This is a genomic window from Streptomyces sp. NPDC048338 (assembly GCF_043201055.1).
Classification (GTDB): Bacteria; Actinomycetota; Actinomycetes; order Streptomycetales; family Streptomycetaceae; genus Streptomyces.
The window spans coordinates 389,132-503,415 of sequence record NZ_JBICYQ010000003.1 but is presented as its reverse complement, the minus strand read 5'-3'; the positions used below and the strand labels follow the sequence as shown (position 1 = coordinate 503,415).

The window sequence follows — 114,284 nt, the reverse complement described above, 5'->3', positions numbered from 1 at the left end:
CGTCTCCGTCATGGCCGCCCTGCTGCCGCGCATCTCACGCGCCGCGCACGACGACGATCCGGGTGCCGTCCGGGACGACATCTCGCAGGGCCTGCGGAACTCGGCCGTCGCGATCGTGCCGGTCTCCTTCGCCTTCCTGGCCCTCGGCGTCCCGATGTGCACCCTGCTCTACGCGTCCAGCGGTGTCGAGGCGGCCCAGGGCATGGGCTTCATCCTGATGGCCTTCGGCCTCGGTCTGATCCCGTACTCGGTCCAGTACGTCGTCCTGCGCGGCTTCTACGCCTACGAGGACACCCGGACGCCCTTCTACAACACGGTCATCGTCGCCGCGGTCAACGCGGCGGCGTCGGCGGCCTGTTACTTCGTCCTTCCCGCCCAGTGGGCCGTGGTCGGCATGGCCGCCTCCTACGGTCTCGCGTACATGGTCGGCGTGGGCGTCGCCTGGCGCCGGCTGCGCAATCGCCTGGGGGGCGATCTGGACGGTGCCCACGTCATGCGAACCTATGCACGTCTCTGCCTTGCCTCGGTGCCTGCGGCGGTCGTGGCCGGTGCGGTGGGCTTCGGACTTCTGAAGCTTCTCGGGGAGGGTGCTCTGGGTTCGCTCGTCGCCCTTCTGGTGGGCGGAGCGGTCCTGCTGGGTGTCTTCTTCGTGGCGGCGAAGCGCATGCGGATCGAGGAGCTGAACTCCATGGTCGGTATGGTCCGCGGACGGCTGGGACGCTAGGAAGGCAGTCCCGCACAACCATCGTCGGCCGCCGCGTGTCGTGCATAGCGGCCGACTGTGGGCACAATTGGCATGGCTGTTGGATGTGGCGCAACGGATGGGGAGGCAGGAACGACGGTGGCGGAACGTAGCACGGCTGCCGTCGACGTGGCCGACAACAGCGGTGACGACCCGCTGACCGCGAAGGCGGAGAAGGCCGCGACCGACGGGGTGGCGGAAGAGCAGGACACGGCGGACACGACCGCCGACGACGCAGAGAACAAGGCCGGCGACCGGCAGAACGGCGAACAGTCCTCCATCGAGACTCCCGAGCTGCACAGCGGCCACAAGCTGGCCAGACGCTACCGGCTCGAGGAATGCGTCACTCGTCTGGACGGATTCAGCAGTTGGCGTGCCGTGGATGAGAAGTTGCGGCGTGCGGTCGGGGTCCATCTCCTGCCTGCCGACCATCCACGAGCGCGTTCGGTGCTCGCCGCGGCCCGCTCCTCGGCGCTGCTCGGTGACCCCCGCTTCGTCCAGGTCCTCGACGCCGTCGAGGAGAACGACCTCGTGTACGTCGTGCACGAATGGCTGCCCGACTCCACCGAACTGACGACCTTGCTCGCCGCCGGCCCACTGGAGCCGCACGACGCGTACCAGCTCGTCAGCCAGGTGTCCCAGGCCATGGCGGCGGCCCACCGTGAAGGGCTCGCCCACCTCCGGCTCACCCCCAGCGCGGTGCTGCGCAGCTCCTCCGGTCAGTACCGCATCCGTGGTCTCGCCGTGAACGCCGCCCTGCGCGGCATCAGTGCCGAACGCCCCCAGCGCACGGACACCGAGGCGATCGGCGCACTGCTGTACGCGGCGCTGACCCAGCGCTGGCCGTACGACAGCGACGCCCACGGCCTCTCCGGCCTTCCCAAGGGCGTGGGGCTGCTTCCCCCCGACCAGGTGCGGGCAGGGGTCCATCGCGGCCTGGCCGAGATCGCCATGCGCGCCCTGGCCAACGACGGTGCCACCGCCTCGCGCCAGGAACCGCCGTGCACCACGCCGGACGAGCTCGCCAAGGCCGTGGCGGCGATGCCCCGCATCCGCCCGCCGGAGCCCGAGTTCCCGGCTCCGCCGGAGTACCAGCGCACCACGTACCAGCAGGGCAGCTACGGGCGTCCGCAGCAGCAGGCCGGTCCCGTGGTGACCCAGGTGATGGCGCCTCCGCCACCGCCGCTGCAGGGCCGCACGGGCAAGGCACTGAAGTGGGCCGTCTCGGCGCTGCTCATCGCCGCCCTGGGCCTCGCCAGCTGGCAGGTGGCGGACCGGCTCCTCGACCAGAACAACACGTCGGAGACGCCGCAGAACAACCAGCCGCAGGACACCGAGGACGAGAAGGAGGTCGAGATCGGGAAGCCCGTCGCCATCGTCGGGGCCCACGACTTCGACCCGCTCGGCGATGGTTCGGAGAAGCCTCAGGGGATAAAGAACGCCTACGACGGCGACCCGAGCAGCTTCTGGACCACCGACGGCTACTACAGCGCCGACTTCGGCCGGCTCAAGGAGGGCGTGGGTCTCGTCCTCGACCTGGGCAAGGCACAGCAGATCGGATCGGTGGACGTCTCCTTCGTGGGAGACACCTCCGTGGAGCTGCGCACTGCCCCGGCCGACGCCACGGCCGAACCGAACGCACCAGGTGCCTTCGCCACCCAGGCCAAGGGATCCGGCGGCAAGGTGACGCTGAAGCCCGCCAAGCCCGTGACGACGCGCTACGTTCTGGTCTGGCTGACCAAGCTGCCCGCCAACGGCGGCACCTTCCGCGGCAAGATCACGGATATCAAGATCACCAGCTGACGGCAGGGAGGGGAGGGGCTCACCGTTGGACGACGCGATATACGCGGACATCAGCGACCAGGAACTTCTGGAGCGCCATGTCGCGGGCGATCCCGACGCCTTCGGTGAGCTGGTGCGAAGGCACCGCGACCGACTGTGGGCGGTCGCCCTGCGCACCCTGGGGGACCGCGAGGAGGCCGCTGACGCGGTCCAGGACGCCCTCGTCTCGGCTTTCCGGGCCGCCCACACCTTCCGCGGCCAGTCGGCGGTCACCACCTGGCTGCACCGCATCACGGTGAACGCCTGTCTCGACCGGGCCCGCAAGGCCGTCTCCCGCAAGACGTCTCCCATGGACGACACCGCCCGCTTCGAGCAGCTCCTGGAGCCTGTGGAGTCCGCCGAGGCCCCCGCCGAGCGCCAGGACCTCCATCGGGAGCTGCTGGCCGCTCTGGCCAAGCTCCCCGCGGATCAGCGGGCGGCTCTCGTGCTGGTCGACATGCAGGGGTACCCCGTGGCAGAGGCCGCGCGCATCCTGGACGTGCCCACCGGAACCGTGAAGAGCCGCTGCGCACGGGGCCGAGCGAAACTGCTCCCCATGGTCACTCATCTGCGCGCGGACACGGTGGGTAACGAGGGCTCCGACCGGGGAAGGAACCGGACGCCGGGGACATCCGTCCCACCGGTGTCGGAGACAAGGGATAGCGGATCGAACGGTCCGACTGCTGTGAAGGGCGGAGGTGGGCGCGCGTGACATCCACGACCGGCAAGGCCGACACGACACAGCACCCGGACGTCTCGGAGATCTCCGACCTCACCGAGGGACTCCTCGCTCCGGCACGCGCCGCGGCGGTCCGCCGCCATCTGGACGACTGCTCGCTCTGCGCCGACGTACGCACCTCCCTGGAAGAGATCCGAGGTCTGCTGGGAACTCTCCCCGGTCCTCCCCGGATGCCTGCCGAGATCGCCGGCCGCATCGATGCCGCGCTGGCAGCAGAAGCGCTTCTCGACGCCACCGCACCCGTCCCCGACACCGATGTTTCACGTGAAACAAGCACGCGGCCCACGCCGCGCCCTGCCACGGCACCTTCCGGAGGCGCGGAGCGTCCTGCCGGCCGCTCCGGTGCCGGCACCGGCCCCGGACGCCCCCGCAAGCCCCGCCGGAGGCGCGTCGCCGCCCTGGGCGCCGCCTTCGGGGCCGCCGCCCTGGGAATCAGCCTGTTCCTCACGCAGGGAGGACTCCAGAGCCTCAGCGGGGAGTCCGGCGACACCAAGAGCGACACCGCTGCCAGCAGCGCCGTCGACTCGCGTTTCGACGGTCAGGACATCGAAGCCCGCGTGCAGGCGCTGCTCCAGCAGGACCACACCTTCAAGGTTCCCCAGGACAGCAGTCCCGAGTCGATGTCCGCGACGGGCGGTGACACTCCCCAGCGCGGCCTGGCCGAGCCGCTGCCGAACTGCGTCAAGGCCGGCACCGGCCGCACCGACACGGCGCTCGCCTTCCAGAAGGGTGAGTACGAGGGAAAGCCCGCCTACCTCGTCGTTCTCCCTCATCCGACGAACGGCTCTCAGGTGCAGGCGTACGTGCTTGACGCGACCTGCACCGCGGGTGGGGGAAAGAACCCGGCCGAGGTCCTCACGACGCACACGTACCCCCGCTCCTGACGTCCACGCCCTGCCGATACCCCCGCTCCTGACGTTCAGGCCGTGCCGCGTGTCGGTCTAGGGAATGCCCGCCCCGTAGGATCCGTTGGGTGGGGTGAGAGTCACCGAAACGACCGCCCCGTAGGCAGTAGGCAGTCTGCAGAGACGAGGAAGAAACCCGTGAGCGACGTCCGTAACGTGATCATCATCGGCTCCGGGCCCGCGGGTTACACCGCCGCGCTCTACACGGCGCGTGCGTCGCTGAAGCCCCTGGTCTTCGAGGGTGCCGTCACCGCTGGTGGCGCCCTGATGAACACGACCGACGTGGAGAACTTCCCGGGCTTCCGCGACGGCATCATGGGCCCGGACCTGATGGACAACATGCGCGCCCAGGCCGAGCGCTTCGGCGCCGAGCTGGTTCCGGACGACGTCGTCGCCGTGGACCTGACGGGTGAGATCAAGACCGTCACGGACACCGCCGGCACCGTGCACCGTGCGAAGGCCGTCATCGTCACGACGGGCTCCCAGCACCGCAAGCTCGGCCTGCCGAACGAGGACGCCCTCTCCGGCCGTGGCGTCTCCTGGTGCGCCACCTGTGACGGGTTCTTCTTCAAGGACCAGGACATCGCCGTCATCGGCGGCGGCGACACCGCGATGGAGGAGGCCACCTTCCTCTCGCGCTTCGCCAAGTCCGTCACGATCGTCCACCGCCGTGACAGCCTGCGCGCCTCCAAGGCGATGCAGGAGCGCGCCTTCGCCGACCCGAAGATCAAGTTCGCCTGGGACAGCGAGGTCGCCGAGATCCATGGCGAGCAGAAGCTCTCCGGTCTGACCCTGCGCAACACCAAGACGGGCGAGACCAGCGAGCTGCCCGTCACCGGTCTCTTCATCGCCGTCGGCCACGACCCGCGCACCGAGCTCTTCAAGGGCCAGCTGGAGCTGGACGAGGAGGGCTACCTCAAGGTCGACGCTCCGTCGACGCGGACGAACCTGCCCGGCGTCTTCGGTGCCGGTGACGTCGTCGACCACACCTACCGCCAGGCGATCACCGCCGCCGGCACCGGCTGCTCCTCCGCGCTCGACGCCGAGCGCTTCCTGGCCGCCCTCGCCGACAACGAGAAGCTCGCCGAGACCCCCGCGGTCTGATCCCCCTCAGGCTTTCCCACCCCACACCCCGCGAAGTTAAGGAGGTCGCCGTGGCCGGCGCCCTGAAGAACGTGACCGACGCTTCCTTCGAGGACGACGTCCTCAAGAGCGACAAGCCCGTCCTGGTGGACTTCTGGGCCGCCTGGTGCGGACCGTGCCGTCAGATCGCCCCGTCGCTGGAGGCCATCGCCGCGGAGCACGGTGAGATCGAGATCGTGAAGCTCAACATCGACGAGAACCCGGCCACGGCCGCCAAGTACGGCGTCATGTCGATCCCGACTCTGAACGTCTACCAGAACGGCGAGGTCGTGAAGACGATCGTCGGCGCCAAGCCGAAGGCCGCGATCCTCCGCGACCTGGAGGGCTTCGTCTCCGACGAGGCCACGAAGGCCTGACGCAGCGCCTGTTTCACGTGAAACACGAACGGCCCGCCCCGGATCGGGGCGGGCCGTTCGTCTGCCCTGGGACAGCCGGCAGGCGGCGCCTCCCCACAGGCCCTACAACGGCCGCAGCGCGGGCTCCTTCTGCACTGCGCCGAGGAGACGGTCCAGCGCCATCTCGACGTCCTCCTTCCAGGAGAGCGTCGTACGGAGCTCCAGCCTCAGGCGTGGGTACGCCGGATGAGGCCGCACCGTCTTGAAGCCCACGGCCAGCAGATGATCGGCCGGCAGAACACAGGCCGGCTCCTTCCAGCGACCATCGCCGAAGGCCTCGATCGCCTTGAAGCCACGCCGGAGCAGGTCCTTGGCAACGGTCTGCACCATCGTGCGGCCGATCCCCTGCCCCTGGTACCCCGGCATGATCCACGCCGTCATCAACTGGACCGCGTCCGCGGAGACCGGACTCGTGGGGAAGGCCATGGACCGCGGCACGTAGGCCGGAGGCGCATAGAGAACGAAGCCGACCGGCACGTCGTCGACGTAGACCACCCGCCCGCAGGATCCCCACTCCAGCAGGACGGCGGAGATCCAGGCTTCCTTCTCCAACTCGGGCCGCCCCGCCTTCACGGCGGCCTCCCCGCTCACCGGGTCGAGCTCCCAGAAGACACAGGAGCGACACCTCTTCGGGAGATCCGGAAGGTTGTCCAGCGTGAGTGGTACGAGCCGACGCCCCACGGCTGTTCCTCTCTTCCCGCTGCCGGCGCAGCACGGGTTTCGCCTCCCAGAATCGTATCGATGGGGCGTTCGGGGCGATACCGCGCGCAGGCAAAGGGACGGGCCGTGTCCCGGTCTTCACCGGTACACGGCCCGCTGTGAGTCGCCGAAGGCTCAGCCCTCGGCGTCCTCCTCGTCCGTCTCGGCGTTCCCGTGGTCCATGACGCGTCCTTCGCCCGGGGCCAGCGTCGACAGGATCCGCTCCAGATCATCCAGCGAGGCGAACTCGACGACGATCTTGCCCTTCTTCTGGCCCAGGTCCACCTTCACCCGCGTCTCGAAGCGATCCGAGAGACGAGAAGCCAGTTCGGTGAGCGCCGGCGAGACACGTGCGCCCGCCCGGGGGCCCTTGGGCTTGACCGTCGACGTGGGCTCCGAGCCCATGAGCGTGACGATCTCCTCGACCGCACGCACCGAGAGGCCCTCAGCGACGATCCGGTACGCGAGCTTGTCCTGCGTCTCCGGGTCGTCCACGGACAGCAGGGCACGGGCGTGACCGGCCGACAGGACACCGGCGGCCACCCGGCGCTGAACCGGCGGGGAGAGGCGCAGCAGACGCAGCGTGTTGGAGACCTGGGGACGCGAGCGCCCGATCCGGTCGGCCAGCTGATCGTGCGTGCAGTTGAAGTCCTTCAGCAGCTGGTCGTAGGCGGCGGCCTCTTCCAGCGGGTTCAGCTGGGCCCGGTGCAGGTTCTCCAGAAGGGCGTCCAGAAGAAGCTTCTCGTCTTCCGTGGCCCGGACGATCGCGGGGATGCGCTCCAGACCGGCCTCACGGCAGGCCCTCCAGCGCCGCTCACCCATGATGAGCTCGTAGCGCTCGGTGCCCAGTTGCCGGACGACGACAGGCTGGAGCAGACCGACCTCCTTGATGGAGGTGATCAGTTCCGCGAGCGCGTCCTCGTCGAAGACCTCACGCGGCTGCTTCGGGTTGGGCGTGATGAAGTCCAGCGGCAGTTCGGCGAAGTGAGCACCCGCGGGCGCTTCCGGCTCCTCCACCACGGCAGGCTCGACCACGGGCACCACGGAGTCCGGGGACTGCGGGCTCTGCGGGAGGGCCACCTTCGCGGCTGCCACCCCCCGCTCGGAAGGCAGCACCGGGGTGGAGACGGACGAGGAAGGTCCCGCCACGCCGACCGCCGGCACCTGCCGCTCCTGGGGAGCGGCAGGAATCAGCGCACCGAGCCCACGCCCCAATCCCCTACGTCGCTCGCTCACTGGATCCCCTCCGACATGTTGCTCTGGTTGTTCTGCTGCCCGACGTGGGCATTCTGGGCGTCGTAGCGGATACCGACCCCGCGCAGCGCGATCTCACGGGCCGCCTCGAGGTACGAGAGCGAGCCGCTGGAGCCCGGATCGTACGTGAGGACGGTCTGGCCGTAACTCGGGGCCTCCGAGATACGCACGGACCGAGGGATGCTGGTCCTCAGCACCTCCTCGCCGAAGTGGCTGCGCACCTCGTCGGCGACCTGGGAGGCAAGCCTCGTCCGGCCGTCGTACATGGTGAGGAGGATCGTCGACACGTGCAGCGTGGGGTTCAGGTGCCCCCGCACCAGGTCGACGTTCCGCAGCAGCTGGCCCAGGCCCTCCAGCGCGTAGTACTCGCACTGGATGGGGATCAGTACCTCGGCACCCGCCACGAGGGCGTTGACCGTCAGCAGTCCCAGAGATGGCGGGCAGTCGATGAGGATGTAGTCCAGGGGCTGCTCGTAAGCCTGGATGGCTCGCTGCAGGCGGCTCTCACGCGCCACCAGCGACACCAGCTCGATCTCCGCACCGGCGAGATCGATGGTGGCGGGAGCACAGAAGAGACCTTCGACGTCCTGGACGGGCTGGACCACGTCGGAGAGCGGCTTGCTCTCCACCAGGACGTCGTAGATCGAGGGCACGTCGGCATGGTGATCGATACCCAGGGCCGTCGAGGCGTTGCCCTGCGGGTCGAGGTCGACGACCAGGACCCGGGCTCCGTGCAGGGCCAGCGAGGCGGCAAGGTTGACCGTCGTGGTCGTCTTGCCGACGCCGCCCTTCTGGTTGGCGACCACCATCACGCGTGTCTGGGCAGGCCGGGGGAGCCCCTCACCGGCGCGCCCCAACGCCTCTACGGCAAGTTGGGCTGCACGACCAATGGGGGTGTCGTCCATCGGGGGCGGTGTTTCACGTGAAACATCCTCCCCCACCGATTCGGTTCGGGGACCGGGGACCGGGTCGGTCATCGGTCCCGCGATGTTGGCGTCGGACCGCAAGGATTCACTCTCCTCGGCTTCAGGCTCGCGATGGACAGAGCCTGCCATGCTTTCGGGGTCGTGAACCAGCGAGGCCCGTGGTTCTGTGGGTGAATCCACCTCTGTGGACAATCCCGTAACCCTCACGGGGGGTTTCGAGAGGGGTTTCCGGTCCCGGGGCGTGGCAGCCGCGCGACCGCGGCCGATGATCCCCTGCAGCAGTGAGCGACGTTTCACGTGAAACACGATGCACTCGCCGCTGATCCCGAGCCGTTCGACACTCCGAAATGCTCACGTATGGCAGCTTGTAAGGATCAAACAGGCCGCGTCGACGGCTCAGCGACGGCGACGCGTCCTGCTGGGTCGGGCGGCCTTCGCCCGCTTTGCGGCGAACCTCACACCGCCGGGGCTCTCACCGACCTCCACCCGGACGACCGTCGTCATGGGGTCGACGATGCCCTCGCCGACCTGCAGGACCGAGGTCCCCACCACGCCCAGCTTGGCGAGAGCGGCGCGTGCACCGATGATCTCCTCCTCGGCGGTGTCCCCCTTGAGGGCCAGCATCTCGCCGTACGGACGCAGCAGGGGAACGCCCCAGCCGGCGAGCCGGTCGAGCGGCGCCACGGCACGGGCGGTCACCACGTGCACCGGCGAGACCTTGCCCAGCATCTCCTCGGCACGGCCGCGGACGACGGTCACATGGCTCAGCCCCAGCAGCTCCACGACTTCCTGGAGGAAGTTCGTCCGGCGCAGCAGCGGCTCCAGGAGCGTGATCTTCAAGTCGGGCCGGACGAGCGCCAGCGGGATGCCGGGAAGTCCGGCGCCCGAGCCGACGTCGCACACGGAGACGCCCTCGGGGACCACTTCGGAGAGCACCGCACAGTTCAGCAGGTGCCGCTCCCACAGGCGGGGGACCTCGCGGGGGCCGATCAGTCCCCGCTTGACTCCCGCGTCCGCGAGGAGTTCCGCGTAGCGAACGGCCTCCGGGAAGTGCTCACCGAATACCGTCCGCGCCTGCTCAGGCGCAGGGGGAAGCTCCGCTGCCTCCGTCACGGGAACCGTCCTTCCGTAGCGCACATCCTGCGCGCGCACTGTGGTGGCTGAACTATCAGGCTTACAAAGATCGGCCCCGCCTGCGAGCAGACGGGGCCGACACTGCGAAGGAGGTCAGGCAGGGAGAACGACGACGAAGCGCTGCGGCTCCTCGCCCTCGGACTCGCTGCGCAGACCGGCGGCGGCGACCGCGTCGTGCACGACCTTGCGCTCGAACGGCGTCATCGGGTCCAGCTTCACCGGGGCACCGGTGGACTTCACCTCGGACGCGGCCTTGGCACCGATCTCTGCGAGCTCGGCCCGCTTCTTGGCGCGGAACCCGCTGATGTCGAGCATGAGGCGGCTGCGGTCACCGGTCTCCCGGAGCACGGCCAGCCGGGTCAGCTCCTGCAGCGCCTCCAGCACCTCGCCGTCGCGCCCCACAAGCTTCTGCAGGTCGCGGCTGCTCGAGTCGCTGACGATGGAGACCGCGGCCCGGTCCGCCTCGACGTCCATGTCGATGTCGCCGTCGAGATCGGCGATGTCGAGCAGACCCTCGAGGTAGTCGGCCGCGATCTCGCCCTCCTGCTCCAGGCGGGTCAGGGTGTCGCCACCCTCTGCGGCGGCGGCGGTGGTGGTGCCTTCCGTCACGGATGGACTCCTTCTACTTCTTGGAAGAGGGGTGCTTGGGCCGCTGCTGGCCCTTGCGCTGACCGGACTTGGCCTGGCGGGAGGCCCCGGAGTTGGCACGGCTGGGACGCACGGACTGATCGCCCGAGGCGTTCTTCGCCGTGTCCTTGGCGTCCTCGGCCTCGTCGCGGGGCTTCTTCTCCAGCGAGGTGGTGGGCTCCGCGGAGGTGGACTCGTCCTTCTCCTCGCCGCCCTTCGCCGGGGCCGGGTGGGCACCGCCGGCCTGGCGCTTCGCCTTGGTCTGGCGCTTCGGCTGCTGACGCTTGGCCGCGCCGGCACCCTCGGCCTCGGCCGCGATCGTGTCGCTCTTGATCACGGTGCCGTCGGCCTGGGCGGCGTAGCCGGCCTTGGCCAGGCCCGCGAAGAAGCGGCGCTCGTTGTCGTTGCGCTCGGCGCCCTTGGCGACGACGACCTTGACGATGTTCTTGCGGCGACGGCCGCGGACCTCGTCGTGCGCGGTGACGCTCTTCAGCAGGCGCTGGAGGTAGGCGTCCTGCGCCTTGCTGCCCGGGGTCGGGTTCTGGTTGATCACGTACATCTGCTGGCCCATGGTCCACACGTTCGTGGTCAGCCAGTAGACGAGAACACCGACGGGGAAGTTGATGCCCATGACGGCGAAGATCAGCGGGAAGATGTACATGAGCATCTTCTGCTGCTGCATGTACGGCGTCTTCACCGAGAGGTCGACGTTCTTCATCATCAGCTGGCGCTGCGTGAAGAACTGCGAGGCCGACATCATGATGATCATGACCGCGGTGACGATGCGGACCGAGGTCAGCGAGGCGTCGAGTGCGGCGACCTCGGCGGCGCTGTCGGTGAAGGTGGCGGCCAGCGGGGCACCGAAGATGTGCGCCTGGCGGGCGCTCTCCAGCAGCGGCTGGTCGATGACACCGATCGTCTTGCCCTCGGCGATGTGGGAGAGCACCGCGTACAGCGCGAAGAAGAAGGGGGACTGCGCCAGGATGGGCAGGCACGAGGAGAGCGGGTTGGTGCCCGTCTCCTTGTACAGCTTCATCATCTCTTCGGACTGACGCTGCTTGTCGCTCTTGTAGCGCTCCTGGATCGCCTTCATCTTCGGCTGGAGCGCCTGCATGTTCCGGGTCGACTTGATCTGCTTGACGAACAGCGGGATCAGACAGATACGGATCAGCACCACGAGGGACACGATCGACAGGCCCCAGGCCCAGCCCGTGTCAGGGCCGAAGATCGCCCCGTACAGCTTGTGGAACTGGACGATCACCCATGAGACAGGTGTGGTGATGAAGCTGAAAAAATTGGCAATCGTGTCCACTAATCAGGCTCCTTGAGCATTGGGCGAGGTCTCTGCGGCCGGGCTCGTCTCGGCGGTGGACCCGCCCGTGTCGCCGCGCAGTGCGTTCCGCAGCATTTCGTGCCAGCGCGGACGCTTGCGTGCGGGGACATGGTCCACGCCGCCGGGCGACCACGGGTTGCACCGCAGGATGCGCCAGGCGGTCAGGGCTGTGCCCTTGATCGCGCCATGCCGGTCGATGGCCGTGAATCCGTAGTGGGAACACGACGGGTAGTACCGGCAGACGGGCCCGAGGAGCGGGCTGATCGTCCACTGGTACAGCTTGATGAGAGCCAGCAGCGGGTACTTCATCGCGCGCCCCCTCCCAGGAGCCGCTCGAGAGCGGCGTCCAGGTCTCGGGCCAGCTGTGCGTGATCGGCGTCGCCGGCTCCGGGCAACGCCCGTACGACCACCAGGCTACCGGGGGGCAGCTCGGAGAGCCGATCGCGGACGAGATGGCGCAGACGTCGCTTCACCTGGTTGCGTACGACGGCGCCGCCCACGGCCTTGCTCACGACGAAACCCGCACGCGTCGGGGAAGCGCTCTCCCCAGGCGCGTGCGGGTCCGTTGCACCGCTGCGTAGGTGGACGACGAGGAGTGGGCGACCGGCCCGGCGTCCTCGACGTACCGCGGTTGCGAAGTCCTCGCGCCGCCTCAGCCGATTCTCGGTAGGCAGCACGTCATGACCTGTTTAAGAAGATCAGGCGGACAGGCTCGCGCGACCCTTGGCGCGACGGTTCGCCAGGATGGCGCGACCGGCACGCGTACGCATCCGCAGGCGGAAGCCGTGGGTCTTGGCGCGACGACGGTTGTTCGGCTGGAAGGTGCGCTTGCTCACTCGGGGGCTCCAGAAATGATTCGGTGGTGGCGGGACATCGCCTGGCTGTCACCGTGCGCCCACGAGAAGCTCGCAATACGCCCGAGTGCACCGCTTCACGATCACAGACCGTGATCTTTGCCCATCGGAGGCAGGCGGCAGCAGCCATCGACAACTCGACCTGGTTACGGTACGCGCGGCTACGCCATCCGGTCAAACCGACCGGTCACCGGGGTCCATTGTGCACAGGCTGTGGACAACAACTTGAACCACGTCAGCCGCCCCGACTACCGTGGCTGGACTCCTGAATCTTTTTCCGTTCTGTCCTTTCCTGTCCTAACGGACTTCGACCTGCCGTCCCGAGAACCACACATTCGTGGGACCTGCGAGGAAGCGTGCCCCGTGGCTGACGTACCTGCCGATCTTGCCGCAGTGTGGCCACGCGTGCTCGAGCACCTCCTCGGAGAAGGCCAACAAGGCATCGAGTCCAAGGACAAGCAGTGGATCGAGCGCTGCCAGCCTCTCGCACTGGTGGCCGACACCGCGCTCCTCGCCGTCCCGAACGAGTGGGGCAAGCGCGTCCTCGAAGGCCGGCTGGCCCCGCTGATCAGCGAGACCCTGAGCCGCGAGTGCGGCCGCCCCATCCGGATCGCGATCACCGTCGACGACTCGGTCGGCGAGCCGACCCCGCCCGCGCCGCCGGTCCAGCAGCAGCCCCGCTACGACGAGCGGCCGCCCGCCGACACGTACGAGAAGTACGACGGCTACGGTCACCGCCCGATGCAGGACGACGGGCTGCCGACCGCACGCCCGGCCTACCCGGACTACCAGCAGCCGCGTCCCGACCCGGGCTCCTGGCCGCGCACCCAGGAGGACCTCTCCTGGCAGCAGCCGCGGCTCGGCGGTTTCCAGGAGCGCGACCCGTACACCGGTCCGCGCCCGCAGCAGCCCCAGCCGCCGCGCTACGACGAGCGTCCGTCGGCCTACCAGCAGCCGCAGCGGCCGGAGCGCCCCGAGCCGCAGGGCCCGGGTGCCGGCCACGGGACCGGACCGGGCTCGCGCCCGGGCGGTCCGGCGTCGGGTCCCGTCGGCGGTCCCGGCCACTCCTCGGGGCAGGGCTCCGCGCCGGGTGCCCCGGGTGAGCAGCACGCCCGCCTGAACCCCAAGTACCTCTTCGACACCTTCGTCATCGGCTCGTCGAACCGCTTCGCGCACGCCGCCGCCGTCGCGGTGGCCGAGGCGCCGGCGAAGGCCTACAACCCCCTCTTCATCTACGGGGAGTCGGGCCTCGGCAAGACGCACCTGCTGCACGCGATCGGCCACTACGCGCGCAGCCTCTACCCGGGCACCCGCGTGCGGTACGTGAGCTCGGAGGAGTTCACCAACGAGTTCATCAACTCGATCCGCGACGGCAAGGGCGACACCTTCCGCAAGCGCTACCGCGACGTGGACATCCTGCTCGTCGACGACATCCAGTTCCTCGCGAGCAAGGAGTCGACGCAGGAGGAGTTCTTCCACACCTTCAACACGCTCCACAACGCGAACAAGCAGATCGTGCTCTCCTCGGACCGGCCGCCCAAGCAGCTGGTGACGCTGGAGGACCGGCTCCGCAACCGCTTCGAGTGGGGCCTGACCACCGACGTGCAGCCGCCGGAGCTGGAGACGCGGATCGCGATCCTCCGCAAGAAGGCGGTGCAGGAGCAGCTCAACGCCCCGCCGGAGGTACTGGAGTTCATCGCCTCCCGGATCTCGCGGAACATCCGTGAGCTGGAGGGCGCGCTGATCCGGGTGACGGCCTTCGCGAGCCTCAACCGGCAGCCGGTGGACCTGGGGCTGACCGAGATCGTCCTCAAGGACCTGATCCCGGGCGGCGAGGACTCGGCCCCGGAGATCACGGCCGGCGCGATCATGGCGGCGACCGCCGACTACTTCGGCCTGACGGTGGAGGACCTCTGCGGGTCCTCGCGCAGCCGGGTGCTGGTGACGGCACGCCAGATCGCGATGTACCTGTGCCGGGAGCTCACCGACCTGTCGCTGCCGAAGATCGGCGCGCAGTTCGGCGGCCGCGACCACACCACGGTGATGCACGCCGACCGCAAGATCCGCGCGCTGATGGCCGAGCGGCGCTCCATCTACAACCAGGTCACCGAGCTCACCAACCGCATCAAGAACGGCTGAGCCGGCCGGCGGACAGATCGGTGAAGGGCGCCCGGGAACATGTCCCGGGCGCCCTTCACGCGTTCCCGGAGCCGCTCCGCGTGTCCTGCCGGAGCCTTCCCCCTGAGTGCGTCGGATGCCCTGGGGAACGTCCGCCGCGTGCCCACGCGGAGTTCTCCCGACGCCCCCGCGGACCCTCGCGACGCCTCCGGGGCGCCCCCGAGCGCCCTCTCCGGACGCCCGCGGCGACGGTGCACAGCCCTGTGAACGGACCAGGCTGTTCGAATCCACGGGGCGGGTGGCGTGTTCTCCACAGATTGGGGGATGATCTTCCGTCCACAGGGTGGGGACTGCCGAGTTATCCGGATCATGTCCACAGGCTGGGCAGAGGGCATCCCATCAGCCCAGGTCAGGAGGGTGTGGATTTGTTGGCAACCTTGATCCACACCCTGTGGATGAATCTTTCGTCCACAGGGGCGTCTTTCGGTTGTCCACTGGCAACCCACAGGCGGCTCTCGGTTGCCCACAGCTTCTCCACACCGCTGTCCACTGTTCGGCAACGAAACCGCCGCTCTCACTGCGTCGAGTGAAAGCGGTCACACCAAGGGGGACGGTTGGCCTGTGGGGAACGCGGGTAAAGCTGGGGACAGCGTTGGGGAGAAGTCAGGCCGCCCTGTGTACCGGGTGTGCAGAACTTTCGGGTGTCCACAGAACCGCCTGGTTGTCCACGGGCTCCACCCACAGGCGCGGTGGACAAAAAATGGGTGCTGACCTGCGAAAACGGGGTTATCCACGGTTTCCACAGCCCCTACTACTACTCCCACTTAGAGTTAGCTAGGAATCCGCTTCGAAGTGGGACCTGTGCACAACTCGACGCCGGGGCTTCGGCGACCTCTTGTCGCGACTTGACCCCGAGCCGCACCGAGTGTCGGCGGCGTACGTCAGACTGGTTCCCGCAGTCGACGAAGAGCCAGCAACAGCAGGAGGCGGTTCCGGTGAAGATCCGGGTGGAGCGCGATGTACTCGCGGAGGCGGTGGCCTGGGTGGCCCGCAGCCTTCCGGCCCGTCCGCCGGCGCCGGTGCTCGCTGGCCTTCTGCTGAAGGCCGAGGACGGCGCCCTGAGCTTCTCGAGCTTCGACTACGAGGTCTCGGCCCGCGTCTCCGTCGAGGCGGAGGTCGAGGAGGACGGCACCGTCCTCGTCTCCGGCCGCCTGCTCGCCGACATCTGCCGCGCCCTCCCCAACCGCCCGGTGGAGATCTCCACAGACGGTGTACGGGCGACCGTGGTCTGCGGCTCCTCCCGCTTCACCCTCCACACCCTGCCGGTGGAGGAGTACCCGGCGCTGCCCGAGATGCCCACCGCGACCGGCACCGTCCCCGGTGAGGTCTTCGCCTCCGCCGCCGCGCAGGTCGCCATCGCGGCCGGCCGCGACGACACCCTGCCCGTCCTGACCGGTGTGCGCATCGAGATCGAGGGCGACACGGTCACCCTGGCCTCCACCGACCGCTACCGCTTCGCGGTCCGTGAGTTCCTGTGGAAGCCGGAGTCCCCCGACGCCTCCGCGGTCGCCCTGGTGCCCGCGAAGACCCTGCTGGACACCGCCAAGGCGCTCACCAGCGGCGACACCGTCACCCTGGCGCTCTCCGGCTCCGGCAAGGGCGAGGGCCTGATCGGCTTCGAGGGCGCCGGCCGCCGCACCACCACCCGCCTGCTCGAGGGCGACCTGCCGAAGTACCGCACGCTCTTCCCCACCGAGTTCAACTCGGTCGCGGTGATCGAGACCGCCCCGTTCGTCGAGGCCGTCAAGCGTGTGGCCCTGGTGGCCGAGCGCAACACCCCGGTCCGCCTGAGCTTCGAGCAGGGCGTGCTGATCCTGGAGGCCGGCTCCAGCGACGACGCACAGGCTGTGGAGCGTGTGGACGCGGTGCTGGAGGGCGACGACATCTCGATCGCCTTCAACCCGACGTTCCTGCTGGACGGTCTCAGCGCGATCGACTCCCCGGTCGCCCAGCTCTCCTTCACGACGTCCACGAAGCCCGCGCTGCTGAGCGGCAAGCCGGCCCTGGATGCCGAGGCGGACGAGGCGTACAAGTACCTGATCATGCCGGTGCGTCTGTCGGGCTGACACCCGTCGACTGAGCGGCCGACCCCACAGGTGTGCACCCGTGTCCGGGCGTAGGCTCGGGCACGGGTACGAACCGCACACGACGCTTAAGGAATCTCTGATGGAGCTCGGTCTCGTCGGTCTCGGCAAGATGGGCGGCAACATGCGTGAGCGCATCCGCCGCGCAGGCCACACCGTCATCGGATACGACCGCAACCCGGACCTCGCGGATGTCCACAGCCTGGAAGAGCTTGTGGGCAAGCTCAAGGGACCGCGCGTCGTGTGGGTGATGGTCCCGGCCGGTGCCGCGACCCAGTCCACGGTCGACGAGCTGTCCGAGCTGCTCTCCCCCGGCGACATCGTGGTGGACGGCGGGAACTCCCGCTGGACCGACGACGAGAAGCACGCCGAGGAGCTCGCCGCCAAGGGCATCGGCTTCGTCGACTGCGGAGTCTCCGGCGGCGTGTGGGGCCTGGAGAACGGCTACGCGCTGATGTACGGCGGCGACGCCGAGAACGTGGCGAAGGTCCAGCCGATCTTCGACGCGCTCAAGCCGGAGGGCGAGTTCGGTTCCGTCCACGCCGGCAAGGTCGGCGCCGGCCACTTCGCCAAGATGGTCCACAACGGCATCGAGTACGCGATGATGCAGGCGTACGCCGAGGGCTGGGAGCTGCTGGAGAAGGTCGACTCCGTCACCGACGTGCGCGAGGTCTTCCGCTCCTGGCAGGAGGGCACCGTCATCCGTTCGTGGCTGCTCGACCTGGCGGTCAACGCCCTGGACGAGGACGAGCACCTGGACCAGCTCCGCGGTTTCGCGCAGGACTCCGGCGAGGGCCGGTGGACCGTCGAGGCCGCCATCGACAACGCCGTGCCGCTGCCCGCGATCACCGCTTCGCTGTTCGCGCGCTTCGCGTCCCGGCAGGACGACTCCCCGCAGATGAAGATGATCGCCGCGCTGCGCAACCAGTTCGGCGGCCACGCGGTCGAGTCCAAGAAGTAGTCCACAGGCTGTGCACCCTCCGGTGCACGGCAGTCGGGGGAAGGCCGGCGCACACCATGCACGTCACGCATCTGTCGCTGGCCGACTTCCGCTCCTACGCCCGGGTCGAGGTCCCGCTCGATCCGGGCGTCACCGCTTTCGTGGGTGCCAACGGGCAGGGCAAGACCAATCTGGTCGAGGCCGTGGGCTATCTCGCCACCCTCGGCAGCCACCGGGTCGCCTCGGACGCCCCGCTGGTCCGCATGGGGGCGGACCGGGCGATCATCCGTGCCGCGGTCACCCAGGGCGAGCGCTCCCAGCTGGTCGAGCTCGAGCTCAACCCGGGGCGGGCCAACCGCGCCCGGATCAACCGGTCCTCCCAGGTCAGGCCCCGTGACGTACTGGGCATCGTGCGGACCGTGCTGTTCGCGCCGGAGGACCTCGCGCTGGTCAAGGGCGATCCGGGCGAGCGCCGGCGCTTCCTGGACGAGCTGATCACGGCACGCGCGCCGCGCATGGCCGGTGTGCGCGCCGACTACGAGCGGGTGCTCAAGCAGCGCAACACGCTGCTGAAGTCCGCCGCGATGGCCCGCCGGCACGGCGGCCGCGGCATGGACCTGTCCACCCTCGACGTCTGGGACCAGCACCTGGCCCGGGCGGGGGCCGAGCTGCTCGCCCAGCGGCTGGACCTGATAGCCGTGCTGCAGCCGCTCGCCGACAAGGCGTACGACCAGCTCGCCCCGGGCGGCGGACCGATTCTGCTGGAGTACCGGCCGTCCGCGCCGGGTGCCGGGCACACCCGGGAGGAGCTCTACGAGCAGGTGCTCGCCGCGCTCGCGGAGGTGCGCAAGCAGGAGATCGAGCGGGGCGTGACGCTGGTCGGTCCGCACCGGGACGAACTGCTGCTCAAGCTCGGCGACCTGCCGGCCAAGGGGTACGCGAGCCACGGGGAGTCCTGGTCGTACGCGCTCGCGCTGCGGCTGGCCTCGTACGACCTGCTGCGCGCGGAGGGCAACGAGCCGGTGCTCGTCCTCGACGACGTCTTCGCGGAGCTGGACGCCCGGCGACGCGAGCGGCTCGCGGAACTGGTGGCTCCGGGCGAGCAGGTGCTGGTGACGGCGGCGGTGGACGACGACGTTCCGGGAGTCCTCGCGGGGATCCGGTACGAGGTCGCGGGAGGTTCGGTGGAGAGGCTGTGAGGTCGTGAGCGAGACCGAGGGCCCGAGCGGAGCCCCGAAGACCCCCGAGCCCACCGGGGTCGACCTCGCCCGGGTCGCGCTGCGGGCCGCCAAGGAACAGGCGAAGGCGCGGGGCGCGGCCGCCCAGCAGAAGAAGCAGGCCCGGCGGGGCGGCGGGCTGCGCTCCGGCTCGGGTGCCGACGGGCGCGACCCGATGGCGCTGGGCTCGGCGATCAACCGGCTCATCACCGAGCGCGGCTGGGAGACCCCGGCGGCGGTGGGCGGCGTCATGGGCCGCTGGCCCCAGATCGTGGGCGACGACCTGGCGAAGCACTGCGTGCCGCTGAAGTACGACGAGGACCCGGACGCCCGGGTGCTCACGGTGCAGTGCGACTCGACGGCATGGGCGACGCAGCTGCGGTTGCTCGCTCCGAGGCTGGTGGCACGGCTGAACGAGGACCTCGGGCACGGCACGGTCCGGGTGATCAAGGTGCTGGGTCCGGGAGCTCCGCGGCGGGACTACGGGCCGCTGCGCGCGCCCGGTTCGGTCGGGCCCGGCGACACCTACGGCTAGGGCCTGTCTTCACAGTCCCGCCTGGCTCGCAGCGCTACGTCGACGACACCCTCCAGGGGTGTCCGGGCGGGCACCTTCGCCGGGGGCGGGTTCCCACCGTCGCCCGGTGCCCACGCGCCCCTTCTCCACAGGCGGCGCCCGCCTGTGGACGGTGTCGGTGCGCGGTGCCGCACACCCGCGTCCGGTCGTTCACACGGCTGTGCGAAGCGTCCGGGAACCGTGGTCCGGAGGGTGCTTCCGGTCCGGGGAAGGGGTCGCCCACTGCGCGCTACGACCCGAAGCGCTGGGTGGCCGTCAGAGGCGTTTGGAGGCCCGTCCCGAATATGGGGAGTCGGGGCGCTCCCGCTCAGGGCGGCACATGCGGACTCAGGTACCGGCAAACCCCCATCAGTGTCAGCGCTACCGGTAGACTGGTAGATAATCCCGCCACCCTGCGGAACATGTCGAACGACGCAGCCGCTCCCGTATGCCCGGAGAACGGCCTGTGCTGTGCCAGAAAGGGCGCTTCGTGGCCGATTCCGGCAACCCCAACGAGAACAACCAGTACACCGCCAGCAACATCCAGGTACTCGAGGGTCTGGATGCGGTGCGCAAGCGCCCCGGCATGTACATCGGCTCGACCGGTGAGCGCGGTCTTCACCACATGGTGCAGGAGGTCGTCGACAACTCCGTCGACGAGGCCCTGGCCGGGCACGCGGACACCATCGACGTGACGATCCTGGCCGACGGGGGTGTGCGTGTCGTCGACAACGGCCGTGGCATCCCGGTGGGCATCGTCCCGTCCGAGGGCAAGCCGGCCGTCGAGGTCGTGCTGACCGTGCTGCACGCCGGCGGCAAGTTCGGCGGCGGCGGCTACGCGGTCTCCGGCGGCCTGCACGGCGTCGGCGTCTCCGTCGTGAACGCCCTGTCCACGAAGGTCGCCGTCGAGGTGAGGACCGACGGACACCGCTGGACGCAGGACTACAAGATGGGCGCCCCGACCGCGGCCCTCGCGAAGCACGAGGCGACCGAGGAGACCGGCACCTCGGTCACGTTCTGGTCCGACCCGGACATCTTCGAGACGACCGAGTACTCCTTCGAGACGCTCTCGCGCCGCTTCCAGGAGATGGCCTTCCTCAACAAGGGCCTGACGATCACGCTCACCGACGAGCGGGAGTCCGCCAAGGCCACGGTCGGCGCCGACGACCCGGACGCCGAGGCGGCCGACGAGCCCGCCGCGCGCACGGTGAAGTACCACTACGAGGGCGGCATCGTCGACTTCGTGAAGTACCTCAACTCGCGCAAGGGCGAGCTGATCAACCCCACCGTCATCGACATCGAGGCCGAGGACAAGGAGCGCCAGCTCTCGGTCGAGATCGCGATGCAGTGGAACTCCTCGTACTCCGAGGGTGTGTACTCGTTCGCGAACACGATCCACACCCACGAGGGCGGTACCCACGAGGAGGGCTTCCGCGCCGCTCTGACGACGCTCGTCAACAAGTACGCGCGCGACAAGAAGCTGCTCCGCGAGAAGGACGACAACCTCACCGGCGACGACATCCGCGAGGGTCTCACCGCGATCATCTCGATCAAGCTCGGTGAGCCGCAGTTCGAGGGCCAGACGAAGACCAAGCTCGGCAACACCGAGGCGAAGACCTTCGTCCAGAAGGTGGTCCACGAGCACCTCACGGACTGGTTCGACCGCAACCCCAACGAGGCCGCGGACATCATCCGCAAGGGCATCACCGCCGCCACCGCGCGCGTGGCCGCCCGCAAGGCCCGTGACCTGACCCGGCGCAAGGGTCTCCTGGAGTCGGCGTCCCTGCCGGGCAAGCTGTCCGACTGCCAGTCGAACGACCCCACCAAGTGCGAGATCTTCATCGTCGAGGGTGACTCCGCCGGTGGCTCGGCCAAGTCCGGCCGCAACCCGATGTACCAGGCCATCCTGCCGATCCGCGGCAAGATCCTGAACGTCGAGAAGGCCCGGATCGACAAGATCCTGCAGAACACCGAGGTCCAGGCGCTGATCTCCGCCTTCGGCACCGGTGTGCACGAGGACTTCGACATCGAGAAGCTCCGCTATCACAAGATCATCCTGATGGCGGACGCCGACGTCGACGGTCAGCACATCAACACGCTGCTCCTGACCTTCCTGTTCCGCTTCATGCGGCCGCTGGTCGAGGCCGGGCACGTCTACCTCTCCCGTCCGCCGCTCTACAAGATCAAGTGGGGCCGGGACGACTTCGAGTACGCGTACTCGGACCGCGAGCGCGACGCCCTGGTCGAGCTGGGCAAGCAGAACGGCAAGCGGATCAGGGAAGACTCGATCCAGCGCTTCAAGGGTCTGGGCGAGATGAACGCCGAGGAGCTGCGCGTCACCACGATGGACGTGGACCACCGTGTCCTCGGCCAGGTGACCCTGGACGACGCCGCGCAGGCGGACGACCTGTTCTCGGTGCTGATGGGCGAGGACGTCGAGGCCCGGCGCTCCTTCATCCAGCGCAACGCCAAGGACGTTCGCTTCCTCGACATCTGAGTCGGTCTCAGCTGACCGTACGAAAGGACTGACGACCAGCAATGGCCGACGAGAACACTCCGACCACCGAAGACACCGAGGCAGAAGGCCAGCAGATGCGGATCGAGCCCGTCGGGCTCGAGACGGAGATGCAGCGCTCCTACCTCGACTACGCGATGTCCGTCATCGTGTCCCGCGCCCTGCCCGACGTACGGGACGGCCTGAAGCCGGTCCACCGCCGCGTGCTGTACGCGATGTACGACGGCGGCTACCGGCCCGAGAAGGGCTTCTACAAGTGCGCCCGCGTCGTCGGTGACGTCATGGGCACGTACCACCCGCACGGCGACTCCTCGATCTACGACGCGCTGGTCCGCCTGGCGCAGCCGTGGTCGATGCGGATGCCGCTGGTCGACTCCAACGGAAACTTCGGCTCCCCGGGCAACGACCCGGCCGCCGCCATGCGCTACACCGAGTGCAAGATGGCGCCGCTGTCCATGGAGATGCTCCGGGACATCGACGAGGAGACCGTCGACTTCACGGACAACTACGACGGCCGGAACCAGGAGCCGACGGTCCTGCCGGCGCGCTTCCCGAACCTGCTGGTCAACGGTTCGGCCGGGATCGCGGTCGGCATGGCGACCAACATCCCGCCGCACAACCTCCGCGAGGTCGCGTCCGGTGCCCAGTGGGCGCTGGAGCACCCCGAGGCCACCCACGAGGAGCTCCTCGACGCGCTCATCGAGCGCATCAAGGGCCCCGACTTCCCGACCGGCGCGCTGGTCGTGGGCCGCAAGGGCATCGAGGAGGCCTACCGCACGGGCCGCGGCTCGATCACGATGCGCGCGGTGGTCGAGGTCGAGGAGATCCAGAACCGCCAGTGCCTGGTGGTCACGGAGCTTCCGTACCAGGTCAACCCGGACAACCTCGCGCAGAAGATCGCGGACCTGGTGAAGGACGGCAAGGTCGGGGGCATCGCGGACGTCCGCGACGAGACCTCGTCCCGCACCGGCCAGCGCCTGGTGATCGTGCTCAAGCGCGACGCCGTGGCCAAGGTCGTCCTGAACAACCTGTACAAGCACACCGACCTGCAGACGAACTTCGGCGCGAACATGCTGGCGCTCGTCGACGGCGTGCCGCGCACGCTCTCGCTGGACGCGTTCATCCGTCACTGGGTGACGCACCAGATCGAGGTCATCGTCCGGCGGACCCGCTTCCGGCTGCGCAAGGCCGAGGAGCGCGCCCACATCCTGCGGGGCCTGCTCAAGGCGCTGGACGCGATCGACGAGGTCATCGCCCTCATCCGGCGCAGCGACACCGTCGAGGTCGCGCGCGAGGGCCTGATGGGCCTCCTGGAGATCGACGAGATCCAGGCCAACGCCATCCTCGAGATGCAGCTGCGCCGCCTGGCCGCCCTGGAGCGCCAGAAGATCGTCGCCGAGCACGACGAGCTCCAGGCGAAGATCAACGAGTACAACGCGATCCTCGCCTCGGAGGAGCGTCAGCGCACCATCGTCAGCGAGGAGCTGGCGCTGATCGTCGACAAGTTCGGCGACGACCGCCGCTCCAAGCTGGTGCCCTTCGACGGTGACATGTCCATCGAGGACCTGATCGCCGAGGAGGACATCGTCGTCACCATCACGCGTGGCGGCTACGTGAAGCGGACGAAGACCGAGGACTACCGCTCGCAGAAGCGCGGCGGCAAGGGCGTGCGGGGCACGAAGCTGAAGCAGGACGACATCGTCGACCACTTCTTCGTCTCCACGACCCACCACTGGCTGCTGTTCTTCACGAACAAGGGCCGGGTCTACCGGGCCAAGGCCTACGAGCTGCCGGACGCCGGCCGGGACGCCCGCGGCCAGCACGTGGCCAACCTGCTGGCCTTCCAGCCGGACGAGCAGATCGCCGAGATCCTGGCGATCCGCGACTACGAGGCCGCGCCTTACCTGGTGCTCGCCACCAAGGCCGGTCTGGTGAAGAAGACTGCGCTGAAGGACTACGACTCGCCGCGCTCGGGCGGTGTCATCGCGATCAACCTCCGTGAGACGGACGAGGGCGCCGACGACGAGCTGATCGGCGCCGAGCTGGTCTCCGCCGAGGACGATCTGCTGCTCATCAGCAAGAAGGCGCAGTCCATCCGCTTCACCGCCACGGACGACGCGCTGCGCCCGATGGGACGCGCGACATCCGGGGTGAAGGGGATGAGTTTCCGCGAGGGCGACGAGCTGCTCTCGATGAATGTCGTCCGGCCGGGTACGTTCGTCTTCACCGCCACCGACGGCGGGTACGCCAAGCGCACCCCCGTCGACGAGTACCGCGTCCAGGGTCGCGGTGGCCTCGGTATCAAGGCCGCCAAGATCGTGGAGGACCGCGGTTCGCTCGTGGGCGCGCTGGTGGTCGAGGAGACGGACGAGATCCTCGCCATCACGCTGTCCGGTGGTGTGATCCGCACGCGAGTCAACGAAGTCAGGGAGACCGGCCGTGACACCATGGGCGTCCAGCTGATCAACCTGGGCAAGCGGGATGCCGTCGTCGGCATCGCGCGGAACGCCGAGGCGGGCAGCGAGGCCGACGAGGTCGACGGTGCCGACGACGCCGAGGGTGTCGAGGCAGCCGAGGGCACCCAGCCCTCGGCCGGGGAGCACGAGGAGTAGAGCGTGAGTGGAGCCACGGGCGCCGGATCGGCCGCTGCCGGAGCTTCTCCTGGAGCGAACGGTGCCCGTGGGTCTGCCACGGACTCCCAGGGGGTTGCGGTGACGGACACTCGAGGGTCCAATCCCTCGTACGAGACCTACAACGGGCCGCTGCCCGGCGACCGCGCGGGAGCGCAGCAGCCGGCGGCAGGGCCGTACCACCCGCCGCAGGCGTACGGTGCTCAGGCGCCGGGCGCGACCGGCGGGGGGCAGAACACCGGGGCGGTGCGCCGGCCGCGGACCGGGGCGCGCACCACGCCCCGGACGCGCAAGGCGCGGCTGCGGGTGGCCAAGGCCGACCCGTGGTCGGTGATGAAGGTGAGCTTCCTGCTCTCCATCGCGCTGGGCGTCTGCACGGTCGTGGCGGCGTCGGTGCTGTGGATGGTCATGGACGCCATGGGCGTCTTCTCGACCGTCGGCGGCACCATCAGCGAGGCGACCGGTTCGAACGAGTCGAACGGCTTCGACCTGCAGTCGTTCCTGTCGCTGCCGCGGGTGCTCATGTTCACCTCGGTGATCGCCGTGATCGACGTGGTGCTGATGACCGCGCTGGCGACGCTGGGCGCGTTCATCTACAACCTGTCGGCCGGCTTCGTGGGCGGCGTGGAGCTCACGCTGGCGGAGGACGAGTAGCGACGCGGCGGGGGGCCGGAGGAACCGATTTTGGGACTGGCCCCCACGTGCGCTAATCTTCAGAAGTCAGCGCGCGGGACACACACCGCAGAGCGCGGCGGGGCTATAGCTCAGTTGGTTAGAGCGCATCCCTGATAAGGATGAGGCCACAGGTTCAAATCCTGTTAGCCCCACAGTGAAGATCGGCCCGGACGGATTATCCGTCCGGGCCGATCTCTTGTGCGTGGCCGGTACGGGGAACGACGTCCGGGCAGGTCACCGATCGGTATCGGTCGGTGTGTAGAGTGGGCGTCAGAAGTCCCCTACGTCAATGAAGGACGAGGTCGCGCGGTGAAGAAGCTTCTCCTGGTCGCACTGGCCGCCATCGGCGGGCTCCTCGTGTACCGCCAGATCCAGGCGGATCGCGCCGAGCAGGATCTGTGGACGGAGGCGACCGACTCCGTGCCCGCAGGTTCGGGTGTGTGAGTCGCAGACTGTTCGTGGGTGAGGCCCCGGCCGCGTGAAGCGGCCGGGGCCTCACGCTTTTTTCCGGGCCGTGACCGACGCCTTCCGGATTCACGTGCGGGAATGCCGTGCTTGCAGCGGCAAAGATGCCGGGGACGGCCGCCGCCCGGGCGGGGCGAAACGTCACCGCGCGCAGACAGCGCCGGGACGGCCGGGGCAGGATAGACCGGCGCCCGGCCGTACGGGGCGAGCGACCCGGCGGTCGCGGGGGCCGTACGGGGCTCGGAGGCGGGCGGAACGGCTACGGACACGAGGAGAAGGCGCGTGGAGACGCAACGGGGGCGGAAGCGGACGGTCGGGGCCCTGATCGCGGCCGTGATCACGACGGGCGCGGCGCTGCCCGGAACGGCGTGGGCGGCCGGCGACGACCCGTACGCCTTCGACGGCGGCGCGCAGCGCGTCCGGGGCGCCCTCACGAGCCTGGACGCCCAGCCGCTGAAGGCGGGGTCGACCTACCGCGACACCATCAAGAGGGACGGCAAGCTCTACTACCGCGTCGACCTCGACGCGAAGGAGAACGCCTACGTCTCCGTCGTGGCCGTGCCCAAGCCGGGCCGGAAGGCGGAGTACGGCGACGGCATCAAGGTCAGCCTCCAGGACGGGTCGAACTCCCAGTGCGGCTACCAGGACGTGTCGTTCGGCTCCGCCGGGTTCACGCGCCCCCTCACCGCGTACGCCCATCGCACGATCGAGGCCGGCAGTTCCACCTGCCAGCAGGCCGGCGCCTACTACGTGCTGGTCGAGCGGACCTCCAAGTCCGTGTCCACGACCGAGGACTGGGACCTGGAGATCCGCCACCTGTCCGAGCCGGGCGTGAAGCAGACCGGGCCCACGGCGCTGCCGGAGAACTGGCCCTCCTCGACTCCCCCGCCGCCCGCGGGCGGCCCGCAGAAGCGGCAGGGCGGCGCCGGGTTCCAGGACGCCACCTCGCTGCGGCAGGGGGAGTGGCGCGCCGACATCAAGCCCGGCCAGACGCTGTTCTACCGGGTCCCGGTCGACTGGGGGCAGCAGATCTTCGCCACCGCCGAGCTGGGCAGCAGCGTGAGCGGCGACGACTACATCGGCAACGCGCTCGTGCTCTCGCTCGACAACCCGGCCCGCGGCCACGTCGACCAGGGCACCGTCAGCTACGACGGCGATCCGGCGACGCTGGCGCTGGACCCGCAGCGGCCGGTGTCCTTCGAGAACCGCCACTCCTCCGACGACGGGACGAGCGCCCTGCGGTTCGCCGGCTGGTACTACCTGTCGGCGACGCTCAGCCCCGAGGTCGCCAAGGCGTACGGCGACAAGCCCGTGCAGCTGTCCCTCCGGGTGAGCGTGACCGGGACGGCGAAGGCCGGACCCGCCTACGACGGGGACGCCGGACCCTTCCGGATCACCGACGACGACCGGGACGCGGCCGCCAGCGGCCAGAGCGGGCCGCAGGCGGCCAGGAGCGGCTCGATGCGGCTGATCGCGGTGGCCGGGATCGGCGCCGGCACCGTGCTCGTGCTCGCGCTCGGGGCGTGGACCATCGTGGCCCGGCGGCGGGCGGCCTGACGACGGCCGCTTCCCGGTCCCGCGCGATCCCGTGCGACACCGGACGGCGGTGAACCGTCAGGACTGGGTGAGCGCCCAGATGCCGACGGCGAAGCAGACCAGCGCGAGGAACAGCACCGGGACCGCCACCTTCGGGGGCGGTCCCGGCCGCCGTGCCGGCGCCGCGGCCGGCACCGGGACCTGGGGCGCGAAGGGGCCGGGGACCTGGGCGGCCTGAGCCGTGTACTGGTGGGTGGCGGCCTGCGGGTACGCGACCGCGGCCGTGGGGGCCTGGGCGAAGTCCGGCGCGGCGGCGGGACGGGGGGAGGCCGTGTGCGCCGGGACCGGGTGCGGCGCCGGGGCCGCCGGCTGCGGGGGGACGGCCTGGCGGGGCGGAGGCGGCAGATGGAAGCTGCCCGTCTCCGAGGGGCCGGGCAGCGGCTGCCGCGACGGCTCCTCGGGCCGCGGCGGCGCGGACGGCGTCCGCGGCTCGGCGGGGGCGTCCTGCGCCGTCTGCCGTGCCGCGGGGGCGGGCGCCGCCTCGGGGCCGTTCGGGCCGAAGCCGGGCGGCAGCGGGCCGATCTGGTCGAAGACCTCGACGGGCTCGTCGTCGGCGCCCGGATCGGCCAGCAGCTCGACGGCGGAGGAGAGCGCCTTGCGCGCCCCCGTGGCCGTCCGGAAGCGGGCCTGCGGGTCGGGCTGCAGCAGCCCGGCGAGCACCTGCCACAGCGGCTCCGGAATGCCCTCGGGGGCGCCCGGGGTGCCGTGGGCCATGAAGTACTCGATCAGGGCCCGCGAGTCGGGCTTCTGGCCCTGGAGCAGGTAGAGCGCGACCAGGCCGACCGCGAACAGGTCGGCCGGGAAGTCCGGCTCGGCGCCCATCATCTGCTCGGGCGCGAAGTAACCGGGCGTCCCCACCACGTAGTTGGTCTCGGTCAGCCGGGGCTCGCCCTTGCGCATCGAGATCCCGAAGTCGGACAGCCGCAGGTGCGGCCGCCCGGTCCCGGTGACGTCGAGCAGGATGTTCGCCGGCTTGATGTCACGGTGCACGACCCCCTCGGCGTGCACCGCCGCCAGACCGGACAGCAGCTGGTCCAGCAGGGTGCAGACGAAGCGGGGCGGCAGCGGGCCGTAGTCCCCGATGACGTGCGCCAGGGAGCCGCCGGCCACCAGATCCATGGTGAACAGCACCTTGTCGTCGTCCGCGGCCCAGCTGGCCGGGGCGAGGACGTGCGGGTGGTCGATCCTGAGCGCCTGCTCGCGCACGAAGCGCAGCAGGGTGTGGGCGTCGCTCTGCTGGAGGACCTTCGCCGCCACGTACCGCCGGCGTCTCTGGTCCCAGGCACGCCAGACCGCTCCGACACCACCCCGCCCGATCGGGTCGATCAGTTCGTACCGACCAGCGAAAACCTCACCCATCGCGCTGCGCCCGCTCCCCGTCGTGCCGTGCCGGCCGGGCCGAGGGGCCCTGCCGGCGGCTCTGCGTCAGTTCTGGTGCGACTCGTAGTGGGCGACCGCGTCGGCGGTGCGCCCGGCGCCGTACACCCGGAGGAACTCTGCCAGCTCCGGGTGGGCCGGGGCGAGGGAGTCGGCCGCATCGATGATGTCGCCCGCGGCCGACACCGACCGCAGCAGCGACTGGATCTCGCGCACCACCCGGCGCACGGTCGGCGCGCCCGAGCTGGTCGTCGTCTGGCTCGTGCCGGTCAGGACGGAACCCCCCTGGGACTTCTTGATCTCGTCCATCCGGTCGGTGGCCTCGGCAGCGCTCACGCTGCCGTCGGCGACCTGGCTCGCGAGTTCCTGCAGGGCCTGGACGCGCTGCACGACGGCCGGGTTGCCGATCTTGGCCCGCTGGCCGCTCATCAGCTGGGAGAGCATGGGTGCGGACAGTCCGAGCACGGCCGCCAGCCTGGCCTGGTTCAGCCCGAGATCGTCGATCAGCCGACGGAAGAGCGCCCCCAGCGGCTCTCCGTACCAACTGCGCTGAAGCTCGCGGGCTCTTGCCGTGGCTTCCTGCTGCGCTGCATCCATTACTTCTCCCCATCCCTGCGGTTCGCCACTGCGAACCTCGATCAGCATCTTACGGAGCGTGGTCGCCCACCGGGAGTCCCAATGTTTTTGCGGGATACCGGGGGTGACCCGGTACTCTGTTCTCGTTCCGGGGCCTTAGCTCAGTTGGTAGAGCGCTGTCTTTGCATGGCAGATGTCAGGGGTTCGACTCCCCTAGGCTCCACCGGAAGAGAGGCCCTCCGACCTGCGTTCTCGCAGTTCGGAGGGCCTCTTTCGGTAGAGATGGGCCACTCGTCCGGTACCGTCCCGAAGACCTACGGGGTCCGGGGCCGCCTCGGACGCGGCAAGTGGCCCGCTTTCCGGGCCCCCCAATGGACCACCCCGGCCGGGCCACCCGCTCCTAGCGTCGTGTCCATGGCGAAACCGTCCCTCCCCGCCCCCCGGGCTCCCCGCGCCCTCCTCGTCGCCCAGCTGAGCAACGCGATCGGCGACGGCGCCTTCTACGTCTCCTCGGCGCTCTACTTCACCCGGATCGTCGGCCTCTCCACCGCCCAGATCGGCATCGGCCTCACCCTGGCCTGGGCCGTCGGCTCGCTCGTCGGCGTACCGCTCGGACACCTCGCCGACCGGCGCGGACCCCGTACGACCGCGGTGCTGCTCGCCCTGACCACGGCCACCGCCGTCGGCTCGTTCCTCGCCATCCGCGCCTTCGTGCCCTTCCTGATCGCGGCCACGGTCTACGCCGCCGCCCAGAGCGGGCTCGCCGCCGCCCGGCAGGCCCTGCTCGCCGGACTGGTCGAGCCGGCGGCCCGCACCGAGGTGCTGGCGCGCCTGCAGTCCACCCTCAACGCGGGACTCGCCGTCGGCGCCGGGCTCGGCGGACTCGCCCTGCACGCCGGCACGCGCGGCGCCTACCTCGCCGTCTTCGCCCTGGACACGGTCGGCTTCCTGGTCTGCGCCCTGGTGCTCCTGCGCCTGCCGGCCGTGCCCGGCACCCCCGCCACGGCCGCCGGCGAACCGCGACTGGCGGTGCTCCGCGACCGCCCGTACGCGCTGCTCACGCTCCTCAACGCCCTGCTGCTCCTGCGCCTGCCGCTGCTCAGCCTCGCCCTGCCTCTGTGGATCGTGCAGCGCACCTCGGCGCCGGGCTGGACCGTGTCGGCGCTGTTCGTCCTCAACACCGGGGCCGTGACGCTCTTCCAGGTCCGCACGGCCCGCGCGGTGACCGGCCTGCCGGAGGCCACCCGGGCGGTGCGCGTCTCGGGGATCGTCATGCTCGCCTCGTGCGCGGTCTTCGCCGTGACCGCGGCCGGCCTCGGCACGTGGACGACGGTCGCCGTCCTCGTCCTCGGCGCCGCGCTCCAGGTCGCCGCCGAGATGCGGCACTCCGCCGGGGCCTGGCAGATCGGACTGGCGCTCGCCCCGGCCGACCGGATCGGCCAGTACCAGGGCTTCTACGGCACCGGGGTCCCGCTCGCCCGCACGCTCGGCCCGCTGCTGGTGACCACGTTCCTCGTGACCTGGGGCGTCCCCGGATGGTTCGTGTTCGGCGGAGTCTTCCTCGTGGCCGCGGCGGCGACGGCGCCCGCCGTGCGCTGGGCGGAGCGTTCCCGGCCGCCGGCCGGGCGGCCCGCCGGGCCCGTGACCGCGCCGCCCGCGTCGGCCTCCGGCGGCGAGCTCGCCGGCAGCCGCTGAGCCGGACGGGTGGTGTTCATCGGAAGAACTGCGCGGCAGCGGCGTCGCTCCGGGCATTCCGGGACCGCGTACACATCATGAGAAAGGTATGTAAAGCGCGCAACTCGAAATGAACCATCCGAGAACGTCCCGCAAGAGAAAGCGAGGGGCCATGGCCACCGCCAAGGTCAAGCAGTTCTGGACCGCCTTCATCTCCGTACTCTTCGCCCTGCTCGCCTCCGTCGGCCTGGCGAGCACCGCCACCGCCGCGCAGGCACCCGCCGTCCAGCAGCCGGAGGAGCCGGCCACCGGCGCCACCGTCCACACCACCGAGACGCGCGCCCTCGCCGCCGCCGTGCCGGAACAGCGGGCGAACCAGTGGAACCCGGTCCGCGACCGCTCGCTGCCGCCGACGATCAAGCAGCGCATCGGCGCCGAGGCACACGGGTCCTCGCCCTCCGTACGCCACCTGCGCACCGACTCCTCGATCGACACCGACGCCGCCGAGCAGTCCGAGCTGTCGGGCGTGGCCCTCGCCTCCGCGGCGTGACGCCGCCGCTTCCGCCGGTCCCGTGCACGTCGTCACCGGCGTCCGCCCGTCCGGCCCGACCGACCGGCCGTCCACCGGGACGCAGGGAGCCGTCGTTCCGATCCCCGCAGTCACCGGAGTCCACACGGTCCCCGCAGTTCACACCGTCCACGCGGTCCGTGCGGTGTTCGAAGCACAAGCAGCCCGGGCAGCCGTTGCGGCCCAGGCAGACGGTGCGGCTCGGACAGGCCGTGCAGCCCGAGTCCGTCCGGCAGTCCGTGCGGGTCACCCGGGTCCCCGCGCGTCCCGCTGAATCCGCCGTACCCGCGGCAGACGCGGTCCACCCGGAACCCGCACCGCACCCGGAACCCACAGCCCACTCAGCCCGCCGGAACCACTCAGCCCGCCGGAACGGCCGGGCCCGTCCCCCACACCCAGCGACTTCACCCCACGCGAACCACCCGGAACGCGCACGCCGTACGGCTCACGCATTCCAGGCGGCCCACGCAGGGAGATCCCGCGGTCAGCGGCGCTCGTCGCCCTTCGACTCGTCCTCGGAGGCATCGGCCTCGGCCTGCTTGGCCTCCACCTCGGCTTCGAGAGACCCACTGCCGTCGACGGACGACAGGGTCGTCCTCTCGTCCACCTCGGTGGGCTCGGGCGGCTCGACCAGCCAGTCGGGGTTGGCCTGCTTGTCCCACCACTTCCATGCGGCGAACGCGCAGCCGGCCAGCAGGCCGACGACGACGAGCCGCTTGGCGACGCGTCCGGCCGTGGCCCGACGCTCGTGCTTCCTCACGATCTTCTGAATCTCCTTCGGCGTCACCTGACCGCGGAGCGCGGCCCAGGCGGCGAGGGAGCGTGACCCGGCCTCATCGAGAACGGGACCGGTCGCTGCGACCGCCTGTTCCACACGAGGAACGGTGTAGTCGGCTGCCTGACGGGCGGCCTTGCGGGTCTCGAGCGCTGCGCGTTGCGCCGCGTCCTCGACCTGCGGCGGTACATGCGGTGCGACGTAGGCGTCGTACTGCACACGTGCCTGGGCGCGGGCCTGTTGAGCGGCCTTCGAGACCTTCGGCGCGAGTCGGACGCGTGCCTCGTGCGCATAGAGCGCGGCGTGGTCCTTTGCCGTGCCTGCGTACTGCACGGCGTGCTCCCTGGCCGTGACGGCGTAGGGCGCCACCACATCCGCCGCGTGCAGCACGCTTTCCCTGGCCGAATCGGTCGCGGCGCGCACGCTGTCCATCCGGGTCACGAGAACCTCCTCCTCGATGGCGGTGTCTGTTTTTCGCCTGTCCACCCTTTTCGAAATCATGCCTGCCCTTTCGCGGTCCGGCATGCGGGGCGGGCATCCGGGGCATGCGAGGATCGGTCCGCCAGTACACCTGAGGGAAGGCGGATCGTGGCCGAGCAGCTCTACGCCACTCTGAAGACCAGCCACGGCGACATCGAGATCCGGCTGATGCCGTTCCACGCGCCGAAGACGGTCAAGAACTTCGTCGAACTCGCCAAGGGCGAGCGCGAGTGGACCGACCCCACCACCGGCAAGGTCTCCACGGACCCCCTCTACGACGGCACGGTCTTCCACCGGGTCATCAAGGACTTCATGATCCAGGGCGGCGATCCGCTGGGGAACGGCACCGGCGGCCCCGGCTACGAGTTCGCCGACGAGTTCCACCCCGAGCTGTACTTCGACCGTCCCTACCTGCTGGCCATGGCCAACGCGGGTCCGGGCACCAACGGGTCGCAGTTCTTCATCACGGTGAGCGCCACGATGTGGCTGAACCGCAAGCACACCATCTTCGGCGAGGTCGTCGGGGCGCAGAGCAGGAAGGTCGTCGACGCGATCGCCACCACCGAGACCACGCCGCGCACCGAGCGGCCGGTCCGGGACGTGGTCATCGAGACGGTCGTCATCGAGAGCCGCTGACCGCCCGCACCCGCGGGCCCGCGCGCCCGTCCCCACCCGCCCCGCAGCGCGCCGGACCGGCGGGGAACCTTTTCGCCCCGCCCGTCCGTATGGAGGGCGGGGCGGTGTCGTGCGCGCCCCCAGCTGCCCATCTCCCCGGGAGGACGTCCATGGAGCCGGAGTCCGGCCTGCCGCGCTGTTACCGCCACCCGGACGTCGACACCGGCATCCGGTGCACGCGGTGCGAGAAGCCGATCTGCCCGCAGTGCATGGTCTCCGCCTCGGTCGGCTTCCAGTGCCCCGACTGCGTACGCAACGGTTCCGGCACCGGCCACGCGGCCACGGCCAACCAGCCGCGCACCCTCGCCGGTGGACGCGTGGCCGGCGACGGCCGCCTCGTCACCAAGATCCTCATCGCGATCAACCTCGCCCTCTTCATCGCCGTCCAGGTGGCCGGCGACCGGCTCGTGGACCAGCTGGCGCTGATCGGCTACGCGTACGACCCGGGGCTCGGCGAGGTCGTCGGCGTCGCGGACGGCGAGTGGTACCGGCTGCTGACGGCGACGTTCCTGCACCAGGAGATCCCGCACTTCGTCTTCAACATGCTGGGCCTGTGGATCATCGGCGGGATCGTGGAACCCGAGCTCGGGCGGCTGCGCTACGTCGTGCTCTGCCTGCTCTCCGGTCTCTCCGGCACCGCGCTCGCCTATCTGCTCGCCGCGCCGAACCAGCCCTCGCTGGGTGCCTCGGGCATCGTCTTCGGCCTGATCGGCGCCTGGGCGGTGCTCGCCCGCCGCCGCCGCTACGACATGCGGCCGGTGGCCCTCTTCGTGGGCCTGTCGCTGCTGCTGACGTTCACCCGCCCCGGCATCTCCTGGGAGGCGCACATCGGCGGCCTCGTCGGAGGAGCCCTGGTGGCCTACGGGCTGCTGCACGCGCCGCGGGCCAAGCGGGACCTGGTGCAGTACGCGGCCTGTGGACTGGTGCTGGTGATCGATCTGGGGATGATCCTCACCCGCTCGGTCGCGCTCACCTGAGCGAGGGACGCTGTGGACGAGCCCGTACCAAGCTTTCCCCAGAGTTATCCACAGCGCGTGGCGGATCTTGTGCGTCCCGTGGGGAACGACTGCGCCCCTCGTCCCTGAGCTGGTGTTTTCCAGTAGGGATGAGGGGCGCGGCACTCCCTGGACGGGGTTGCGGCAGTCACACCGGCGTCAACCTCGTGTGAGTTATCCACAGATCTTCGTAAGTTATCCAGTGCTGTGCACAACGCTGTGGATAACCTCAGGGCAAGGCTTGACCGGCGGGGCGGGAAGGGCTACTTCCACTGCGTCGATACGCCGAACCCCGCCGCGATGAAGCCGAAGCCCACCACGATGTTCCAGTTGTTGATCGACTTCACCGGCAGCGTGCCGTCGGTGACGTAGAAGACCACGATCCACACCAGTCCGATGAGGAACAGGGCCAGCATCACCGGAGCCACCCAGCTGCGGTTGGTCAGCTTGATGTTGGTGGCCTGCTTGGCGGGCGGAGGCGTGAAGTCGGCCTTCTTGCGGATCCGTGACTTCGGCACGAGGGACTCTCCTGTCGATGCGCTGCGTGACCGCGCAGATAACTGTGGCTGGCGCCGGGATGTGACGCAGGAGGACCACTGCGTCCCCCGGGCGTCCGTTAGCGTAGTGCTTCCGCGGCACCGAAGGGGATCAGGGTACGTTGAGCAATTCCGCCGACTCTCCCTCCGGACCGGGCCGACCTGGACGATGGCGGCCGGTCCGGCTGCTGACCGCTGCCGTTTTCGCCCTCGCCGGGCTGATCTTCGTCACCAGCTTCATCACCGCCAAAGGCACCAATCTCCGCACCGACGCCTCGCTCCTGCGGCTCTCCGACCTGATCGAGGAGCGCAGCCACAAGAACGCCGGCCTCGACGAGTCCACCGCGGCGGTGCGCGACCAGGTCGACTCCCTGGCGGCCCGCGACGACGGCTCCACCAGGGCCGAGGACGCCCGGCTGCACGCCCTGGAGGAGGCCGCGGGGACGACCGAGACCTCCGGCCCGGGGCTGACCGTCACCCTCGACGACGCCCCGGCCGACGCCCAGGCGGCCCCCGGCTACCCGGAGCCCCAGGCCAACGACCTGGTCATCCACCAGCAGGACCTCCAGGCCGTGGTGAACGCCCTGTGGAAGGGCGGCGCCAAGGGGATCAAGGTCATGGACCAGCGGCTCATCTCGACCAGCGCCGTGCGCTGCGTGGGCAACACCCTGATCCTCCAGGGCCGGGTCTACTCCCCGCCGTACAAGATCACCGCGGTGGGTGACCGGGACAGGCTGAACAAGGCGCTCACGGACTCCCCGGCGATCCAGAACTACCAGCTGTACGTGAAGGCCTACGGGCTCGGCTGGAAAGTCGACGAGCACAGGGCGGTGACTCTTCCCGGCTACTCGGGCACAGTGGATCTCCACTACGCGAAGCCTGTGGGCTAGGGACGCTCCGGGACGTGGCGCCGCCGTTCCGGCGGGGCTCCCCGGAGCGGTCCCGGGGTCCGGACGGGCCTCAGCCGCGGGGAGGTCCGGCCGGTGTCGGTGCGACTGATCGTCAGGACGTTCAGCGAGCTGTGCATCACCGCCGGATCCCTGATCGTCCTCTTCGTCGTCTACGTGGTCCTGTGGACCGGCGTGCAGGCCGACGGCGCCGCGGCCGGACAGATCGACACGCTCCACAGGGAATGGCGGGACCGGCCCGCCGCGGCCCCCACGGCCGCCCCCGACCCGGCACCCGCCCGGCGCTACGAGGCCGGCCGCGGCATCGCCGTCATGTACGTCCCGCGCCTGGGCCGCGACTGGGAGTGGCCCGTCCTGGAGGGCACCGGGACCGGCGTCCTGAAGAAGGGCCTCGGCCACTACGCCACCGGCGCCCGGCTCGGCGGCACCGGCAACTTCGCGGTGGCCGGCCACCGCCGCACCTACGGAGATCCGTTCAAGGACTTCCCCCGGCTGCGCGCCGGTGACGCGGTCGTCCTGACCGACGGGACGACCTGGTACACCTACCGCGTCGCCCGGTCCCCGTACCGGACGGTGCCCACCGACACCGGCGTGATCGCGCCGGTGCCCGCGCCGCTGCGGAAGGGCGCGGCCGCCTTCGACGGGCCGGGCCGGTACCTGACGCTCACCACCTGCGACCCGGAGTGGGGCAGCAGCCACCGGCTGGTCGTCTGGGCCCACCTGGACGCCACCCAGCCTGTGACGCAGGGCAAGCCGCCGTCTTTGGGCAGCTGACGCCTCGCGGGGACATCGACCCGTACTCTGGGTGCCGTAACGAACGGAAGGGGCAGCGGACGTCATGTACGGCTGGATCTGGCGGCATCTGCCGGGCAACGCGTGGGTGCGGGGACTCCTGTCGCTCGTACTGGTCCTCGCGGTCGTCTACGCGCTCTTCCAGTACGTGTTCCCCTGGGCGGAGCCGCTGCTTCCGTTCAACGATGTGACGGTGGACGGCCAGTGAGCGCGCGGATTCTCGTCGTCGACAACTACGACAGCTTCGTCTTCAACCTCGTTCAGTACCTCTACCAGCTCGGCGCCGAGTGCGAGGTGCTGCGCAACGACGAGGTCGAACTGGGCCACGCCCAGGACGGTTTCGACGGCGTCCTGCTGTCGCCCGGCCCCGGAGCGCCCGAACAGGCCGGTGTCTGCATCGACATGGTGCGCCACTGCGCCGCAACCGGCGTGCCCGTCTTCGGCGTCTGCCTCGGCATGCAATCCATGGCCGTCGCCTACGGCGGAGTCGTCGACCGCGCCCCCGAGCTGCTCCACGGGAAGACCTCGCTCGTCACCCACGGCGGCCAGGGCGTCTTCGCCGGGCTGCCCTCGCCGTTCACCGCGACCCGCTACCACTCGCTGGCCGCCGAGCCCGCCGCGCTGCCGGACGAGTTGGAGGTCACCGCCCGGACCGACGACGGCATCATCATGGGACTGCGCCACCGTGACCTGGCCGTCGAGGGCGTGCAGTTCCACCCCGAGTCGGTGCTGACCGAGCACGGCCACCTGATGCTCGCCAACTGGCTGGAGCAGTGCGGCGACCAGGGGGCGGTCGGACGGTCGGCGGGCCTCGCGCCGGTGGTGGGCAAGGCCGTCGCGTGACCGCGGGGTCGCCTTGGTTCCGGGCGACGGACCCGCCGGAGGGGGAGCCGGAACCCGGCGTCGCGCCCCCGGCCGCGTCCGTGCCCGAGCCGGCGCCCGTGCCGGCGTACGAGGCGTCCCCCGAGACGGCCTACGGGGCCGGATACGCGGGCGGTCACGCGGCCGGCGGGTACGAGACGCCGTCGCCGTCCTACGACGCCACGGCGTACACCGACACGTCCTACCCGGGCGCGTACCCGTCCGCCGCCGCGGAGCCGCTGCCGCGACAGCCCGAGTACGGGACGGGGGACGCCGCGCCCGGATACACCTCCGGGTACGAGCCGACGGCGCCCGAGCAGGCGTACGAGCCGACGGCCGCCGCCGGGTACGCTCCGCAGGCCCCTGAGCAGGCGTACGAGCCGCCCGCCCCCGAGGCCGCCGCGTACGGCACGACGGCCCCCGAGGCCGTGTACGAGCCGATACCGGCCGCCGAGGAGTCCTACGAGCCCCACGACGAGACGATGGCTCTGCGGTCCGTGGAGCGGCCTCCAGTGCCCGAGCCGGGCCCGGGACGGGCCGAGCGCCGGCGGGCCGCCAAGGGCCGCGGGAGGCGTGCCGCACCCGCGGCGGCCGCGACCGCCACGACGGCGCCCGCGGCCCCGCTCTCGCGCGTCGAGGCCCGGCGGGCCGCCCGGGCCCGCAAGGAGAGCGTCGGCGTCGTCGCCAGCCGCGTCGTGGGCGAGCTGTTCATCACCTTCGGCGTCGTCATGCTGCTGTTCGTCACGTACCAGTTGTGGTGGACGAACGTCCGCGCCGGGCAGCAGACCGACCGGGCCAAGCAGCAGATCGAGAACGACTGGTCGCAGGAGAAGAAGGGCGACGTCCCGGCCGCCTTCGAGCCGGGCCAGGGCTTCGCGATCATGTACATCCCCAAGCTGGACGTGGTCGTCCCCATCGCCGAGGGCATCAGCAAGCCCAAGGTCCTGGACCGGGGCATGGTCGGCCACTACGCGGAGGGCACCCTCAAGACGGCGATGCCCGCCGACAAGGAGGGCAACTTCGCGGTGGCCGGCCACCGCAACACGCATGGCGAACCGTTCCGCTACATCAACCAGTTGCAGCCGGGCGACCCGATCGTCGTCGAGACGCGGGACGCCTACTACACGTACGAGATGGCGAGCATCCTTCCGCAGACCTCCCCGTCGAACGTCTCGGTGATCCGTCCGGTGCCCGAGGGCTCCGGCTTCAAGGGGCCCGGCCGCTACATCACGCTGACGACCTGCACCCCCGAGTTCACGAGCACGTTCCGCATGATCGTCTGGGGCAAGATGGTCGAGGAGCGCCCGCGCAGCAAGGGAAAACCCGATGCCCTCGTAGGCTGAGGCGCTGAGATCACCACCCCTCCAGACGGGACGACGTAGTGGCACGTGCGCGCAACCGGATCGCAGGCTTCATCAGCGTCCTCGGCGAGCTCCTCATCACGGCCGGGCTCGTGCTCGGCCTGTTCGTCGTCTACTCGCTGTGGTGGACCAACGTCCTGGCCGACCGTGCCGCCGACAAGGAGGGCGACCAGGTCCGCGACCACTGGGCGGCCGGCCCGGGAGCCCTGGACACCAAGGACGGCATCGGCTTCCTCCACGTCCCGGCCATGGACGACGACGAGATACTCGTCAAGAAGGGCACCGACACCGCCATCCTCAACAACGGTGTCGCCGGCTACTACACCGAGCCGATCAAGTCGGCCCTGCCGCAGGACAAGCAGGGCAACTTCACGCTCGCGGCGCACCGCGACGGACACGGCGCGAAGTTCCACAACATCCACAAGCTGAAGAACGGCGACGCGATCGTCTTCGAGACCAACGACACCTGGTACGTGTACAAGGTCTACCGGACGATGCCGTCGACGACGAAGTACAACGTGGACGTCCTGCAGCCGGTCCCCAAGGGATCGGGCCGCACCAAGCCGGGCCGCTACGTCACGCTGACGACGTGCACGCCGATGTACACCTCGGACTTCCGCTACATCGTGTGGGGCGAGCTGGAACGCACGGAGAAGGTCGACCACGACCGCACGCCTCCGGCGGAGCTGCGCTGACGCTCCACGGCCCTCGCGGGTGTACATGAGAAGAGCCCCGGCATCCTGGACGCCGGGGCTCTTCTCGTGGTGCGGTCGGGCGGCTAGTCGAAGATGCCGCCGTTGTTGTTCCCGCCGAACGTCTTCACGTTGATCGCCTGGTTCGGCTGGCCCGGGGTGCCGGCCGGGACGTCCTGTTCCCGGATGCGGGCGTTGCCGTCGTTCGATCCGTCGATGTTGCCGAGCTGGTAGCCGGCGGCGGCGAGCGTCTGGCGTGCCTGGTCCAGGGTCTGGCCGAACAGGTTGGGCACCGGCTGTCCCGTCGGCTGCTGCGGGCCCCGGGAGACCTTCAGCGTGATCTGGACGTCCTTGGCCTGATTGGTGTTCCCGTTCGGGTTCTGTCCCACGACCGTGTTGGCGGGCTGGTCGCTGTCGACCTCCTGGCGGCCGACGTTCGTGAAGCCGAGCAGCTTCAGGTCCTGGACCGCCTGGTCGAAGGGGCGTCCGGTGACGTCCGGCAGCTGGGACTTCTCCTGCTTGGCCACCGTGATGACGACCGTGGAGTTCTTCTCCGCCTGGGAGCCGCCCTCGGGCTTCTGCTTCAGGACGGTGCCCGGGTCCTCGTCGGACTCCTCCTGCTTGACCTCGACCGTGAAGCCCTTGTCCTTGAGCTGCTGCTCGGCGGAGTCGCGGGACTTCTCGGTGACGTCCGGCACCTCGATGAGCGGGGCGCCCTCGGAGAGGGTGACCGTGATCGTCTCGTTGACGTTCATCTTGGCCGTGCCGTCCGCGACGGGGCTCTGCTTGCAGATGGTGCCCTTGGGCTGGTCGCAGCGCTCGGTGCCGCTGGAGGTCACCTTGACCTGGCTGTTGACCGCCAGGCCCTCGGCTTCCTTGAGCGTCTTGCCGACGAACTGCGGCACGATCACCTGGTCCGCGCCGTCCTTGCCGCTGACGAGCGAGCGGCCGATCAGGATCGCGCCGACCAGCACCAGGATGCCCGCCAGCACCAGCAGGATCGTCGAGGTGTTCGACTTCTTCTGCCGGCGGCGGTCCGGGCGGTCGTCGTAGCCGTAGCCGCCGTCGTCCGGGTTCATGGGCGGCAGCATGGAGGTCTGGCCGGCCGGGTCGGCCTGGCGCAGCGCCGTCGTCGGCTGGTCGTCCGGCGCGTAGCCGCCGTAGCCGCCGCCGTACGCCACGGCTCCCATGCCCGCGGCGGCCGCGACCGGCTGACCGTCGAGGCAGGCCTCGATGTCGGCGCGCATCTCGTCCGCGGACTGGTAGCGGTAGTCGGGGTCCTTGACCAGTGCCTTCAGGACGATGGCGTCCATCGGGGGCGTGATCTCGGGGTCGAAGTTGCTCGGGGGCTGCGGTTCCTCGCGGACGTGCTGGTACGCGACGGCGACCGGGGAGTCGCCGACGAACGGCGGCCGGACGGTGAGCAGCTCGTAGAGCAGGCAGCCGGTGGAGTACAGGTCGGAGCGGGCGTCGACCTGCTCGCCCTTGGCCTGCTCCGGGGAGAGGTACTGCGCCGTGCCGATGACCGCCGAGGTCTGCGTCATGGTCATGCCGGAGTCGCCCATGGCGCGCGCGATGCCGAAGTCCATGACCTTGACCTGGCCGGTGCGCGTCAGCATGACGTTCGCCGGCTTGATGTCGCGGTGCACGATGCCGGCGCGGTGCGAGTACTCCAGCGCCTGGAGAATGCCGACCGTCATCTCGAGCGTGCGCTCGGGCAGCAGCTTGCGCCCGGAGTGCAGCAGCTCGCGCAGGGTCGAGCCGTCGACGTACTCCATCACGATGTACGGGATGGACACGCCGTCGACGTAGTCCTCGCCCGTGTCGTAGACGGCGACGATCGCCGGGTGGTTGAGCGAGGCGGCCGACTGGGCCTCACGGCGGAACCGGGCCTGGAAGGACGGGTCGCGGGCGAGGTCGGCCCGCAGCGTCTTCACGGCGACGGTGCGGCCGAGCCGGGTGTCGTGGGCGAGGTAGACCTCCGCCATGCCACCACGGCCGAGCACCGAGCCCAGCTCGTACCGGCCGCCGAGGCGACGCGGCTCTTCCATAACTGATCCAGCCCTCTCCGTCTGTCCCGACCGCACCCGTGTGTGGTCCGGCGGTGTGCTGTTCGCGCATACGCTACCGGCCACGGGAAGGGGTTCCGCCCGTGACCGGCACCTGATACCTGACCGGTACCTGGCCGGTGCCCGGCCGTGGGGTCAGCTCCTGCTCTTCAGGACCGCCTTCATCACGGCCTTGGCGATCGGGGCGGCCAGGCCGCCACCGCTGATGTCCTCGCGGTCGGTGCCCTCGGAGTCCTCGACGATGACGGCGACGGCGACCGGGGAGCCCTGCGAGGTCTTGGCGTAGGAGATGAACCAGGCGTAGGGACGCTTGGCGTTCTTCGCGCCGTGCTGGGCGGTTCCGGTCTTGCCGCCGACCTTCACGCCGTCCATCTCGACGTCGGCGTTGCCGCCGGTGCCGTTGGTGACGACGTTCTCCATCATGGTCTGGATGAGCTGGGCGTTCTGCTGCGAGACCGGGCGGCTCATCTCCTCGGGCTCGGTCTTCTTGAGCACGTCGAGGTTGGGGGCGCGGAGCTCCTGGATCATGTACGGCTTCATGAGCTTGCCGTCGTTCGCGATCGCGGAGGCGACCATCGCCATCTGCAGCGGGGTCGTCGCGGTGTTGAACTGGCCGATGGAGGAGAGCGCGTTGCCGCCGCGGTCGGCCTCCTTGTCGTACACGGAGGCGGCGGAGCGGACCGGGGTGAACTGCTCGGCGTTGAAGCCGAACTTCTCGGCCATCTCGACCATCTTGTCGCGGCCCACGTCGTCGCCGAGCTTGGCGAAGACGGAGTTGCAGGAGATCTCCAGGGCCCGGTTGAGGCTGGCGTTGGCGCAGCCCTGGGCGTGGTTGACCATCGGCTTGCTGGAGAGCGGGATCTTCCAGCCCTCGGGGGTGTCGGTCGCCGCGTTGATGTCGGTGACCTTGCCGTTCTCCAGCGCGGCCGCGGCCGTGACGACCTTGAAGACGGAGCCGGGCGGGTAGATCTCGCGGATCGCCCGGTTCAGCTTCGGCTTGTTCTTGTCCTTCTCCAGGGCGACCCAGGCCTTCTCGTCGTCGCCGGAGTAGCCGGCGAAGGAGGAGGGGTCGTAGGAGGGGGTGGACGCCATCGCGAGGATCTTGCCGGTGGACGGTTCGAGGGCGACGACCGCGCCCGTCTTGTCGCCGAGGCCCTTGAACGCGGCCTTCTGGGCGGCGCCGCTCAGGGTGGTGACGACGTCGCCGCCCTTCTTCTTCTCGCCCGTGAACATCGCCATGGTGCGGTCGAAGAAGAGCCGGTCGTCGTTGCCGGTGAGGATGCCGTCCTCGATCTTCTCGATCTGGTTGGCGTCGTAGGCCTGGGAGGCGTAGCCGGTGACGGGCGACCACATCGGGCCGTCGGTGTAGGTCCGCTTGAACCGGTAGAACGTGTCGCCGGAGTCGACGGATCCGGTGATCGGCTTGCCGTCCACGATGATGTTGCCGCGCTTGTTGGCGTACCGCTCGATCATCACGCGCTTGTTCGTCGGATGGGCGTTCAGCTCGTCGGCGCGGACGTACTGGATCCAGTTGTCCCGCAGCAGCAGCGCGAGGACCAGCAGGCCGCAGAAGATCGCGACCCGGCGCAGGGGCTTGTTCACGGACGGACCACCTGGGTCATCTCGGCGTCGGGGGACGGGGCGGGGGCGGGCGCCGGGCGGCGCGCGGTGTCGCTGATCCGGATCAGGATGCCGATCAGGGCCCAGTTGGCGATCACGGAGGATCCGCCGTACGCGAGGAACGGCATCGTCATACCGGTCAGCGGGATGAGGCCCATCACGCCGCCGGCGACGACGAAGACCTGGAGCGCGAAGGCGCCGGACAGGCCCATGGCGAGCAGCTTGCCGAACGGGTCGCGGGCGGCGAGGGCGGTGCGGACGCCGCGCTCGATGATCAGGCCGTAGAGGAGCAGGAAGGCCATCACGCCGGCCAGTCCGAGCTCCTCGCCGACGGTGGCGAAGATGAAGTCGGAGTTGGCGGCGAAGCCGATGAGGTCGGAGTTGCCCTGGCCGAGGCCGGTGCCGAGGATGCCGCCGGAACCGAACGACATCAGGACCTGGCTCATCTGCTGGCAGGCGGCGGAGCCTTCGGTCGCGCAGGCGAAGGGGTCCTTCCAGGCGTCGACACGGGCCTGGACGTGGCCGGCGAAGGAGGCGACGCCGACCGCGCCGACGACCGACATCAGCAGACCCATGACGATCCAGCTGGTCCGCTCGGTGGCGACGTACAGCATGATCACGAACATGCCGAAGAACAGCAGCGAGGTGCCGAGGTCGTTCTCGAAGACCAGGATGAGGAGGCTGACGGCCCAGATCGTGAGGATCGGGCCGAGGTCGCGGCCGCGCGGCAGGTAGAGCCCCATGAAGCGGCGGCTGGCCAGGGCGAGCGCGTCCCGCTTCACCATCAGGTAGCCGGAGAAGAACACCGCGAGGACGATCTTGGCGAACTCGCCGGGCTGGATGGAGAAGCCGCCGACGTTGATCCAGATCTTGGCGCCGAAGACGTCCGAGCCGAGGCCGGGGACGAGCGGCAGCAGCAGCAGGACGAGGGCGGCCACCATCGAGATGTACGTGTAGCGCTGCAGGACCCGGTGGTCCTTCAGGAGCAGCAGCACGCCGACGAACATGGCGATGCCGATCGCCGAGTACAGCATCTGCTTGGGGGCGTCCGGGCTGAAGCTCTTGTACAGCCGCATCGACTGCGCGATCAGCCGCGGCGACTGGTCCAGTCGCCAGATCAGCACCAGGCCGAGGCCGTTGAGCAGGGTCCCGAGGGGGAGCAGCAGCGGGTCCGCGTAGGGCGCGAACTTGCGCACCACGAGATGGGCGACGCCCGCGAGCAGGCCGAGGCCGAGCCCGTAACCGGCCATGCCCGGGGGCACCGTGCCGTCCAGCGCCAGGCCGACGTTGAGGTACGCGAACACCGGGATGACGACGGCGAACGCGAGCAGCGCAAGCTCGGTGTTGCGGCGGCTCGGCGCCTCGATGGCGCCGATGGTGGTCGTGTTGGTGACAACGCTCATGGTGGTGAAAGGCCCCCTACGGGTGCTTACTGCTTGCCGCAGTTCGAGGCCAGCTTCTGCTCGTCCTCCGAGAGGGTGGGGCCCGGGGAGGGAGCGGCTGCGGTGGGCTTGGTGGACGGTGCGGTCGAGGGCGCCGCGGTGCCGGTGGTGGGCGGCGGCGTGCTCGCCTTGTCCGCGGCGTCGGCGGCGGCCTTGCGGCGCTGCTCGGACTTCTTGCAGGCCGAGGCCTGCAGCGACAGTTCCTGGATCTTGGTCTGCGCCTTGGGGAGGTTGCCGCCCGCGATCGTCTCCTCGACCTGCTTCCGCTGGTAGGCCGGGAGGTACTTGAGTTCGATCTCGGGGTGGTCCTTCTCCACCTCCGAGAGCGAGACCCAGGCCAGGTCCTGGCTGATGCCGCGGTACAGCGCCACGTGCTGGTCCTTGGAGCCGACGTAGTACTGCGTCTGCGTCCAGCGGTAACCGCCGTACAGGCCGCCGCCGATCACGGCGATGGCGAGCAGCAGGAAGAAGCTCCGCTTCAGCCACCTGCGGCCGGTGCGCGGCTTGTCGAAGTCCTCGTCGGTGTAGGCGCCGAAGGACCCCTGCGGCGGCATCCCGCCGTAGCCGTGGTCACCGCCGCCGCTGCCGGGCGGGCCGAACCCGCCCGCCGGGGGCTGCTGGTGGGGCGCCGTGCGGCCGAGGCCGGAGGCGCGGCCGGCGGGGGTCTGCATGGCCCCGCCGTCGTTCAGCTGGGCCGCCTGGTTCTCGGCGACCGCGCCGACGATGACCGGGGTGTCGCTGAGGTGTCCGGCGAGGGTGTCGCCGCCGTCGACGTCGAGGACGTCGGCCACGATCACCGTGATGTTGTCGGGGCCGCCGCCGCGCAGCGCGAGCTGGATCAGCTCCTGCACGGTCTCCTGCGGGCCCTGGTAGCTGGCGAGGGTGTCCTCCATCGTCTGGTGCGAGACGACTCCGGACAGCCCGTCGGAGCAGATCAGGTAGCGGTCTCCGGCCCGGACCTCACGGATCGACAGGTCGGGTTCGACGTGGTCGCCGCTGCCCAGCGCGCGCATCAGCAGCGAGCGCTGCGGGTGCGTGGTGGCCTCTTCCTCGGTGATCCGGCCCTCGTCGACGAGCCGCTGGACCCAGGTGTGGTCCTGGGTGATCTGCGTCAGCACCCCGTCCCGCAGCAGGTACGCGCGGGAGTCGCCGACGTGGACGAGGCCCAGGCGCTGGCCGGTCCACAGCAGGGCGGTGAGCGTGGTGCCCATGCCCTCCAGCTGCGGGTCCTCCTCGACCATCATCCGCAGCTGCTCGTTGGCGCGCTGAACGGCGGCACCGAGCGAGGTGAGGATGTCGGAGCTGGGGACGTCGTCGTCGAGCGTGACGATGGTGGAGATCACCTCGGAGGAGGCGACCTCACCGGCGGCCTGGCCGCCCATGCCGTCGGCGATCGCGAGGAGCCGGGGCCCGGCGTAGCCGGAGTCCTCGTTGCCCTCGCGGATCATGCCCTTGTGCGACCCGGCGGCGAAGCGCAGTGACAGACTCATGCGCACCTGCCCTGTCGACGCTGCGTCGGGGTACAGCCGGTCTCGAGCCACACTGCCCACCCTCCGGTCAGGAGCCCGTGCCGGTCCGCGGTCCGGACCTGCCGGTCCGCCGCGCGGCCCTTCGTGGGGACCACCTCGGCCCGCTCGCTCCGCTCGCTCATTGTCGTACTACTTCCGCAGCTCGATGACGGTCTTGCCGATGCGGATCGGCGCGCCCAGCGGAATCGGCGTCGGGGTGGTGAGACGGGTCCGGTCGAGATACGTGCCGTTGGTGGACCCGAGATCCTCGACGATCCACTGGCCGTCCCGGTCCGGGTAGATCCTGGCATGCCGGCTGGAGGCGTAGTCGTCGTCCAGCACGATCGTCGAATCGTGGGCCCGGCCCAGCGTGACGGTCTGCCCCTGCAGGGCGACCGTCGTGCCGGTGAGGGTGCCCTCGGAGACGACCAGCTTGGTCGGGGCGCCACGGCGCTGCCGCCCTCCGCCGGCGTTCTGCTGGCCACGCTGCTGCGGCGGTGCCGCGGCGGCCTGGCGTGCGTTCTGCTGCGGCCGGGTGTCCTGGCGGCGCGAACCGCGCTGCGTGACACGTGTGCCGAACAGGTCGCTGCGAATGACCTGGACGGCCACGATCACGAACAGCCACAGAACGGCCAGGAAACCCAGCCGCATGACCGTCAGGGTCAGCTCTGACATTGCCCCCGCTTCACCCTTCGGCTTGCCGGTAAACGATGGTGGTGCTGCCCACGACGATCCGCGAGCCGTCGCGGAGCGTAGCGCGGGTGGTGTGCTGCCCGTCCACCACGATGCCGTTGGTGGACCCGAGATCCTGGATCGTCGAGGGCGTTCCGGTCCGGATCTCGCAGTGCCGGCGGGAGACGCCGGGATCGTCGATCCTCACGTCCGCGTCGGTGCTGCGGCCAAGGACCAGAGTCGGGCGGGAGATCTGATGGCGGGTGCCGTTGATCTCGATCCAGCGCCGCACCTGGGCGCCGGATGCGGTCTGGGGGCCGGGTCCGCCGGCCGCGGGACGGCCGGAGTGGGGCCCCTGGCCGGGGCGCTGCGCGCCGCCCGGGACACCCGGCGGCGGGGCCGCGGGCATCGGCGGGGCGCCGGCCGGAGGGTAGCCGTAACCACCGGCGGGGCGGCCCTGCTGGGCGCCTCCGGCCGGAGCGTGCGGCTGTGACGTACTCGACGCGAGCGTGCGGCTGCGGACCCGGTACAGACCGGTGTCGAGGTCGTCGGCCTTCTCCAGGTGGACCTTGATCGGGCCCATGAAGGTGTAGCGCTGCTGCTTGGCGTAGTCCCGGACGAGGCCCGAGAGCTCGTCGCCGAGCTGGCCGGAGTACGGGCTGAGGCGCTCGAAGTCGGGCGTGCTCAGCTCCACGATGAAGTCGTTGGGGACGACGGTCCGCTCGCGGTTCCAGATCGTCGCGTTGTTGTCGCACTCGCGCTGGAGCGCGCCGGCGATCTCGACGGGCTGGACCTCGGACTTGAAGACCTTGGCGAAGGTGCCGTTGACCAGACCTTCGAGACGCTGCTCGAAACGCTTCAGGACTCCCATGGGGCACCTCCTCCGTCGTTGCCGTCCTGGTACTGCTTACTGATCGTATCCACGCGTCGGGAAATCGGCTGGTTCCCCTTCTCTGCCCTGTGGACGAGTGTCACCTCTCACAGACCTTCCCCATGGATCGTAGGGGCGGCCCCTGGACAGTGTCCCGCACCTGGGGAGCCGACAGGGGGAGCGGGGGGAAGCGGCGGGGGGTCCGTGGGCGGTCCGTCCACTTCCTCCCGGTACTCGTCCGCTTCTGTCCGTCTCTCTTCTTTCTTGTGGTTCCTGTGGTTCCTGCCGTGCCGTTCCGGCCCGCGGCGGACTCCGGCGGCGCCGTCCGGTCGCCGGGTCCGTGACGGTCGGCCGGTGGCGCGGATGTGACGCGGGACACCCTGAAGAGGGTGCTGCGCAGGCCGCGGTGGCCGCCGCGAGGCGGTGGGGATCCGCGCCCCGGCGCCCACGCGCCGCCGCTGTCCCACCGGCGTCCGTCCGCCGTGGTGTTCCGTCCCGTCGCCGTGTGCCGCTTCACGTCTCTCCATCTGTTCGCCGGAAGGGGGCCCGAAACAAACGGATGTGATTCCACGGTCTGCGACGTGCTAATCTTCAGATGTCGCCAGGCGGTCGCACCGAAGAGGTGAGGAGCCGGGAGACACACCCAATGCGCGGGTGGCGGAATAGGCAGACGCGCTGGATTCAGGTTCCAGTGCCCGAAAGGGCGTGGGGGTTCAACTCCCCCCTCGCGCACCAGACGGAAGCCCCGTAGGTCATCGACCTACGGGGCTTTCGCGTTGTCGGCGTCACATGCGACCTTCGTCGCACCGGGGCGAGACGAAAGAGAGCGGCGTCCTTCGTGGGCGCCTGCCTAGGGTGCGGGCGTGGACGCGTCTTCGAGGATCAGGGCCCAGGTGGCCGCCGGCCGGCGATGGTTCGTGGTGCCCGGGATGTGGTCGCGCCGCAGGACCGCCGGCGAGGTGGTGCTCGCGGTGGTCATGGCGCTGCTGGCGGCCGGCACCGAGGAGCTGCTGGGCGGCGAGGGCGGACAGCTCGTCATGGTGGCCGTGGCCGCCGCCCTGCTGTCGTTGCTGCGGCGCCGGTTTCCGACGACGGTCCTGATCGCGACGGCGGCGCTCGCCCCCCTCGTACCGGGCTTCGGCGTGCTGCTGATCCTCGTCGGCTGGTCCGCGGGGCGCTATGTCCCGGGCGCCGGGCGGGCGCTGGCGGTGTTCACGGTCGCCTACGCGGTGAACCTCGGGGCGACCCTGGTCGAGTCCTGGGACCTGCACCGCGTGCTGAGCGTCGCGCTCCTGTCGACGCTGTACTTCCTGGCGACGACGCTGGCGCCCGGACTGGCCCACCGGTACTGGACCCAGCGCCGCACCCTGCTGCACGCCCTGCAGGAGCGCAACGCCCAGCTGATGCGGGAGCGGGTGATGGTGGAGGGTCAGGCGCGGCTGCGGGAGCGTCAGCGGATCGCCCAGGACATGCACGACAGCCTCGGCCACCAGCTGGCGCTGATCTCGGTGCACACCGGGGCCCTGGAGGTGGACCGGGAGCTGACCGACCGGCAGCGGCAGGCGGTCGGCGTGCTGCGGAACGCCTCGGTGACGGCCATGCACGAGCTGCGCGAGGTCGTGGGCATCCTGCGGGACGGCGTCGAGGCGCCCGCCGGGCCGGACCTGGTGCCGGTGCGGGCGGGCGACGAGTCGGGGCGGGCGGCGCGGGGGACCGCCGGCATCGAGGGGCTCGTGGAGGCGGCGCGGGCCGCGGGGAACCGGGTGGAGCTGCGGCGCCTCGGCGAGCACCAGTCGCTGCCGCCGGCCGTCGACCACGCCGCGTACCGCGTCGTCCAGGAGTCGCTGACCAACGCCTACAAGCACGCGCCGGGGGCGCTGATCGGTGTCGAACTGCGCTACGAGCCGGACGCCTTCGTCGTCGAGATCGTCAACGAGGCCGCCGCGGAGGCGCCCAGGGACGTCGTGAGCGGTGGTCAGGGGCTCACCGGGCTGCACGAGCGGGCGCGGCTGGTGGGCGGCATGGTCCACGTCGGCCCGGTGGACGGCGGCGGCTTCCGGGTCGCCGGGGTGCTGCCGTACGGGGTGGTGGAAGCCGCGCCTTTGGTCGACGTGGCCGACGACTTCCGGCAGCAGTCGACGGCCCCCGTGGCACGCGACGGTGGACGGGTTCCGGTCGGACCGACCGACTGGACCCTGACGGAGCGGGAGTTGGCCATGGCGATGCGCGGGGGCAGGAGCAGGAGCGGCGGGGTCGCGCTGGGGTGCGGGATCGCGTTCGCGGGGGTGGTGCTGCTGCTGATCGCGGCCGGGTTCGGCCTCTACTTCATGGTCGGCTCGATGAAGGAGGGCATGATCGAGCCCGCCCAGTACGAGGCGGTGCGGGTCGGCACGGCCGAACGGGAGGTCCGCGACCGGCTGCCCTCCGGGGACACGATCGTCACGACGGGCCTGCACGGCAAGGGGCCGCAGGAGCCGGCCGGGTCCTCGTGCCTGGTGCTGATGTCCTCCGAGGTGGGCGAGGACCTCGACACGGAGCCGGTTTTCCGGTTCTGCTTCAAGGACGGCAAGCTGATCGAGAAGAAGTCGTACGACGTCAAGCGCTAGCGCCTGCCGCACCCGTGGTCGGCAGCCGGTGGGGAGTAGCTGTGGCAGGGCAGCGCATCAGGGTCGTGATCGCCGATGACGAACCGCTGATCAGGGCCGGGATCCGGATGATCCTGACCTCGGACCCGGAGATCGAGGTGGTCGCGGAGGCCGCGAACGGCCGCGAGGCGATCGAGCGGGTGAGGGCGCACGCCGCCGAGGTGGTCCTGCTCGACATCCAGATGCCGGTCCTCGACGGGCTCTCGGCGCTGCCGGAACTGCGCAGGGCGGCGCCCTCGACCCGGGTGATCGTGCTGACCACGTTCGGGGAACGGGAGAACGTCCTGCGGGCGCTGGAGCACGGCGGTGCCGGGTTCCTGCTGAAGGACACGGCGCCGGCCGAACTGATCCGGGCGGTGCGGGCCGCGGCGGCGGGGGACGCCTACCTCTCGCCGGCGGCCACCCGGCATGTGGTCGATCAGCTGGCCTCGGGGCGGGAGGGGGCGCGGACGGAGCGGGCGCGGGCCCGGGTCGCGACACTGAGCGAGCGGGAGCGCGAGGTACTGGTCCTGCTCGGGGAGGGCCTGTCCAACGCGGACGCGGGGCGCCGCCTGCACATGAGCGAGGCCACCGTGAAGACGTACGTGAGCCGGATCCTGGCGAAGCTCGGCTGCGAGAACCGGGTGCAGGCGGCGCTGCTGGCCCGGGACGCCGGTCTGTAGGCGGTCGGGGAACGGGGTCGGGGGGCCGGTCGGGCCCGGGGGCCGGGGCCTCGGCGGGCTTCGCGGGATCGTGGGTCGGGGGTCGTGGGGGGATCCGCCGTCGTCGCGCGGGGGACGGTCAGCGGGGGGTCCCGGGGACGCCCGGCGTCTCGGTGGAGGTGCGCGGGGCCTGGGGGAGGCCCGAGGTGCCGGCGGAGTTGTAGCGCAGCAGGTAGACGGCGAACCGGGCGAGGTCGTCGGCCGACCAGTCCTTGAGGCGTTCCTCGTAGGCGGCGAGGCGGCTGGCCTGGGTGGAGGCCAGGACGTCGGTGCCCGCCGCGGTCGGATGCAGGACCTGGACGCGGTGGTCGTCCGGGTCCGGACGGCGTTCCACCAGGCCGAGCTTCTCCAGACCGGCCACCTGCCGGCTGACCGTCGACTTGTCGAGCAGGTAGTGGGTGGCGAGATCGGTCGCCCGGCAGCCCTGCTGGTCGACGATGTGCGCGAGCAGCGTGTACGAGACCAGGGGCAGCTCGGGGTGGAGCCGGGCCGCCGCGGCGCGTGCCCGGCGGGCGAAGGCCGTGAGCTCCCGCTGGATGGTGTCGATGGAGGCCTCGCGGGCGCCGCCGGTCATGGTGCGCTCCTCGTCGTCGATTGGCGGGGGTCCGCACGGTGGGGGTGCGGGGGTTCGTGGAGCGTCCCGCCTCAGTTGTATAGTACAACGGTCGTTTAGTTGTAAAAGCCAACCATGGAGGTTCGTCCGATGTCCGCAGGACCCCACCCGGCAGGACCGAGCACCACGGGCGCGGTGCGGCACGTGCTCGGGCACCTGCTCACCCCCTTGCTCATGTGCATCGGCATGGGACTCGCCTACCTCGGCGCCTTCCACGCACCCGAACCCCACGACCTGCGCGTCGACGTCGTCGGCTCGGGCCCCAGCGCCCAGGTCCTCGCCCAGACCCTCCACGACAAGGGCGCCGGCGCCCTCGACGTCCGCACCGTCGCCGACCGCGACACCGCCGTCGCCGCCCTGCGCGGGCTGTCCTCCTCCGGCGCCTACGTCCCCGGCGCCCACCCCGAGCTCCTGATCGCCTCCGCCGCCTCCGACACCAGTGCCCTCGCCGTCGAGAAGGTCTTCACCAAGGTCGCGGCCGGACAGGACGCACCCCTGAAGGTGACCGACGTCGCCCCCGTGTCGGACGGCGACCCCACCGGACAGGGCGTCTTCTTCCTGCTCGTCGCCCTCAGCATCGGCTCGTACGCCTCCGTCGCCGTCATCGGCGGCGCCGGGGCCGTCCTGCCCCTGCGGATCCGCGCGCTGCTCGCCGCCGGGACGTCCCTCGCCGTCAGCCTGATCGGCGCCGTCTTCGCGGGACCGCTGTTCCACCTCGTCGACCACGGACTCGGCGGCGTCTGGGCCCTGTCCTGGCTCTACACCGCCGGCATCCTGCTGATCGGCGTCGGACTCCACACCTTCCTGCGCCGCTGGACCACCCTCGGCGTGATGGTGCTGTTCGTGATGCTCAACTTCACCAGCTCCGGCGGCATCTACCGCCCCGAACTCCAGCCCGGCTTCTTCGCCGCCCTCCACGCCTTCTGGAACGGCGCCGGCTTCGTCGAGGGCGTCCGCGCCCACGTGTACTTCGACGGCCGGGCTCTCGGCGGACACGTCCTGGTCCTGGCCCTGTGGTTCCTCGCCGGCGTCGCCCTGACCGCCCTCGCCGGGATCGCCGAGGCGCGCCGCCGTCCCGCGCCGACGCCGGCCACGGCGCCTTCACGCGGCGCTGCGACCGTGAACGGGAACAACGCCATGGGGGACCGGACGGAGAAGGACGCGGAGGTCGAGGAGGAGCTGGCGGAAGCCGTCGGCGTCTGAAGGGCGTTCCGCCGATCTTGCCGATCTTGCCGATCCAGCCGGGCTTGCCGGGCTCTCGGGCCTTCCCCGGCTCGGCCCCGGGCGGGCAGCGCCTCCTGCCGCTCCCGACCCGTTCGAAACGGCTCCCCCGCGGCGCGTCCGGGTGGCCCGGTTCTCCCCAAGCCGTCGCTCGTCCACAGGGGGAGACGGCTCCCGCACCCCGGCTGTACCTTCATGGCCAGTTGATGTTGGACAGAACGCGCGAGTCGTTCGAGGTCGGGGGAGGGCGTCGCATGGACGACTACCAAGCAGCGGTGCCGGGACAGCGGGGCCCGGAAAGCGCACGGGTGCCGCACGTACCCGGGTTCGCGCCGCGGGCCGCCACGGGGACGACCGACTCCCCCAAGGAACACGGCAAGGCCCTCCGCGCGCGGCTGCCGCGCTCCGCGCACAGTGCGCTGACCCTCTCCGCGGACCGCCCGGACGCCGTGCGCGCCGTGGAGGAGTCCAGCCGCGACCGCGTCCCGGAACTGACACCGATACGCGTCGGCCGCATGGCCGCCAGCCCCTTCGCGTTCCTCCGGGGCTCCGCCGGCCTGATGGCCCACGACCTCGCCGGATCGCCCGTCACCGGCGTCGCCGCCCAGATATGCGGCGACGCCCACGCGGCGAACTTCGGCCTCTACGGCGACGCCCGGGGCCGCCTCGTCATCGACCTCAACGACTTCGACGAGACCGTCGTCGGCCCCTGGGAGTGGGACCTCAAGCGGCTCGCCACCTCGCTGGTCCTCGCCGGACGCGAGGTCGGTGCCGACGAGGACATCTGCCGGGCCGCCGCCTTCGACACCGTCGGCGCCTACCGGCGCACCATGCGGCTGCTCGCCAAGCTCCCCGTCCTCGACTCCTGGAACGCCATCGCGGACGAGGAGCTCGTCTCCCACACCGACGCCCGCGACCTGCTCGGCACCCTCGAACGGGTCTCCGAGAAGGCCCGCAACAACACCAGTGCCCGCTTCGCCGCCAAGTCGACCGAGGCCGTCGCCGACGCGGACGGCGGAGGCCGCCGGTTCGTGGACGCGCCGCCGGTGCTGCGCCGGGTCCCGGACGCGGAGGCCGCCGCGGTCACCGCCTCGCTCGGCGGCTACCTGCGGACCGTGTCCGAGGACCGGCTGCCGCTGCTGGCCCGGTACGCGGTGCACGACGTCGCGTTCCGGGTGGTCGGCACCGGCAGCGTCGGCACCCGCTCGTACGTGGTGCTGCTGCTCGACCACCGGGGGGAGCCGCTGGTGCTCCAGGTCAAGGAGGCACGGCCGTCCGCGCTGCTGCCGCACCTCGCGTCCGCCGGGTTCACCGCACCGGAACCGGGCCACGAGGGACAGCGCGTCGTCCTCGGACAGAAGCGCATGCAGGTCGTCAGCGACATCCTGCTCGGCTGGACCACGGTGCAGGGGCGGCCGTTCCAGGTGCGGCAGTTCCGCAACAGGAAGGGCAGCGTCGACCCCGCGGCGCTCACCCCGGACGAGGTCGACGACTACGGACGCATGACCGGCGCCCTGCTGGCACGGGCCCACGCGCACAGCGCCGACCCGCGCCTCATAGCCGGCTACTGCGGAAAGAACGAGGAACTGGACGAGGCGATCGCCGGCTTCGCCGTGGCCTACGCGGACCGCACCACGGCGGACCACGCGGACCTGGTGACGGCCGTGAACAACGGCCGGATGGCGGCCGAGCTCGGCGTCTGACGACCGGCGGCGGGCGGCAGGTGATCGGTGGCCGCGACCGGCGACCGGCGACCGGCGGCAGGCGACCGCGGGGCCCTGTCGCGAGGCGACCCTGAGGCGGCGGCTGCGATGCCGTGGCGGGGCGGCCGTGAGGCAGTGGCGGGTGGGGGCGCCACGAGGCCGACGGGCAGGGCCGGGCGGCACGAGGCCGACGGGCGACGCCGTCGTCCGGAAAAAAACGGGGGCAGGGGTGGGGAGGGAGGGGGAGGGAGGGGGAGGCCCCCCCGGAGTGACCGTAGGCTGGAGGCGTGACGGACCGGAGCGAGGACGTGGACGTGGAGCAGGGCGCGGGCGCGGGTGGTGAGCCCGGTACGGAGCGGCCCGAGGCGCGGCTGGAGAAGGCCGTGGGCGTGGCGGAGCAGGCGCTGATCGAGTTCGAGATCGCGGTCGAGACGTTCCGGGTCGAGGTGGACAACTTCTCCCGGCTGCATCACCAGAAACTCGGGCCGATGTACACGCGGCTCGACGAGCTGGACGCGCAGATCGCCGAGGCCAAGGCGGCCAGGACCGGGGATCCGGAGGATCTGCGGCGGGCGCAGGAGGCGCGCGCCAACGTCATGCCGATGCCCGGGGTCGAGGAGCTCTTCCACGACTGGATCGACTCCGACGGGCTGTCCCCCGAAGCCGCCGCGATGCTGACCGAGCAGCCGGTGCAGCCGCCGAAGCGGGTCCGGCCGAGCGAGGAGGCGCGCAAGCTGTACCGCGAGCTGGCCCGCCGGGCCCACCCCGACCTGGCGCGGGACGAGGACGAGCGCAAGCGTCGCGAGGAGTTCATCACCCGGGTGAACGCCGCGTACGCGCGCGGTGACGTCGGCCTTCTCGGCGAGCTGTCCGCCGAGTGGGCAGCCGGACCGGCTCCGGAGCCGGAGCGGCTGAGCGAGAGCGAGGAGCTGTACGCGCGCCTGGAGTGGCTGTCGCAGCGCAAGGAGCTGCTGACGGTCGTCGCGCGGGAGCTGGAGGAGAGCGCGATCGGCGCGATGCTGCGGATGGCGCCGGACGACCCGGACCGGCTGTTGGAGGAGATCGCCGAGCAGCTGCTCGCGCAGGTCTCCGAGCGGGAGGCGGAGCTCGCCTCCCTGGTGCAGTAGTTTCGAAGGAGCTCGCGTTCGGTCGGGCGGTTCAGACGAGAGAAGGCCAGTCCCATGAATTTCGCCCCGCTGCCCTCGGTGGACGTGGCCTCCGTGCCCGCAGACGCCCTGGTGCTGGACGTCCGGGAGGACGACGAGTGGGCGGCCGGTCATGTCGAGGACGCGCTGCACGTGCCGATGAGTGACTTCGTGGCGCGTTTCGGTGAGGTGACCGAGGCGGTCGCCGACGGCCGGCGTGCCTATGTGATGTGCCGCGTCGGCGGTCGGTCGGCGCAGGTGACGCAGTACCTGGTGCAGCAGGGGATCGACGCCGTGAACGTCGACGGCGGGATGCTGGCCTGGGACGGCGCGGGGCGTCCGATGGTGACGGACGGCGGCAGCCAGGCCTTCGTTCTCTGATCGTGGTGGCGGTGCCCGGCGGTCCGGTACGCGCGGAGCGCCGGGGGCGCGCGGTCTGAGCGGGCGTCGCGTCAGCCGAGGGGGTGGGCGGCCAGGAGGTCGCCCAGGGCCTCTTCGTGGGCGGCGGCCGGGCCGAGGGCGAGTTCGATCTGCTTGGCCCAGGCGTGGTAGCGGTGCAGCGGGTAGTCGGTGTCGGCGCCGAAGCCGCCGTGCAGGTGCTGGGCGGTCTGCACCACGCGGCGTACGCCCTCGGAGGCCCAGATCTTGGCGACGGCGATGTCCGCGGCGGGCGGCAGTGGGCCGCCGGCGCCGGTGCTGATGCGCCAGGCGGCCTGCCAGAGGGTGACCTCCATGGCGCGCAGGTCGATGTAGCGGTCGGCGGTCTGGACCGCGACGGCCTGGAAGGTGGCCACGGGGTGGCCGAACTGCTCGCGTTTCCCGGTGTACTGGCTCGTCATGGCGAGGACGCTTTCGCCGAGCCCGAGGGCGAGGGCGCAGGTTCCGGTGGCGAGGACGCCGCGCAGCCAGTCCCAGGCGCCGTCGGTGTCGATGACGTCGGTGCCGGTGAGGCGCGCGGAGTCGAGGGTGAGTTCGGCGAGGAGTTCGCCGCTGGTGGAGTACTGCTCGGCCAGGGTGAGGCCGGGGTGGGTGCGGGGGATCAGGGCGAGGACGGTCCGGCCGTCGGTGGTGTGGGCGGGGACGGCGATGCGGTCGGCGGCGTGGGCCCAGGGGACGGCGCTCTGCGTGCCGTCGAGGATCCAGTCGCTGTCGTCGAGGCGGGCGGTGACGGCCAGTTCGGCGGGTTCGTGGCCGCTGCGGCCGTTGGGGGCGGCGGTGAGGACGAGTTCGCCGCGGGCGACGCGGGGCAGGAGGTCAGCCGTTGTGGCGTCGGGGGCGTAGCGCTCGACGGTCATCGCGACGGCGCAGGTCTCCAGCAGGGGGACGCGGGCGAGGACACGGGCCGATTCGCGCAGGACGAGGCAGAGGGCGGTGGTGTCGAGGCCGGCGCCGTCGTGTTCGGGGGTGAGGACGAGGCCGAGGAGTCCGGCGTCGGCGAGGCGCTTCCAGAGGGGCCGGTCGAGGTCGTCGGCGACTGCGCCGGGGGTGAGGGCGGGGCTGGGTACGGCGTCGGGTGCGGTGCCCGAGAAGACGGCCTTGGCCGCTTCGACGGCTGCCTGCTGTTCCTCGGTGAAGGTGAAGTCCATGGCCTTGCCCTCCCGTTCCTGCCCTGACGGTCCGCCTTCTGACGGACCGTCAAGATAGAACAGGTTCTACCGGAAGGGAATGGGCCGGGGACGACGGCCGGTGGACGTCAGCGGTCGAAGTCCAACTCCACGTCCGCCGTGGCCGGGTGGGACTGGCACGCCAGCACGTAACCGGCTTCGGTCTCCTCCGGCTCGAGGGCGAAGTTGCGGTCCATCCGCACCTCTCCGCCGACGAGGAAGGCGCGGCAGGTGCCGCAGACGCCGCCCTTGCAGGCGTACGGGGCGTCCGCGCGGGCCCGCAGCACGGTGTCGAGGAGCGTCTCGCCCTCCTGGACCGGCCAGTTGCCGGAGCGGCCGTGCAGGGTGGCGGTCAGTGTGGCGTGGACCGGCGCGCCGGTGGCCGCCGGGGCGGGCGCGGAGCCGTCGTCGACGTGGAAGATCTCCTGGTGGATCCGGCCGCGGGCGACTCCGAGTCCGCGCAGGGCCTGCTCGGCGCCCTGGACGAGGCCGAAGGGGCCGCACAGGAACCAGCCGTCGATGTCCTCGACCGGCAGCAGCGCGGGCAGGAGTGCGGTGAGCCGGTCCTGGTCGAGGCGCCCGGACGGCAGCCCGGACTGCTGCTCCTCGCGGGAGAGGACGGTGACGAGCTGGAAGCGGTCGGGGTAGCGGTCCTTGAGGTCGGCGACCTCGTCGAGGAACATCGTCGAGGAGGCGGTGCGGTCGCTGCGGACCAGGCAGAACCGGGCCTCGGGCTCGCGGGCGAGCAGGGTGGCCGCCATCGAGAGGACCGGGGTGATGCCGCTGCCGCCGACGACGGCCGCGAAGTGCCCGGGCCGCGGGTCGAGGACGAAGCGGCCCATCGGCTCCATGACCTCGACGACGTCGCCGGCGGTCAGCTCCTTGAGGGCGTACGTGGAGAACTCGCCGCCGTCGACCAGCCGGATGCCCACCCGCAGGACGGGGTCCTCGCCGGCCGGGGTGGCCGGGGCGCAGATGGAGTAGGTGCGGCGGATCTCCTCGCCGTCCCGCGTGGTGCGGCGCAGGGCGAGGTGCTGGCCGGGGGTGTGGCGGTAGGTCTCGCGCAGCTCGGGCGGGACCGTGAAGGTGACGGCCACCGAGTCGTCCGTGAGCTGCTCGACCTCGCTCACCCGGAGCGGATGGAACATCTACAACTCCTTGAAGTGGTCGAACGGTTCGCGGCAGGCCGTGCAGCGGCGCAGTGCCTTGCACGCGGTGGAGGAGAACCGGCTGAGCAGTTCGGTGTCGGTGGACCCGCAGTGGGGGCAGCGGATCGCGAGGGTCAGCGGTACCGGTCCGCCGGCCGGGCCCTGCGGGCGCGGCGGGGCGATGCCGAACTCGGCGAGCTTGCGCCGGCCTTCCTCGGTGATGTCGTCCGTCGACCAGGCGGGGGAGAGGACCGTCACGACGGAGACCTCGGGCACGCCGTGTGCGTGGAGGGCCTGCTCGATGTCGGCCGACATGGCCTCGATCGCCGGGCAGCCGGTGTAGGTCGGGGTCAGTTCGACCTCGACCCGGCCGGGGCCGAGGACCTTGGCACCGCGCAGGACGCCGAGGTCCTCCAGGGTCAGGACGGGCAGCTCGGGGTCGGGAACGGCGCCGGCGACCCGGCTCAGTTCCTGTTCCAGGGCCGTCATGGTCACCATGTCGCCCCCGGGTGGCTGCGGTGCAGGTGCTGCATCTCGGCGATCATCCGGCCGAAGGACTCGGTGTGCAGGCCCTGGCGTCCGGCGCCGGCGGCCCAGGCGCCGGTGCGCGGGCCGTCCGGCACGGTGAGGGTGGCCCGGGTGAGGACGTCCGTGACCGAGGCCAGCCAGGTGCTCTCCATGGCGGTCCGGTCGACGTCGAGGCCCTCGACGGGCTGGAACAGTTCGCCGGTGAAGCGCCACAGGGCGTCGCACGCCCGCTGCATGCGGTCGTGGCTCTCTTCCGTGCCGTCGCCGAGGCGCAGGGTCCAGTGCTCGGCGTGGTCCTGGTGGTAGGCGACTTCCTTGACGGCCTTGGCGGCGAGTCCGGCCAGCGGCCCGTCGCCGGTGGCCAGCTCCCCGTACAGCAGTCGCTGGTAGGTGGAGAAGTAGAGCTGGCGGGCGATGGTGTGGGCGAAGTCGCCGTTCGGCTGCTCGACGAGCTGGCAGTTGCGGAAGGCCCGCTCCTCGCGGAGGTAGGCCAGCTCGTCCTCGTCGCCGACGAGGGAGAGCAGGATGCGTGCCTGGCCGAGCAGGTCGAGCGCGATGTTGGCGAGGGCGACCTCCTCCTCCAGGACGGGGGCGCTGCCGGCCCACTCCCCCAGCCGGTGGGAGAGCACGAGGGCGTCGTCGCCGAGGGCGAGGGCGGCCGTGGTGATCACGGCGGTGTCGCTCACAGGTGCTTCACCCCGTCCGGGATCTCGTAGAAGGTCGGGTGGCGGTAGGGCTTGTCGGCCGACGGCTCGAAGAAGGGGTCCTTCTCGTCGGGCGAGGAGGCGGTGATCTCGGCGGAGGGGACCACCCAGATCGAGATGCCTTCGTTGCGGCGGGTGTAGAGGTCGCGGGCGTTGCGCAGGGCCATCTCGGCGTCCGGCGCGTGCAGGCTGCCGGCGTGGGTGTGGGACAGTCCGCGGCGCGAGCGCACGAACACCTCCCACAGCGGCCATCCGTTGGTGGTCATGCCCGTGCCTCCCCGTGGTGCTGGTCCGCGTGCTGGTCGTCCTGTCGGCCGGCCGCGGGCCGGTCGGTGTGCTTGGTGGCGTACGCCGCGGCGGCGTCCCGGACCCAGGCGCCGTCCTCGTGGGTCTTGCGGCGCTTGTCGAGTCGCTGTTCGTTGCAGGGGCCGTTGCCCTTGAGGACGTCCCAGAACTCGGTCCAGTCGATGGCGCCGAAGTCGTGGTGTCCGCGCTCCTCGTTCCACCGGAGGTCGGGGTCGGGGAGGGTGAGGCCGAGGGCCTCGGCCTGCGGGACGGCGATGTCGACGAAGCGCTGGCGCAGCTCGTCGTTGGAGTGGCGCTTGATCTTCCAGGCCATCGACTGCGCGGAGTGCGCCGACTCGTCGTCGGGCGGGCCGAACATCATCAGTGAGGGCCACCACCAGCGGTCGACCGCGTCCTGTGCCATGGCGTGCTGGGCCTCGGTGCCGTTCGACAGGGCGAGCAGGGCTTCGTATCCCTGGCGCTGGTGGAACGACTCCTCCTTGCAGACCCGGACCATCGCGCGGGCGTACGGGCCGTAGGAGCAGCGGCAGAGCGGGACCTGGTTCGTGATGGCGGCGCCGTCCACGAGCCAGCCGATGGCGCCGACGTCGGCCCAGGTCAGCGTGGGGTAGTTGAAGATCGAGGAGTACTTCTGGCGGCCGGAGTGGAGCTTGTCGAGCAGCTCGTCGCGGCTGGTGCCGAGCGTCTCGGCGGCGCTGTAGAGGTAGAGCCCGTGGCCGGCCTCGTCCTGGACCTTGGCCATGAGGATCGCCTTGCGGCGCAGCGAGGGCGCGCGGGTGATCCAGTTGGCCTCCGGCTGCATGCCGATGATCTCGGAGTGGGCGTGCTGTGCGATCTGGCGCACGAGGGAGGCCCGGTAAGCGTCGGGCATCCAGTCGCGCGGCTCGATGCGCTCGTCGGCCGCGACGGCGGCGTCGAACACGGCCTCGTAGGCCGCGTGGGTCGCCGCGGTGGCCGCGTCGTCACCGGCCTGTGCGCCCTGCCCGGCCTGCGCGCCCGCGGTCACTGCTGTCGCTGCTGTCCCTGCGGTCATCGGACTCCCTACCGACCGATCGTTCGGTTGAATGACTTCAATGGTGGGTCGGGGGCCCGTATGGTGTCAACCCTGTGGATAACCGGGGTGGACCGATCGGGATCGGGGCGGGGATGAACTCGTACGGCGACGAGAGCGCGCCTGGGGGTCGGGCTGCCCCCGGCACCGCGGCTCCGGACACGGCGGTGGGCGCCTCCGCCCCGGCCGCCGACCCGCCGCCCGACCGCCCCTCGATACCCGTTCCCGGCCGTATGTCCGGCGCGATATCCGGGTCCGGACCGGCCGAGGAGCCGGACGCCGGCCCGGCGCCGGGACGCGACCCGGGACCCGGCGCCCGGGAACCCTCCCCGGACCCCTCGCGGGCCTCCGACTCAGCGGCCGCAGGGCGGCCCGGTGCGGGAATGGCCGCGCTGTCCCTCCCCTACCAGGTCGTCGCGGCCGTCGCGCTGGCCGTCATCGGGGTCCTGGCCTGCGTCCACCTCTCGATGGTGTTCCTGCACGTCGCGCCCTCGAACACGCTGACCAAGCAGCATGGTGAGGCCGTCGACGGCTGGGTCTATCCCGAGTTCGAGCAGAACTGGAAGCTCTTCGCTCCCAACCCGCTCCAGCAGAACATCGCCGTCCAGGCCCGTGCCGAGATCGCGGCCGACGACGGCACGCGGCGCACCACCGGATGGATCGACCTGTCGGCCCAGGACACCGAGGCGATCCGCGGCAGCCTGCTGCCCAGCCACGTCGACCAGAACGAGCTGCGCAGGGCCTTCGACTTCTACCTCAACTCCCACACCGACGACTTCCGCCCCAACGGCCTGCGCGGCAGGCTCTCGGAGAACTACCTGCGCCGGATCGTCATGCTCCGCCTCGACCGGGAGCGTCTCGGCGGTGAGGTCGAGAAGATCCAGCTCCGCTCGGAGACCCGCGCCGTGCAGTCCCCGTCCTGGAGCGGGGAGAGGACCAGCACCGACCCCCGCCACCGGGACCTGCCCTGGTGGTCGGTGACCGCCGCCGATCTGCCGGCCGGTGCGAAGAACGACGACCGTACGGAGGCCGGCCGGTGAACCGATCCACGCCCGACGCGGTCGCACCCGACCCGTCCACCCCGCGACCCGCACCGTCCTCGCCGCCCCCGGGGCGGGCGGTGGCGGCCCCCGAACCCTTCGACCGCCGGCTCGCCCGCGCCGTCCAGCGCGTCACGGGCTCGGCGCTCGGCCCGTACCAGACCGCGATCGTCCGGATCGGCTTCGCCCTCACCTGGCTGCTCTTCCTGCTGCGCGAGCTGCCGCACCGCCGCGAGCTGTACGGCCCCGACGGGCCGTGGTCCTGGGAGATGGGCCGGCAGCTGATCGGCGACAACCACTCGTTCACGGCGCTGATGTGGTCGGACAGCGGCCTGTGGTTCGAGATCGTCTACGGCCTCGCCGTCCTCTCCGCCGTCCTGCTGCTCCTGGGCTGGCGCACCCGCGCCGTGTCCGTGGTCTTCATGGCCGGGGTGCTGTCGCTGCAGAATCGCTCCATCTTCATGGGCGACGGCGGCGACAACGTCGTGCACCTCGCCGCGCTCTACCTCGTTCTGACCCGCTGCTCCCAGGTCTGGTCGCTCGACGCTCGCCGTCTCGCCCGCCAGGAGCGTGAGGCCGGTCCCGGTACGGCGCCCCGCCGGGACGTCGTCGGCCCCGTGCTGTGGACCGTGCTCGGCGTCCTGCTGCTCGTCGCCACGTACCACTCCGGAGTCACCGGCGAGTGGTGGCTCATCGTGCTGCTCTGGGCGCTCTGGGCGGGTCAGGCGCTGTGGTGGCTGGCCTGCCGCCACGCACCGGGCGAGCCGCGCACCCTGCTCGACGTGCTCGCCAACCTCACCCACAACGCGGCCCTGCTCGTGATCATGGCCGAGGTCTGCCTGATCTACGCGACGGCCGGCTGGTACAAGATCCAGGGGTCGCGGTGGCAGGACGGCACGGCCCTGTACTACCCGCTGAAGCTGGACTACTTCTCCCCCTGGCCCGCCCTGTCGGACGTGCTCGGCTCCAGCGCGCTGGTCGTGCTGCTGCTGACCTACGGGACCGTGGCCGTGCAGGTCGCCTTCCCGTTCACCCTGTTCAACCGCAGGGTCAAGAACGTCCTGCTGGTCGCGATGATGCTGGAGCACGCGGGGATCGCGCTGCTCCTCGGGCTGCCCTTCTTCTCGCTGGCGATGATCTCCGCCGACGCGGTGTTCCTGCCGACGGCGTTCCTGGTCTGGCTGGGCACGCGGGTCGGGCGCGGCAGGGACCGGCTGTTCTCGCGCCGGCGTGACGAGGCGGTCCCCGAGCAGCGCCGTGCGGACGAGGAGCCGTCCCCCCGTACCCTCGTCGGGTGAGCACCACCGAACAGCCGAGCGTGTCGTACGAGCCGTCGGGCCCGACCCTGCCCACCCCGAACGAGCCGGTCCGCCGTGGGACGGCCGGGCAGGAAGCGGCCGGGGACGAGGCGGCCGGGGACGAGCCGACCCAGTACGACGAGGGATTCGCCCCCGAGGTCGGCGTCGGACCGCATCCGCTGCCCTGGCCGCAGGACGAGCGGTACGACCGCGAGCTGCTGGCCGCCGGAGACCGGCGGAACGTCGTCGATCCCTACCGGTACTGGACGCGGGAGGCGATCGTCGCGGACCTGGACACCCGGCGCCACGACTTCCACGTGGCGGTGGAGAACTGGGGCCACGACTTCAACATCGGGTCGGTGGTGCGGACCGCGAACGCCTTCCTGGCGAAGGAGATCCACATCGTGGGCCGCCGGCGCTGGAACCGGCGCGGGGCGATGGTCACCGACCGCTACCAGCACGTGCGGCATCACCCCGACACGGAGTCGCTGACCGCGTGGGCGGCGGCCGAGGACCTGCCGATCATCGGGATCGACAACCTGCCGGGCGCCGTGCCGCTGGAGCGGACCGTGCTGCCGCGGCGCTGCGTGCTGCTGTTCGGGCAGGAGGGGCCGGGCCTCACCGAGGAGGCCCGCCGGCACGCGGCCATGGTCTGCTCGATCGCCCAGTTCGGTTCGACCCGCTCCATCAACGCCGGCGCCGCCGCGGCGATCGCCATGCACGCCTGGGTCCAGCGCTACGCGGAGATCGCGGAGACCCCCTGAGGGGCCCCCGCGCCCGCGTGGGTCAGGCCTGGCGGCGAACCTCCACCACCCGGAACCGGTTGGAGACGAAAGCGCCGTCACACAGCGCCGCGTTGGCCGCCGGGTTCCCGCCGGAGCCGTGGAAGTCGGAGAACGCGGCGGTCTGGTTGACGTAGACCCCGCCGGTCAGGTTCAGCGAGAGCTGCGCCGACTCCTCCAGGCAGACCTCCTCGATCGCGCGCTCGGTGTCGGCCGAGGTCGTGTAGGCGCCGACCGTCATCGCGCCCTTCTCGCGCACCGTGCGTCGCAGCAGCTCCAGGGCGTCGGCGGTCGAGTCGACCGAGACGGCGAAGGAGACGGGGCCGAAGCACTCGGAGAAGTACGCGGCCTCGGCGTCCGGCTTGGAGCCGTCCAGCTTCACGATGACGGGCGTCCGCACGACGGCGTCCGGGAAGTCCGGGTTCGCCACCTCGCGGGATGCCAGCGCCACCTCGCCCAGGCCGGCGGCGGCCTCCAGGCGCGCCTTCACGTCGGGGTTCACCAGCGCGCCGAGCAGGGCGTTGGCCCGGGCGTCGTCGCCCAGCAGACCACCGACCGCCGCGGCGAGATCGGCGACGACCTCGTCATACGACTTGGGGCCCGCGTCCGTGGTGATGCCCTCGCGGGGGATCAGCAGGTTCTGCGGGGTGGTGCACATCTGGCCGCTGTACAGCGAGAGGGAGAAGGCCAGGTTGGAGAGCATGCCCTTGTAGTCGTCGGTGGAGTCGACGACGACCGTGTTGACGCCCGCCTTCTCGGTGTAGACCTGCGCCTGGCGCGCGTTCGACTCCAGCCAGTCGCCGAAGGCGGTGGAGCCGGTGTAGTCGATGATCCGGATCTCGGGGCGGACGGCGAGGGTCTTGGCGATGCCCTCACCGGGCCGCTCGACCGCCAGCGCGACGAGGTTCGGGTCGAAGCCGGCCTCGGCGAGGACCTCGCGGGCCACGCGGACCGTGAGCGCCAGCGGCAGCACGGCGCGCGGGTGCGGCTTGACGAGGACCGGGTTGCCGGTGGCGAGCGACGCGAACAGGCCCGGGTAGCCGTTCCACGTGGGGAAGGTGTTGCAGCCGATCATCAGCGCGATGCCGCGGGCGACCGGGGTGAACTGCTTGGACAGCTGCAGCGGGTCGCGCTTGCCCTGCGGCTTGGACCAGTCGGCGCTGCCGGGGGTGCGGGTCTGCTCCGCGTAGGCGTAGGCCACGGCCTCCAGGCCGCGGTCCTGGGCGTGCGGGCCGCCGGCCTGCAGCGCCATCATGAACGCCTGGCCGCTGGTGTGCATGACCGCGTGCGCGAACTCGTGGGTGCGGGCCGAGATCCGGGCCAGGATCTCCATGCAGACCAGGGCGCGGGTCTCCGCTCCGGCGTCGCGCCAGGCGCCCATGCCGGCGCGCATCGCGGGCAGCAGGACGTCGATGTCGGCGTGCGGGTACTCCACGCCCAGGGCGGGGCCGTAGGGCGAGACCTCGCCGCCGGTCCAGCCGTCGGTGCCGGGCTGGTCGAGCTCGAACCGCCCGTTCAGCAGTGCTTCGTACGCGGCGAGTCCGGCGGCGGCGTCCAGCGAGCCGTTCTCGCCGTAGGCCTTGGGGTGCTCCGGGTGCGGCGACCAGTAGGCACGGGTGCGGATGGTGTCGAGAGCCTGGTCGAGTGTGGACCGGTGCTTCTCGGCCAGGGCGTCGGTGGTCAGCTGAGCGGCGGCCATTGCGGGACCAACTCCTCGTCGAGCTGGGCAGGGACAGGCGGACAGAGTTAGAGTAACCGAACGATCGGTCGGGACAAGGGGGTCTGTCGAAGCTGTGGACAACCCATCGGGGAGGATCAGTCGTATGACCGCCAATGTGAGCGACGCCGCGCCGGACGCAGGGGCCGACGCCATCGACCGGAGCCGCACCGTCGCCGTCGTGGGCACGGGCACCATGGGCCAGGGAATCGCCCAGGTGGCCCTCGTCGCCGGCCACCCCGTCCGCCTCTACGACAGCGTCCCCGGCCGTGCCGAGGAGGCCGTGACCGCCCTCGCCGCCCGCCTGGACCGGCTGGTCGAGAAGGGCCGGATGGACCGCCCGGCACGCGAGGACGCCGTGGCGCGGCTGCGCGCCGCCGCCGACCTCACGGAGCTCGCGGACGCGGCCCTCGTCGTCGAGGCGATCGTCGAGCGACTCGACGTCAAGCAGCAGCTGTTCGCCGAACTGGAGAAGATCGTCGGCGACGACACCGTCCTCGCCACCAACACCTCCTCGCTGTCCGTCACCGCCATCGCCGGCGGGCTGCGCCTGCCCGGCCGGTTCGTCGGACTGCACTTCTTCAACCCGGCCCCGCTGCTCCCGCTCGTGGAGGTCGTCAGCGGCTTCGCGACCGACGCCTCCGCCGCCACGCGCGCGTACGAGACGGCGAAGGGCTGGGGGAAGACCCCGGTGCGCTGCGCCGACACCCCCGGCTTCGTCGTCAACCGGATCGCGCGCCCCTTCTACGCCGAGGCGCTGCGGGTGTACGAGGAGGGCGTCGCCGACCCCGCGACCATCGACGCGGCGCTGCGCGAGAGCGGCGGCTTCCGGATGGGTCCGTTCGAGCTGACCGACCTGATCGGCCAGGACGTGAACGAGGCCGTCACCCGCTCCGTCTGGGACTCCTTCCACCAGGACCCCAGGTTCACGCCGTCCCTCGCCCAGCGCCGGCTGGTGGAGTCGGCGCGGCTGGGCCGCAAGTCCGGTCACGGCTGGTTCCCGTACGGGCAGGACGCGGCGGCCCCCGCGCCGCACACCGCGCCGCCCGCGGCCCCGCCGGCCTCCGTGGTCGTCCAGGGCGAGCTGTACCAGGCCGCGCCCCTGGCCGGGCTGTTCCAGGAGGCGGGCGTCGTCGTCGACTTCGAGGAGGACGCCGTCCCGGGGTACCCGGGGTGGATCGAGCTGCCGAGCGGGACCCGGCTCTTCCTGGCCGACGGCACCGCCGCGGACGACGCCGAGATGCCCGTCGTCCACTTCGACCTCGCGCTGGACTACCGCACCTGCGAGCGGATCGTGCTCGCGCCCGCCGTGACCGTGGACGACCGGTCGCTGCAGGAGGCGATCGGGCTCTTCCAGGCGGCCGGCAAGAAGGTCAGCGTGATCCGGGACGTGCCCGGCATGATCGTCGCGCGGACCGTCGCCATGCTCGCCGACTTCGCCTTCGACGCCGCCGCGCGCGGCGTGGCGGACGCCGACGACATCGACACCGCGATGCGGCTCGGCGTCAACTATCCGCTCGGGCCGCTGGCCTGGGCCGGGGAACTGGGCGTCGACTGGGTCCTGGAGACCCTGTCCAACCTCCACGAGGAGTACCCGACGGGCCGCTACGCACCCTCCCAGGCGCTGCGGCGCCGGGTCGCCGCCGAGCAGGCGGCACGGGACGGGGCCGAGCGGCAGGCGGCCGAGGGGGCCGCGTCATGACGACGGCGAAGCGCGACACCTACACCCCCGAGACGCTGCTCTCGGTCGCCGTGCGGGTCTTCAACGAACGCGGATACGACGGAACCTCCATGGAGCACCTGTCCAAGGCGGCGGGGATCTCCAAGTCCTCGATCTACCACCACGTCGCGGGCAAGGAGGAGCTGCTGCGGCGGGCCGTCAGCCGGGCGCTGGACGGTCTCTTCGCGATCCTGGACGAGCCGGGCGCCGGGCGTGGCCGGGCCATCGACCAGGTCGAGTACGTCACCCGCCGCACCGTCGAGGTGCTGATGGCGGAGCTGCCCTACGTCACGCTGCTGCTGCGGGTCCGGGGCAACACGTCGACCGAGCGGTGGGCGCTGGAGCGCCGGCGGGAGTTCGACCAGAGGGTGGCCGATCTGCTCAAGGCGGCCGCCGCCGACGGCGACCTGCGCGCGGACGTGGACATACGCCTCGCCACCCGGCTCCTGTTCGGCATGATCAACTCGCTGGTGGAGTGGTACCGGCCGCACCCGGGTGCCGAGGCGGAACGCGAGCAGCTCGCCGACACCGTCGTGCACCTGGCCTTCGACGGGCTGCGCACCGCCCGCTGAGGGCTGTCCCGCGATCCGTCGTGCGCCCGCCGGGGGTTGCGGGAGCCCTGAGGGAGCATCGCCCGGCAGCCGGGCGGTGCATGCGGCGCCCGGGATCCCGCCGGAGAACACCGCCGGTCGGCGGCGTAGGACCGGCGGAAGGCCCCAGCGATCGCCCTCCGGGGCTCGCGTCCGGGCTCCGGGGGCACCGGTCGCGGCCGGGGACCCCGCACGGGCGTGTGCCGGCGGAGGGGCCCGGAGGAGCCCGTACGGCGGCGGGCCGGCGGGATCAGCCCAGGTGGTCGGGGTCCAGGTCGGTCTCCTCGAAGACCAGCAGGGTGCGGGTCGAGAGCACCTCGGGGATCGACTGGAGCTTGGTGAGCACCAGCTCCCGCAACGTGCGATTGTCGGGTGTGTGTACCAGCAGCAGGACGTCGAAGTCCCCGCTGACCAGAGCGATGTGCGCGGCTCCGGGCAGGGCCTGGAGCTGCTCGCGCACGGTCCGCCAGGAGTTCTGGACGATCTTGAGCGTGATGTAGGCCGACGCCCCCTGGCCCGCGCGCTCGTGGTTCACCCGTGCGCTGAAGCCGCGGATCACCCCGTCGTCGATGAGCCGGTTGATCCGCGCGTAGGCGTTGGCCCGGGACACGTGGACCCGTTCGGCGACGGAGCGTATCGAGGCGCGGCCGTCCGTCTGCAGGATCCGCAGGATGTCGCGGTCCACGGCGTCGAGCGGGCGCGCGGCAGGGCCCTGGGGCGGTCCGCCCCCGGCCGCGGCCTGTGCCGGGCCCGGGCTCTGGTTCAGGGCTCGCTCCCAGCCGTCGGCCATTTGTTCATCCGCCATGTCCCCCCGCCTCTCTCCCATGGACGACATGTCTCTATCCCAGGCTGTGGAGAACCGTTTGTCCACAGGCTGAGGGTGCCTGTAGCCAAAATGCCTCCACGACCGAACAATCGGTAGGTGAGGCGCGCCACACCCGCGCCACCCGCCTTCGGGTCTTATGCCCGCTCCCACGAGGAGGTGGACTCGTTGCAACAGCGCAGTTCGACAGTCCAAGAGCCGCCCGCCGCCACCGCTGCCTACCGGCCCACCCCGCCCCCGGCGTGGAAGCCGCGCACCGACCCCGGCCCGCTGCTGCCCGATGCCGAGCCGTTCCGCGTCCTCGGCACCGACGCGGTGGCCTCGGCCGACCCCGAGCTGTTGCGACGTCTCTACGCCGAGCTGGTGCGGGGCCGCCGGTACAACACGCAGGCCACCGCCCTCACCAAGCAGGGCCGCCTCGCCGTGTACCCGTCGACCACCGGCCAGGAGGCCTGCGAGGTGGCCGCCGCGATGGCCCTGGAGGAGCGCGACTGGCTCTTCCCCTCGTACCGCGACACCCTCGCCGCCGTGGCCCGCGGCCTCGACCCGGTCCAGGCGCTGACGCTCCTGCGGGGCGACTGGCACACCGGCTACGACCCGCGCGAGTACCGGATCGCCCCGCTGTCCACGCCGCTCGCCACCCAGCTCCCGCACGCGGTCGGGCTGGCCCACGCCGCCCGGCTCAAGGGTGACGACGTGGTCGCGCTCGCCATGGTCGGCGACGGCGGCACCAGCGAGGGCGACTTCCACGAGGCGCTGAACTTCGCGGCCGTCTGGCAGGCCCCCGTGGTCTTCCTCGTGCAGAACAACGGCTTCGCCATCTCCGTCCCGCTCGCCAAGCAGACGGCTGCCCCGTCGCTGGCGCACAAGGCCGTCGGCTACGGCATGCCGGGCCGGCTGGTCGACGGCAACGACGCGGTCGCCGTCCACCAGGTGCTGACCGAGGCCGTCGCCCGCGCTCGGCGCGGCGGCGGACCGACACTGGTCGAGGCCGTGACGTACCGCATCGACGCCCACACCAACGCCGACGACGCCACCCGCTACCGCGGCGACGGCGAGGTCGAGACCTGGCGGGCGCACGACCCAATCCTGATCCTGGAGCGGGAGCTGACGGAGCGCGGCATGCTCGACGACGACGGCAAGCGGCAGGCGGCCGAGGCCGCCGAGACGATGGCGGCGACGCTGCGCGAGCGGATGAACGCCGACCCCGTGCTCGACCCGATGGACCTGTTCGCGCACGTGTACGCCGAGCAGACGGCACAGCTGCGCGAGCAGGCGGCGCAGCTGCGTGCCGAGCTCGACGCCGAGAGCGAGGCGTGATGACGACCAGGACGGCGGCCAAGCCGGCCAAGCCGGCGACGATGGCGCAGGCCCTGCAGCGGGCCATGCGCGACGCGATGGCCGAGGACCCGACCGTCCACGTGATGGGAGAGGACGTCGGCACGCTCGGCGGCGTCTTCCGGGTCACGGACGGCCTGGCCAAGGAGTTCGGCGAGGACCGCTGTACCGACACGCCGCTGGCCGAGGCGGGCATCCTCGGCACGGCCGTCGGCATGGCGATGTACGGGCTGCGGCCGGTCGTCGAGATGCAGTTCGACGCCTTCGCCTACCCCGCGTTCGAGCAGCTGATCAGCCACGTCTCGCGGATGCGGAACCGCACACGCGGCGCGCTGCCGATGCCGCTGGTGGTCCGGGTGCCCTACGGCGGCGGGATCGGCGGCGTCGAGCACCACAGCGACTCCTCCGAGGCGTACTACATGGCGACGCCGGGCCTCCACGTCGTCACCCCGGCCACCGTCGAGGACGCCTACGGGCTCCTGCGGGCGGCGATCGCCTCCGACGACCCGGTCGTCTTCCTGGAGCCCAAGCGGCTGTACTGGTCGAAGTCCGACTGGTCGCCCGAGGCGCCGACGGCCGTGGAGCCGATCGGCAAGGCCGTGGTGCGCCGCAGCGGCCGCAGCGCCACGCTGATCACGTACGGGCCCTCCGTGCCGGTCTGCCTGGAGGCGGCCGAGGCCGCGCAGGCGGAGGGCTGGGACCTGGAGGTCGTCGACCTGCGCTCGCTCGTGCCGTTCGACGACGAGACGGTCTGCGCCTCCGTGCGGAGGACCGGGCGGGCGGTCGTCGTGCACGAGTCGACCGGGTTCGGCGGACCGGGCGGGGAGATCGCCGCACGGGTCACCGAGCGCTGCTTCCACCACCTGGAGGCACCGGTGCTCCGGGTCGCCGGCTTCGACATCCCCTACCCGCCGCCGATGCTGGAGCGGCACCACCTGCCCGGCGTGGACCGGGTGCTCGACGCGGTCGCGCGCCTGCAGTGGGAGGCGCAGAGCTGATGGCACAGGTGCTCGAATTCAAGCTGCCGGACCTCGGCGAAGGGCTGACCGAGGCCGAGATCGTGCGCTGGCTGGTGAACGTCGGCGACGTCGTCGCCATCGACCAGCCGGTCGTCGAGGTCGAGACGGCCAAGGCGATGGTCGAGGTCCCCTGCCCCTACGGAGGCGTGGTGACGGCCCGCTTCGGCGAGGAGGGGACCGAGCTGCCCGTCGGGGCGCCGCTGCTGACCGTCGCGGTGGGCGCACCTGCTCCCGGCGCGGCGGACGCGACCGCGCCCGCGACGCAGAGCGACACCCCGGCGGAGTCCGCCGTCTCCTCGGAGCACTCCGGCAACGTGCTGGTGGGCTACGGGACGGCCGCCCCGGCGGCGCGCCGCCGCCGGGTGCGCAGGGACGGCGTTCCCGCGGCCTCCCCCGCCCCGGTGGCCACGGCCGTCCCGGTGGCCGCCGCCCCCGCGACCCGCGAGCCGGTCGTCGACGGTCCGGTGCCGGTGATCTCGCCGCTGGTGCGGAAGCTGGCGCGGGAGAAGGGGCTGGACCTGCGCGAGGTCCGCGGGTCGGGTCCGGACGGGCTGATCCTGCGGGCGGACGTCGAACGGGCCGCCGTCGCCGCGACCGAGGCCGCGCGCCCCGCCCCGGCCGTCGCGCCCGCGCCCTCGTCCGCTGCCGTCGGTGAGCGGATTCCGCTGCGCGGCGTGCGCGGCGCGGTCGCCGACAAGCTCTCGCGCAGCCGTACGGAGATCCCGGACGCGACCTGCTGGGTCGACGCCGACGCGACGGAGCTCATGGTGGCGCGCACGGCGATGAACGCCGCCGGCGGGCCGAAGATCTCGCTCCTCGCCCTGCTGGCCCGGATCTGCACCCACGCGCTCGCCCGCTTCCCGGAGCTCAACTCCACCGTGGACATGGCGGCCCGGGAGATCGTCCGGCTGCCGTCCGTGCACCTCGGGTTCGCGGCCCAGACGGAGCGCGGCCTGGTGGTGCCCGTGGTCCGGGACGCGGGAACGCGTACCGCGGAGTCGCTGACGGCGGAGTTCGCACGGCTGACGGAGTCCGCCCGGCAGGGGACGCTGACGCCGGCGGACCTGACCGGGGGGACGTTCACCCTGAACAACTACGGGGTGTTCGGGGTCGACGGGTCCACGCCGATCGTCAACCACCCGGAGGCGGCGATGCTCGGGGTCGGCCGGATCATCCCGAAGCCGTGGGTGCACCAGGGCGAGCTGGCCGTCCGCCAGGTCGTCCAGCTGTCGCTCACCTTCGACCACCGGGTCTGCGACGGCGGCACGGCGGGCGGGTTCCTCCGCTACGTCGCGGACTGCGTCGAGCATCCCTCGGTCCTGCTGCGCACGCTCTGACGGGCGGGGGTCCGGCCGGCTCCCGCTCCTGCCGGCTCCTGGCCGGGCCGGCTTCTGGCCGGGCCGGTTTGCGGCCCGGCCGTGTCCCCGGCGCCGGCGGTCGTATCGGCGCGGGGCGGCGGGCGCCCCGCACGGTCCGGGCGCCCGGGCGTCCCGCGGTGCGCTTCCCGTACGGCCACGGCCTCCCCGACCGCCGGGTGCGGGCGCGACGGCCGTCTCCATGGGTGAGACGGTCGCGGATCTTGGGGGCCATCCCGGCGGGGCGCGGACCATACTGCTGGGATGACGACCGAGTACGACGCCGTCGTCCTGGCGGGAGGCGCCGCCAGGCGGCTCGGCGGTGTGGACAAACCCGGCGTACGGGTCGGCGGCCGGGCGCTGCTCGACCGAGTCCTGACCGGGTGCCGGAGCGCCGCCTCGACCGTGGTCGTCGGCGGGCCGCGGGCGACTGTCCGACCCGTGGAGTGGGCCAGGGAGGATCCGCCCGGCGGGGGACCGCTGGCCGCCCTCGACGCCGGTGTCCGCCGGACCGAGGCCGCCACCGTGCTCGTCCTCTCCGCCGACCTGCCGTTCCTCGACGAAGGCACCGGCCGCCGCCTGCTCGACGCCCTCGACGAGGCCCCCACGGCCGACAGCGCGCTCCTGGTCGACTCCGACGGCCGGGACCAGCCCCTCGTCGCGGCCTACCGCGCCGAGCCGCTCCGCCGGGCACTGGACCGCCTCGCCACCGCGCGCGGCACCCTCGCCGGTCTCCCGCTGCGCCTGCTCCTCGGTGAACTGCGTCCGATCCGGGTCGACGGCGGCGCCCTCGCCTCCTTCGACTGCGACACCTGGGAGGACATTGCCGCAGCCCGGGCCCGCATCAGGGAGCATGGGAGCGTGCTGGACGAATGGATCACCGCAGTCAAGGACGAACTGGGCATCGAGTTGGACGTCGACACCGGCGTGCTGCTCGATCTGGCCCGTGACGCCGCCCACGGAGTCGCTCGCCCCGCGGCGCCGCTGACCACCTTCCTGGTCGGCTACGCGGCGGCGAAGGCGGGTGCCGGCGGCCCCGAGGCCGTGGCCGAGGCTGCCCGCAAGGCCGCAGCCCTCGCCGTCCGCTGGGCCGACGAGGCCGACCAGGCCGCCGCCCCGGCCGGAGCCGGCCATGAGCAGACCCGCTCCGACGCCGCCGGCCCCGACACGACGGGCCGGGCCGAGGCCGGATGATGACCCCGCAGGAGCGCACGGCGGCCGAACCCGAGAGGGCCGAACCCGAGAGCGACGGAGTGGACGAGGCGCTGGCCCTCGTCGCCCCGCCCCGCCCTGCGGAGCCGCACCGCGCCACCCCCTGGCCGGACGCCCGGAGGATCGCCGCACGCGCCGGGGCCGCGGCGCGCTCCGCCGGTGCGACCGCCGGAGAGCTGTGCCGCGTCCCGCTCGGGCAGGCGCTCGGCCGCGTGCTCGCCGAGCCGCTGCGCGCACTGACCGATCTGCCGTCGTTCGACACCTCCGCCATGGACGGCTGGGCGGTCGCCGGCCCCGGCCCCTGGAAGATCCACGTGGAGGGTGCCGTCCTCGCCGGGCACACCCCCGCCGCCGTGCTCGACGACGGCACGGCGGTGCGGATCGCCACCGGCGCCCGGATTCCCCCCGAGACCACGGCGGTCATCCGCAGCGAGCACTCCCGTACCGACTCCGCCGGCCGGCTGCACGCCCTGCGCGAGGTCCAGCACGGCCAGGACATCCGGCCGCGCGGGCAGGAGTGCCGGTCCGGTGACCTCCTGCTGTCCGCCGGGACACCCGTCACCCCGGCGGTCCTCGGCCTCGCTGCCGCGGCCGGGTACGACGAACTTCCCGTGCTCTCCCGACCCCGTGTGGAGATCCTGGTCCTCGGCGACGAACTCCTCACCGACGGACTCCCCCACGAGGGCCTGATCCGCGACGCCCTCGGCCCGATGCTCGGCCCCTGGCTCAACGCGCTCGGCGCCGAGGTCCTCGCCACCCAGCGGGTCCGCGACGACGCCGACGCCCTGCGCGCGGCCGTCACCGGCTCCGAGGCGGACCTGGTCGTCACGACCGGCGGGACCGCCGCCGGTCCCCTGGACCACGTGCATCCCGTCCTCGCCGCGACGGGCGCCACCCTCCTTGTGGACGGCGTACAGGTCCGCCCCGGACACCCGATGCTGCTCGCCCGCCTCGAAGGCGGCCGCCCCGGCCGCCACCTCGTCGGACTGCCGGGCAACCCGCTGGCCGCCGTCTCCGCACTCCTCACACTGGCCGAGCCCCTGCTCCGGGCTCTCGCCGGCGCCCCGGCTCCGCCGCCGTACCGCGCGCCGGTCCGCGACGAGGTGCACGGTCACCCGCACGACACCCGGCTCGTCCCGGTCGTCCACCACGACGACCGGGTCGTCCCCCTGCACTACAACGGACCGGCGATGCTGCGAGGGATCGCGGTGGCGGACGGGATGGCCGTCGTACCGTCCGGCGGCGCGCGACCCGGCGACGCTCTGGACATCCTCGACCTCCCCTGGCCGATGGCCCCGCTTCAAGGCCCGGCGTCGGCCCGGCCCCAGGCTTACGGCGCGCCCGAAGGAGCATGTTTCACGTGAAACTTCCCAGCCGTGACGTCATGGCCCGCCAGGCCGACGAGAAGACGGCGCCCACCCGGATCAGGATGCCCCGGAGGGTGGTCGAGCGCCCCCTCCAGCAGGTGGGCAAAAGGCTGTTGATGGCCCTGGGCGTCCTCGTCCTCACCACGCTCATCGTCTACGCGGACCGCTCCGGCTATCACGACAACTCCGACGAGACGCTCGACTTCCTCGACTGCGCCTACTACGCGACCGTGACCCTCTCCACCACGGGATACGGCGACATCGTCCCGTACAGCGACTCGGCGAGGCTCGTCAACATCCTGCTGGTCACGCCGTTGCGCGTGCTGTTCCTGATCATCCTGGTCGGCACCACTCTCGAGGTCCTCACCGAACGGACCCGGGAGGAGTGGCGACTGAACCGCTGGAGGTCCACCTTGCGCGACCACACCGTCATCGTCGGATTCGGCACCAAGGGCCGGTCCGCGATCCAGACGCTCTGCGCGACGGGACTGCGCAAAGAACAGATCGTCATCGTGGACCCGTCCAACAAGGTCATCGAGACGGCGAACGCCGACGGCTTCGTGGGCGTGATCGGCGACGCGACCCGCAGCGACGTGCTGATCCGGGCCGAGGTGCAGAAGGCCCGTCAGATCGTCATCGCCACCCAGCGCGACGACACCGCCGTGCTGGTCACCCTGACGGCCCGCCAGCTCAACCGGGGCGCGAAGATCGTCGCCGCCGTCCGCGAGGAGGAGAACGCGCCGCTCCTGCGTCAGTCGGGTGCGGACGCCGTGATCACCAGCGCCAGTGCGGCCGGCCGACTCCTGGGCCTGTCGGTGCTCAGCCCCAGTGCGGGCACCGTGATGGAGGACCTGATCCAGCAGGGTTCGGGCCTCGATCTGGTCGAGCGGCCGGTCATAAAGTCCGAGGTCGGCAAGAACGTACGGGAGACCGAGGACCTGGTGGTGAGCGTGTTGCGCGGGCACCGGCTGCTCGGCTACGACGATCCCGCCGCCAGCCCGCTGCAGTTGACGGACCGTGTGATCACGATCGTGCGGGCCGCGCCCGTCACTCCCTTGAGCACGCCGCGCGAGGACTGACGACCCGACGCCGGGCGGAACGGCCATGCCCCACGGTGGACCGCGGTCGCCCACCCCGGACCGGGCCGCCCACCTCGGACCGGTCCGCCCACCCTGGACCGGGTAGTCCGCCGTGGCCCGGTCGGTCATGGCGGATCCCGGTCGGTCACGGCGCCGGAGTAGCCTCGCCGCCATGCATGCGATCACGATTCCGGAACCCGGCGGCCCCGAGGCCCTCGTCTGGGCCGAGGTGCCCGATCCCGTGCCCGGCGAGGGCGAGGTCCTCGTCGAGGTGGTGGCGAGCGCGGTCAACCGCGCCGACCTGCTCCAGAGGCAGGGCTTCTACGACCCGCCGCCGGGCACCTCGCCGTACCCCGGCCTCGAATGCTCGGGCCGGATCGCCGCACTCGGCCCCGGAGTGTCCGGCTGGTCGGTCGGCGACGAGGTGTGCGCGCTGCTGGTCGGCGGCGGGTACGCGCAGAAGGTCCTCGTCCCCGTCGGCCAGCTGCTTCCGGTGCCGGACGGGGTGGATCTCGTCACGGCGGCGGCGCTGCCGGAGGTGACCAGCACGGTCTGGTCGAACGTCTTCATGATCGCCCATCTGCGGCCCGGCGAGACGCTGCTGGTCCACGGCGGCGCGAGCGGCATCGGCACGATGGCGATCCAGCTGGCCAAGGCGGTCGGCGCGCGGGTCGCCGTCACCGCCGGCGGGCCGGAGAAGCTGGCGCGCTGCGCCGAACTGGGCGCCGACATCCTGATCGACTACCGCGAGCAGGACTTCGTCGAGGAGCTGCTGAAGGCGACGGACGGGAACGGCGCGGACGTCATCCTCGACATCGTCGGCGCGAAGTACCTGGACCGCAACGTGAAGGCCCTCGCGGTCAACGGGCGGCTCGCCGTGATCGGCCTCCAGGGAGGTGTGAAGGGCGAGTTGAACCTGGGGGCGCTGCTCCGCAAGCGGGCCGCGATCACGGCGACGACGCTGCGGGCCCGGCCGCTGCACGAGAAGACGGCCATCGTCGCCGCCGTCCGCGAGCACGTCTGGCCGCTGATCGAGGCCGGGACGGTTCGTCCGGTCGTCGACCGCACGGTGCCGATGGCGGAGGCCGCGGAGGCCCACCGGGCCCTGGATTCCGGGAGCCACGTCGGCAAGGTCCTGCTGCTGGCCCCGCAGGACTGAGCACGGCCGGGGCCGAGCACGACCAGGACTGAGCACGGCCGGGACCGGGCACGGCCGGGACCGAGCACGGCCCGGACCGCAGGTCGGCCCCAGGGCCCAGGGCCCAGGCCTCAGGGGTCGCCCGGCCCCCCGGCCCAGGCCCCCGGCCCCGGAGACGGCAGCAGGACAAGCACGAGGGCCCGGCACACCAGGTGTGCCGGGCCCTCGCCCGTTCGACGGCCTCTCGGCCCGGTCCATCCGGACGGGCGGCCGAGAGCGGCCAGGCCGGATCGCGCCCTACCGGGTCGAGCCCGGTCCGGTCGCGCCCGGTCCTACAGGTACGGACCCGAGCGGATCGCGTGACCGTGGCCCTGGTCGTCGTCATCGTCGTGGGGTCCGCCCGGAGGCAGCGCCCTGCGCATCTGCTCCAGTTGGGCGCGGGCCGCCATCTGCTGGGCGAACAGGGCCGTCTGGATGCCGTGGAAGAGTCCTTCGAGCCAGCCCACCAACTGGGCCTGCGCGATCCGCAGTTCCGCTTCGGAGGGGATCGCCTCGTCGGTGAACGGCAGGGAGAGCCGCTCCAGTTCCTCCACCAGCTCGGGCGCGAGCCCGTCCTCCAGCTCCTTCACGGAACTGGCATGGATATCCTTCAGCCGGACCCGGCTCGCCTCGTCGAGAGGTGCCGCCCTGACTTCCTCCAGAAGCTGCTTGATCATGCTGCCGATGCGCATGACCTTCGCAGGCTGCTCGACCATTTCTGTCACCGGGACCTCGCGGGACTCGTCGTCACCATGACTGCCGCCGAGCGCCATCCCATCCTGTCCCACGATGAGGACCTGGGGGCTCTCCTGCGACCGTTCATTCCTCGGCATATCCATGCCGCCATTCTCTCGCACACGTGCCTCACCACACGGTGTGCCCCTGTACGAGGGTGATCCACCCTCGTACAGGGGCACAGGAACGCAACGAAGCGGAAGAACCGGTCAGGTCGCGGCGCGGCGGGCCAGGGCGCCCCGGGACCGGGTCACCAGCGCGGCCAGCAGCGCGGCTCCCAGCGGGACGGCCACCAGCAGGGCTGCCAGCGTCTCCCACGGGACGACGATCGGCACGTGGGGCGGTTGCTGCATGACGCCCCAGCCCTGGTCGAGCGCCTCCTGGTAGTAGCGCAGCTGTTCCCGTTCCTCGGTGAGCCGCAGCCCCACGGCCGGCAGCACACCGGCCGCCGATCCGAGGATCACGCCCATCGCGGCGACCACCCCGCACTGGAAGCCGCTGAGGGTCCGGCGGACCCGCGGCGGGGCGCCGACCGCGGCGAGCGTCTTGAGGTCGGCCTCGGCGTCGGCCTGGGCGAGACCGGTGGCGATGCCGGCCGCACCGATGGTGACGAGACCCGCGAAGACGGTCAGGGAGAGGAGCACGATGCTGCTCTTGCTGACGAAGCCCTCCTCCAGATGGAGATCGACGTCACTGCCGAGCTTGGCGATCTCGGCGTCGAGCTTCTGCCGCTGCTCGGAGCTCGGCATGCGGTCGGTGGTGAAGTACGAACCGACGGGCACCGTGGTCAGTCCGGCGGCCTTGGCGGTGGCCGGGGTGATCATGCCCTGCATGCCGTACGACTGCTCGCTCTCGGGCATCAGGTACGCGGGGAGCGACTTGATCTCGCCCGGAGCCGGCTTGCCGTCGCGGTCGGCCGCGTCGGCCTTCTCGAGGTCCGTGATCAGCTTGACGTCGACCTGGCCGGCCTTGTTGACCTGCTGCTTGGCGAAGGTGACCACCTTGCCCTCGGCGAGGGCCCGCTCGGCGCCGGCGTCCTTGATGCCGAGGATCGTCAGCAGCCGGGCGTCGCCGACCAGCAGGCCGCCCTCGACGTAGACGCTGCCGCTGTCGCCCTCCTTGCAGCGCCAGTCCTCGGCCAGCTTGCGCCGCTGCTCCTTGGTGAACCGCTCCGAGGGGTCGCTGCCGTCGGTGGTCGTCGCCCACAGCGGGCACTCGTTGGCCGCGGGGATCACGACCTCGTACCGGCCGCAGCCGGTTCCCTGGCCGTAGGGCGAGCAACCCGGCTTGCCGACCACGATGCGGTCGACGTCGGCGCGGGCGTCGATCGGCAGCAGGCGCTGCACGGCCTCACGGACCGCCGGGACGTCCCGGCCGCCGTCCTCGACGACCAGCGCGGAGACCGCTCCGTAGGGCAGGCGCGCCTGGTACTCGGCGCGTTCCTGGGCTTCGCTGCTCGCCGTGTACGTGGCGACGGCGACGGTTCCGGCGACCGCGGCGAGCACGGCGGCGACGGCCGGCGCCGTGCGGCCGCGGTTGCGCACGGCGTCGCGGAGCGCGAGACGCGGGGACAGGGGCATCCAGCGTCCGGTCCGGCCGAAGAGGCCGACCAGGGCGGGGGTCATGGCGACGACGCCGAGTTCGGCGATGGCGCTGCCGCCCGCGACGATCACGACCTGGTCGGAGACGACCGAGCCGTACAGCGCGATCGCGGCGCCGAGCAGCAGGGCGCCCAGGCCGACCAGCGGGAGCACGCGGCTGCTGCGGCGGACGCCGCGCCGGCCGGTGAGCGAGGCCAGGACGGTCTGCCGGGAGGAGGTGATCGCCGGGACGATCGCCGCCAGCAGGCCGGTCAGCACGGCGAGGAGCGCGATGCCGAGCAGTTCCAGCGGACGGACGTCGAAGGAGCCGAACCGCTGGCCCAGGTAGTCCTCGAGCAGGGGCTGCAGGGCGAAGGTGAGGATCAGCGCGAGGACCGTGCCGGTCACGGCCGCGGCGATGCCGATGACGAGGCCGCCGCTGAGCACGATGGCCCGGATGTGGCTGCGGTCGCCGCCGTTCGCTCCGACGAGGCCGAGCTGGCGGCGCGAGCGGCGGGCGCCGACGGCGAACGCGGGACCGGCGAGAAGGCAGATCTCCAGCATCGCGAGGCCGACGACGGTGCCGAGGGCGGCGAGCTCCGCCGCCTGGGCGGCAGCGCTGGTCTCGTAGTTGCCCCAGCCGTCCTTCTGGTAGAGCGGGACCTCGGAGTCGGCGGGCGGGTCCAGGAGCACGGCGCGCGAGACGACGGCGACACCCTTGGTGTTGATCTGCTGGACCATGTTCCACGTGAAACCGCCGGACAGCTTCACCAGATGGGTGGTGGAGGTGTCGGGCTTCATCAGGCCGGCCTTCTCGGCGGCCTTTCCGTACGGGGCCAGGAAGGCGCCGGGCAGGGCGTTGACCTGGTCGGCCTTGAGGTCGTTCGGCAGCTCGTAGGCGCCGACGATCCGGTAGGTGCGGTCGAAACCGCGCGCGGTCAGGGTGGAGCCGACCGTGAGACCGCTGGTCTCCAGGAAGTGCGTGGTCGCGGCGACCTCGTCCGCCCGCTGCGGGAAGCGGCCCTCCTGGAGGGGCATGATGCCCGTCGCGATGGGGTCGGCCGCCTTGAGCTCGCGGACCTCGGTCTGGAGCAGTCCGTGCACGGTCGTGAGCTTCGCGTTGCCGGCGGTGTCCGTCAGTGCCTCGGCACCCGCCGGGAAGGCCGCGGTGACATCGGTCGAGCCGCTCGGCCAGCCGCGGTCGCCGTACTCCTTGGCCGGTGCGTTCATCTCACCGTCCGGCGACTGCAGGATGGGGACGCCGCCGACCTGCGCGTCGGAGAAGCGTGCGTCGGCCGCGCCGATGGTGCGGTCCAGTTTCTCCTCGGCGGAGAGTTCGGAGCTGCGCAGGGTGAGGTCGGCGGCGCTGACCCCGAGGATGGGCAGGGCGATCATGGCGAGGACCAGGAAGCTGCGGCCCTTGTAGCGCCAGGCGTCGCGGCGGGCTATGCGGATCGCGGCGCGCCAGGAGTGGAGCCACTTGTTCACCGTTCGGCCGCCTGACCGGACAGGAGCGAGTCGGCGTCGGTGCGCACGGTCTGGTCGACGACGGCGCCGTCCCGGAGGAAGACGACGCGGTCGGCCCAGGCGGCGAACCGCGGCTCGTGGGTGACCAGGACGCCGGCGGCACCGGCGTCGCAGCGGGTGCGCAGCAGGGCGAGGACGGACTCGCCGGTCTCGGAGTCGAGAGCACCGGTGGGCTCGTCGGCGAGCACGAGGCGGCGGTCTCCGACGAGGGCGCGGGCGATGGCGACGCGCTGCTGCTGGCCGCCGGACATCTCGTCGGGGAAGCGGTCGGCGAGGTGGCCGAGCTCCATCTCCTCCAGTGCGGCGAGGGCCTCGACACGGGCCTTGCGTGCGGAGACACCGTCCAGTTCACGGGGCAGGGCGACGTTCTCGGCGGCCGTGAGGGCCGGGATGAGGTTGTAGTCCTGGAAGACGTAGCCGATGCTGCGGCGGCGCAGTGCGGCGAGCGCCTTGCGGTCGGCGGTGGTGATGTCGGTGCCCTCGACGATCACCCGGCCGGAGGTCGGGAAGTCGAGGCCGCCGGCGATGGTCAGCAGGGTGGACTTGCCGGAGCCGGAGGGGCCCATGACGGCGACGAGTTCGCCGGCGTGGACGTCGAGGTCGATGCCCCGGAGGGCGTGCACTTCGGTGGCGCCCGAGCCGTGGACACGGGTCAGGTTCTGGAGCTGCAGCACGGGCTGCTGTGCGGACATGGAGGGGTCCCCCTTGGTCGTACGCCGCGGGACGGGCGCGCTGGGCCGGATCGGGCAGCGGCCGCTCGGGTACGGAGCGGATGGAGAGGTGGAACGGAACGGGCGCACACGGGGAGCCGTGAACGCGGATGCGCAGGTGCGGGCCTGCGTCGACGTGGTGCGATGCGTGGGGCCGGGATGCCGCGGTACGGCTGCCCCGGCACGGGAGGTGCGGGGCGGCGGTACGGGCGTGGCGGTGGCCCGACGTGCGGTGCGGGTACGCGGGTGTCGTCGTTCGGTGACGGTGGCCCGGGTGCGGTGTGCGGGGGCCCGGCGGTGCGGGTCCTCGTGCCGCGGTGTCAGGGCCGTGGTGAGGGGCGGATCGTGGGGGAGGCCGGGGCCGTGGTGCGCTCGGGAGGCTGGGACTCGGCCGCGGTGCCGGCGGCGGCCGAGAGCCGGATGAGCCGGGCCTCGCAGTGGTCAAGCCAGCGGGCCTCGGCCTCGGTCTGGAAGATGAGCTGTTCCAGTACGAGCAGCCAGGCCACGTCGTCCCGCTCCTGGGATCCGCCGCTCTCGAGTGCGGTGATCGCCTGGGCCTTGAGGCGGGTGTAGTCCTGCATCGCCTTCACGGTGTGGTGGCGCTGGGCCTGGATGACGGCCCGGATGTCGACCCCCGGAGCGCCGACGGCCATGGCGAGCTTGATGGCCAGCTCGTCCCGGGCGGGACTGGTGCGGTCGACGGGCTTCTCGAACCAGGTCCTGAGCTCGGTGCGGCCGTGGTCGGTGATGGCGTAGAGCGCGTGCCCGGCCTCGTCCTCACCGCTCTGCGAGACCAGCCCGTCGCGTTCGAGACGGTTGAGGGTCGTGTAGACCTGGCCGACGTTGAGGGGCCAGGTGGACCCCGTGCGGGACTCGAACTCCGTGCGGAGCTGCGAACCGTAGCGAGGGCCGCGTTCGAGGAGGGCGAGAAGCCCGTGGCGGATCGACATACTCAGTATGTATACCGAGTATGTCGGCGCGGACAAGCGACCTCAGACGGACCCTCGGCGTCCGTCTCAAGGGGGACACGCGGTGGGAGCGGGGCTCAGCGGCGGCGCATCCGGAGGCCGAGGAAACCGATCCCGAGCCCCATCAGGGCGAACCCGGCGCCCAGCGTCAGCACGGGAATCTGCCGGTCAGCGACGGTGGTCCCGGTCCCGGTGGTGATCTGGCGGGCGGCGTCGGGCACGGACGCCGGGGCGTCGTCCGCGTGCGGCGGATCCGCCTGGGGTACCGCATCGAGGTCCTCGTCCGTGCCGTTCGTGTCGGCGGAGGGCGCGTCGGCTGTTGCCGTTTTGGTACGTGAGGGGTCGGCCGGCGCGGTCGACGGCCGCGTCGCCGGAACCCGCGCGGGCGCCGTGGCGGGCCGGCCGGGCCGGTCCCGGCCCTCACCGGCCGGACGTCCGGCGAGGGAGGGGGCGGGCTGCCGCGGCGGGCCGGACTCCCTCGGCTTGCCGGCGTCCTCGGATCCGTCCGGCCTGTCGGGCTCTTCGGGCTCCTCCGCGTCGACCGGACCCGGCGCCCCCGGGCCGCTGGACGCCGAGACGGAGGGGGATCCGGAGGCGGCGCCGGTCGGCGAGGGTGTCGCGGACGGGGAGGTGCCCGTCGCGGAGGGGGGTGCGGTGGGGGCGGGCCGCGTCTCGGGCACCGGTCCGCGCCAGGGGGTCGTCGCGGTGGCCGAGGGATCCGCCGCGACCGAGCCGTGCGCGACCGGGGTACCCACCACGAGCCAGCACACGAGCACCGGACCGAGGGCCTTCGTCCGCGCCCTGTGGAGTCCTGGAGTCACGGCGTGACCCCCTCCCGTCCGAGCAGCCGAGCTGGTCAACCGAGCCAGTCGACTCAGCGTCACATGTCGGGACACTTCCGGCATCCGGGCGGGTGCGCACGGAGGATCGGGCCCGCTCGCGTCGGCGCCGGCAGAAGAGGGAGCGCGCTGCGCGCGGGGCGGAAGCCGAGGCGGAGACGCCGGCGGCGGAGAGAGAAGGACGACGGGCCCCCGACCGCACCGCGGCCGGGAGCCCGTCGAAGGAGGCGGTGCCCGCCGGGCGGCCTACTGCGGCGGGTTGCCCGTCGAGACCTCCAGCGTGAACTCGGCGCTGTCCTCCGACGCGTCCTCGCCGGCCGGCGGGTACTGGCTGAGGACCGTGCCCTCGCCGTAGGTGTTCTCGTCGACCGGGGTCTGCTTGGTGATCTTCCAGCCCGCGGCCTGGATGCAGGCCTTCACCGACTGGATGTTCTTGTAGGTGAGGTCCGGGATCTCGAACTTCGCGGGGTCCTCGGAGGACTCCCGCGGCTCCGTGCACTTCTTCGGGTCGATGGTCTTGCCGAGGTCGGGTCCCTTGTGGTCCGCGTCGGCCGACTGCGACTGGCTGGGGTCGCCGCCCGCGGTCGTGTTCGGGTCCTCGTCCTTGTTCATCGACAGCGCCGTGACGACACCGCCGATGACGAGCAGGGCCACCACGATCGCGCCGACAAGGACCGGCGTGTTCCGCTTGGAGCCGGCCGCGGCGGCCGGAGCCGGCGACGCGTGCGGGGTCATCGTGTACGGCCCGGGCGTGGGGGTCTGGTACATCGGCGGCGGTGTCTGCGCCTGCTGCGGGTAGCCGTAGGCCGGCCCGGGGGCGGGCGTCGGCACACCGTACGGACCCGGCTGCGCGGTCGGCGGCTGGTAGTGCTGCTGGACGCCGTGCGTCGACGGCGGCGGCGTCTGGCCGACCGGCGGGAAGACCGCCGAGCCCACACCCGCACCGCTGCTGACGGGACCGCCGGCGACGATCACCGGTGCGCTCGTCTGACCCGCCGACAGCACGCGCAGGCACTCGTCCTGCATCGCCGCGGCGCTCGGGAACCGCTCGTTCGGGTTCTTCTTCAGCGCGCGGGCGACGAGCGCGTCCATCGCCGGCGTCACGGACCGGTTCACCGAGGACGGGGCGACCGGCTCCTCCTGTACATGCGCGTACGCGATGGCCAGCGGCGAGTCCGCGTCGAAGGGGAGCCGTCCCGTCAGCAGCTGGAAGAGCATGATGCCGACCGAATAGAGATCGGAACGGGCGTCCACCGCGCGGCCGAGGGCCTGCTCCGGGGAGAGGTACTGGGGCGTGCCGACGACCATGCCGGTCTGCGTCATCGAGGTCACACCGGACTGCATGGCGCGCGCGATGCCGAAGTCCATGACCTTGACCACGCCGCGCTTGGTCACCATGACGTTGCCCGGCTTGATGTCGCGGTGGACCAGGCCCATCTCGTGGCTGGTCTCCAGCGCGGCGAGCACGTCCGCCGTCACCTTCAGCGCCTTGTCGGCGGGCATCGCGCCGTACTGCTGCACGTCGTTCGCCAGGACCGACCCGAGCGGGCTGCCCTCGACGTACTCCATGACGATGTACGGCATGACGGCGCCGTCGAGGGTGTCCTCGCCGGTGTCGAAGACGGAGACGATGTTGGTGTGGGACAGCTTCGCCACGGCCTGCGCCTCGCGGCGGAAGCGTTCGCGGAACGACTGTTCCCGGCCCAGCTCGGTGTGCAGCGTCTTGATGGCCACCTGGCGGTCGAGGGCGCTGTCGTACGCGAGGTACACGGACGCCATGCCACCTTCGCCGAGCAGGTCGCGAAGCTGGTACCGGCCGTTCGCGACCGAACCGCCCGCATAGCGGCCCTGTGCGCCGTCCTGGCTCATTCGTGCTTCCCCCATACGCGCGCGAGGCGGCGCTGATCCGGATTTTCTCGGCCAAGTCTGCCCGAGGGCAGTGACACGTCAAGCCGGGTGCCCGTTCCGTGACCCTCCGCACAACAAGCGTCTCGGAAGCGTTACACGAACTGCGCTCAATTTGCACAGGCGTATACGGAAGGGAGGGGGTGGCCGGTTCATCCCGGACCGTGATGTCGGGCGGAGCCTGTAGCGTGACCGCAAGGAAAGACGTATCGGTGTGCCGGTACGGCGAGACACCGAAGACAGATGACGGCGAGGACTGATGGCACCCGAATCCGAAGCAGGCGGCGGTATGTCGGACGCTGCTGCGGAGTCCTGGGGCATCGGCGGAGTGGTCGGCGACGGGCGCTACCGGCTGACCCACCGTCTGGGACGTGGCGGCATGGCCGAGGTGTTCGCCGCCGAGGACGTCCGGCTGGGCCGCACGGTCGCGGTCAAGCTGCTGCGCTCCGACCTCGCCGAGGACCCCGTCTCCAAGGCGCGCTTCACGCGCGAGGCGCAGTCGGTCGCCGGGCTCAACCACCATGCCATCGTGGCGGTGTACGACTCCGGCGAGGACGTCGTGGCCGGCCAGTCGGTGCCGTACATCGTGATGGAGCTGGTCGAGGGCCGCACCATCCGCGACCTGCTGATCAGCGCCGAGGCGCCGGGTCCGGAGCAGGCCCTGATCATCGTGTCGGGCGTGCTCGAGGCGCTCGCCTACTCGCACCAGCACGGCATCGTGCACCGTGACATCAAGCCGGCCAACGTCATCATCACGCACACCGGCGCCGTCAAGGTCATGGACTTCGGCATCGCGCGCGCCCTGCACGGCGCGCAGTCGACGATGACCCAGACCGGCATGGTCATGGGCACGCCGCAGTACCTCTCGCCCGAGCAGGCGCTCGGCAAGGCCGTCGACCACCGCTCCGACCTGTACGCCACGGGCTGTCTGCTCTACGAACTGCTCGCGCTGCGGCCCCCGTTCACCGGCGAGACGCCGCTGTCGGTGGTCTACCAGCACGTCCAGGACGCTCCCGTCCCGCCGTCGGACGTCGCCCAGGCCGCGCCGCCGGAGCTGGACGGGCTGGTCATGCGCTCGCTCGCCAAGGAGCCGGACGACCGGTTCCAGAGCGCAGAGGAGATGCGCGGCCTGATCCAGTACGGCCTGCAGATGCTGCAGCAGCAGGGCGGTCACACCGGCACGTGGAACACGGGCCCGGTGGAGATGCACGAGGGCGGGCACACGCCGCCCGGCGGGCTCGCCGCGACGGCCGCGCTCGGCCACCCGATGCACCACGAGACGGCGCAGCGTCCCCTCCTGCCGCCGAGGAACCCGGAGGACGGCGGGGTCGGCGGGTACGACGGCGGTCACGGCGGCTACGGGCAGGACGGCGGCTACGGTTCGCAGGGGGGCCGGAGCGGCGGACGCGGCAAGGTGCTGCTCTTCGTAGCGCTCGCGATGGTCGCGATCGTGGCCGGTGTCGTCTACGCCTGGGACAAGGCGGCGGACCGGAGCGGCGGCACGACGGACAAGCCGACCGTCACCAACCAGCCGTCCAGCCCGACGGATTCGCCGACGCCCTCGGAGGAGCCGTCGGAGGAGTCGCAGGAACCCGACACCTCCACCGGCGGCAACGACTACCCCTGGACGCCCACGAACAGGCCCACGAACCGGCCGACGACCCCGAGCACGCCGACGGGCGAGCCGTCGACCGACCCGGCGGACGGCGGCACCACCGACGGCGGCACCACCGACGGCGGCACCGACACGGGCACGTCGACCGGGACCTCGACCGGCACGTCCACCGGTACCAGCACGGGCACGTCGACCGGCACGTCGAGCGGTACGTCCACCGGTACCAGCACGGGCACGTCGAGCGGTTCGTCCACCGGCACCACCACCGGTACGACGACGGGCGCCAACGGCGAGCCCACGGGGGGCACCACTCCCTGACGGGCCGTCCCCATCGACCGGGGCCGGCCGCGTCAGCCCGTGAACGCGTCGCGCACCGCCTCGTATTCGCGGGTCCACCACACCACCAGGGCCGACGCCGCAGGGAACTGCGGGTCGGCCCTTCGGTCGTCGAGCTGGTAGCGCCAGCGCAGTATCCAGAAGTCGTTGAGGCGCTCCCACCACACCCGGTGCACCGCGGCCGCCAGTTCGTTCGCGTCCACGCCCGCGGCGCGCCGGTAGTCCCGCGCGTACGCCCGCACCTTCGTCAACGCCAGTTCGCCCGCGGGCCGTACGAAGAAGATGGCGGCGGCCCGCACGGCCTCCTCGGCCCGCGGCTGGACGCCGAGCCTGTCCCAGTCGACGATCGCGGCCGGTTCCGCGCCCCGGTAGAGCAGGTTCAGCGGGTGGAAGTCGCCGTGCACCCAGCCCGCGGCCGAGGCGGGCGGCGGGCGCCGGTGGACGTGCTCGGCCAGCAGGCGGCGGCGCTGGAGCAGCCGGTGCACGGCCAGTTCGTCGAAGCCGTCCCGGGGGCGGCGGGCGCGGGCGAGGCGCAGCAGGTCGCCGATGACCCGGAACGTCTCCTCGGGGCGGGCGCTCTCGTGTTCCTCGCCCGGTGGCGGTGGTTCCATCACCTGGTCGAGGCAGGTGTGGACCCGGCCGAGGAGCAGGCCGAGCCGCCGTGAGCCGCCGGCGGACAGCTGGGCGCCGTCGCGGTGGCGGCCGTCGACCCAGGGGTGCAGGGCGTAGCACCGGCCGCCGATCACCGCGACGGTCCGGCCGGCGGAGTCGGCGAGCGGTGGGGCGACGGGCAGGCCTAGGGCGTGCAGGCGCTGGGTGGCGCGGTGCTGGCGGCTGATGGTGTCCCGGTCCGCGGTCGGGGCGTCGAGGTGCTGCTTGAGGAAGTAGGCGCCGCGGGTGGTGGCGAGGCGGTAGCCGCGGTTGAGCAGGCCCTGGGTGACGGGTTCGCAGGACAGGGGCTCGCCGGCCTCCCGGTAGCGGCGCAGGAGGGCGCCGAGCGGCGGGACGAGCGTTTCAGATGAGCGCGGCACTCGCCAGATGTTAGATCACGCTACGTGGTGGAGGTGTCGCTCAGCGGCGCGAGCGTCCGCGCGTGCGCCGGCGCTCCCGGTGGCCCGTGCGCCGTCGGGTGCGTCGATGCGCGTGCCCGCGTGCTCCCCGAGGGTCCCGGCGGCGTAGTCGAGCGCGTGGACGGTCACGAACCGGGGCTCGATGCGCATGTAGACCGGGTCGAAGGGCTCGCCGTCCACGGTCCGGGGGGTGGGCCCGAAGGCGGCCAGCTGCTCCTCGGTCGGCTCGACGAGCTCGGCGGTGCCCGTGAACTGCACGGACCACAGGTTCTCGGAGCCGGAGTTGAGGTTGTCGGCGCAGTAGGCGACGACGCTGCCGGCGCACGCCCGGTGGTAGCCGAGTCCCCGGTGCAGCCGCAGCAGCACGCGGCCCTCGTCCACGATGTGCCGGGCCGGCGCGACGAACGGCATCGCCCGCATGCTCGTCGCCACGCGACCGTACGACACCCCGGTCAGCAGCTCGATGGCTCGGATCTCCTCGGTGGACATGTTCTCCACTCTCCGTCACGGCCACGCCGCCCGACAGGGGCGCCTGCCCCGGCAGGAGGGGACGTAAGTCCCGAATCCGGGCCGTCCGAGCCTGTTCCGCCCGTCGGTCCGCCGGTCCTCAGCGCCGCTCGGCCTGGAGGCGCGCCACGTAGGCCGCGGCCTGCGAGCGCCGTTCCATGCCCAGCTTCGACAGCAGGCTGGAGACGTAGTTCTTGATGGTCTTCTCCGCGAGGTGGAGCCGCTCGCCGATGACGCGGTTGGTCAGGCCCTCGCCGATCAGGTCGAGGATCCTGCGCTCCTGATCCGTCAGGCTCGCGAGCTTGTCGTCCCCCTTCGGGTTGTTGCCGTCGCGCAGCCGCTCCAGGACCCGGGCGGTCGCCACGGGGTCGAGCAGCGACTTGCCGGCGGCGACGTCCCGGACCGCCGACAGGAGCTCGTTCCCCCGAATGGCCTTGAGGACGTATCCCGAGGCCCCGGCCATGATCGCGTCGAAGAGCGCCTCGTCGTCGGCGTACGAGGTGAGCATCAGGCACCTGATGTCCTCGTTCTGCGAACGCACCTCGCGACAGACCTCGACACCGCTGCCGTCGGGCAGCCGGACGTCGAGCACGGCGACGTCGGGACGCGTCGCAGGGATCCTGACCAGCGCATCTGTCGCTGTGCCGGCCTCTCCGACCACTTCGATGTCGTCCTCCACGGTGAGCAGCTCGTGGACGCCACGCCGGACGACTTCGTGGTCGTCGAGCAGAAATACCCGGATTTTTCCATCTTCGCGCACGGGGCCAGTCTCACATATTGGCTCTTCCCGTGCCCGGGGGTGCCGGGATACCGTGCCCGTGTTCCGGCGGCCTCCTGGCCGTTGCACTGCGCTGACCAGCTACGTTTCCCGTTTTCTCGATTTACTTGGAAATCCAAGCAAAATCGCAGGTCAAATGGGGTTTCGCAGGAATGCGGCGCACTGGGTAACGTGCCTATGACAGGGCGCTCGCCGGGGCACCTGTCACGCCCGACCCCGGCCGAGCCGCACCCACCCCGTGCGCGGGCCGGAAGGGCGAGCCTCCCCTTGCCTGCGGTAGGGGGAACCCCAGGCCTTGCCCGGCGAACCCGGGGGCCGGACCGACGGAGGAGCACGCACGTGACCGTGGAGAGCACTGCCGCGCGCAAGACGACGCGACGCAGCAGCGGCACCAAGCGCACCGCCAGCGCGAGCGCGACCGCGAAGAAGGCACAGGGTCCCGAGAACCCGGAGCCCGAGCTCGTTCAGCTGCTGACGCCCGAAGGGGAGCGCGTTCAGCACCCCGAGTACGACATCGACCTGAGCGCCGACGAGCTGCGCGGTCTCTACCGCGACATGGTCCTGACCCGTCGCTTCGACTCCGAGGCGACCTCCCTGCAGCGCCAGGGCGAGCTGGGCCTGTGGGCCTCGCTGCTCGGCCAGGAGGCCGCCCAGATCGGCTCGGGCCGCGCCCTGCGGGACGACGACTACGTCTTCCCGACCTACCGCGAGCACGGCGTCGCCTGGTGCCGCGGGGTGGACCCGACCAACCTGCTCGGCATGTTCCGGGGTGTGAACCACGGCGGCTGGGACCCCAGCAGCAACAACTTCCACCTGTACACGATCGTCCTCGGCTCGCAGACCCTGCACGCCACCGGCTACGCCATGGGTGTCGCCAAGGACGGCGCGGACTCCGCCGTGCTCGCATACTTCGGCGACGGCGCCTCCAGCCAGGGCGACGTCAACGAGTCGTTCGTGTTCTCCGCGGTCTACAACGCCCCGGTCGTGTTCTTCTGCCAGAACAACCAGTGGGCCATCTCCGAGCCCATCGAGAAGCAGACCCGCGTCCCGCTCTACCAGCGCGCCCGCGGCTTCGGCTTCCCCGGCGTCCGCGTCGACGGCAACGACGTCCTCGCGTGCCTGGCCGTGACCCGGTCGGCGCTCGAGCGCGCCCGCCGCGGCGAGGGCCCGACGCTCATCGAGGCGTTCACCTACCGCATGGCCGCCCACACCACCTCCGACGACCCGACCCGCTACCGCCGCGACGCGGAGCGCGAGGCGTGGGAGGCCAAGGACCCGATCATGCGCCTCAAGGCGTACATGGGGAACGAGGGCCACGCCGACGCGGCCTTCTTCGAGGAGCTCGAGGCGGAGAGCGAGGCTCTCGGCAAGCACGTCCGCGAGGTCGTCCGCGCCATGCCCGTGCCGGAGCACATGGCGATCTTCGACAACGTGTACGCGGACGGGCACGCGCTCGTCGACGAGGAGCGCGCAGAGTTCGCCGCCTACCAGGCGTCCTTCGCGGGCGGAGAGGCCGAGTAATCATGGCTGTTCAGAAGCTTCCCCTCGCCAAGGCGCTCAACGAGTCGCTGCGCAAGGCCCTGGAGACCGACCCCAAGGTCGTCATCATGGGCCTCGACGTCGGCAAGCTCGGCGGTGTCTTCCGGATCACCGACGGCCTGCAGAAGGACTTCGGCGAGGACCGGGTCATCGACACGCCGCTCGCCGAGTCCGGCATCGTCGGCACCGCGATCGGCCTCGCCCTGCGCGGCTACCGGCCGGTCGTGGAGATCCAGTTCGACGGTTTCGTCTTCCCGGCCTACGACCAGATCGTCACCCAGCTGGCGAAGATGCGGGCCCGTTCGCTCGGCACCGTGAAGATGCCGGTCGTCATCCGCATCCCGTACGGCGGCGGCATCGGTGCCGTCGAGCACCACTCCGAGTCCCCCGAGTCGCTCTTCGCGCACGTCGCGGGCCTCAAGGTCGTCACCCCGGCGAACTCCTCCGACGCCTACTGGATGCTCCAGCAGGCGATCCAGAGCGACGACCCGGTCATCTTCTTCGAGCCCAAGCGCCGCTACTGGGACAAGGGCGAGGTCGACACCGAGGCCATCCCCGGTGAGCTGCACAAGGCCCGCGTCGCCCGTGAGGGCACGGACCTCACGCTCGTCGCCTACGGCCCGATGGTGAAGACCTGTCTGGAGGCCGCCGCGGCCGCCGCCGAGGAGGGCAAGTCCGTCGAGGTCGTCGACCTGCGGTCGGTCTCCCCGCTGGACTTCGACACCATCCAGGCCTCGGTCGAGAAGACCCGCCGTCTGGTCGTGGTCCACGAGGCCCCGGTCTTCTTCGGCTCCGGCGCGGAGATCGCCGCACGGATCACCGAGCGCTGCTTCTACCACCTGGAAGCCCCCGTCCTGCGGGTCGGCGGCTACCACGCGCCGTATCCGCCGGCGCGCCTGGAGGAGGAGTACCTGCCGGGCCTGGACCGCGTGCTCGACGCCGTCGACCGCTCGCTGGCGTACTGAGGAGAACCACGTGACCATCCGCGAATTCAAGATGCCCGACGTGGGCGAGGGCCTCACCGAGGCCGAGATCCTCAAGTGGTACGTCCAGCCCGGTGACAAGGTCGCCGACGGGCAGGTCGTCTGCGAGGTCGAGACGGCCAAGGCCGCCGTCGAACTTCCCAGCCCCTTCGACGGCGTGGTGCACGAGCTGCGCTTCCCCGAGGGCGCGACGGTGGACGTCGGCGAGGTGATCATCTCGGTCAACGTCGGCGGAGACGCGCCCGCGGAGGCTCCCGCCGCCCCGGTCGCCGCAGCCCCCGAGCCCGTCGTGGCGCCCGTGGCCCCCGCGGCCGAGGAAGCCGAGCCGCAGGGCCGTCAGCCGGTCCTGGTGGGCTACGGCGTCGCCGCGACCTCGACCAAGCGCCGGCCGCGCAAGGGCGCCACGGTGCCCGGGCAGGCCGCCGCCGCGATCCAGGGCGAGCTCAACGGGCACGGCGCGGTGGCGACCGCCGCCCGCCCGCTGGCCAAGCCGCCGGTGCGCAAGCTCGCCAAGGACCTCGGGGTCGACCTGGCGACGGTCGTCCCGACCGGCCCGGACGGGATCATCACCCGCGAGGACGTCCACGCGGCCGCCGCCCCGGCGCCGTCCGCCGTGACCGAGGCCCCGGCACCGGTCGCGGCTCCGGCTCCCGCGGCCGTCCCCGCACCCGCGGCCGCTCCGGCCGCCGCGGTGTCGGCGGACGCGCGGGAGACCCGCGTCCCGATCAAGGGCGTGCGCAAGGCGACCGCGGCGGCGATGGTCGGCTCGGCCTTCACCGCCCCGCACGTCACCGAGTTCGTGACCTTCGACATCACGCGCACGATGAAGCTGGTCGAGGAGCTCAAGTCCGACAAGGACATGGCGGGCCTGCGGGTCAACCCGCTCCTCCTCATCGCCAAGGCCGTCCTGGTCGCCGCCAAGCGCAACCCGGACATCAACGCGTCCTGGGACGAGGCGAACCAGGAGATCGTGCTCAAGCACTACGTCAACCTGGGCATCGCCGCGGCCACCCCGCGGGGCCTGATCGTGCCGAACATCAAGGACGCGCACGCCCAGACCCTGCCGGAGCTGTCGCGGTCCCTGAGCGAGCTGGTCGCGACCGCCCGTGAGGGCAAGACGACCCCGGCGGCGATGCAGGGCGGCACCTTCACCATCACCAACGTCGGCGTCTTCGGCGTCGACACCGGTACGCCCATCCTGAACCCGGGCGAGTCCGCGATCCTCGCGGTCGGGGCCATCAAGCTCCAGCCGTGGGTCCACAAGGGCAAGGTGAAGCCGCGCCAGGTCACGACGCTGGCCCTGTCGTTCGACCACCGCCTGGTGGACGGCGAGCTCGGCTCCAAGTTCCTGGCGGACATCGCCGCCATCCTGGAGCAGCCGAAGCGCCTCATCACCTGGGCCTGACAAGCCCTTCGGGCGGAACGCCCGACTTCACGTGTTTCACGTGAAACGCCCGGCCGGGGCCTCCTCGGCCGGGCGTCGTCACACTCAGGCGCGTCCGTATCGCGGACGCGCCTGTTTGATGCACCCCTCTTGTATCTATGCTGTGTTCATGGCATCCGCACCCCCAGCCGCCGACCGCGTCTACATGCACGTCAAGCAGGCTGTGCTCGACCGCCGTTACGAGGGCGGCACCCTCCTCACCGAGGGGGAGCTCGCCGAGGCCGTCGGGGTCTCCCGCACGCCGGTGCGCGAGGCCCTGCTCAAGCTGGAGATGGAAGGGCTGCTCAAGCTCTACCCGAAGAAGGGCGCCCTGGTGCTCGCCGTCTCCGCCCAGGAGATCGCCGACGTCGTCGAGACCCGGCTGCTGGTCGAGGAGTTCGCCGTACGCCGGGCCGTGCCCGCCTCCCCCGCGCTGATCGCGCGGCTCGAGGAACTCCTGGAGGAGCAGAAGCGCCGGGCCGAGGCCGGTGACCTCGCCGAGGTCGCCGTCACCGACCGCTGCTTCCACGCCGAGATCGTCCAGCACGCCGGCAACCAGATCCTCGCCAGGCTCTACGACCAACTGCGCGACCGGCAGCTGCGGATGGGCGTCGCGGTGATGCAGTCGCAGCCCGACCGGATCGCCAAGAACATCACCGAGCACGCCGAGATCCTGGAGCGGATCAAGGAGGGCGACGTCGAGGGCGCCGCCGCCTGCGTCCGGCAGCACCTCAGCTGGGTCAAGGTCCTGGTGCGGGGTGAGGCACGGTGAGCGGACGCGGATTCGGGTCCGCCGTCACCCTGCCCGGCGACCCGCCCGGGGGCCGCCGCGCCGCCCTGGTCTGGGGCGTCGGCGTCGCCGTCTACTTCGTCGCCGTCATCTTCCGCACCTCGCTGGGCGTCGCCGGCCTCGACGCCGCCGACCGCTTCGACGTCAACGCCTCCGCCCTCTCCACCTTCTCCATCCTGCAACTGCTGGTCTACGCGGGCATGCAGATACCCGTCGGCCTGATGGTCGACCGGCTCGGCACGAAGAAGGTGCTGACCCTCGGCGTCGTGCTCTTCACCGTCGGCCAGCTCGGCTTCGCCCTCTCCCCCTCGTACGGCATGGCCCTCGCCTCCCGGGCCCTCCTCGGCTGCGGCGACGCGATGACCTTCATCAGCGTGCTGCGCCTGGGCGCCCGCTGGTTCCCGGCCCGCCGCGGCCCCCTCATCGGCCAGGTCGCCGCCCTCTTCGGCATGGCCGGCAACCTCGTCTCGACCCTCTTCATCGCCCGGGCGCTCAACGGCTGGGGCTGGACCGCCACCTTCGTCGGCAGCTCCGTCGCCGGCATCGCCGTCCTCGTGCTGCTGCTCCTCTTCCTCAAGGACCACCCCGAGGGATACGAACCGGCGCCCGTCACGCACGCCGGCGCCGCCTTCGTCCGGCGCCAGATCGTCCAGTCCTGGCGCGAACCCGGCACCAGGCTCGGCATGTGGGTGCACTTCACCACCCAGTTCCCGGCGATGGTCTTCCTGCTGCTGTGGGGCATGCCGTTCCTGGTCGAGGACCAGGGGCTGACCCGGGGCGTCGCCGGCGAACTGCTGACGCTCGTGGTCCTGTCCAACATGGCCGTGGGGCTCGCCTACGGCCAGATCATCGCCCGGCACCACGCGGCGAGGGCCCCGCTCGCCCTCGGCACCGTCGCGGGAACCGCGCTGCTGTGGGCCGCCACCCTGCTGCACCCGGGGGACCGGGCCCCGATGTGGCTCCTGGTCACCCTCTGCGTCGTTCTCGGCGCCTGCGGCCCCGCCTCGATGATCGGCTTCGACTTCGCCCGCCCGGCCAACCCGCCGGAGCGTCAGGGCACCGCCTCGGGAATCGTCAACATGGGCGGTTTCGTCGCCTCGATGACGACGCTGCTCGCGGTCGGCGTCCTCCTCGACGCGACCGGCGACAACTACCGGATCGCCTTCTCCTCCGTCTTCGTCCTGGAGGCCCTGGGCGTCGTGCAGATCCTGCGCCTCAAGGCCCGCACCGCGCGGCGCGAGCGGGAACGGCTCGTGGCGAGCCGGGTGGAGGCCGTGCACGTACCGGTGTGAGCACCCCGGCCGGGGGCGGCACCGGGAGAGCGGCCCTCGCCCGGCCCCCGGGCCGGAAGCGGCCCCCGAGCGAGGCGAGCCGGGCGGGACTTTCGCCACACGCCCCCATCCCTCAGCGGGGCGTCACCGTGAAGTTGTCCAGGATCGCCTGCGCCAGGTCCAGGTCGCCCTCCGCCTTGACCCGGTCGGCGACCTCGGCCGCCCGCACCCGCCCGCAGGCCAGCCGGACGTACGTCTCCCAGTCCGTGGCCAGCGTCGCCACCGGACCCAGCGACGGCGAGCCGTCGACCGAACCGCGGCCCTCCGCGTCCACCCGCACCGTCCGCAGGAACTCGACCGGGCCGTGCACGTCGACCACGATCGCCGAGTTGACCGGCGCGCCCGCGTCCTTGGCCACCACCTTCGGCAAGGCCTCCAGCAGCACGTCCCGCGAGATCAGAGCGGCGGGGGAGTCCAGGTTGCCCGGCCGGCCCAGCGTCGTCCGCAGGTCCTGCTCGTGGACCCACACGTCGAAGGCGCGCATCCGGTAGGCGACCTCGAGGGTCTGCTCGGCACCGAGCGGCGCCCGGATCAGATGCTCCGGCCCGCGGTTCTCGTTGCGCAGCTGACGCGCCCTGCGGATCAGGATGTACTCCAGCTCCGCGGTCATCTCCGGACCGGTGTGGTGCCGGCGCACATCGACCTGCATCTCCATGTAGCGGGCGAACTCGCTGCGCACGTGGTAGAGATCGCGGGGCAGGGAGTGGATGGGGCGGGGGTCGCCGAGCATCTCGCACTCCATGCCGATCACATGGGAGACGATGTCCCGCACCGACCACCCCGGACACGGCGTCGGACGGTTCCACTCCCCCTCCACGAGCGGCTGAACCAGTTCGGATATCGCTTCGATGGAGTGGGTCCAGGCGTCGGCATAGGTCTGGAGGCTGGGATGGACGGTCACGGGACCCCTCGGCGGTTCTGCGGTGCGCGGGCTGAAAACAAGACTGCTTGGGAGGCTCGGACGCTAAGTTACGCTGCCCGAAGGCACCCCGGCAGTGCTTTCGTGTGACGATCGTAGGCCCGTGTTGACGGCTCGAATGCCAGGACGGTGGTAGTGTGCGCGCCTCGCTGATCCAGATTGCAGTAGACCCGGACGAATCGATCGAATCCCGCCGGGCGCGGGTGGCCGGTCTCGTACGGGCGGAGCGCGGCGGCGCCGACCTCGTCGTGCTCCCCGAGCTGTGGCCCATGGGGGCGTTCGCCTACGAGGACTTCGCCGCCGAGTCCGAACCGCTGCACGGCCCCACCCACGAGGGCATGGCTGCGGCGGCCCGTGACGCGGAGGTCTGGCTGCACGCCGGCTCGTTCGTGGAGGCGGCCGGGGGAGCGCTGTACAACACCTCGCTCGTCTTCTCCCCCGCCGGCGAACTCGTCGCGAGCTACCGGAAGATCCACCGCTTCGGCTTCGACAAGGGCGAGGCGGTGATGATGGCGGCCGGCGAGGACCTGGTGACCGCCGCGCTGCCGGGGCTGACGCTGGGCCTCGCCACCTGCTACGACCTGCGTTTCCCCGAACTCTTCCGGGGCCTGGTGGACGCCGGCGCGCAGGCGTTCGTCGTGCCCGCGGGATGGCCCGCCCGGCGCCGCGCGCACTGGACGCTGCTCGCGCAGGCGCGGGCCGTCGAGAACCAGGCGTACGTGCTGGCCTGCGACACGGCCGGGACGCACGCGGGCGTGGAACAGGCGGGGCACTCGATCGTGGTGGACCCCTGGGGCGAGGTCCTCGCCGAGGCGGGCCCGGACGAGGAGATCCTGCGGGTGGTCCTCGACCCGGCGAAGGTCGGGACGACGCGGGAGCAGTTCCCGGCCCTGAAGGACCGGGTCCTGGGCGTGGCCCCGCCGGTCCAGGGGGCGTGACCGACCCGCAGGCCCTGAGGGATCAGTCCTCCCGTTCCCGCTCGGACATCCGGATCACGCACACCGCCACGGCGATCAGCAGCGACGCGTCGGCGTCCTCGCGGACGACGTTCACGGCGTACGTGTCCCGCAGGCGGAACCACTGCCGGGAGATGTGCGCGAGCAGTTCGCCGTCGTACTCGACGGTGAACTCCCGGTCCAGGATCCGCCCGCTCACATCCAGCTCGGTGCCGTCCACGAGGCCGACGCGGTAGTGGTTGCGCAGCAGCGACAGCCGCTTCCGGCGGATCGTCGCGAGCGGCCGCTCGTCGCGCTCGATCGTCATGGTGTCGCGCAGGCTGAACAGCTTCTGCCGCAACGTGACGAGGACCTGCCCGAGCGGGTCCTTCAGCTCCAGGGTGTCCCGCAGGCGCAGGGCCTTGCCGTCGACGAGGAAGGCGTGGCGGCCGTCCTCGTCCTCGATCCAGTAGTCGTCGCCCAGGGCGAGGATCTTGTCCCGTACGAGGTATTTCATACGGCCACAGCTTCCCCGGCGGCCCCGGCGCCACGCGGGTGCGAAGGGGTGGCCACGGGCGGGGTCCGGCGCTTCCGGGCGGCTCCGGCACGGTCCGCCCCGTGGATCCGGACGCCCTGCCCCGGTTTCCCCGGGCTCTGCCGTACGCGCGTGATCCGGTGTTCATCCTCGGATGGCAAGCTTGAACCATGAACGATGCCGCCCCGGCGCCCACCCCCGCGCCCGCGCCCCGCCGTGCCCGTGTCCGTGCCCCCGAGCTGATCGGCAAGGGCGGATGGATCAACACCGGCGGGAAGGACCTGAAGCTCGCCGACTTCCGAGGTCGCGTATTGATCTTGGATTTTTGGACGTTCTGCTGCATCAACTGCCTCCACGTCCTCGACGAGCTCCGTGAGCTGGAGGAGAAGCACCGCGACACCCTGGTGATCGTCGGGGTCCATTCGCCGAAGTTCGTCCACGAGGCCGAGCACCAGGCCGTCGTCGACGCCGTGGAGCGCTACGAGGTGCACCACCCCGTGCTCGACGACCCGGAGCTCGCGACCTGGAAGCAGTACGCCGTGCGGGCCTGGCCGACGCTCGTCGTCATCGACCCCGAGGGGTACATCGTCGCCCAGCACGCCGGTGAGGGTCACGCCAACGCCCTCGCGACCCTCGTCGAGGAGCTGGAGGCCGAGCACGAGGCGAAGGGCACCCTGCGGCGCGGGGACGGGCCGTACGTGCCGCCGGAGCCCGTCGCGACCGACCTGCGTTTCCCCGGGAAGGCCGTCCTGCTGCCCTCCGGGAACCACCTGGTCTCCGACACGACCCGTCACCAGCTCGTCGAGCTGGCGCCGGACGGCGAGAGCGTGGTGCGCCGGATCGGCGACGGCGAGTTCCGCGAGCCGCAGGGCCTCGCGCTGCTTCCCGACGGGAAGGTCGTCGTGGCCGACACCGTGAACCACGCGCTGCGCACCTTCGACCCGGAGACCGGCGCGATCGAGCGGATCGCGGGCACCGGCAAGCAGTGGTGGCAGGGCTCCCCCACGTCGGGCCCGGCGCTCGACGTCGCGCTCTCGTCGCCGTGGGACGTCGCCTGGTGGCAGGGCAAGGTGTGGATCGCGATGGCCGGCGTCCACCAGCTGTGGACGTACGACCCCGAGGCGGGGACGGTGCAGGTCGCCGCCGGCACCACGAACGAGGGCCTGGTCGACGGGCCGGCGGCCGAGGCCTGGTTCGCCCAGCCGTCGGGGCTCGCCGCGGCCGGGGACCGGCTGTGGATCGCCGACTCCGAGACCAGTGCGGTGCGCTGGATCGACACCGACGGTGTCGTCCACACCGCCGTCGGCACCGGCCTCTTCGACTTCGGTCACCGTGACGGCGAGGCCGGCCAGGCGCTGCTCCAGCACCCGCTGGGCGTGACCGCGCTGCCCGACGGCTCGGTGGCGATCGCGGACACGTACAACCACGCGCTGCGCCGCTTCGACCCCGCCACCGGCGAGGTGACCACGCTCGCCACGGACCTGCGCGAGCCGAGCGACGCGGTGCTGGTCGGGGACGACATCGTCGTGGTCGAGTCCGCCCGGCACCGGCTGACCCGGCTGCGGCTGCCCGAGGAGGCCGTCCAGGTCGAGTCGGTGGCCCACCGGACGCAGCGCGAGGCGACCGAGGTGGCGCCCGGCCGGCTGCGGCTCGACGTCGTCTTCCAGGCGCCGACGGGGCAGAAGCTGGACGAGCGCTACGGTCCCTCGACCCGGCTGCTGGTCTCCTCGACGCCGCCCGAGCTGCTGCTGGGCGGCGAGGGCACGGGCACGGACCTGTTCCGGGAGCTCGACCTGAACCCGGAGCTCGCCGAGGGCGTGCTGCACGTCTCGGCGATGGCGGCGTCCTGCGACGACGATCCGGCCAACGAGTACCCGGCCTGCCACGTCCACCAGCAGGACTGGGGTGTGCCGGTGCGGCTGGCGGAGGGCGGCGCGGCGCGCCTCCCGCTGATCCTCGCGGGGATGGACGGCCAGGCGTAGAGACAGGTCCTAGCGGACGGTTCCCTGGTTCCTGGACGGGCGGCCCGCCGCTCCGTCCAGGCAGCCGGCCACCCAGGCGGCCGGGTCGTGGGCGGCGCGGTCGCCGCCCATGCCCAGGCGCTGCATCTCGGCGCACTCGCCGGTCAGCAGGGACCGGGTGCGCTCGCCGGTGACGTCGTAGCCCCGGATGCGGGCCGCCTGGACGTAGCCGCCCTCGTAGGCGATGTCCGTGGCCCAGGGCGGCCGTCCGTCGTAGCGGGCGATGCCGTACCAGGCCACCGCCGTGCCGATCAGGGCGGCGGTGGCCAGGCCGGCGATGAACTTCCCTCGGGGCGGGCCCTCGTGACGGTGCATGAGTTCACGGTGCCGACGGGGGCCTTTCGCCGATGTTTCGCCGGTCGCTCAGTAGTCGCGGCGTCCCTCGTCCACCACGGTGGGGGCGGACGGCGGGACGACGACCCGCCGGCGCCGGGCGATGCTCGCGAACGTCGCCGTGCCGATGAGACCGACCGCCATCATGATCAGTCCCACCAGGTCGAGGTTGACGCCGTCGAGCTCCCAGTCCGTGGCGAACGTGAGGATCGCGCCGACGGCGATGAGGATGATGCAGCCTCCCAGGCCCATGGATCCCGCCTCCTAGTGGGGTAGTCGGGATCGGGTACCCGGGTCCGGGCGGGCTATCCCTCCGCTCGCGTGTTCGCTCCGCCCGGATCGCGTCCCGGGTGCCTCATCCCTCCAGGAAGGCGACGAGCGCGTTGGCCAGGTGGTACGGGTCCTCCGCGCCGCAGAGTTCGCGGGCGCTGTGCATCGAGAGGCAGGCGACGCCGATGTCGACGGTGCTGATGCCGTGGCGGGCGGCCGTGATCGGGCCGATCGTCGTGCCGCAGGGCATGTCGTTGTTGGACACGAAGGACTGCCACGGCACGCCGGCCTTCTCGCAGGCCGCGGCGAAGACGGCCCGGCCGCTGCCGTCGGTGGCGTAGCGCTGGTTGACGTTGACCTTGAGGATCGGGCCGCCGTTGGGGCGCGGGTGGTGCGTCGGGTCGTGGCGCTCGGCGTAGTTGGGGTGGACGGCGTGGCCGACGTCTGAGGAGAGGCAGATCGAGCCGGCGAAGGCGCGGGCGCGGTCCTCGTAGGCTCCGCCGCGGGCGTAGACCGAGCGTTCCAGGACGTTGCCGAGGAGCGGGCCCTGGGCGCCGGTGTCGGCCTCGGAGCCGTTCTCCTCGTGGTCGAAGGCGGCGAGGACCGGGATGTACGGGAGGTCGGGCCGCGCGGCGACGGCGGCGAGCGCGGCGACGCCCGCGTGCACGGAGATGAGGTTGTCCATCCGGGGGCCGGCGAGGAGTTCGAGGTCGCGGCCGAGGTAGGCGGGTGCCTCGACGGCGTGCACCATCAGGTCCCAGCCGGTGACGTCCTCGGCGTCGACGCCCGCCTCGGCGGCGACGAAGGAGATGAGGTCGCCCTCGTGGACCTCGCCGAGGCCCCAGATCGGCTGCATGTGCCGCTGGCGTTCGAGCTTGAGGCCTTCGTTGGCCTGGCGGTCGAGGTGGATGGCGAGCTGCGGGACGCGCAGGACGGGCCGGTCGACGTTGACGAGGACGTGGCTGCCGTCGCGCAGGGTGAGACGGCCGGCGAGGCCGAGGTCGCGGTCGAGCCAGGTGTTGAGCAGGGTGCCGCCGTAGATCTCGACGGCGACCTGGCGCCAGCCCTGGTTCCCCAGGTCGGGCTGGGGCTTGACGCGCAGGTTGGGGGAGTCGGTGTGGGCGCCGACGACGCGGTACGGGGTGTGGGGGTCGGCGCCCTCCGGTACGTACCAGGCGATGATCGCGCCGCCGCGGATCACGTACTTCCCGCCGCTCGTCCCGTCCCAGGCGTCGGTCTCCTCGACCTTGCGGAAACCGGCCTTCTCCAGGCGGTCGGCCGCGTTCGCCACGGCGTGGTACGGCGACGGGGAGGCCGCGAGGAAGGTCATGAGGTCATCGGTGTGGCCGCGGTCGAAGCGGGAGGGTGCGCTACTCATGCGTTCACCATACGCAGCACGCCGGAGGCGGTGCCCGGGCCCTGGAGAACGGTTCCTTCCCGGGCCCGGCGGGGAAGACGAAACGGCCCGCTCCCCTCCCCGGGAGCGAGCCGTTCGCGGTGGACGGAGGCGCGTACTAGAACGCGGCCTCGTCCAGGTCCATGAGCGAGCCGTCGACGGCCTCGGCGAGCGCGCGCTCGGCGCCGACGCCCGGCAGGACGTTGGCGGCGAAGAACTTCGCGGCGGCGATCTTGCCGGTGTAGAAGACCTTGTCCTTGGCGGAGGCGCTCTCCAGCTTCTCCGCGGCGACGGCCGCGCCCTTCAGCAGCAGGTAGCCGACGACGACGTCACCGGAGGCCATGAGCAGGCGGGTGGTGTTGAGGCCGACCTTGTAGATGTTCTTGACGTCCTCGCCGGTGGCGGTGAGGTCGGTGAGCATCGTGCCGACGATGCCCTCCAGGTCCACGGCGGCCTTGGCGAGCGCGTCGCGGGCGCCGGCCAGCTCCTCGCCGCCGGTGCCGACCGCGAGGAACTTCTTGATCTCCTCGGCCAGCGTGTTCAGGGACGCGCCCTGGTCACGGACGATCTTGCGGAAGAAGAAGTCCTGGCCCTGGATGGCCGTGGTGCCCTCGTAGAGGGTGTCGATCTTGGCGTCCCGGATGTACTGCTCGATCGGGTACTCCTGCAGGAAGCCGGAGCCGCCGAAGGTCTGGAGCGACTGCGCGAGCTGCTCGTAGCCCTTCTCGGAGCCGTAGCCCTTCACGATCGGCAGCAGCAGGTCGTTCAGGCCGATCTCGGCCTTCGCGTCCTCGCCTGCGGCCTCCTTGAGCTGGATCGCGTCCTGCACGGCGGCCGTGTAGAGCACGAGGGAGCGCATGCCCTCGGCGTACGCCTTCTGCGTCATCAGCGAGCGGCGGACGTCGGGGTGGTGCGTGATGGTGACCTTGGGCGCGGCCTTGTCCATGAAGTTCGCCAGGTCGGTGCCCTGGACGCGCTCCTTGGCGTACTCCAGGGCGTTGAGGTAGCCCGTGGAGAGGGTGGAGATCGCCTTCGTGCCGACCATCATGCGGGCGAACTCGATGATGAGGAACATCTGGCGGATGCCGTCGTGCTTGTCGCCGATCAGCCAGCCCTTGGCGGGGTGCTGGTCGCCGAAGGTCATCTCGCAGGTGTTGGAGGCCTTGAGGCCCATCTTGTGCTCGACGTTGGTGGCGTAGACGCCGTTGCGCTCGCCCAGCTCGCCGGTCTCCCAGTCGAAGTGGTACTTCGGCACGAGGAAGAGGGACAGGCCCTTGGTGCCGGGGCCGGCGCCCTCGGGGCGGGCGAGGACGTAGTGGAGGATGTTCTCCTCCATGTCGTGCTCACCGGAGGTGATGAAGCGCTTCACGCCCTCGATGTGCCAGGAGCCGTCCTCCTGCTGGACGGCCTTGGTGCGGCCGGCGCCGACGTCCGAGCCGGCGTCCGGCTCGGTGAGGACCATGGTGGAGCCCCACTGGCGGTCGACGGCGATCTGCGCGACCTTCTTCTGCGCCTCGTTGCCCTCGTTGAAGAGGATGCCGGCGAAGGCGGGGCCGGAGGAGTACATCCAGACGGCCGGGTTCGCGCCGAGGATCAGCTCCGCGTACGCCCAGATGAGGGAGCGCGGGGAGGTCGTGCCGCCGATCTCCTCGGGGAGGCCGAGGCGCCAGTACTCGGAGTCCATGAAGGCCTTGTAGGACTTCTTGAAGCTCGCCGGGACCGGGGCGGTGTTGGTCTCGGGGTCGAAGACCGGCGGGTTGCGGTCGGCGTCGGCGAAGGACTCGGCCAGCTCGTTCTCCGAGAGGCGGGTGAGCTCTTCGAGCACGCTCTTGGCGGTCTCGACGTCCATCTCCTCGAACGGACCGGTGCCGTAGACCTTGTCGCGTCCGAGGACCTCGAAGAGGTTGAACTCGATGTCGCGGAGATTCGACTTGTAGTGCCCCATGGCGACGGCTCCGTAAGGATCGGGGAGGGAGATGTCCTCGTACGCGTACTCGTACTACCGGTGAGTAGCCCACGCTCTCTACGATGATGCTACCCACCGGTAATAAGATGCAACCCCTGGCCGGATATCTGTGACGCGAGCCGCACGCCCCGGGCCTTGCGTGACGCTCAGTCGCCGACCTTGTACTCCGGGTCGGTGTAGCAGGGCGACGTCAGGGAGACCGAGAGGCTGTCGCGGGTCGCCTTCTCCCACTTCGACGCGTCCTTGTACGTCGAGGGGAGCAGCAGCTCGATCGTGGCCGTGTGGTGGTCCTTCTCGTGCTCCACGTCGAGCTGGAGCTGCTTGGCCTGCGACTTCGCGGGCTCGAAGCGGAGCACCTTCCATCCCTTGGCCGGCAGCTCCTGGTGGAGCCGTTCCATCGCCTGCTTCAGGGCGTCGGCGTCGGGGGCGTACATCGACCAGAAGTGACGGACCCGGAAGCCGTCGTCCACCCCGTCGCAGGGGGACGCGTCGGGGGCGCCGTTGTTCGCCTCGCGCAGGCCGGCCGTGTCGAAGATCGTGCTGGACCGTGAGCGGACCAGGTCCTTGGCCGCGGTGACCTTCATCGGCTGCGGCTCGTAGGGCAGGCCGGCGTCGTTGCTCATGGTGGTGCATCCCGTCGCGAGGAGAAGGGCGGCGGTGGTCAGGGCCCCGCCGGTGCGTGCGGTGGTGCGGCGGCTCATTGCGAGGTCACTTCCTGGTACCGGCCCGTGACGACGCGGGCCTGGTTGTTGAGGCTCTCGGTGCCGTTGTCCCAGTAGCCGCTGTGGCCGCGGGACCCGTCCGTGGCCACGATGTGCGCGCCGAAGTCGGGGTTGGTCGGTGTCAGCGGCTTCACGACGCTGGCGCCGTCGCCGTCGATGAACGACGGCAGGATGTCGACGTCCAGCTTCTTCGGCGCGTGGCCCCAGCCGCCGAGGTCCGGCACCGGGTCGCTGGTGACGAAGGGGATGTTGAAACCGCCGTACTTGCCGTCGGTGACCCCGCCGGGCAGGTGCAGGCCCTTCAGGTAGGGGTCGCTGTCGGCCTCGGCGGCGTAGACGTGGCCCTTGGGCACGTCCAGGTCGGTGGCGCTGCCCACCTGCATGCCCGGGCTGCCGGCCACGAAGATGTCGTCGGCCGCCAGGTGGCCCTGGCGGGCGGCGGAGCCGATGACCGTGCTGCCGTAGCTGTGGCCGGTCACGGTCATGTGGGTCGGGTCGCCCTGGTGCGTGGCGCGCAGCCCGTCGACGAAGCCGTTCAGCTTGGGGGCGCCGTCGTCGGCGTAGTGGCTGAAGGGCGCGTCCTTGACGATGCTCTGCGGGGCGTCGTAGCCGAGCCAGGTGATCGTGGACACGCTCTGACCGTTCGCCAGGTTGTCGCTGGCGCGCCAGAGGGTCTCCATGCGCTTGATGTCGCCGCCGATGCCCTCCAGGTTCGACGTGGTGCCGGGCACGTACATCGCGGTGTGCGTCGCGGTGTCCGGATTGCCGTTGGCGACGATGGCGTGGCCGTTGCCCTGGGTGTCGAAGCCCAGGAGGTACGCCTCGGGCAGCGGGCGCTCGCCGGGACGCTCGGACTGGCCCGTGCGGTCGAAGCGGGCCTGGATCGCGTCCATGCCCTTCTTCTGGGCGGTGAGCTCCTCGAAACGGTCCCCGTACTTCTTGTCCCACTGGAGGTACTCGGGGTTCTTGATGACCGCCGGGTACTGGCCGCTGGGGTTCTGGATGTACTCCTGGGGCTGCTTCGGTATGGCGTTCAGGTCCAGCTGGGCCTGGGCGCGGGTCTCCGCGAGGACCATGCGGTTGGCGTCGTCGCGGACCGTGGAGGGGATGCCGTCGAGCGCGCCGATGGACGCCGGGTAGAGCGTGGCGTACTCGTCACGCTGCTCCTGGGTCAGCCCGTTCCACCAGTCGGCGTTCTCCTTCGGCGACTTGCCGTGCGGGATCTTGCCGTCGTCCGCGTACTTCCCGGCGGCGTCCTGGAGGGCCTTGGTGTCCTTGGCGGCGTCGGCGAGGGTCTCGTCGCTGACGGTGAGGCCGGGCTCGGCCTTCAGCTTGCGCAGGACGCCCGCGTACCGTCCGTCGATCTCGGCGGCCTCGCGCACCGCGTCGCCGATGCGCTGGGCGATGTCCTCGGCCTTGCCCTTGTTGGGGTCGGAGCTGCCGATGCCCTCGGCCTTGCCGGGCAGGTAGGGGAAGGGTGCGCCGTCCTGGGCCGTGGTGGCGCCCGGCTTGAGGACGTAGGACTGGGTGGGGTACTCGACGGACCCGTCGGGCTTGACCGTGAACTTGAGGTTCTCGGCGTCCTCCAGCGCCTGCTTCAGCTTCCGCTGCGGGGCGGCGAGCTCGGAGGCCAGCCCGTTGAGCGCGGTGCGGATCAGCCCGCACTCGGCGTGCAGGTACTGGAAGTTGCGGCTCAGCTGCTGGACGTCGCCGGTGGCGGTCTTGGCGGCCTCGCCCTTCTGGGTGTCGTTGATCCGCGCGAACATGCCGTTGTCGACGCGGTCCTTGTCGACGTTGGCGCGGGAGCTGATCTTGCCCCAGCCGTCCGCCGCGTCCGTGTACTCGCTCAGCTTCACGTCGCGCAGCTGCTGCCAGGTGGGCATCCGGATCAGCCCTCCTTCTTCTGGGAGGGGGCGGGCGCCTCGGCGGCGATCTTGCGCTGGGTGTCGAGCTCGCGTTCGCCGAAGTCGCGGCCGGCGCTCTTGAGGGCGCTCTCCAGCCGTCCGCACTCGTCGCGGACGGCGGTGAGGCGGGTCTTCCAGGTGCCGAGGATCTCGGTCAGGGCGGCGGAGGAGTCGAAGCCGGCGGTCCCGCCGGTGACGCCCTCGTTCGCGGTGCCGAGGTCGGTGAGCGAGGTGGTGGTCGAGGTGCGCAGCTCGCCGGAGGCCTTGCCGGCGCCGTGCCAGGGACCCTCTTCGGCCTTCAGGTTCGCGTCGCCGCCGCCGCCTCCACCGCCTCCACCGCCTCCGCGGTCCTCGGCGGGCAGACCCGCGAGGGTCATCGACGCGGGCTGTCCGGACGGCGCGGCGCCCCCGAACAGCTCGTCCCATTTGGCGTTCAGTGCCATGTTCCACCCCCGTGGCGACCGGAAATTGCTCACGCGAACCTAGCAAGAGAAGACGAACGGTGCGAAGACACGTGCGAAGGGCAGGTTCTTCGTCCGTGACGAGGACCGCCGGGCGCGGTCGCCGGGGGCCGGGCCGGGGCGCCAGGGGGCGGTGACCGAGCGCCGGCGCGTCGCCTCCGTCCCGTTCCGCCGGGGTGGACGCGGTGCTCCGGCACCGTTCCGCCGGGGTGTGCGCTCCGTCTCGGCCGACCCGAACCGCTCTGGGCGCGGCGACCGCTCGATAGGCTGGGGGCATGTACGGATACGGCCAGCACGGCGACGGCAGCGCCGCCCAGCAGCAGTACGCCCAGCCCCCGCAGCAGCCGATGCAGGGAGGCATGCAGGGCGGCGGGTACGGGCAGCAGCCTCCCCTCTACCCGGAGCCGTCGCCGCCCTCCCTGGCCGACGCCGTACGCGCCTTCACGACGGGCTCGCTGGCCGCCGAGGACTTCCAGCAGGTCTTCGCGACCTCCAAGGTCTACTGCCCCCGTGGGGACAACCCCGGCTTCCTGGCGCTGCACAACACCCAGCAGCCGGTGATCCCGATGTTCACCTCGCTCAAGGAGCTGCGGCGGTACGCGGGCAAGGAGTCGAAGTACTTCGTGATCACCGGCGCCGAGGTGATCGACCTGCTGCCGACCGGCTACGGCTTCGTCCTCGACATGGAGGGCGACCACCGCATGGTCTTCGACGCGAAGGCCGTGGAGCAGATGGTCGACTTCGCGATGCGCCGGATGTACGGCTGACGCAGGCGGGGAACGTGTGGGAACGCCCGGGAGGAATTACTCCCGGGCGTTCCGCGTTCCAGGTGGCAGGAAGTTCATTGTTCAACTAAAGTGGTCGCACAAGGAGGCCCCGCCATGCCCGCTGTGACTGTCGAGAACCCGCTCACCCTGCCGCGCGTCGCCGCCCCGGCCGACGCCGTCCCCCGCCCCGTGCTCGCCGTGACCACGGCACCTTCCGGATTCGAGGGCGAGGGATTCCCGGTGCGCCGCGCGTTCGCCGGGATCAACTACCGCTACCTCGACCCGTTCATCATGATGGACCAGATGGGAGAGGTGGAGTACGCCCCCGGCGAGCCCAAGGGCACGCCCTGGCACCCCCACCGGGGCTTCGAGACCGTCACCTACATCATCGACGGCGTCTTCGACCACCAGGACTCCAACGGCGGTGGCGGCACCATCACCAACGGCGACACCCAGTGGATGACCGCCGGATCCGGACTGCTGCACATCGAGGCTCCGCCGGAGTCGCTCGTCGTGAGCGGCGGACTCTTCCACGGGCTCCAGCTGTGGGTGAACCTGCCGGCCGAGGACAAGATGATGGCCCCGCGCTACCAGGACATCCGCGGCGGCCAGGTGCAGCTGCTGACCTCGCCGGACGGCGGCGCGCTCTACCGCGTCATCGCGGGCGACCTCGACGGCCACGCCGGCCCGGGCATCACCCACACCCCGATCACGATGATCCACGCGACCGTCCGGCCGGGCGCCGAGGTGACGCTGCCGTGGCGCGAGGACTTCAACGGCCTCGCCTACGTGCTGGCCGGCCGCGGCTCGGTCGGCGCCGACCGGCGTCCGGTCCACATGGGCCAGACCGCGGTCTTCGGCACGGGCGGCTCGCTGACGGTCCGCGCGGACGAGAAGCAGGACGCGCACACCCCGGACCTGGAGGTCGTCCTGCTGGGCGGCCGGCCGATCCGCGAACCGATGGCGCACTACGGCCCGTTCGTCATGAACAGCCAGGCGGAGCTGCGTCAGGCCTTCGAGGACTTCCAGGCCGGCCGGCTCGGCACCATCCCGGCGGTGCACGGGATGGGCGAGTAGACCCCTCGGCGGAGAGTCGCGCCGCGCACCGGACCCGTCCGGCGCGCGGCGCTCGGCTCCGCCGGGACCGCCGGGACCGCTCCGGAGGGGCGTGGCCGGGAGACTCCGAAGGGACGCGGCCACGAGACTCCGAAGGGGCCTGGCCGCGAGATCCTGACGAGCCGTCACCCGTCCGGCCCGTACCGCAGGACGACACGCCGCGGCGCGTGGTCCGGTGAACTGGTGCAGACGCAGCCGGAGCCGCAGAGATCCCTCCTTCCCGCGCCCGCGCGTCGTGCCGCCGCCTGGTGCGTCGTCGCGCTGCTGTTCATCGCGGTCGCCGCCGTCGGCATCTGGCTCTGCGTCGAGCTCCAGACGGCCGTCACCCCCGTGCTGCTCGCCCTGCTCGGCACCGCCCTGCTCGGCCCCCTCTACCGGCGCCTGCTGCGCATGAAGGTGCAGAAGTCGCTCGCCGCCGCGCTCACGGTCCTCGCCGTCGTCGCCGTCGTCGGCGGCGCCGGCTACATCGTCGTCGTCGCCCTCATCGAGACCGGCGACCAGATCCTCGACTCGCTGCGGCAGGCCGCGACCGACATCGCCCAGCACCTCGGCGCGGCCGGCACCTCCCTCGACGACGTCGCGCGGAACGCGCAGTCGCTGCTCCAGAGATTCGGCGGGACCGCCGCCTCCGGGGTGATCTCCGGCCTCAGCGTCGTCGCCGAGCTGATCGCCACCGGAGTCCTCGCGCTGCTGCTGATCTTCTTCTTCCTCCGTGACTCCGACAAGGCCGCGGGCGCCCTGCGCTCCCTCGCCCCCTCGTCCACCGGCGACGCGGTCGAGGCGATGGCCCGCCGCGCCTTCGAGGCCGTCGAGGGCTTCATGCGCGGCACCACCTTCGTCGCGCTCGTCGACGCCGTCCTGATCGGCGTCGGTCTGCTGCTCCTGCGGGTGCCCGGCGCCGTCGGGCTCGCCGCGCTGGTCTTCGTCACGGCCTACATCCCGTACCTCGGCGCCTTCCTCTCCGGCGCCGTCGCCGTCCTCGTCGCGCTCGCCGACCGCGGCGTGGTCATCGCCCTGTGGGCCCTCGGCGTCGTCCTCGCCGTCCAGGTCCTGGAGGGATACGTGCTCCAGCCCATGGTCCAGAGCCGGACCGTCCAGATGCACCCCGCCGTGGTCATGCTGGCGATCACCGCCGGCGCGTCCGTGGCCGGGATCCTGGGGATGCTGCTCGCCGTGCCGCTGACGGCGGCGGCGTTCGGGGTGATCGGCGAACTGCGCGGACGGTACGCCGCTGCGGAGGAGCGCGCGCCGGAGCGACCCGGCTGACGGGACCACCTGGCCTCCGCCGGTCGGGACGTACGGGCCCGGCTGACGGGACCACCTGGCCTCCGCCGGTCGGGACGTACGGGCGCGGCGCGTGCGCCGCCGCGGCCCGCGGCCCGCGGCCCGCGCCGGGCGTCAGGCGGGCAGGCCGCCCGGCTCGAAGGACGCCAGGAGCTGTTCGAGGGCCGCCTGGTCGGGCCCGACGAACGGGTCCTGGTCCGGCGCCATCGTGATCGTGTCGAGCATCGCGTCGGTCATGCGCACGGCCGGCGGCAGATGCGTGCTGAGCACGATCTCCGGGTTCATGTCCCGCAGCGGGGCGAGCGTCGCCCGGTACTTCCCGGGGTCCACGATGTGCACCCACGGGCTGTCCACCGTGGCCCACAGCAGCTGCGCGGCACGCAGCTCCTCCGGCTTGAGGTCGCTCGCGTGCCCGCTCTCCGCGAGCTCGGCGGACGGCATGGGTCCGCCGAAGCAGTCGGAGCTGAAGCAGATCCGCGTCTTCTCGTCGTAGAAGCCGACGGTCGCCGGGTTGTCGAAGAGCGGCGGCCGGAAGCCCGTCAGGCTGCGGTCGCCGACGTCCAGGGACTGGCCCGGGTTGAGGAAGTACACCCGGTCCATCGGGAGCGGGCGCTCGGTGGACATGATCCCCGCGCCGAGGAAGGTGGTCACCACGCGGGCCTTCGGGGCCGCCTCCAGCAGGTCGAAGAGGCCACCGGTGTGGTCGCGGTCGGGGTGGGTGAGCCAGATCCAGCGCACGTCGGCGGGGTCCATGACCGAGCCGAGCGCGGCGACGAAGTCGCGGTCGGCGAGGGAGAGCCCGGTGTCGACGACGACCGGCTCCCGGGCGGTGAGGACGAAGGCGTTGGCCGGGATGTGGCCGATCCCCGGTACGTCGAGACTGTCGGCCATGACGGTGGTGTCGCTTCCGACCCTGTGGATATCCATGGCGGGGCTCCGTTGTCCCCCCGGCGGCCGTACCAGACCCAGTCTCCTCCGGTCCGCAGGTCGCCGCGCGGCGGCGAACCGGCGAACCGGCGAACCGGCGGGTCCTGTCGCGCGGTCCGCGCCGCGCACGTGCCCGGCACGTGCGGGGCGCGCACGTGCCCGCGCCCCGTACGTGCCGACCGCGGGCACCGGCCGAGGGGCGCCCGGACCGTTCTACGCGGCGCCGTTCCCGTTCGGCGACTCCGGGGGCTCGTTCAGCTCGAACCAGATCGACTTGCCCTGGCCCCGCGGATCCACGCCCCAGGTGTGCGCCAGCATCTCCATCAGCATCAGGCCGCGCCCCGACGAGGCCATTTCCCCCGGGTGCCGCTTGTGGGGCAGCTCGTCGCTGGTGTCGGAGACCTCGACGCGCAGCCGGCGGGCCTCGCCGGCGCAGGTCACCTCGGCGACCACCAGCGCGTCCCCGTCCGTGTGGATGAGGACGTTGGTGACCATCTCGGACACCATCAGGACCGCGGAGTCGACCTGCTCCTCGTCGTTCCAGTCGTGCAGCAGCTGCCGCAGGTGCTGGCGGGCGGCGGCGATGCGCTGCTGCTCCGCCTGGGCGACGGTCATCATCGTGCGGCGCGGGGCCTGCGGGACGGCCGGGCCCTGCCGCGACAGGAGCAGGACCGCGATGTCGTCCTCGCGACGGTCCGCGAGCGGACCGGTGGTGTGGTGGGAGCCCGGACCGTGGACGGCCTCCACGAGGCGGTCGGCCAGCTCCTCCAGGGATTTCCCGTCGTGCTCCTCGAGCAGCGCGCGGAGACGCTCCCAGCCGGAGTCGAGGTCGTGCCCGCCGGTCTCCAGGAGTCCGTCGGTGCACATCATGAGGGTCTCTCCGGGCTCCAGCGTGAGCCGGGTCGTCGGGTAGTCGGTGTCCGGGTCGATGCCGAGCGGCAGGCCGCCGGCCGTCGGGCGCAGGAGAACCGTTCCGTCTGTCATCCGGACCGCCGGGTCGGGATGACCGGCCCGGGCGATGTCCAGCGTGCCGGTGACCGGGTCGATCTCCATGTAGAGGCAGGTCGCGAAGCGCGGGCCACCGTCCTCGGCGCCCCCGCCCGACGGTCCGTCCCCGTCCGGGCCGTATCCGGGTCCGTACCCCGGACCGTCCGCCTCGCCGTCGGTGATCCCGTACAGGAAGCGCGAGGCGCGGGAGAGCACGGCGTCCGGGCGGTGGCCCTCGGAGGCGTACGCGCGCAGCGCGATCCGGAGCTGGCCCATCAGGCCGGCGGCGCGCACGTCGTGCCCCTGGACGTCGCCGATGACCAGGGCCATGCGCCCGCCGGGCAGCTGGATCATGTCGTACCAGTCACCGCCGACCTGCAGCCCGCCGCCGGTGGGGACGTACCGGGCGGCCACCTGCAGGCCCGGGAGGCCGGGACCCAGGACCGGCATCATCGTGCGCTGCAGGCCGAGCGACAGCTCCCGCTCGGACTCGGCGACACCGGCCCGGGCCAGCGCCTGGGCGAGCATCCGGGCGACGGTGGTGAGGACCGAGCGCTCGTCGGGGGTGAAGGCCACCGGGTGCTTGAAGGCGGCCATCCAGGCGCCCATGGTGCGCCCGGCGACGATCAGCGGGAGGTAGGCCCAGGACTGGCGGCCGAAGCGCCGGGCGAGCGGCCAGGTGACCGGGAAGCGCCGCAGGTACTCCTGCGGCGACGGCAGGTAGATGGCCCGGCCGGTCCGGGTGACCTCGGCGGCCGGATAGTCGGTGTCCAGCGACATCGAGCTGAAGGGGCCCTCGTCGCCGGTGCTGTGCCCGTGGTGGCCGATGATCGTCAACCGGTCGCCCGCCACCCCGAAGACGGCGAGCCCGTCGGGCGAGAACCCCGGCATCGACAGCGAGGCGGCGACCCGCAGCACCTCGGCGGTCGACCGGGCCTCGGCCAGCGCGCGGCCCGCGTCCAGCAGGAACGCCTCGCGCGAACGGCGCCAGTCGCCGGTGACGGGTGTGCGGGCGGCGGTGCCGGGCTGCGCCTCGGCGACCTCCTGGAGCGTGCCGACGAGCTGGTAGTCGCCGCCCTGCAGGAGCGGCTTGGACCGGCTCCGTACGGTACGGATCACCCGTCCCCGGTCGTCCATGATCCGCAGCCGGGCCTCGGCGAGCGTGCCCTCCACGATGGCCAGATGGACGACCCCGTCGACCTCGTTCCAGTCGACCGGGTGAAAACGGGAGCGTACGGCCGCCTCGGTGAGCCGGGCGGGCTCGGCGGGCAGCCCGAGCAGCCGGGCCGCCTCGGCGTCGAGCGTGACGATCCCGGACGCGTTGTCCCAGCGCCACAGGCCG

Annotated in this window: 103 protein-coding genes and 3 tRNA genes (2 of these 106 running past the window's edge); 58 read left to right on the top strand and 48 right to left on the bottom strand. The window is 71.5% G+C overall.

Annotated elements, in window-relative coordinates; translation table 11 throughout:
* From murJ to trxA, 6 genes are all read left to right on the top strand, one after another.
* Positions 1-724: the 3' portion of a murein biosynthesis integral membrane protein MurJ gene (gene murJ / locus ACGFZF_RS09885; protein WP_393552690.1), read on the top strand. Its footprint begins 1,481 nt before the window's first position; 724 of the gene's 2,205 nt are visible here — the last part of the coding sequence; its start codon lies beyond the left edge, outside the window; its stop codon occupies positions 722-724.
* A gap of 117 nt (positions 725-841) precedes the next feature.
* Complete coding sequence (locus ACGFZF_RS09880) at positions 842-2,545, top strand: protein kinase family protein (protein WP_393552687.1); 1,704 nt, start codon at positions 842-844, stop codon at positions 2,543-2,545.
* A 25-nt stretch (positions 2,546-2,570) separates the two neighbouring features.
* A complete protein-coding gene (gene sigM, locus ACGFZF_RS09875; protein ID WP_393552684.1) occupies positions 2,571-3,275 on the top strand; it encodes an RNA polymerase sigma factor SigM in 705 nt (234 codons plus the stop codon).
* Positions 3,272-4,186 (top strand): hypothetical protein, encoded by a 915-nt coding sequence (locus ACGFZF_RS09870; RefSeq protein WP_393552681.1) that lies wholly within the window; start codon positions 3,272-3,274, stop codon positions 4,184-4,186. The genes sigM and ACGFZF_RS09870 overlap by 4 nt, the downstream gene beginning before the upstream one ends.
* Positions 4,187-4,345: 159 nt before the next feature.
* Entirely contained in the window at positions 4,346-5,311 is a 966-nt protein-coding gene (gene trxB / locus ACGFZF_RS09865) for a thioredoxin-disulfide reductase (protein ID WP_147978785.1), read from the top strand.
* 50 nt (positions 5,312-5,361) lie between these two features.
* Positions 5,362-5,706: a thioredoxin gene (gene trxA, locus ACGFZF_RS09860; RefSeq protein ID WP_147978786.1), complete on the top strand. Its 345-nt coding sequence runs from the start codon at positions 5,362-5,364 to the stop codon at positions 5,704-5,706.
* A 102-nt stretch (positions 5,707-5,808) separates the two neighbouring features.
* Here trxA and ACGFZF_RS09855 read toward each other — a convergent pair whose 3' ends face one another.
* The 9 genes from ACGFZF_RS09855 to rpmH form a co-directional block, all read right to left on the bottom strand.
* A complete protein-coding gene (locus ACGFZF_RS09855; RefSeq protein WP_147978787.1) occupies positions 5,809-6,426 on the bottom strand; it encodes a GNAT family N-acetyltransferase in 618 nt (205 codons plus the stop codon).
* Between the two features lie 153 nt (positions 6,427-6,579).
* Positions 6,580-7,680 (bottom strand): ParB/RepB/Spo0J family partition protein, encoded by a 1,101-nt coding sequence (locus ACGFZF_RS09850; protein WP_393552675.1) that lies wholly within the window; start codon positions 7,678-7,680, stop codon positions 6,580-6,582.
* Positions 7,677-8,753, bottom strand: a complete 1,077-nt coding sequence (locus ACGFZF_RS09845; protein WP_393552672.1) for a ParA family protein — start codon at positions 8,751-8,753, stop codon at positions 7,677-7,679. The genes ACGFZF_RS09850 and ACGFZF_RS09845 overlap by 4 nt, the downstream gene beginning before the upstream one ends.
* A 267-nt stretch (positions 8,754-9,020) precedes the next feature.
* Positions 9,021-9,737, bottom strand: coding sequence for a 16S rRNA (guanine(527)-N(7))-methyltransferase RsmG (gene rsmG, locus ACGFZF_RS09840; RefSeq protein WP_393552669.1), 717 nt, complete (start codon positions 9,735-9,737; stop codon positions 9,021-9,023).
* 114 nt (positions 9,738-9,851) lie between these two features.
* Positions 9,852-10,367, bottom strand: a complete 516-nt coding sequence (locus ACGFZF_RS09835; RefSeq protein WP_356601324.1) for a R3H domain-containing nucleic acid-binding protein — start codon at positions 10,365-10,367, stop codon at positions 9,852-9,854.
* Positions 10,368-10,380: 13 nt separating this feature from the next.
* Entirely contained in the window at positions 10,381-11,697 is a 1,317-nt protein-coding gene (gene yidC / locus ACGFZF_RS09830; protein ID WP_393552665.1) for a membrane protein insertase YidC, read from the bottom strand.
* A 3-nt stretch (positions 11,698-11,700) separates the two neighbouring features.
* Positions 11,701-12,027: a membrane protein insertion efficiency factor YidD gene (gene yidD, locus ACGFZF_RS09825; RefSeq protein WP_147978793.1), complete on the bottom strand. Its 327-nt coding sequence runs from the start codon at positions 12,025-12,027 to the stop codon at positions 11,701-11,703.
* The gene (rnpA, locus tag ACGFZF_RS09820) at positions 12,024-12,395 is read right to left on the bottom strand and encodes a ribonuclease P protein component (protein WP_356601326.1); all 372 of its coding nucleotides are present in this window, start codon (positions 12,393-12,395) and stop codon (positions 12,024-12,026) included. Before rnpA ends, yidD begins: the two co-directional genes overlap by 4 nt.
* A 21-nt stretch (positions 12,396-12,416) precedes the next feature.
* Positions 12,417-12,554, bottom strand: coding sequence for a 50S ribosomal protein L34 (gene rpmH, locus ACGFZF_RS09815; RefSeq protein WP_015659252.1), 138 nt, complete (start codon positions 12,552-12,554; stop codon positions 12,417-12,419).
* 381 nt (positions 12,555-12,935) lie between these two features.
* Between rpmH and dnaA the strand changes: the two genes are divergently transcribed.
* The 11 genes from dnaA to ACGFZF_RS09760 all read left to right on the top strand — a co-directional run bounded on the left by dnaA (position 12,936) and on the right by ACGFZF_RS09760 (position 27,386).
* Positions 12,936-14,711 (top strand): chromosomal replication initiator protein DnaA, encoded by a 1,776-nt coding sequence (gene dnaA, locus ACGFZF_RS09810; RefSeq protein WP_393552661.1) that lies wholly within the window; start codon positions 12,936-12,938, stop codon positions 14,709-14,711.
* A 974-nt stretch (positions 14,712-15,685) separates the two neighbouring features.
* On the top strand, positions 15,686-16,816 hold the full coding sequence (gene dnaN / locus ACGFZF_RS09805) for a DNA polymerase III subunit beta (protein ID WP_356601328.1): 1,131 nt from the start codon (positions 15,686-15,688) through the stop codon (positions 16,814-16,816).
* A 100-nt stretch (positions 16,817-16,916) separates the two neighbouring features.
* Positions 16,917-17,795 (top strand): phosphogluconate dehydrogenase (NAD(+)-dependent, decarboxylating), encoded by an 879-nt coding sequence (gene gnd / locus ACGFZF_RS09800; protein ID WP_356601329.1) that lies wholly within the window; start codon positions 16,917-16,919, stop codon positions 17,793-17,795.
* Between the two features lie 56 nt (positions 17,796-17,851).
* On the top strand, positions 17,852-18,973 hold the full coding sequence (recF, locus tag ACGFZF_RS09795) for a DNA replication/repair protein RecF (RefSeq protein ID WP_393552657.1): 1,122 nt from the start codon (positions 17,852-17,854) through the stop codon (positions 18,971-18,973).
* Between the two features lie 4 nt (positions 18,974-18,977).
* Complete coding sequence (locus ACGFZF_RS09790; RefSeq protein WP_356601331.1) at positions 18,978-19,526, top strand: DciA family protein; 549 nt, start codon at positions 18,978-18,980, stop codon at positions 19,524-19,526.
* A 484-nt stretch (positions 19,527-20,010) separates the two neighbouring features.
* Entirely contained in the window at positions 20,011-22,041 is a 2,031-nt protein-coding gene (gene gyrB / locus ACGFZF_RS09785; RefSeq protein WP_393552652.1) for a DNA topoisomerase (ATP-hydrolyzing) subunit B, read from the top strand.
* A gap of 41 nt (positions 22,042-22,082) precedes the next feature.
* Positions 22,083-24,671, top strand: a complete 2,589-nt coding sequence (gyrA, locus tag ACGFZF_RS09780) for a DNA gyrase subunit A (RefSeq protein WP_393552649.1) — start codon at positions 22,083-22,085, stop codon at positions 24,669-24,671.
* A gap of 99 nt (positions 24,672-24,770) precedes the next feature.
* A complete protein-coding gene (locus ACGFZF_RS09775; protein ID WP_356601334.1) occupies positions 24,771-25,343 on the top strand; it encodes a DUF3566 domain-containing protein in 573 nt (190 codons plus the stop codon).
* Positions 25,344-25,442: 99 nt separating this feature from the next.
* Positions 25,443-25,516: transfer RNA gene (locus ACGFZF_RS09770), tRNA-Ile, on the top strand.
* A gap of 157 nt (positions 25,517-25,673) precedes the next feature.
* Positions 25,674-25,808: a DLW-39 family protein gene (locus ACGFZF_RS09765; RefSeq protein WP_003958712.1), complete on the top strand. Its 135-nt coding sequence runs from the start codon at positions 25,674-25,676 to the stop codon at positions 25,806-25,808.
* 303 nt (positions 25,809-26,111) lie between these two features.
* On the top strand, positions 26,112-27,386 hold the full coding sequence (locus tag ACGFZF_RS09760; protein ID WP_393552644.1) for a hypothetical protein: 1,275 nt from the start codon (positions 26,112-26,114) through the stop codon (positions 27,384-27,386).
* Positions 27,387-27,443: 57 nt separating this feature from the next.
* On the opposite strand, the gene ACGFZF_RS09755 is transcribed toward ACGFZF_RS09760, so the two are convergent.
* Together ACGFZF_RS09755 and ACGFZF_RS09750 are read right to left on the bottom strand one after the other, a co-directional pair.
* Entirely contained in the window at positions 27,444-28,784 is a 1,341-nt protein-coding gene (locus tag ACGFZF_RS09755) for a protein kinase (protein WP_393552641.1), read from the bottom strand.
* A gap of 66 nt (positions 28,785-28,850) precedes the next feature.
* The gene (locus ACGFZF_RS09750) at positions 28,851-29,399 is read right to left on the bottom strand and encodes a DNA-binding protein (protein ID WP_147978804.1); all 549 of its coding nucleotides are present in this window, start codon (positions 29,397-29,399) and stop codon (positions 28,851-28,853) included.
* Between the two features lie 129 nt (positions 29,400-29,528).
* Here ACGFZF_RS09750 and ACGFZF_RS09745 point away from each other — a divergent pair.
* From ACGFZF_RS09745 to ACGFZF_RS09735, 3 genes are all read left to right on the top strand, one after another.
* Positions 29,529-29,601 (top strand) — tRNA-Ala (locus ACGFZF_RS09745).
* 191 nt (positions 29,602-29,792) lie between these two features.
* Complete coding sequence (locus ACGFZF_RS09740) at positions 29,793-31,073, top strand: MFS transporter (RefSeq protein ID WP_393552638.1); 1,281 nt, start codon at positions 29,793-29,795, stop codon at positions 31,071-31,073.
* 151 nt (positions 31,074-31,224) lie between these two features.
* Positions 31,225-31,602, top strand: a complete 378-nt coding sequence (locus ACGFZF_RS09735; protein ID WP_356601338.1) for a DUF6344 domain-containing protein — start codon at positions 31,225-31,227, stop codon at positions 31,600-31,602.
* 502 nt (positions 31,603-32,104) lie between these two features.
* Here ACGFZF_RS09735 and ACGFZF_RS09730 read toward each other — a convergent pair.
* Complete coding sequence (locus tag ACGFZF_RS09730) at positions 32,105-32,836, bottom strand: DUF5324 family protein (protein WP_393552965.1); 732 nt, start codon at positions 32,834-32,836, stop codon at positions 32,105-32,107.
* 147 nt (positions 32,837-32,983) lie between these two features.
* Here ACGFZF_RS09730 and ACGFZF_RS09725 point away from each other — a divergent pair, with 147 nt between their 5' ends.
* Positions 32,984-33,511 (top strand): peptidylprolyl isomerase, encoded by a 528-nt coding sequence (locus tag ACGFZF_RS09725; protein ID WP_393552633.1) that lies wholly within the window; start codon positions 32,984-32,986, stop codon positions 33,509-33,511.
* Between the two features lie 149 nt (positions 33,512-33,660).
* A complete protein-coding gene (locus ACGFZF_RS09720) occupies positions 33,661-34,527 on the top strand; it encodes a rhomboid family intramembrane serine protease (protein ID WP_393552630.1) in 867 nt (288 codons plus the stop codon).
* A gap of 281 nt (positions 34,528-34,808) precedes the next feature.
* Here the strand turns inward: ACGFZF_RS09720 and crgA are convergent, their stop codons facing one another.
* A complete protein-coding gene (crgA, locus tag ACGFZF_RS09715) occupies positions 34,809-35,063 on the bottom strand; it encodes a cell division protein CrgA (protein ID WP_137988265.1) in 255 nt (84 codons plus the stop codon).
* Positions 35,064-35,203: 140 nt separating this feature from the next.
* Between crgA and ACGFZF_RS09710 the strand changes: the two genes are divergently transcribed.
* From ACGFZF_RS09710 to ACGFZF_RS09685, 6 genes are all read left to right on the top strand, one after another.
* Positions 35,204-35,971, top strand: a complete 768-nt coding sequence (locus tag ACGFZF_RS09710) for a DUF881 domain-containing protein (protein ID WP_147978809.1) — start codon at positions 35,204-35,206, stop codon at positions 35,969-35,971.
* 93 nt (positions 35,972-36,064) lie between these two features.
* Positions 36,065-36,763: a class E sortase gene (locus ACGFZF_RS09705; RefSeq protein WP_393552625.1), complete on the top strand. Its 699-nt coding sequence runs from the start codon at positions 36,065-36,067 to the stop codon at positions 36,761-36,763.
* Positions 36,764-36,827: 64 nt separating this feature from the next.
* On the top strand, positions 36,828-36,989 hold the full coding sequence (locus tag ACGFZF_RS09700; RefSeq protein WP_187282707.1) for a hypothetical protein: 162 nt from the start codon (positions 36,828-36,830) through the stop codon (positions 36,987-36,989).
* The gene (locus ACGFZF_RS09695) at positions 36,986-37,624 is read left to right on the top strand and encodes an aminodeoxychorismate/anthranilate synthase component II (RefSeq protein WP_393552621.1); all 639 of its coding nucleotides are present in this window, start codon (positions 36,986-36,988) and stop codon (positions 37,622-37,624) included. The genes ACGFZF_RS09700 and ACGFZF_RS09695 overlap by 4 nt, the downstream gene beginning before the upstream one ends.
* Positions 37,621-38,985: a class E sortase gene (locus tag ACGFZF_RS09690; RefSeq protein ID WP_393552618.1), complete on the top strand. Its 1,365-nt coding sequence runs from the start codon at positions 37,621-37,623 to the stop codon at positions 38,983-38,985. Before ACGFZF_RS09695 ends, ACGFZF_RS09690 begins: the two co-directional genes overlap by 4 nt.
* Before the next feature lie 38 nt (positions 38,986-39,023).
* Positions 39,024-39,698 carry a class E sortase gene (locus ACGFZF_RS09685; protein ID WP_393552615.1) on the top strand — a complete coding sequence of 225 codons (675 nt, stop codon included), beginning with the start codon at positions 39,024-39,026 and terminating at the stop codon, positions 39,696-39,698.
* Between the two features lie 83 nt (positions 39,699-39,781).
* Here the strand turns inward: ACGFZF_RS09685 and pknB are convergent, their stop codons facing one another.
* The 6 genes from pknB to ACGFZF_RS09655 all read right to left on the bottom strand — a co-directional run bounded on the left by pknB (position 39,782) and on the right by ACGFZF_RS09655 (position 47,877).
* On the bottom strand, positions 39,782-41,746 hold the full coding sequence (gene pknB / locus ACGFZF_RS09680; protein ID WP_393552612.1) for a Stk1 family PASTA domain-containing Ser/Thr kinase: 1,965 nt from the start codon (positions 41,744-41,746) through the stop codon (positions 39,782-39,784).
* 153 nt (positions 41,747-41,899) lie between these two features.
* Complete coding sequence (locus ACGFZF_RS09675) at positions 41,900-43,366, bottom strand: peptidoglycan D,D-transpeptidase FtsI family protein (RefSeq protein ID WP_393552608.1); 1,467 nt, start codon at positions 43,364-43,366, stop codon at positions 41,900-41,902.
* Positions 43,363-44,787 (bottom strand): FtsW/RodA/SpoVE family cell cycle protein, encoded by a 1,425-nt coding sequence (locus ACGFZF_RS09670; RefSeq protein WP_386542531.1) that lies wholly within the window; start codon positions 44,785-44,787, stop codon positions 43,363-43,365. Before ACGFZF_RS09670 ends, ACGFZF_RS09675 begins: the two co-directional genes overlap by 4 nt.
* Positions 44,788-44,813: 26 nt before the next feature.
* Positions 44,814-46,316, bottom strand: coding sequence for a Stp1/IreP family PP2C-type Ser/Thr phosphatase (locus ACGFZF_RS09665; RefSeq protein WP_393552604.1), 1,503 nt, complete (start codon positions 46,314-46,316; stop codon positions 44,814-44,816).
* A gap of 168 nt (positions 46,317-46,484) precedes the next feature.
* The gene (locus tag ACGFZF_RS09660; protein ID WP_393552601.1) at positions 46,485-47,009 is read right to left on the bottom strand and encodes an FHA domain-containing protein; all 525 of its coding nucleotides are present in this window, start codon (positions 47,007-47,009) and stop codon (positions 46,485-46,487) included.
* 10 nt (positions 47,010-47,019) lie between these two features.
* Positions 47,020-47,877, bottom strand: coding sequence for an FhaA domain-containing protein (locus ACGFZF_RS09655; protein ID WP_393552597.1), 858 nt, complete (start codon positions 47,875-47,877; stop codon positions 47,020-47,022).
* A gap of 648 nt (positions 47,878-48,525) precedes the next feature.
* On the opposite strand from ACGFZF_RS09655, the gene ACGFZF_RS09650 reads away from it, so the two are divergent.
* The 3 genes from ACGFZF_RS09650 to ACGFZF_RS09640 all read left to right on the top strand — a co-directional run bounded on the left by ACGFZF_RS09650 (position 48,526) and on the right by ACGFZF_RS09640 (position 51,184).
* Positions 48,526-48,612 (top strand) — tRNA-Leu (locus ACGFZF_RS09650).
* Positions 48,613-48,740: 128 nt separating this feature from the next.
* A complete protein-coding gene (locus tag ACGFZF_RS09645) occupies positions 48,741-50,483 on the top strand; it encodes a sensor histidine kinase (RefSeq protein WP_393552595.1) in 1,743 nt (580 codons plus the stop codon).
* Between the two features lie 41 nt (positions 50,484-50,524).
* On the top strand, positions 50,525-51,184 hold the full coding sequence (locus ACGFZF_RS09640; protein ID WP_393552592.1) for a response regulator: 660 nt from the start codon (positions 50,525-50,527) through the stop codon (positions 51,182-51,184).
* Between the two features lie 118 nt (positions 51,185-51,302).
* Here the strand turns inward: ACGFZF_RS09640 and ACGFZF_RS09635 are convergent, their stop codons facing one another.
* Positions 51,303-51,797 carry a MarR family winged helix-turn-helix transcriptional regulator gene (locus ACGFZF_RS09635; RefSeq protein ID WP_393552589.1) on the bottom strand — a complete coding sequence of 165 codons (495 nt, stop codon included), beginning with the start codon at positions 51,795-51,797 and terminating at the stop codon, positions 51,303-51,305.
* Between the two features lie 129 nt (positions 51,798-51,926).
* Between ACGFZF_RS09635 and ACGFZF_RS09630 the strand changes: the two genes are divergently transcribed.
* From ACGFZF_RS09630 to ACGFZF_RS09615, 4 genes are all read left to right on the top strand, one after another.
* Positions 51,927-53,039 carry a hypothetical protein gene (locus tag ACGFZF_RS09630; protein ID WP_393552586.1) on the top strand — a complete coding sequence of 371 codons (1,113 nt, stop codon included), beginning with the start codon at positions 51,927-51,929 and terminating at the stop codon, positions 53,037-53,039.
* A 272-nt stretch (positions 53,040-53,311) separates the two neighbouring features.
* Positions 53,312-54,760 carry a DUF2252 domain-containing protein gene (locus ACGFZF_RS09625; protein ID WP_393552583.1) on the top strand — a complete coding sequence of 483 codons (1,449 nt, stop codon included), beginning with the start codon at positions 53,312-53,314 and terminating at the stop codon, positions 54,758-54,760.
* A 287-nt stretch (positions 54,761-55,047) separates the two neighbouring features.
* Positions 55,048-55,887: a J domain-containing protein gene (locus tag ACGFZF_RS09620; protein ID WP_393552580.1), complete on the top strand. Its 840-nt coding sequence runs from the start codon at positions 55,048-55,050 to the stop codon at positions 55,885-55,887.
* Positions 55,888-55,941: 54 nt separating this feature from the next.
* Positions 55,942-56,286: a rhodanese-like domain-containing protein gene (locus tag ACGFZF_RS09615; RefSeq protein WP_356601354.1), complete on the top strand. Its 345-nt coding sequence runs from the start codon at positions 55,942-55,944 to the stop codon at positions 56,284-56,286.
* Between the two features lie 71 nt (positions 56,287-56,357).
* Here the strand turns inward: ACGFZF_RS09615 and ACGFZF_RS09610 are convergent, their stop codons facing one another.
* The 6 genes from ACGFZF_RS09610 to paaA all read right to left on the bottom strand — a co-directional run bounded on the left by ACGFZF_RS09610 (position 56,358) and on the right by paaA (position 61,228).
* Positions 56,358-57,491 carry an acyl-CoA dehydrogenase family protein gene (locus ACGFZF_RS09610; RefSeq protein WP_393552576.1) on the bottom strand — a complete coding sequence of 378 codons (1,134 nt, stop codon included), beginning with the start codon at positions 57,489-57,491 and terminating at the stop codon, positions 56,358-56,360.
* A gap of 107 nt (positions 57,492-57,598) precedes the next feature.
* Positions 57,599-58,657, bottom strand: coding sequence for a 2Fe-2S iron-sulfur cluster-binding protein (locus ACGFZF_RS09605; RefSeq protein WP_393552573.1), 1,059 nt, complete (start codon positions 58,655-58,657; stop codon positions 57,599-57,601).
* A complete protein-coding gene (paaD, locus tag ACGFZF_RS09600; protein ID WP_356601357.1) occupies positions 58,658-59,155 on the bottom strand; it encodes a 1,2-phenylacetyl-CoA epoxidase subunit PaaD in 498 nt (165 codons plus the stop codon).
* On the bottom strand, positions 59,149-59,871 hold the full coding sequence (gene paaC, locus ACGFZF_RS09595) for a 1,2-phenylacetyl-CoA epoxidase subunit PaaC (protein WP_393552569.1): 723 nt from the start codon (positions 59,869-59,871) through the stop codon (positions 59,149-59,151). Before paaC ends, paaD begins: the two co-directional genes overlap by 7 nt.
* Positions 59,868-60,155, bottom strand: coding sequence for a 1,2-phenylacetyl-CoA epoxidase subunit PaaB (gene paaB, locus ACGFZF_RS09590; protein ID WP_356601359.1), 288 nt, complete (start codon positions 60,153-60,155; stop codon positions 59,868-59,870). The genes paaC and paaB overlap by 4 nt, the downstream gene beginning before the upstream one ends.
* Complete coding sequence (gene paaA, locus ACGFZF_RS09585; protein ID WP_393552566.1) at positions 60,152-61,228, bottom strand: 1,2-phenylacetyl-CoA epoxidase subunit PaaA; 1,077 nt, start codon at positions 61,226-61,228, stop codon at positions 60,152-60,154. The genes paaB and paaA overlap by 4 nt, the downstream gene beginning before the upstream one ends.
* Positions 61,229-61,629: 401 nt before the next feature.
* Here paaA and ACGFZF_RS09580 point away from each other — a divergent pair, with 401 nt between their 5' ends.
* The 3 genes from ACGFZF_RS09580 to ACGFZF_RS09570 are packed head-to-tail and all read left to right on the top strand — an operon-like array spanning position 61,630 to position 64,348.
* Positions 61,630-62,286 carry a DUF5819 family protein gene (locus tag ACGFZF_RS09580; RefSeq protein ID WP_393552563.1) on the top strand — a complete coding sequence of 219 codons (657 nt, stop codon included), beginning with the start codon at positions 61,630-61,632 and terminating at the stop codon, positions 62,284-62,286.
* Complete coding sequence (locus tag ACGFZF_RS09575) at positions 62,283-63,584, top strand: HTTM domain-containing protein (protein WP_393552560.1); 1,302 nt, start codon at positions 62,283-62,285, stop codon at positions 63,582-63,584. The genes ACGFZF_RS09580 and ACGFZF_RS09575 overlap by 4 nt, the downstream gene beginning before the upstream one ends.
* Positions 63,581-64,348: a TrmH family RNA methyltransferase gene (locus tag ACGFZF_RS09570; protein ID WP_393552557.1), complete on the top strand. Its 768-nt coding sequence runs from the start codon at positions 63,581-63,583 to the stop codon at positions 64,346-64,348. The genes ACGFZF_RS09575 and ACGFZF_RS09570 overlap by 4 nt, the downstream gene beginning before the upstream one ends.
* 22 nt (positions 64,349-64,370) lie before the next feature.
* Here the strand turns inward: ACGFZF_RS09570 and paaN are convergent, their stop codons facing one another.
* Entirely contained in the window at positions 64,371-66,065 is a 1,695-nt protein-coding gene (gene paaN / locus ACGFZF_RS09565) for a phenylacetic acid degradation protein PaaN (RefSeq protein WP_393552554.1), read from the bottom strand.
* A 124-nt stretch (positions 66,066-66,189) separates the two neighbouring features.
* Here paaN and ACGFZF_RS09560 point away from each other — a divergent pair, with 124 nt between their 5' ends.
* On the top strand, positions 66,190-67,785 hold the full coding sequence (locus tag ACGFZF_RS09560; RefSeq protein WP_393552551.1) for a 3-hydroxyacyl-CoA dehydrogenase: 1,596 nt from the start codon (positions 66,190-66,192) through the stop codon (positions 67,783-67,785).
* A complete protein-coding gene (locus ACGFZF_RS09555; RefSeq protein ID WP_393552548.1) occupies positions 67,782-68,375 on the top strand; it encodes a TetR/AcrR family transcriptional regulator in 594 nt (197 codons plus the stop codon). The genes ACGFZF_RS09560 and ACGFZF_RS09555 overlap by 4 nt, the downstream gene beginning before the upstream one ends.
* A 268-nt stretch (positions 68,376-68,643) precedes the next feature.
* On the opposite strand, the gene ACGFZF_RS09550 is transcribed toward ACGFZF_RS09555, so the two are convergent.
* A complete protein-coding gene (locus tag ACGFZF_RS09550; protein ID WP_393552963.1) occupies positions 68,644-69,183 on the bottom strand; it encodes an Lrp/AsnC family transcriptional regulator in 540 nt (179 codons plus the stop codon).
* A gap of 192 nt (positions 69,184-69,375) precedes the next feature.
* Between ACGFZF_RS09550 and pdhA (ACGFZF_RS09545) the strand changes: the two genes are divergently transcribed.
* The 7 genes from pdhA (ACGFZF_RS09545) to ACGFZF_RS09515 all read left to right on the top strand — a co-directional run bounded on the left by pdhA (ACGFZF_RS09545) (position 69,376) and on the right by ACGFZF_RS09515 (position 77,745).
* A complete protein-coding gene (gene pdhA, locus ACGFZF_RS09545; protein WP_393552545.1) occupies positions 69,376-70,536 on the top strand; it encodes a pyruvate dehydrogenase (acetyl-transferring) E1 component subunit alpha in 1,161 nt (386 codons plus the stop codon).
* Positions 70,536-71,552 carry an alpha-ketoacid dehydrogenase subunit beta gene (locus tag ACGFZF_RS09540; protein WP_356601367.1) on the top strand — a complete coding sequence of 339 codons (1,017 nt, stop codon included), beginning with the start codon at positions 70,536-70,538 and terminating at the stop codon, positions 71,550-71,552. The genes pdhA (ACGFZF_RS09545) and ACGFZF_RS09540 overlap by 1 nt, the downstream gene beginning before the upstream one ends.
* Positions 71,552-72,910 (top strand): dihydrolipoamide acetyltransferase family protein, encoded by a 1,359-nt coding sequence (locus ACGFZF_RS09535; RefSeq protein WP_393552541.1) that lies wholly within the window; start codon positions 71,552-71,554, stop codon positions 72,908-72,910. Before ACGFZF_RS09540 ends, ACGFZF_RS09535 begins: the two co-directional genes overlap by 1 nt.
* A gap of 282 nt (positions 72,911-73,192) precedes the next feature.
* Entirely contained in the window at positions 73,193-74,122 is a 930-nt protein-coding gene (locus ACGFZF_RS09530; RefSeq protein WP_393552538.1) for an NTP transferase domain-containing protein, read from the top strand.
* Complete coding sequence (locus tag ACGFZF_RS09525) at positions 74,119-75,504, top strand: molybdopterin molybdotransferase MoeA (RefSeq protein WP_393552535.1); 1,386 nt, start codon at positions 74,119-74,121, stop codon at positions 75,502-75,504. Before ACGFZF_RS09530 ends, ACGFZF_RS09525 begins: the two co-directional genes overlap by 4 nt.
* Entirely contained in the window at positions 75,492-76,586 is a 1,095-nt protein-coding gene (locus ACGFZF_RS09520) for a potassium channel family protein (protein ID WP_393552532.1), read from the top strand. Before ACGFZF_RS09525 ends, ACGFZF_RS09520 begins: the two co-directional genes overlap by 13 nt.
* Before the next feature lie 172 nt (positions 76,587-76,758).
* Complete coding sequence (locus ACGFZF_RS09515) at positions 76,759-77,745, top strand: NAD(P)H-quinone oxidoreductase (RefSeq protein WP_393552529.1); 987 nt, start codon at positions 76,759-76,761, stop codon at positions 77,743-77,745.
* A gap of 311 nt (positions 77,746-78,056) precedes the next feature.
* Here the strand turns inward: ACGFZF_RS09515 and ACGFZF_RS09510 are convergent, their stop codons facing one another.
* From ACGFZF_RS09510 to ACGFZF_RS09485, 6 genes are all read right to left on the bottom strand, one after another.
* Positions 78,057-78,602, bottom strand: coding sequence for a bacterial proteasome activator family protein (locus ACGFZF_RS09510; protein ID WP_393552526.1), 546 nt, complete (start codon positions 78,600-78,602; stop codon positions 78,057-78,059).
* A 105-nt stretch (positions 78,603-78,707) separates the two neighbouring features.
* Positions 78,708-81,566, bottom strand: a complete 2,859-nt coding sequence (locus ACGFZF_RS09505; RefSeq protein WP_393552523.1) for an FtsX-like permease family protein — start codon at positions 81,564-81,566, stop codon at positions 78,708-78,710.
* Positions 81,563-82,297: an ABC transporter ATP-binding protein gene (locus ACGFZF_RS09500; protein WP_393552520.1), complete on the bottom strand. Its 735-nt coding sequence runs from the start codon at positions 82,295-82,297 to the stop codon at positions 81,563-81,565. The genes ACGFZF_RS09505 and ACGFZF_RS09500 overlap by 4 nt, the downstream gene beginning before the upstream one ends.
* A gap of 338 nt (positions 82,298-82,635) precedes the next feature.
* Entirely contained in the window at positions 82,636-83,265 is a 630-nt protein-coding gene (locus ACGFZF_RS09495) for a PadR family transcriptional regulator (RefSeq protein WP_393552517.1), read from the bottom strand.
* A gap of 95 nt (positions 83,266-83,360) precedes the next feature.
* A complete protein-coding gene (locus tag ACGFZF_RS09490) occupies positions 83,361-84,104 on the bottom strand; it encodes a hypothetical protein (protein WP_393552514.1) in 744 nt (247 codons plus the stop codon).
* A gap of 264 nt (positions 84,105-84,368) precedes the next feature.
* Positions 84,369-85,991, bottom strand: coding sequence for a protein kinase (locus tag ACGFZF_RS09485; RefSeq protein ID WP_393552510.1), 1,623 nt, complete (start codon positions 85,989-85,991; stop codon positions 84,369-84,371).
* 295 nt (positions 85,992-86,286) lie between these two features.
* Here ACGFZF_RS09485 and ACGFZF_RS09480 point away from each other — a divergent pair, with 295 nt between their 5' ends.
* Entirely contained in the window at positions 86,287-87,960 is a 1,674-nt protein-coding gene (locus tag ACGFZF_RS09480; RefSeq protein ID WP_393552507.1) for a protein kinase, read from the top strand.
* A 32-nt stretch (positions 87,961-87,992) separates the two neighbouring features.
* Here ACGFZF_RS09480 and ACGFZF_RS09475 read toward each other — a convergent pair whose 3' ends face one another.
* From ACGFZF_RS09475 to ACGFZF_RS09465, 3 genes are all read right to left on the bottom strand, one after another.
* Complete coding sequence (locus tag ACGFZF_RS09475) at positions 87,993-89,009, bottom strand: phosphotransferase (RefSeq protein WP_393552504.1); 1,017 nt, start codon at positions 89,007-89,009, stop codon at positions 87,993-87,995.
* 15 nt (positions 89,010-89,024) lie between these two features.
* Positions 89,025-89,537 (bottom strand): pyridoxamine 5'-phosphate oxidase family protein, encoded by a 513-nt coding sequence (locus tag ACGFZF_RS09470; RefSeq protein WP_393552501.1) that lies wholly within the window; start codon positions 89,535-89,537, stop codon positions 89,025-89,027.
* 118 nt (positions 89,538-89,655) lie between these two features.
* Positions 89,656-90,315, bottom strand: a complete 660-nt coding sequence (locus ACGFZF_RS09465) for a response regulator (RefSeq protein ID WP_393552498.1) — start codon at positions 90,313-90,315, stop codon at positions 89,656-89,658.
* Positions 90,316-90,672: 357 nt separating this feature from the next.
* Between ACGFZF_RS09465 and pdhA (ACGFZF_RS09460) the strand changes: the two genes are divergently transcribed.
* From pdhA (ACGFZF_RS09460) to ACGFZF_RS09440, 5 genes are all read left to right on the top strand, one after another.
* Positions 90,673-91,854 carry a pyruvate dehydrogenase (acetyl-transferring) E1 component subunit alpha gene (pdhA, locus tag ACGFZF_RS09460; RefSeq protein WP_393552495.1) on the top strand — a complete coding sequence of 394 codons (1,182 nt, stop codon included), beginning with the start codon at positions 90,673-90,675 and terminating at the stop codon, positions 91,852-91,854.
* Positions 91,855-91,856: 2 nt separating this feature from the next.
* Entirely contained in the window at positions 91,857-92,837 is a 981-nt protein-coding gene (locus ACGFZF_RS09455; RefSeq protein WP_393552492.1) for an alpha-ketoacid dehydrogenase subunit beta, read from the top strand.
* A gap of 31 nt (positions 92,838-92,868) precedes the next feature.
* On the top strand, positions 92,869-94,260 hold the full coding sequence (locus ACGFZF_RS09450) for a dihydrolipoamide acetyltransferase family protein (protein WP_393552961.1): 1,392 nt from the start codon (positions 92,869-92,871) through the stop codon (positions 94,258-94,260).
* Between the two features lie 148 nt (positions 94,261-94,408).
* On the top strand, positions 94,409-95,050 hold the full coding sequence (locus tag ACGFZF_RS09445; RefSeq protein ID WP_393552489.1) for a GntR family transcriptional regulator: 642 nt from the start codon (positions 94,409-94,411) through the stop codon (positions 95,048-95,050).
* The gene (locus tag ACGFZF_RS09440; RefSeq protein ID WP_393552486.1) at positions 95,047-96,360 is read left to right on the top strand and encodes a nitrate/nitrite transporter; all 1,314 of its coding nucleotides are present in this window, start codon (positions 95,047-95,049) and stop codon (positions 96,358-96,360) included. Before ACGFZF_RS09445 ends, ACGFZF_RS09440 begins: the two co-directional genes overlap by 4 nt.
* Positions 96,361-96,472: 112 nt before the next feature.
* Here the strand turns inward: ACGFZF_RS09440 and ACGFZF_RS09435 are convergent, their stop codons facing one another.
* Entirely contained in the window at positions 96,473-97,300 is an 828-nt protein-coding gene (locus ACGFZF_RS09435; RefSeq protein WP_393552482.1) for a maleylpyruvate isomerase family mycothiol-dependent enzyme, read from the bottom strand.
* A gap of 155 nt (positions 97,301-97,455) precedes the next feature.
* Here ACGFZF_RS09435 and ACGFZF_RS09430 point away from each other — a divergent pair, with 155 nt between their 5' ends.
* The gene (locus ACGFZF_RS09430; RefSeq protein WP_393552479.1) at positions 97,456-98,256 is read left to right on the top strand and encodes a carbon-nitrogen family hydrolase; all 801 of its coding nucleotides are present in this window, start codon (positions 97,456-97,458) and stop codon (positions 98,254-98,256) included.
* A 22-nt stretch (positions 98,257-98,278) separates the two neighbouring features.
* On the opposite strand, the gene ACGFZF_RS09425 is transcribed toward ACGFZF_RS09430, so the two are convergent.
* Positions 98,279-98,770, bottom strand: coding sequence for an LURP-one-related/scramblase family protein (locus ACGFZF_RS09425; protein WP_393552476.1), 492 nt, complete (start codon positions 98,768-98,770; stop codon positions 98,279-98,281).
* A gap of 188 nt (positions 98,771-98,958) precedes the next feature.
* Between ACGFZF_RS09425 and ACGFZF_RS09420 the strand changes: the two genes are divergently transcribed.
* Complete coding sequence (locus tag ACGFZF_RS09420; protein WP_393552473.1) at positions 98,959-100,770, top strand: NHL domain-containing thioredoxin family protein; 1,812 nt, start codon at positions 98,959-98,961, stop codon at positions 100,768-100,770.
* Between the two features lie 9 nt (positions 100,771-100,779).
* On the opposite strand, the gene ACGFZF_RS09415 is transcribed toward ACGFZF_RS09420, so the two are convergent.
* The 7 genes from ACGFZF_RS09415 to ACGFZF_RS09385 form a co-directional block, all read right to left on the bottom strand.
* On the bottom strand, positions 100,780-101,124 hold the full coding sequence (locus tag ACGFZF_RS09415) for a hypothetical protein (RefSeq protein WP_393552470.1): 345 nt from the start codon (positions 101,122-101,124) through the stop codon (positions 100,780-100,782).
* Between the two features lie 48 nt (positions 101,125-101,172).
* The gene (locus ACGFZF_RS09410) at positions 101,173-101,394 is read right to left on the bottom strand and encodes a DUF6458 family protein (protein ID WP_356601392.1); all 222 of its coding nucleotides are present in this window, start codon (positions 101,392-101,394) and stop codon (positions 101,173-101,175) included.
* A gap of 103 nt (positions 101,395-101,497) precedes the next feature.
* Positions 101,498-102,790 carry a M18 family aminopeptidase gene (locus ACGFZF_RS09405; RefSeq protein ID WP_393552468.1) on the bottom strand — a complete coding sequence of 431 codons (1,293 nt, stop codon included), beginning with the start codon at positions 102,788-102,790 and terminating at the stop codon, positions 101,498-101,500.
* Between the two features lie 136 nt (positions 102,791-102,926).
* Positions 102,927-104,753, bottom strand: coding sequence for an acyl-CoA dehydrogenase (locus tag ACGFZF_RS09400; RefSeq protein WP_393552464.1), 1,827 nt, complete (start codon positions 104,751-104,753; stop codon positions 102,927-102,929).
* A 167-nt stretch (positions 104,754-104,920) separates the two neighbouring features.
* Positions 104,921-105,475 carry a hypothetical protein gene (locus tag ACGFZF_RS09395; protein ID WP_393552461.1) on the bottom strand — a complete coding sequence of 185 codons (555 nt, stop codon included), beginning with the start codon at positions 105,473-105,475 and terminating at the stop codon, positions 104,921-104,923.
* Positions 105,472-107,379, bottom strand: a complete 1,908-nt coding sequence (locus ACGFZF_RS09390; protein ID WP_393552458.1) for an alpha/beta hydrolase — start codon at positions 107,377-107,379, stop codon at positions 105,472-105,474. Before ACGFZF_RS09390 ends, ACGFZF_RS09395 begins: the two co-directional genes overlap by 4 nt.
* Positions 107,380-107,384: 5 nt before the next feature.
* A complete protein-coding gene (locus ACGFZF_RS09385) occupies positions 107,385-107,843 on the bottom strand; it encodes a hypothetical protein (protein WP_393552455.1) in 459 nt (152 codons plus the stop codon).
* A 293-nt stretch (positions 107,844-108,136) separates the two neighbouring features.
* On the opposite strand from ACGFZF_RS09385, the gene ACGFZF_RS09380 reads away from it, so the two are divergent.
* The 3 genes from ACGFZF_RS09380 to ACGFZF_RS09370 all read left to right on the top strand — a co-directional run bounded on the left by ACGFZF_RS09380 (position 108,137) and on the right by ACGFZF_RS09370 (position 111,010).
* On the top strand, positions 108,137-108,628 hold the full coding sequence (locus ACGFZF_RS09380; RefSeq protein WP_356601398.1) for an SseB family protein: 492 nt from the start codon (positions 108,137-108,139) through the stop codon (positions 108,626-108,628).
* Between the two features lie 114 nt (positions 108,629-108,742).
* The gene (locus ACGFZF_RS09375) at positions 108,743-109,705 is read left to right on the top strand and encodes a pirin family protein (protein ID WP_393552451.1); all 963 of its coding nucleotides are present in this window, start codon (positions 108,743-108,745) and stop codon (positions 109,703-109,705) included.
* 222 nt (positions 109,706-109,927) lie between these two features.
* On the top strand, positions 109,928-111,010 hold the full coding sequence (locus ACGFZF_RS09370; protein WP_393552448.1) for an AI-2E family transporter: 1,083 nt from the start codon (positions 109,928-109,930) through the stop codon (positions 111,008-111,010).
* 132 nt (positions 111,011-111,142) lie between these two features.
* Here the strand turns inward: ACGFZF_RS09370 and ACGFZF_RS09365 are convergent, their stop codons facing one another.
* Together ACGFZF_RS09365 and ACGFZF_RS09360 are read right to left on the bottom strand one after the other, a co-directional pair.
* On the bottom strand, positions 111,143-111,955 hold the full coding sequence (locus ACGFZF_RS09365) for an MBL fold metallo-hydrolase (protein WP_393552445.1): 813 nt from the start codon (positions 111,953-111,955) through the stop codon (positions 111,143-111,145).
* A 213-nt stretch (positions 111,956-112,168) separates the two neighbouring features.
* On the bottom strand, positions 112,169-114,284 hold the 3' portion of the coding sequence (locus ACGFZF_RS09360; RefSeq protein ID WP_393552442.1) for a SpoIIE family protein phosphatase. 35 nt of this gene lie beyond the right edge of the window; only the last 2,116 of its 2,151 coding nucleotides appear in the window; its start codon lies off the right edge, out of view — the gene reads right to left on this strand; it ends in the stop codon at positions 112,169-112,171.

Coding starts and splice junctions, on each gene's coding strand:
- ACGFZF_RS09845 (WP_393552672.1), bottom strand. CDS start 8,753: ATGGCAGGCTCTGTCCATCGCGAGCCTGAAGCCGAGGAGAGTGAATCC.
- yidD (WP_147978793.1), bottom strand. CDS start 12,027: ATGAAGTACCCGCTGCTGGCTCTCATCAAGCTGTACCAGTGGACGATC.
- gnd (WP_356601329.1), top strand. CDS start 16,917: ATGGAGCTCGGTCTCGTCGGTCTCGGCAAGATGGGCGGCAACATGCGT.
- recF (WP_393552657.1), top strand. CDS start 17,852: ATGCACGTCACGCATCTGTCGCTGGCCGACTTCCGCTCCTACGCCCGG.
- gyrA (WP_393552649.1), top strand. CDS start 22,083: ATGGCCGACGAGAACACTCCGACCACCGAAGACACCGAGGCAGAAGGC.
- ACGFZF_RS09755 (WP_393552641.1), bottom strand. CDS start 28,784: ATGGGTGAGGTTTTCGCTGGTCGGTACGAACTGATCGACCCGATCGGG.
- ACGFZF_RS09750 (WP_147978804.1), bottom strand. CDS start 29,399: ATGGATGCAGCGCAGCAGGAAGCCACGGCAAGAGCCCGCGAGCTTCAG.
- ACGFZF_RS09740 (WP_393552638.1), top strand. CDS start 29,793: ATGGCGAAACCGTCCCTCCCCGCCCCCCGGGCTCCCCGCGCCCTCCTC.
- ACGFZF_RS09735 (WP_356601338.1), top strand. CDS start 31,225: ATGGCCACCGCCAAGGTCAAGCAGTTCTGGACCGCCTTCATCTCCGTA.
- ACGFZF_RS09720 (WP_393552630.1), top strand. CDS start 33,661: ATGGAGCCGGAGTCCGGCCTGCCGCGCTGTTACCGCCACCCGGACGTC.
- ACGFZF_RS09700 (WP_187282707.1), top strand. CDS start 36,828: ATGTACGGCTGGATCTGGCGGCATCTGCCGGGCAACGCGTGGGTGCGG.
- pknB (WP_393552612.1), bottom strand. CDS start 41,746: ATGGAAGAGCCGCGTCGCCTCGGCGGCCGGTACGAGCTGGGCTCGGTG.
- ACGFZF_RS09670 (WP_386542531.1), bottom strand. CDS start 44,787: ATGAGCGTTGTCACCAACACGACCACCATCGGCGCCATCGAGGCGCCG.
- ACGFZF_RS09665 (WP_393552604.1), bottom strand. CDS start 46,316: ATGAGTCTGTCACTGCGCTTCGCCGCCGGGTCGCACAAGGGCATGATC.
- ACGFZF_RS09660 (WP_393552601.1), bottom strand. CDS start 47,009: ATGTCAGAGCTGACCCTGACGGTCATGCGGCTGGGTTTCCTGGCCGTT.
- ACGFZF_RS09655 (WP_393552597.1), bottom strand. CDS start 47,877: ATGGGAGTCCTGAAGCGTTTCGAGCAGCGTCTCGAAGGTCTGGTCAAC.
- ACGFZF_RS09635 (WP_393552589.1), bottom strand. CDS start 51,797: ATGACCGGCGGCGCCCGCGAGGCCTCCATCGACACCATCCAGCGGGAG.
- ACGFZF_RS09630 (WP_393552586.1), top strand. CDS start 51,927: ATGTCCGCAGGACCCCACCCGGCAGGACCGAGCACCACGGGCGCGGTG.
- ACGFZF_RS09625 (WP_393552583.1), top strand. CDS start 53,312: ATGGACGACTACCAAGCAGCGGTGCCGGGACAGCGGGGCCCGGAAAGC.
- ACGFZF_RS09615 (WP_356601354.1), top strand. CDS start 55,942: ATGAATTTCGCCCCGCTGCCCTCGGTGGACGTGGCCTCCGTGCCCGCA.
- ACGFZF_RS09610 (WP_393552576.1), bottom strand. CDS start 57,491: ATGGACTTCACCTTCACCGAGGAACAGCAGGCAGCCGTCGAAGCGGCC.
- ACGFZF_RS09605 (WP_393552573.1), bottom strand. CDS start 58,657: ATGTTCCATCCGCTCCGGGTGAGCGAGGTCGAGCAGCTCACGGACGAC.
- paaD (WP_356601357.1), bottom strand. CDS start 59,155: ATGGTGACCATGACGGCCCTGGAACAGGAACTGAGCCGGGTCGCCGGC.
- paaB (WP_356601359.1), bottom strand. CDS start 60,155: ATGACCACCAACGGATGGCCGCTGTGGGAGGTGTTCGTGCGCTCGCGC.
- paaA (WP_393552566.1), bottom strand. CDS start 61,228: ATGACCGCAGGGACAGCAGCGACAGCAGTGACCGCGGGCGCGCAGGCC.
- ACGFZF_RS09580 (WP_393552563.1), top strand. CDS start 61,630: ATGGCCGCGCTGTCCCTCCCCTACCAGGTCGTCGCGGCCGTCGCGCTG.
- paaN (WP_393552554.1), bottom strand. CDS start 66,065: ATGGCCGCCGCTCAGCTGACCACCGACGCCCTGGCCGAGAAGCACCGG.
- ACGFZF_RS09560 (WP_393552551.1), top strand. CDS start 66,190: ATGACCGCCAATGTGAGCGACGCCGCGCCGGACGCAGGGGCCGACGCC.
- ACGFZF_RS09555 (WP_393552548.1), top strand. CDS start 67,782: ATGACGACGGCGAAGCGCGACACCTACACCCCCGAGACGCTGCTCTCG.
- ACGFZF_RS09550 (WP_393552963.1), bottom strand. CDS start 69,183: ATGGCCGACGGCTGGGAGCGAGCCCTGAACCAGAGCCCGGGCCCGGCA.
- ACGFZF_RS09540 (WP_356601367.1), top strand. CDS start 70,536: ATGACGACCAGGACGGCGGCCAAGCCGGCCAAGCCGGCGACGATGGCG.
- ACGFZF_RS09535 (WP_393552541.1), top strand. CDS start 71,552: ATGGCACAGGTGCTCGAATTCAAGCTGCCGGACCTCGGCGAAGGGCTG.
- ACGFZF_RS09530 (WP_393552538.1), top strand. CDS start 73,193: ATGACGACCGAGTACGACGCCGTCGTCCTGGCGGGAGGCGCCGCCAGG.
- ACGFZF_RS09525 (WP_393552535.1), top strand. CDS start 74,119: ATGATGACCCCGCAGGAGCGCACGGCGGCCGAACCCGAGAGGGCCGAA.
- ACGFZF_RS09520 (WP_393552532.1), top strand. CDS start 75,492: ATGTTTCACGTGAAACTTCCCAGCCGTGACGTCATGGCCCGCCAGGCC.
- ACGFZF_RS09515 (WP_393552529.1), top strand. CDS start 76,759: ATGCATGCGATCACGATTCCGGAACCCGGCGGCCCCGAGGCCCTCGTC.
- ACGFZF_RS09510 (WP_393552526.1), bottom strand. CDS start 78,602: ATGGATATGCCGAGGAATGAACGGTCGCAGGAGAGCCCCCAGGTCCTC.
- ACGFZF_RS09500 (WP_393552520.1), bottom strand. CDS start 82,297: ATGTCCGCACAGCAGCCCGTGCTGCAGCTCCAGAACCTGACCCGTGTC.
- ACGFZF_RS09495 (WP_393552517.1), bottom strand. CDS start 83,265: ATGTCGATCCGCCACGGGCTTCTCGCCCTCCTCGAACGCGGCCCTCGC.
- ACGFZF_RS09485 (WP_393552510.1), bottom strand. CDS start 85,991: ATGAGCCAGGACGGCGCACAGGGCCGCTATGCGGGCGGTTCGGTCGCG.
- ACGFZF_RS09480 (WP_393552507.1), top strand. CDS start 86,287: ATGGCACCCGAATCCGAAGCAGGCGGCGGTATGTCGGACGCTGCTGCG.
- ACGFZF_RS09470 (WP_393552501.1), bottom strand. CDS start 89,537: ATGTCCACCGAGGAGATCCGAGCCATCGAGCTGCTGACCGGGGTGTCG.
- ACGFZF_RS09455 (WP_393552492.1), top strand. CDS start 91,857: ATGGCTGTTCAGAAGCTTCCCCTCGCCAAGGCGCTCAACGAGTCGCTG.
- ACGFZF_RS09450 (WP_393552961.1), top strand. CDS start 92,869: ATGCCCGACGTGGGCGAGGGCCTCACCGAGGCCGAGATCCTCAAGTGG.
- ACGFZF_RS09445 (WP_393552489.1), top strand. CDS start 94,409: ATGGCATCCGCACCCCCAGCCGCCGACCGCGTCTACATGCACGTCAAG.
- ACGFZF_RS09425 (WP_393552476.1), bottom strand. CDS start 98,770: ATGAAATACCTCGTACGGGACAAGATCCTCGCCCTGGGCGACGACTAC.
- ACGFZF_RS09420 (WP_393552473.1), top strand. CDS start 98,959: ATGAACGATGCCGCCCCGGCGCCCACCCCCGCGCCCGCGCCCCGCCGT.
- ACGFZF_RS09415 (WP_393552470.1), bottom strand. CDS start 101,124: ATGCACCGTCACGAGGGCCCGCCCCGAGGGAAGTTCATCGCCGGCCTG.
- ACGFZF_RS09410 (WP_356601392.1), bottom strand. CDS start 101,394: ATGGGCCTGGGAGGCTGCATCATCCTCATCGCCGTCGGCGCGATCCTC.
- ACGFZF_RS09405 (WP_393552468.1), bottom strand. CDS start 102,790: ATGAGTAGCGCACCCTCCCGCTTCGACCGCGGCCACACCGATGACCTC.
- ACGFZF_RS09400 (WP_393552464.1), bottom strand. CDS start 104,753: ATGGGGCACTACAAGTCGAATCTCCGCGACATCGAGTTCAACCTCTTC.
- ACGFZF_RS09395 (WP_393552461.1), bottom strand. CDS start 105,475: ATGAGCCGCCGCACCACCGCACGCACCGGCGGGGCCCTGACCACCGCC.
- ACGFZF_RS09390 (WP_393552458.1), bottom strand. CDS start 107,379: ATGCCCACCTGGCAGCAGCTGCGCGACGTGAAGCTGAGCGAGTACACG.
- ACGFZF_RS09385 (WP_393552455.1), bottom strand. CDS start 107,843: ATGGCACTGAACGCCAAATGGGACGAGCTGTTCGGGGGCGCCGCGCCG.
- ACGFZF_RS09380 (WP_356601398.1), top strand. CDS start 108,137: ATGTACGGATACGGCCAGCACGGCGACGGCAGCGCCGCCCAGCAGCAG.
- ACGFZF_RS09375 (WP_393552451.1), top strand. CDS start 108,743: ATGCCCGCTGTGACTGTCGAGAACCCGCTCACCCTGCCGCGCGTCGCC.
- ACGFZF_RS09365 (WP_393552445.1), bottom strand. CDS start 111,955: ATGGATATCCACAGGGTCGGAAGCGACACCACCGTCATGGCCGACAGT.